Origin of the sequence: Qipengyuania sp. ABI-127-1 (genome assembly GCA_022953095.1) — a bacterium.
Lineage (GTDB): Bacteria > Pseudomonadota > Alphaproteobacteria > Sphingomonadales > Sphingomonadaceae > Qipengyuania.
Map to the genome: position 1 here is coordinate 112,607 of JALJCR010000002.1, position 115,343 is coordinate 227,949.

At 62.8% G+C, this 115,343-nt stretch carries 95 protein-coding genes and 1 tRNA gene (2 of these 96 running past the window's edge); 60 read left to right on the forward strand and 36 right to left on the reverse strand.

Features of this window, described 5'->3' with window-relative positions; all coding sequences use genetic code 11:
- Positions 1–1,061 carry the 3' portion of an Asp-tRNA(Asn)/Glu-tRNA(Gln) amidotransferase subunit GatB gene (gene gatB / locus MUY37_RS10045; protein WP_499195241.1) on the forward strand. Its footprint begins 436 nt before the window's first position, so the window shows 1,061 of its 1,497 coding nt (coding positions 437–1,497); the start codon falls outside the window, past its left edge; it ends in the stop codon at positions 1,059–1,061.
- A gap of 150 nt (positions 1,062–1,211) precedes the next feature.
- Complete coding sequence (locus MUY37_RS10050) at positions 1,212–3,374, forward strand: S46 family peptidase (RefSeq protein ID WP_499195242.1); 2,163 nt, start codon at positions 1,212–1,214, stop codon at positions 3,372–3,374.
- 170 nt (positions 3,375–3,544) lie between these two features.
- Here the strand turns inward: MUY37_RS10050 and MUY37_RS10055 are convergent, their stop codons facing one another.
- A complete protein-coding gene (locus MUY37_RS10055) occupies positions 3,545–3,787 on the reverse strand; it encodes a hypothetical protein (RefSeq protein WP_499195243.1) in 243 nt (80 codons plus the stop codon).
- A 40-nt stretch (positions 3,788–3,827) separates the two neighbouring features.
- Here MUY37_RS10055 and MUY37_RS10060 point away from each other — a divergent pair, with 40 nt between their 5' ends.
- Positions 3,828–4,421, forward strand: a complete 594-nt coding sequence (locus tag MUY37_RS10060; protein ID WP_499195244.1) for a hypothetical protein — start codon at positions 3,828–3,830, stop codon at positions 4,419–4,421.
- 75 nt (positions 4,422–4,496) lie between these two features.
- Here MUY37_RS10060 and MUY37_RS10065 read toward each other — a convergent pair whose 3' ends face one another.
- From MUY37_RS10065 to MUY37_RS10075, 3 genes are all read right to left on the reverse strand, one after another.
- On the reverse strand, positions 4,497–4,805 hold the full coding sequence (locus tag MUY37_RS10065) for a hypothetical protein (RefSeq protein ID WP_115416130.1): 309 nt from the start codon (positions 4,803–4,805) through the stop codon (positions 4,497–4,499).
- Positions 4,806–4,872: 67 nt separating this feature from the next.
- Positions 4,873–7,743: a M16 family metallopeptidase gene (locus MUY37_RS10070; RefSeq protein ID WP_499195245.1), complete on the reverse strand. Its 2,871-nt coding sequence runs from the start codon at positions 7,741–7,743 to the stop codon at positions 4,873–4,875.
- 26 nt (positions 7,744–7,769) lie between these two features.
- The gene (locus MUY37_RS10075; RefSeq protein ID WP_499195246.1) at positions 7,770–9,974 is read right to left on the reverse strand and encodes an acylase; all 2,205 of its coding nucleotides are present in this window, start codon (positions 9,972–9,974) and stop codon (positions 7,770–7,772) included.
- A gap of 119 nt (positions 9,975–10,093) precedes the next feature.
- Between MUY37_RS10075 and MUY37_RS10080 the strand changes: the two genes are divergently transcribed.
- From MUY37_RS10080 to MUY37_RS10095, 4 genes are all read left to right on the forward strand, one after another.
- Positions 10,094–11,542 carry an ATP-binding protein gene (locus MUY37_RS10080; protein ID WP_499195247.1) on the forward strand — a complete coding sequence of 483 codons (1,449 nt, stop codon included), beginning with the start codon at positions 10,094–10,096 and terminating at the stop codon, positions 11,540–11,542.
- 117 nt (positions 11,543–11,659) lie between these two features.
- A complete protein-coding gene (locus MUY37_RS10085; protein ID WP_499195248.1) occupies positions 11,660–13,225 on the forward strand; it encodes a leucyl aminopeptidase family protein in 1,566 nt (521 codons plus the stop codon).
- Positions 13,226–13,395: 170 nt separating this feature from the next.
- The gene (gene clpB, locus MUY37_RS10090; RefSeq protein WP_499195249.1) at positions 13,396–15,972 is read left to right on the forward strand and encodes an ATP-dependent chaperone ClpB; all 2,577 of its coding nucleotides are present in this window, start codon (positions 13,396–13,398) and stop codon (positions 15,970–15,972) included.
- Between the two features lie 227 nt (positions 15,973–16,199).
- Positions 16,200–19,382 (forward strand): TonB-dependent receptor domain-containing protein, encoded by a 3,183-nt coding sequence (locus MUY37_RS10095; RefSeq protein ID WP_499195250.1) that lies wholly within the window; start codon positions 16,200–16,202, stop codon positions 19,380–19,382.
- Positions 19,383–19,568: 186 nt separating this feature from the next.
- On the opposite strand, the gene MUY37_RS10100 is transcribed toward MUY37_RS10095, so the two are convergent.
- The 4 genes from MUY37_RS10100 to MUY37_RS10115 form a co-directional block, all read right to left on the reverse strand.
- Positions 19,569–20,141, reverse strand: coding sequence for a hypothetical protein (locus tag MUY37_RS10100; protein ID WP_499195251.1), 573 nt, complete (start codon positions 20,139–20,141; stop codon positions 19,569–19,571).
- Positions 20,142–20,583: 442 nt separating this feature from the next.
- The gene (locus MUY37_RS10105) at positions 20,584–22,413 is read right to left on the reverse strand and encodes a tetratricopeptide repeat-containing sulfotransferase family protein (protein WP_499195252.1); all 1,830 of its coding nucleotides are present in this window, start codon (positions 22,411–22,413) and stop codon (positions 20,584–20,586) included.
- 53 nt (positions 22,414–22,466) lie between these two features.
- A complete protein-coding gene (locus MUY37_RS10110; RefSeq protein WP_499195253.1) occupies positions 22,467–23,999 on the reverse strand; it encodes a putative 2OG-Fe(II) oxygenase in 1,533 nt (510 codons plus the stop codon).
- Positions 24,000–24,092: 93 nt separating this feature from the next.
- Entirely contained in the window at positions 24,093–27,248 is a 3,156-nt protein-coding gene (locus MUY37_RS10115; protein ID WP_499195254.1) for a TonB-dependent receptor domain-containing protein, read from the reverse strand.
- A gap of 366 nt (positions 27,249–27,614) precedes the next feature.
- Here MUY37_RS10115 and MUY37_RS10120 point away from each other — a divergent pair, with 366 nt between their 5' ends.
- Positions 27,615–28,787, forward strand: coding sequence for an acetyl-CoA C-acetyltransferase (locus tag MUY37_RS10120; protein ID WP_499195709.1), 1,173 nt, complete (start codon positions 27,615–27,617; stop codon positions 28,785–28,787).
- Positions 28,788–28,876: 89 nt separating this feature from the next.
- Positions 28,877–29,662: an SDR family NAD(P)-dependent oxidoreductase gene (locus MUY37_RS10125; RefSeq protein ID WP_499195255.1), complete on the forward strand. Its 786-nt coding sequence runs from the start codon at positions 28,877–28,879 to the stop codon at positions 29,660–29,662.
- Between the two features lie 129 nt (positions 29,663–29,791).
- Here MUY37_RS10125 and MUY37_RS10130 read toward each other — a convergent pair whose 3' ends face one another.
- Positions 29,792–32,338, reverse strand: coding sequence for an HWE histidine kinase domain-containing protein (locus MUY37_RS10130; RefSeq protein ID WP_499195256.1), 2,547 nt, complete (start codon positions 32,336–32,338; stop codon positions 29,792–29,794).
- A gap of 297 nt (positions 32,339–32,635) precedes the next feature.
- Between MUY37_RS10130 and MUY37_RS10135 the strand changes: the two genes are divergently transcribed.
- The gene (locus MUY37_RS10135) at positions 32,636–33,508 is read left to right on the forward strand and encodes a crotonase/enoyl-CoA hydratase family protein (RefSeq protein WP_499195257.1); all 873 of its coding nucleotides are present in this window, start codon (positions 32,636–32,638) and stop codon (positions 33,506–33,508) included.
- A 67-nt stretch (positions 33,509–33,575) separates the two neighbouring features.
- Positions 33,576–34,046, forward strand: coding sequence for a MarR family winged helix-turn-helix transcriptional regulator (locus MUY37_RS10140; protein ID WP_499195258.1), 471 nt, complete (start codon positions 33,576–33,578; stop codon positions 34,044–34,046).
- Between the two features lie 43 nt (positions 34,047–34,089).
- Here MUY37_RS10140 and MUY37_RS10145 read toward each other — a convergent pair whose 3' ends face one another.
- From MUY37_RS10145 to MUY37_RS10175, 7 genes are all read right to left on the reverse strand, one after another.
- Entirely contained in the window at positions 34,090–35,091 is a 1,002-nt protein-coding gene (locus tag MUY37_RS10145; RefSeq protein WP_236924967.1) for a type II secretion system F family protein, read from the reverse strand.
- A gap of 20 nt (positions 35,092–35,111) precedes the next feature.
- Positions 35,112–36,083 carry a type II secretion system F family protein gene (locus MUY37_RS10150; protein ID WP_499195259.1) on the reverse strand — a complete coding sequence of 324 codons (972 nt, stop codon included), beginning with the start codon at positions 36,081–36,083 and terminating at the stop codon, positions 35,112–35,114.
- Positions 36,084–36,133: 50 nt separating this feature from the next.
- Complete coding sequence (locus tag MUY37_RS10155; protein WP_499195260.1) at positions 36,134–37,423, reverse strand: CpaE/TadZ family protein; 1,290 nt, start codon at positions 37,421–37,423, stop codon at positions 36,134–36,136.
- Positions 37,424–37,429: 6 nt separating this feature from the next.
- On the reverse strand, positions 37,430–38,077 hold the full coding sequence (locus MUY37_RS10160) for a CpaD family pilus assembly protein (RefSeq protein ID WP_499195261.1): 648 nt from the start codon (positions 38,075–38,077) through the stop codon (positions 37,430–37,432).
- A 13-nt stretch (positions 38,078–38,090) separates the two neighbouring features.
- Positions 38,091–39,677, reverse strand: coding sequence for a type II and III secretion system protein family protein (locus MUY37_RS10165; protein ID WP_499195262.1), 1,587 nt, complete (start codon positions 39,675–39,677; stop codon positions 38,091–38,093).
- Positions 39,678–39,718: 41 nt separating this feature from the next.
- Positions 39,719–40,822 (reverse strand): Flp pilus assembly protein CpaB, encoded by a 1,104-nt coding sequence (gene cpaB, locus MUY37_RS10170; protein WP_499195263.1) that lies wholly within the window; start codon positions 40,820–40,822, stop codon positions 39,719–39,721.
- Between the two features lie 92 nt (positions 40,823–40,914).
- Positions 40,915–41,631 carry an A24 family peptidase gene (locus MUY37_RS10175; protein WP_499195264.1) on the reverse strand — a complete coding sequence of 239 codons (717 nt, stop codon included), beginning with the start codon at positions 41,629–41,631 and terminating at the stop codon, positions 40,915–40,917.
- An 84-nt stretch (positions 41,632–41,715) separates the two neighbouring features.
- Between MUY37_RS10175 and MUY37_RS10180 the strand changes: the two genes are divergently transcribed.
- Genes MUY37_RS10180 through MUY37_RS10190 form a run of 3 tightly spaced genes read left to right on the forward strand, consistent with a single transcriptional unit; the run spans position 41,716 to position 44,010 of the window.
- Positions 41,716–42,675: an alpha/beta hydrolase gene (locus MUY37_RS10180; protein ID WP_499195265.1), complete on the forward strand. Its 960-nt coding sequence runs from the start codon at positions 41,716–41,718 to the stop codon at positions 42,673–42,675.
- 2 nt (positions 42,676–42,677) lie between these two features.
- Complete coding sequence (locus MUY37_RS10185) at positions 42,678–43,775, forward strand: NAD(P)/FAD-dependent oxidoreductase (RefSeq protein WP_499195266.1); 1,098 nt, start codon at positions 42,678–42,680, stop codon at positions 43,773–43,775.
- Between the two features lie 58 nt (positions 43,776–43,833).
- Positions 43,834–44,010 (forward strand): YegP family protein, encoded by a 177-nt coding sequence (locus MUY37_RS10190; RefSeq protein WP_115416152.1) that lies wholly within the window; start codon positions 43,834–43,836, stop codon positions 44,008–44,010.
- 6 nt (positions 44,011–44,016) lie between these two features.
- On the opposite strand, the gene rnhA is transcribed toward MUY37_RS10190, so the two are convergent.
- From rnhA to ispH, 3 genes are read right to left on the reverse strand one after another with little or no spacing between them, the layout of a single operon-like run.
- Positions 44,017–44,460, reverse strand: a complete 444-nt coding sequence (gene rnhA / locus MUY37_RS10195) for a ribonuclease HI (protein ID WP_499195267.1) — start codon at positions 44,458–44,460, stop codon at positions 44,017–44,019.
- Complete coding sequence (gene thrB, locus MUY37_RS10200; protein ID WP_499195268.1) at positions 44,457–45,413, reverse strand: homoserine kinase; 957 nt, start codon at positions 45,411–45,413, stop codon at positions 44,457–44,459. The genes rnhA and thrB overlap by 4 nt, the downstream gene beginning before the upstream one ends.
- A 1-nt stretch (position 45,414) precedes the next feature.
- The gene (gene ispH, locus MUY37_RS10205; protein WP_499195269.1) at positions 45,415–46,398 is read right to left on the reverse strand and encodes a 4-hydroxy-3-methylbut-2-enyl diphosphate reductase; all 984 of its coding nucleotides are present in this window, start codon (positions 46,396–46,398) and stop codon (positions 45,415–45,417) included.
- A 97-nt stretch (positions 46,399–46,495) separates the two neighbouring features.
- Here ispH and MUY37_RS10210 point away from each other — a divergent pair, with 97 nt between their 5' ends.
- The 9 genes from MUY37_RS10210 to tatC all read left to right on the forward strand — a co-directional run bounded on the left by MUY37_RS10210 (position 46,496) and on the right by tatC (position 53,695).
- Positions 46,496–47,149, forward strand: a complete 654-nt coding sequence (locus MUY37_RS10210; protein WP_499195270.1) for a hypothetical protein — start codon at positions 46,496–46,498, stop codon at positions 47,147–47,149.
- Positions 47,150–47,196: 47 nt separating this feature from the next.
- Positions 47,197–48,936, forward strand: a complete 1,740-nt coding sequence (gene argS / locus MUY37_RS10215; protein ID WP_499195271.1) for an arginine--tRNA ligase — start codon at positions 47,197–47,199, stop codon at positions 48,934–48,936.
- A gap of 2 nt (positions 48,937–48,938) precedes the next feature.
- Complete coding sequence (locus MUY37_RS10220; RefSeq protein ID WP_499195272.1) at positions 48,939–49,634, forward strand: SPOR domain-containing protein; 696 nt, start codon at positions 48,939–48,941, stop codon at positions 49,632–49,634.
- Positions 49,635–49,705: 71 nt separating this feature from the next.
- Positions 49,706–50,728: a beta-N-acetylhexosaminidase gene (gene nagZ / locus MUY37_RS10225; RefSeq protein ID WP_499195273.1), complete on the forward strand. Its 1,023-nt coding sequence runs from the start codon at positions 49,706–49,708 to the stop codon at positions 50,726–50,728.
- A complete protein-coding gene (locus tag MUY37_RS10230; RefSeq protein WP_499195274.1) occupies positions 50,725–51,534 on the forward strand; it encodes a segregation and condensation protein A in 810 nt (269 codons plus the stop codon). The genes nagZ and MUY37_RS10230 overlap by 4 nt, the downstream gene beginning before the upstream one ends.
- Positions 51,534–52,148 (forward strand): SMC-Scp complex subunit ScpB, encoded by a 615-nt coding sequence (gene scpB, locus MUY37_RS10235; protein ID WP_499195275.1) that lies wholly within the window; start codon positions 51,534–51,536, stop codon positions 52,146–52,148. The genes MUY37_RS10230 and scpB overlap by 1 nt, the downstream gene beginning before the upstream one ends.
- A gap of 61 nt (positions 52,149–52,209) precedes the next feature.
- Positions 52,210–52,440: a twin-arginine translocase TatA/TatE family subunit gene (locus MUY37_RS10240; RefSeq protein ID WP_499195276.1), complete on the forward strand. Its 231-nt coding sequence runs from the start codon at positions 52,210–52,212 to the stop codon at positions 52,438–52,440.
- Between the two features lie 24 nt (positions 52,441–52,464).
- Complete coding sequence (gene tatB / locus MUY37_RS10245; RefSeq protein WP_499195277.1) at positions 52,465–52,899, forward strand: Sec-independent protein translocase protein TatB; 435 nt, start codon at positions 52,465–52,467, stop codon at positions 52,897–52,899.
- 1 nt (position 52,900) lies between these two features.
- Positions 52,901–53,695: a twin-arginine translocase subunit TatC gene (gene tatC, locus MUY37_RS10250; RefSeq protein ID WP_499195278.1), complete on the forward strand. Its 795-nt coding sequence runs from the start codon at positions 52,901–52,903 to the stop codon at positions 53,693–53,695.
- Here tatC and MUY37_RS10255 read toward each other — a convergent pair.
- Positions 53,680–55,329: an amidohydrolase gene (locus MUY37_RS10255; protein ID WP_499195279.1), complete on the reverse strand. Its 1,650-nt coding sequence runs from the start codon at positions 55,327–55,329 to the stop codon at positions 53,680–53,682. The two genes, tatC and MUY37_RS10255, sit on opposite strands and share 16 nt — an antisense overlap.
- Positions 55,330–55,435: 106 nt before the next feature.
- Here MUY37_RS10255 and MUY37_RS10260 point away from each other — a divergent pair, with 106 nt between their 5' ends.
- The 4 genes from MUY37_RS10260 to MUY37_RS10275 all read left to right on the forward strand — a co-directional run bounded on the left by MUY37_RS10260 (position 55,436) and on the right by MUY37_RS10275 (position 64,048).
- Entirely contained in the window at positions 55,436–56,686 is a 1,251-nt protein-coding gene (locus MUY37_RS10260) for a threonine ammonia-lyase (RefSeq protein ID WP_499195280.1), read from the forward strand.
- A 168-nt stretch (positions 56,687–56,854) separates the two neighbouring features.
- The gene (locus tag MUY37_RS10265) at positions 56,855–57,697 is read left to right on the forward strand and encodes an arginyltransferase (RefSeq protein ID WP_499195281.1); all 843 of its coding nucleotides are present in this window, start codon (positions 56,855–56,857) and stop codon (positions 57,695–57,697) included.
- Positions 57,642–59,837 (forward strand): autotransporter assembly complex protein TamA, encoded by a 2,196-nt coding sequence (locus tag MUY37_RS10270; RefSeq protein ID WP_499195282.1) that lies wholly within the window; start codon positions 57,642–57,644, stop codon positions 59,835–59,837. Before MUY37_RS10265 ends, MUY37_RS10270 begins: the two co-directional genes overlap by 56 nt.
- The gene (locus tag MUY37_RS10275; protein ID WP_499195283.1) at positions 59,837–64,048 is read left to right on the forward strand and encodes a translocation/assembly module TamB domain-containing protein; all 4,212 of its coding nucleotides are present in this window, start codon (positions 59,837–59,839) and stop codon (positions 64,046–64,048) included. The genes MUY37_RS10270 and MUY37_RS10275 overlap by 1 nt, the downstream gene beginning before the upstream one ends.
- Before the next feature lie 7 nt (positions 64,049–64,055).
- Here the strand turns inward: MUY37_RS10275 and MUY37_RS10280 are convergent, their stop codons facing one another.
- The 8 genes from MUY37_RS10280 to MUY37_RS10315 all read right to left on the reverse strand — a co-directional run bounded on the left by MUY37_RS10280 (position 64,056) and on the right by MUY37_RS10315 (position 74,354).
- Complete coding sequence (locus MUY37_RS10280; RefSeq protein WP_499195284.1) at positions 64,056–64,622, reverse strand: fasciclin domain-containing protein; 567 nt, start codon at positions 64,620–64,622, stop codon at positions 64,056–64,058.
- Between the two features lie 12 nt (positions 64,623–64,634).
- Entirely contained in the window at positions 64,635–65,633 is a 999-nt protein-coding gene (locus MUY37_RS10285) for a hypothetical protein (protein ID WP_499195285.1), read from the reverse strand.
- Positions 65,634–65,935: 302 nt separating this feature from the next.
- On the reverse strand, positions 65,936–69,394 hold the full coding sequence (locus MUY37_RS10290; protein ID WP_499195286.1) for an autotransporter domain-containing protein: 3,459 nt from the start codon (positions 69,392–69,394) through the stop codon (positions 65,936–65,938).
- Between the two features lie 231 nt (positions 69,395–69,625).
- Positions 69,626–71,035: a type I glutamate--ammonia ligase gene (gene glnA / locus MUY37_RS10295; protein WP_499195287.1), complete on the reverse strand. Its 1,410-nt coding sequence runs from the start codon at positions 71,033–71,035 to the stop codon at positions 69,626–69,628.
- A gap of 55 nt (positions 71,036–71,090) precedes the next feature.
- Entirely contained in the window at positions 71,091–71,429 is a 339-nt protein-coding gene (locus MUY37_RS10300) for a P-II family nitrogen regulator (protein ID WP_115416173.1), read from the reverse strand.
- A 168-nt stretch (positions 71,430–71,597) separates the two neighbouring features.
- Positions 71,598–72,536, reverse strand: a complete 939-nt coding sequence (gene argC, locus MUY37_RS10305) for an N-acetyl-gamma-glutamyl-phosphate reductase (protein WP_499195288.1) — start codon at positions 72,534–72,536, stop codon at positions 71,598–71,600.
- A complete protein-coding gene (locus tag MUY37_RS10310) occupies positions 72,526–72,879 on the reverse strand; it encodes a hypothetical protein (RefSeq protein ID WP_499195289.1) in 354 nt (117 codons plus the stop codon). The genes argC and MUY37_RS10310 overlap by 11 nt, the downstream gene beginning before the upstream one ends.
- Before the next feature lie 74 nt (positions 72,880–72,953).
- A complete protein-coding gene (locus tag MUY37_RS10315; RefSeq protein ID WP_499195290.1) occupies positions 72,954–74,354 on the reverse strand; it encodes a leucyl aminopeptidase family protein in 1,401 nt (466 codons plus the stop codon).
- 46 nt (positions 74,355–74,400) lie between these two features.
- Between MUY37_RS10315 and MUY37_RS10320 the strand changes: the two genes are divergently transcribed.
- Together MUY37_RS10320 and map are read left to right on the forward strand one after the other, a co-directional pair.
- Positions 74,401–75,219 carry a DUF4163 domain-containing protein gene (locus MUY37_RS10320; protein ID WP_499195291.1) on the forward strand — a complete coding sequence of 273 codons (819 nt, stop codon included), beginning with the start codon at positions 74,401–74,403 and terminating at the stop codon, positions 75,217–75,219.
- 40 nt (positions 75,220–75,259) lie between these two features.
- Positions 75,260–76,087, forward strand: coding sequence for a type I methionyl aminopeptidase (map, locus tag MUY37_RS10325; protein WP_499195292.1), 828 nt, complete (start codon positions 75,260–75,262; stop codon positions 76,085–76,087).
- Between the two features lie 33 nt (positions 76,088–76,120).
- Here the strand turns inward: map and MUY37_RS10330 are convergent, their stop codons facing one another.
- Positions 76,121–76,774: a heme exporter protein CcmB gene (locus MUY37_RS10330; protein WP_499195293.1), complete on the reverse strand. Its 654-nt coding sequence runs from the start codon at positions 76,772–76,774 to the stop codon at positions 76,121–76,123.
- Positions 76,771–77,352 (reverse strand): heme ABC exporter ATP-binding protein CcmA, encoded by a 582-nt coding sequence (gene ccmA, locus MUY37_RS10335; protein ID WP_499195294.1) that lies wholly within the window; start codon positions 77,350–77,352, stop codon positions 76,771–76,773. Before ccmA ends, MUY37_RS10330 begins: the two co-directional genes overlap by 4 nt.
- Positions 77,353–77,409: 57 nt before the next feature.
- Here ccmA and MUY37_RS10340 point away from each other — a divergent pair, with 57 nt between their 5' ends.
- Positions 77,410–77,703 (forward strand): 4a-hydroxytetrahydrobiopterin dehydratase, encoded by a 294-nt coding sequence (locus MUY37_RS10340; protein WP_499195295.1) that lies wholly within the window; start codon positions 77,410–77,412, stop codon positions 77,701–77,703.
- On the opposite strand, the gene MUY37_RS10345 is transcribed toward MUY37_RS10340, so the two are convergent.
- The 3 genes from MUY37_RS10345 to MUY37_RS10355 are packed head-to-tail and all read right to left on the reverse strand — an operon-like array spanning position 77,692 to position 80,205.
- Positions 77,692–78,738: an alpha/beta hydrolase gene (locus MUY37_RS10345; RefSeq protein WP_499195296.1), complete on the reverse strand. Its 1,047-nt coding sequence runs from the start codon at positions 78,736–78,738 to the stop codon at positions 77,692–77,694. The genes MUY37_RS10340 and MUY37_RS10345 overlap by 12 nt on opposite strands.
- 20 nt (positions 78,739–78,758) lie before the next feature.
- Complete coding sequence (locus tag MUY37_RS10350; RefSeq protein WP_499195297.1) at positions 78,759–79,565, reverse strand: SDR family oxidoreductase; 807 nt, start codon at positions 79,563–79,565, stop codon at positions 78,759–78,761.
- Positions 79,566–79,587: 22 nt separating this feature from the next.
- Entirely contained in the window at positions 79,588–80,205 is a 618-nt protein-coding gene (locus tag MUY37_RS10355; RefSeq protein ID WP_499195298.1) for a DNA-3-methyladenine glycosylase family protein, read from the reverse strand.
- A 90-nt stretch (positions 80,206–80,295) separates the two neighbouring features.
- On the opposite strand from MUY37_RS10355, the gene MUY37_RS10360 reads away from it, so the two are divergent.
- The 25 genes from MUY37_RS10360 (at position 80,296) to MUY37_RS10480 (ending at position 106,818) form a co-directional block, all read left to right on the forward strand.
- Entirely contained in the window at positions 80,296–80,613 is a 318-nt protein-coding gene (locus MUY37_RS10360) for a 2Fe-2S iron-sulfur cluster-binding protein (RefSeq protein WP_115416185.1), read from the forward strand.
- 295 nt (positions 80,614–80,908) lie between these two features.
- Entirely contained in the window at positions 80,909–81,925 is a 1,017-nt protein-coding gene (locus MUY37_RS10365; RefSeq protein ID WP_499195299.1) for a cysteine synthase A, read from the forward strand.
- Positions 81,926–81,950: 25 nt separating this feature from the next.
- Positions 81,951–82,319: a hypothetical protein gene (locus MUY37_RS10370; RefSeq protein WP_499195300.1), complete on the forward strand. Its 369-nt coding sequence runs from the start codon at positions 81,951–81,953 to the stop codon at positions 82,317–82,319.
- On the forward strand, positions 82,297–83,088 hold the full coding sequence (locus MUY37_RS10375; protein WP_499195301.1) for a motility-associated ABC transporter substrate-binding family protein: 792 nt from the start codon (positions 82,297–82,299) through the stop codon (positions 83,086–83,088). Before MUY37_RS10370 ends, MUY37_RS10375 begins: the two co-directional genes overlap by 23 nt.
- Before the next feature lie 347 nt (positions 83,089–83,435).
- Positions 83,436–83,921: a division/cell wall cluster transcriptional repressor MraZ gene (locus MUY37_RS10380; RefSeq protein WP_499195710.1), complete on the forward strand. Its 486-nt coding sequence runs from the start codon at positions 83,436–83,438 to the stop codon at positions 83,919–83,921.
- Complete coding sequence (gene rsmH / locus MUY37_RS10385) at positions 83,918–84,856, forward strand: 16S rRNA (cytosine(1402)-N(4))-methyltransferase RsmH (RefSeq protein WP_499195302.1); 939 nt, start codon at positions 83,918–83,920, stop codon at positions 84,854–84,856. The genes MUY37_RS10380 and rsmH overlap by 4 nt, the downstream gene beginning before the upstream one ends.
- Positions 84,853–85,362, forward strand: coding sequence for a hypothetical protein (locus MUY37_RS10390; RefSeq protein ID WP_499195303.1), 510 nt, complete (start codon positions 84,853–84,855; stop codon positions 85,360–85,362). Before rsmH ends, MUY37_RS10390 begins: the two co-directional genes overlap by 4 nt.
- A gap of 62 nt (positions 85,363–85,424) precedes the next feature.
- Positions 85,425–87,128 carry a peptidoglycan D,D-transpeptidase FtsI family protein gene (locus MUY37_RS10395; RefSeq protein ID WP_499195711.1) on the forward strand — a complete coding sequence of 568 codons (1,704 nt, stop codon included), beginning with the start codon at positions 85,425–85,427 and terminating at the stop codon, positions 87,126–87,128.
- Positions 87,125–88,597 carry a UDP-N-acetylmuramoyl-L-alanyl-D-glutamate--2,6-diaminopimelate ligase gene (locus tag MUY37_RS10400; RefSeq protein ID WP_499195304.1) on the forward strand — a complete coding sequence of 491 codons (1,473 nt, stop codon included), beginning with the start codon at positions 87,125–87,127 and terminating at the stop codon, positions 88,595–88,597. The genes MUY37_RS10395 and MUY37_RS10400 overlap by 4 nt, the downstream gene beginning before the upstream one ends.
- Positions 88,594–90,060, forward strand: a complete 1,467-nt coding sequence (locus MUY37_RS10405) for a UDP-N-acetylmuramoyl-tripeptide--D-alanyl-D-alanine ligase (RefSeq protein WP_499195305.1) — start codon at positions 88,594–88,596, stop codon at positions 90,058–90,060. The genes MUY37_RS10400 and MUY37_RS10405 overlap by 4 nt, the downstream gene beginning before the upstream one ends.
- 17 nt (positions 90,061–90,077) lie before the next feature.
- Complete coding sequence (mraY, locus tag MUY37_RS10410) at positions 90,078–91,148, forward strand: phospho-N-acetylmuramoyl-pentapeptide-transferase (protein ID WP_115416194.1); 1,071 nt, start codon at positions 90,078–90,080, stop codon at positions 91,146–91,148.
- Positions 91,145–92,440 (forward strand): UDP-N-acetylmuramoyl-L-alanine--D-glutamate ligase, encoded by a 1,296-nt coding sequence (gene murD, locus MUY37_RS10415; RefSeq protein WP_499195306.1) that lies wholly within the window; start codon positions 91,145–91,147, stop codon positions 92,438–92,440. Before mraY ends, murD begins: the two co-directional genes overlap by 4 nt.
- Positions 92,437–93,705 carry an FtsW/RodA/SpoVE family cell cycle protein gene (locus tag MUY37_RS10420; protein WP_499195307.1) on the forward strand — a complete coding sequence of 423 codons (1,269 nt, stop codon included), beginning with the start codon at positions 92,437–92,439 and terminating at the stop codon, positions 93,703–93,705. The genes murD and MUY37_RS10420 overlap by 4 nt, the downstream gene beginning before the upstream one ends.
- A complete protein-coding gene (gene murG / locus MUY37_RS10425; protein ID WP_499195308.1) occupies positions 93,702–94,898 on the forward strand; it encodes an undecaprenyldiphospho-muramoylpentapeptide beta-N-acetylglucosaminyltransferase in 1,197 nt (398 codons plus the stop codon). Before MUY37_RS10420 ends, murG begins: the two co-directional genes overlap by 4 nt.
- Entirely contained in the window at positions 94,895–96,319 is a 1,425-nt protein-coding gene (gene murC / locus MUY37_RS10430; protein ID WP_499195309.1) for a UDP-N-acetylmuramate--L-alanine ligase, read from the forward strand. The genes murG and murC overlap by 4 nt, the downstream gene beginning before the upstream one ends.
- 44 nt (positions 96,320–96,363) lie before the next feature.
- A complete protein-coding gene (gene murB / locus MUY37_RS10435) occupies positions 96,364–97,290 on the forward strand; it encodes a UDP-N-acetylmuramate dehydrogenase (protein ID WP_499195712.1) in 927 nt (308 codons plus the stop codon).
- Between the two features lie 9 nt (positions 97,291–97,299).
- Positions 97,300–98,274, forward strand: a complete 975-nt coding sequence (locus tag MUY37_RS10440) for a D-alanine--D-alanine ligase (protein WP_499195310.1) — start codon at positions 97,300–97,302, stop codon at positions 98,272–98,274.
- The gene (locus tag MUY37_RS10445; protein WP_499195311.1) at positions 98,267–99,175 is read left to right on the forward strand and encodes a cell division protein FtsQ/DivIB; all 909 of its coding nucleotides are present in this window, start codon (positions 98,267–98,269) and stop codon (positions 99,173–99,175) included. Before MUY37_RS10440 ends, MUY37_RS10445 begins: the two co-directional genes overlap by 8 nt.
- On the forward strand, positions 99,175–100,461 hold the full coding sequence (gene ftsA, locus MUY37_RS10450; RefSeq protein ID WP_499195312.1) for a cell division protein FtsA: 1,287 nt from the start codon (positions 99,175–99,177) through the stop codon (positions 100,459–100,461). The genes MUY37_RS10445 and ftsA overlap by 1 nt, the downstream gene beginning before the upstream one ends.
- Positions 100,462–100,596: 135 nt before the next feature.
- The gene (gene ftsZ, locus MUY37_RS10455; protein WP_499195313.1) at positions 100,597–102,393 is read left to right on the forward strand and encodes a cell division protein FtsZ; all 1,797 of its coding nucleotides are present in this window, start codon (positions 100,597–100,599) and stop codon (positions 102,391–102,393) included.
- A gap of 48 nt (positions 102,394–102,441) precedes the next feature.
- Positions 102,442–104,058 carry a tetratricopeptide repeat protein gene (locus MUY37_RS10460; RefSeq protein WP_499195314.1) on the forward strand — a complete coding sequence of 539 codons (1,617 nt, stop codon included), beginning with the start codon at positions 102,442–102,444 and terminating at the stop codon, positions 104,056–104,058.
- A gap of 149 nt (positions 104,059–104,207) precedes the next feature.
- Positions 104,208–104,711, forward strand: a complete 504-nt coding sequence (locus MUY37_RS10465; RefSeq protein WP_499195315.1) for a type III secretion system chaperone family protein — start codon at positions 104,208–104,210, stop codon at positions 104,709–104,711.
- A 135-nt stretch (positions 104,712–104,846) separates the two neighbouring features.
- Positions 104,847–105,587 (forward strand): Bax inhibitor-1/YccA family protein, encoded by a 741-nt coding sequence (locus MUY37_RS10470; protein WP_417318873.1) that lies wholly within the window; start codon positions 104,847–104,849, stop codon positions 105,585–105,587.
- A 133-nt stretch (positions 105,588–105,720) separates the two neighbouring features.
- Positions 105,721–106,656, forward strand: coding sequence for a hypothetical protein (locus MUY37_RS10475; RefSeq protein ID WP_499195316.1), 936 nt, complete (start codon positions 105,721–105,723; stop codon positions 106,654–106,656).
- An 86-nt stretch (positions 106,657–106,742) separates the two neighbouring features.
- Positions 106,743–106,818: transfer RNA gene (locus tag MUY37_RS10480), tRNA-Ala, on the forward strand.
- Between the two features lie 173 nt (positions 106,819–106,991).
- Here MUY37_RS10480 and MUY37_RS10485 read toward each other — a convergent pair.
- A complete protein-coding gene (locus tag MUY37_RS10485; RefSeq protein WP_499195317.1) occupies positions 106,992–107,873 on the reverse strand; it encodes a hypothetical protein in 882 nt (293 codons plus the stop codon).
- Positions 107,863–109,182: a replication-associated recombination protein A gene (locus MUY37_RS10490; protein ID WP_499195318.1), complete on the reverse strand. Its 1,320-nt coding sequence runs from the start codon at positions 109,180–109,182 to the stop codon at positions 107,863–107,865. The genes MUY37_RS10485 and MUY37_RS10490 overlap by 11 nt, the downstream gene beginning before the upstream one ends.
- A 106-nt stretch (positions 109,183–109,288) precedes the next feature.
- On the opposite strand from MUY37_RS10490, the gene MUY37_RS10495 reads away from it, so the two are divergent.
- Both MUY37_RS10495 and MUY37_RS10500 read left to right on the forward strand, forming a co-directional pair.
- Entirely contained in the window at positions 109,289–109,915 is a 627-nt protein-coding gene (locus MUY37_RS10495) for a PadR family transcriptional regulator (protein WP_499195319.1), read from the forward strand.
- A 74-nt stretch (positions 109,916–109,989) separates the two neighbouring features.
- Positions 109,990–110,442, forward strand: a complete 453-nt coding sequence (locus tag MUY37_RS10500) for a hypothetical protein (protein ID WP_499195320.1) — start codon at positions 109,990–109,992, stop codon at positions 110,440–110,442.
- 4 nt (positions 110,443–110,446) lie between these two features.
- On the opposite strand, the gene MUY37_RS10505 is transcribed toward MUY37_RS10500, so the two are convergent.
- Positions 110,447–111,619, reverse strand: a complete 1,173-nt coding sequence (locus MUY37_RS10505; RefSeq protein ID WP_499195321.1) for a glycosyltransferase family 4 protein — start codon at positions 111,617–111,619, stop codon at positions 110,447–110,449.
- A 172-nt stretch (positions 111,620–111,791) separates the two neighbouring features.
- Here MUY37_RS10505 and MUY37_RS10510 point away from each other — a divergent pair, with 172 nt between their 5' ends.
- The 3 genes from MUY37_RS10510 to MUY37_RS10520 all read left to right on the forward strand — a co-directional run.
- A complete protein-coding gene (locus MUY37_RS10510) occupies positions 111,792–112,949 on the forward strand; it encodes a phosphoserine transaminase (protein WP_499195322.1) in 1,158 nt (385 codons plus the stop codon).
- 97 nt (positions 112,950–113,046) lie between these two features.
- Entirely contained in the window at positions 113,047–114,630 is a 1,584-nt protein-coding gene (gene serA, locus MUY37_RS10515; RefSeq protein ID WP_499195323.1) for a phosphoglycerate dehydrogenase, read from the forward strand.
- 103 nt (positions 114,631–114,733) lie between these two features.
- Positions 114,734–115,343, forward strand: partial view of an ATP phosphoribosyltransferase regulatory subunit gene (locus MUY37_RS10520; RefSeq protein ID WP_499195324.1) — the 5' portion only. It continues 503 nt past the right edge of the window; 610 of the gene's 1,113 nt are visible here — the first part of the coding sequence; its start codon is at positions 114,734–114,736; its stop codon lies off the right edge, out of view.

Here is a 115,343-nt window from a genome sequence, read left to right on the forward strand (position 1 = left end):
TGCACGATCAGCATCCGACCATGTCCTATGTCGATTTGAACCGCAGCGGCGTGGCGCTGATGGAAATCGTCTCCATGCCCGACATGCGCAGCCCCGCCGAAGCGGGGGCCTATGTCCGCAAGCTGCGCTCGATCCTGCGCTATGTCGGATCGTGCGACGGGAATATGGAAGAAGGCTCGATGCGCGCCGACGTGAACGTTTCGGTGCGCAAGCCGGGCGAGGAATTTGGCACGCGGACCGAGACCAAGAACGTCAATTCGGTGCGCTTCGTGATGCAGGTCATCGAATACGAGGCGAACCGTCAGGTCGATGTGCTTGAGAATGGCGGCACGGTCGATCAGGAAACGCGCCTGTTCGACCCGAACACCGGAACCACGCGGACCATGCGGTCGAAGGAAGACGCGCACGATTACCGCTATTTCCCCGACCCGGACCTGCTGCCGCTGGAGCTGGAGGACGACTTCCTCGACGAATGCCGCGCCTCGCTGCCCGAGCTGCCCGATGCCAAGCGTGCACGTTACGAGAGCGAGCTGGGCCTTACGCCCTACAATGCGCGCGAGCTGACCGCCGAGGTCGAAACCTTCGCCCGCTTCGAAACGCTGCTGGCGGCCACCGCCAATGGTATCGGCAAGCCGGAAAAGGATGTCGCGACGCAGGTCGCCAATTGGGCGCTCTCGGTCGCACCCGGCGTCATCAAGTCGCTCGGTGAAGAGGCCAATCCCGCCCATGCCACGGCAGAGGCGCAGGCGAGCATCCTCGACATGCAGGCCAAGGGCGAAATCTCGGGCGGGCAGGCCAAGGAGATCTTCGAGATCGTGCTCAAGACCGGTCGCGACCCGGAAGAAATCGCCGAGACCGAGGGCCTCAAGCAGGTCAGCGATACCGGCGCCATCGAGGCTGCGATCGACGAAATCCTCGCCAATAACGAGGACAAGGTCGAGCAGTATAAGGGTGGCAAGGACAAGCTGTTCGGCTTCTTCGTCGGCCAGACGATGAAAGCGATGCGGGGCAAGGCCAATCCGGCGGTGGTCAATCAGATCCTGAAGGACAAGCTGGGCTGACGCCATTGGCGCCCGATACGGGCCGACCGAGCTTCGCTGGTCGATTCGTCATGTCGCTGGCCGAGCGGGTGCTTGCCCCGGCCCCCTGCGCGGGGTAGCTTCGCGGCCATTCTTGCGCGTTTTGCGCAGATGGAAGGGGTCTGAATTCCAATGAAGAAAACCGCCACCGTCGCGGCCATGCTGGCCTGCGCCGCATCCGCACCGCTCGCCGCCAAAGAGGGGATGTTCACCCCCGGCCAGCTTCCCGAAATCGCCGAGGACCTGCGCAAGACCGGGCTGGAAGTCTCGCCCGAAGCGCTGTCGGACCTCACCGGCTTCCCGATGGGGGCGATCGTGCAACTCCAGGGCTGTTCGGGCAGCTTCGTGTCGGATGAAGGCCTGGTGGTCACCAACCACCACTGCGCACGCGGTTCGGTGCAGTACAATTCGACCGCCGAGAACAATTATCTCGAAAACGGTTTCCTGGCCGAAACAAAGGGCGAGGAACTGCCCACCGCGCCCGGATCGCGCGTCTATGTGACGACCGAGATCAGCGATGTCACCGCGCGCGTGCGCGACGGGATCGACGCAATGTCGCCCACCGAGCGTTACGATACGGTCGACCAGCGGGTGAAGGACATCACCGCCGAATGCGAACAGGATGCCGGTTTCCGCTGCCTCGTCGCGAGCTTTTATGGCGGCAAGGAATACACGCTGATCAAGCGGCTCGAGGTGAAGGACGTGCGGCTGGTCTATGCCCCTGCCGATGCGGTCGGGAAATATGGCGGCGATATCGATAACTGGATGTGGCCGCGTCACACGGGCGATTTCGCCTTCTACCGCGCCTATGTCGCGCCGGACGGCTCCTCGGCCGAATATGCGGAAGAGAACGTCCCCTATGAGCCCGAACACCACCTCAAGGTGAGTGCGGCCGGGCTCGACGATGGCGATTTCGTCATGGCGGCGGGCTATCCCGGTTCGACCAATCGCTACACCCGTCTAGGCGAGGTGAAGAACACCTTCGAATGGACCTATCCGACCTTCGTCACGCTGATCAATGACTGGATCGACACGATCGAAGCGGCTGCGCCCGAAGGGTCGGACGCGCGCGTGAAATACGAATCCCGCCTCGCCGGGCTCAACAATTTCGAGAAAAACCTGCGCGGCCAGATCGATGGTGCGCGCCGTGTCGGCCTGGTCGATCGTCGCCGCGCCCGCGAGGATGCGCTCAATGCCTGGATCGCCGCCGATGCGTCGCGCCAGCCCTATGCCACGGCGATCGCCGCGCTCGATGCCCTGTCGGAAGAGAGCGCCACTGCCGCACGGACCAATTTCTGGTATAACAACGCGACCCGTCCGCAATTGCTGAGCGCGGCACAGCGGCTTTATCGCCTCGCCAAGGAGAAGGAGAAGCCCAACGCCCAGCGCGAGAGCGGTTATCAGGAACGCGACATGGCGTTCTTCCGTCAGGGCCTGCAGGCGCTCGACCGCCGCTATGACGCATCGGTCGACAAGGCCGTGTGGCTGCTGTTCCTGAACGGCTATCTCGTACAGCCCGAGGGCGAGCGCGTGGCCGCGCTCGACCAGGCGCTGGGCCTGATCGGCGTGGACGATGCCAAGCAGATCGATGCCATCGTCGATGGCTATTACACGGGCACATCGCTCGACGAGAGCGAAACGCGGCTCGCACTGATGGATGCCAGTGCTGCTGAACTCGAGGCGAGCGACGATCCATTCATGAAGCTGGCGATCGCGCTCTACACCTACGAGCGCAAGCTGGAAGACGAGAGCGAAGAGCGCTCGGGCCGCGCACTGGCGCTGCGCCCCGCCTATATGGACGCGATCACGCAGTGGCAGCGCGAGCAGGGCCTGGCGACCTATCCCGACGCCAACAGCACGCTGCGCGTGACCTACGGCACGGTTCTCGGCGGCTCGCCCAAGGACGGCATGGCTTATCTGCCGTTCACCACGCTGGAGGGCATCCTGGCAAAGGATACCGGCGTGGACCCCTTCAACGCGCCGACGCGCCAGCTCAAGGAAATTCGCGAGAAGGACTATGGCGGCTACGCGCTCGACAGCATCGGCTCGGTGCCGGTGAACTTCCTGTCCGATCTCGACAGCACCGGCGGCAATAGCGGCTCGGCCACATTGAACGGCCGCGCCGAACTGGTCGGCTTGCTGTTCGACGGCACGTTCGAAAGCGTCAATTCGGACTGGGATTTCGATCCGCGCACCACGCGTACGATCCACGTCGACACCCGCTACATGCTGTGGGTGATGGACAAGGTCGACGGGGCGCATAGCCTGATCGAGGAAATGGATGTGGTCCGCTAGGACACCATCACATCGTATCAAGGGGGCCGCCGGAGCGATCCGGCGGCCCCTTTTTTTGAGTTCGACGAAGCCTCCACCTGCCGGACGGGTCAGAGCATTGCCGGTCGAGAGCCACGATACAGTTGACCGGCGACATCCACCACGTAGAAATGGCCAGCATTCCAAGGGGGTCACATGAAAATACAGAAATTCGGGGCGATGATATCCGCGTTCTTGCTCTCGGCCACGCCGCTGGCTGCCGAGACGCTTGATAATACTTCGATCATCCAATTGGTGGAGATCGGGCTGGGTGAAGAAGCGATCGTGGCGAAAATCGATGCGACGGCAGCGCGCTTCGATGTCACGACCGACCAGCTCATTTTGCTCAAGAACCGAGGCGTCCCGTCATCCGTGATTGCGGCGATGATCGCCAAATCCAATGCTCCGACCGTGTCGGACGCGGCCAGTGTTTCAATGGACGATCCCGATCCAATGCTCCCCCATGCATCGGGGGTGTATCTAATGGCCGATTGGCTCGCCGAACCGAAGATGCAATATATCGACGCGACGACGACGAACCAGACGAAGACCGGCGGGTTTTTGGGCTATGCGCTCACGGGTGGCATCGCCTCAATGAGCTTCAAGACGGTTATTCCGCAGCCCTCCGCCCGCATCGCGACAAGCCAGCCGCGACCGACATTCTATTTCTATTTCGACCAAGCCAACAGTTCGCTGTCGAACCGGGGTGGCGCGAATTTCTGGATGGCGGGCGCGGTGACTTCGCCGGCGGAATTCAGCCTGGTTCGATTCAAGGTCAAGAAAGATCGCCGCGAAGCGAAGGTGGGCAAGATCAACATTGGCGGTGCCAAGGCCGGGGTGATGGCGAAAGACCAGATCCCGTTCGATTACGAGCGTTTGGCGCCCGGAGTGTTCAGGGTGACGCCGAATGTCGAGCTTGAACCGGGTGAGTACGGATTCCTTTATTCGTCGCAGACGGGAAGCGGTGTTGGAATGGCCGGGGTAGGGGCGCAGACCTCGCGTATCTTCGATTTTTCCATCACCGGCTGAGAAACGCCCGATACCGCCAGCAAAAAGGGCCGCCGGATCGCTCCGGCGGCCCCTTTTTTCGTCCTGGCGCGGCGTTTAGCCCTGGCGCTGGCCGGTCAGCGGCATGTCGCCGAACGCGCCGGCATTGACGGTGCCGGTCATCTGGTCGCCATTGACGGTGGCGGTGCAGTTGAGCGTCATCGGCATCGGCACGGTCATGTCCATCTTCCACTTGAGCGTGTCGCCGCCTTCGATGGTGCCATCGGTGATGTCCATCGAGCCCATGCCGCCGGCCATCGAGCCGGTGAAGCTGTTGCCATCGTCGCCGGGCACGACGGTCAACGTGCCCTTCTGGTCGCCCATCGGGCTCTTGACTACGGTGTCATAAGTACCTGCTACGGACATGGATATTCCTTCCTTCGGTTGAGAATGCGTGTGGCCCTTCAATCGGGGTTACTTACACGATTGTCAATTACTCGCTCGTTTCCAGTTCGACGCGTTCGACCGGCAGGCCAAGCTGCTCGAGCTGCGGGGCGACGATCTCGGCATCGCCCACCACGACCCATACGAACCGATCGGGATCGATCGCTGCGCGAGCCGCCGCATCGAGGCTCGCGGTGGTCTGCGCACGATAGCGGTCTGCCAAACGTTCGTAGTGATCGTCCGGGCGGCCGTAGAGCGCATTGGTCTGCATGGCCCGCAGGATCGCGCCGGACGTTTCGAACTGGCCGGGCAATTCGCCGATTTCGGCAGTCACGATCCGGGTCAGTTCCTCGTCGCTGACGCCGTTGGTTCCCAGAAACTCGCTCGTTTCGCGGATGAGTTCGGCCAGTGCATCGCCGGTACGGTCTGCCTGAACCGGCGCGCGCACGGTATAGGCAACGGCTTTCTCGTTGGTCAGCGGAGTGCCCCGTACACCATAGCTCCATCCCTTGGCTTCGCGCAGATTCATATTGAGCCGGGCGAGGAAGTTCCCGCCAAGTGCATTGTTCGCGTTGAGGAAATCGACATAGGTTTCGTCACGCGCATCGGCCGGGGTCATCTGACCGCCATAGATATAGCTCTGCGGCGAATTGGGCCGGTCGACCAGGACGATACGGCTCGCGTCCGCTTCGTTCGGTTGGGCTGCGAAGGCCTTTTCACCCTTGGCAACGGTCGGCGCCTGCCAATCGCCGAACACGGCATCGAGCGCGGTCACGATCTCGTCGATCGGCCGATCGGAAACCACGAACACCTCGCCATTGTCGGGCCGGATCCAGCGGTTCTTGAACCCGGTGATGTCGTCCCGCGTGATCGAGCGGAGCGAGGCCACCGTTCCATTGCCCGGTCCCGCATAAGGGCTGTTCTCGCCATAGATCAGCGGCGCCGCCGTGCGCGCCGCAATCGATGCGGGTGTGCGCAGTTCCTGTTCGACACCGGTGATCTGCTGGGCGCGCACACGCTCGACCTCTGCCGGATCGAATGCCGGGTTGCGCACGATATCGGACAAGAGCTCGAGCGAGGGCACGAGGTTGGCCGACAGGGCGGAGAGCGTGAAGCTGGACCGATCGGCCCCCCCGCCAAGCGAAACGTCCGCCCCCAGGCGCTCGCCCGTTTCGGCAATCTCGCGCGAATTCAGGCTCGTCGTGCCTTCTTCGAACAGGCGCAGCGTCAGGCTTTCCAAGCCGCGCTTGTCCAGCGGATCGGCGGCGCTGCCGGCATCGAAGGACAGGGTGACATAAGTCGCCGGTACGGCATCGCGCATCGCGTAATGGAGCGTCATGCCATTGGCGAGCGTCCGGTGCTCGACATCGGGAAAGTCGAGTTCGGCGATAGAATCGATCGGCGGGGCTCGCCGGACCTGTGTGACGGTTATCTCGTCGGCGGCGGCTTCGCTTGCGGAATCCTCGTCGCTTGCGGCAACGCTGGCGGCTTCCTCATAGTCCGCATCGCGTTCGCCCGGCTCGAGGACCAAGGTCATGGCCGGCCGCGTCATCCAACGCTGCATCGCGGCCTGCACTTCGGCAGGGGTCAGCGTCGCCAGAATTTCGAACTGACGGGCGTAGAAATCGGGATCGTCGGCCAGCACCTCGCCCGAAGCGAGTGTAACCGCCTTGCCGCCGCGGCCACCGACCTGTTCGAGCCCGCGAATGGTGTCGGCGACCGAACTGGTCGCTGCCCGGCGGACTTCGTCTTCGGTCGGACCTTCGGCGATGAACTGATCGACCAGTTCGTTGAGGCGCCGTTCCACCAGCGCCGGGTCGGCATCGGGAGCGGCGGTGGCGGAAACGGTGAGAATGCCGACGCGCTGGAAGGCATAATTGCCGCCCGAAACGCCTACGGCGATCTTCTCGTCGCGCACCAGCGCATTGTCGAGACGGCTCGACGACAGGCCGCCGAGGATCTGCGCCCCGACGGTGAGCGCCGTCAGCTCGCGGTCGGAAATGCCGGGCGCGGTCCAGTATTTGTTGATGCTGGTCGCCGCGACCTGATCGCGCATGACGGTGCGGACCTCCTCGGCAAGCTCGGGAATACTGGCCTGGGCCGGATTGTTCACCGGACCGCGCGCGATGGGGCCGAAATATTTTTCGACCAGAGGGCGTGCTTCGGCTGCCGATATGTCGCCCGCAAGAACGACCGTGGCATTGTTCGGGCCGTATTTGTTGCGGAACCAGGCCCGCACGTCTTCCATGCTGGCGCTGTCGAGATCCGCCATCGATCCGATCGGCGTATGGTCATAAGGGTGCGGGGCGGGGAAAAGCGTTTCGACGATTTCGTAGAAGATCAGGCCGCCGGGCTGGTTATCGCCCTGACGCTTCTCGTTCTGGACCACGCCGCGCTGATTATCGAGCTTGGTTTGCGTGACCGCGCCGAGCAGATAGCCCATACGGTCGCTTTCGAGCCACAGCGCGCGTTCGAGCGCGGGTGTCGGCACGGTCTGGAAATAGTTCGTCCGGTCGAAGTTCGTCGTGCCGTTATAATCGGTGGCACCCATTTCCTGGAGATATTGGAAATAGTCGTTGGGCGCGTTTTCGGACCCGTTGAACATCAGGTGTTCGAACAGATGCGCAAAACCCGATTTGCCTTCAGGCTCGTCCTTCGAACCGACATTGTACCACACGGCAACCGCGACCACCGGAGCCTTGCGGTCGGTGTGGACGATGACGTCGAGCCCGTTATCGAGCGTGAATTTCTCGTAGGGAATGTCGACTTCGTCGACCAGTTCGGCCAGCGCGGCCGGTTCCGCGTCAGCGGCAGTTGTTTGCGCATGGGCGGCAGTAGTGATGCCCAGACCAGTACTTGTGGCACCCATGCCCAGGGCTAGGGCGAAAATGCTGGCGGTAAGAAAATGCTGTCTGCGCATGATACCTCGATATTCGATTCGGTTTTTCAATGGGGTTTGACGCTACGGCTTCCGGGCCGGTTCGTCACGGTCTTCCGGCTCGCTGCATTTGCGATCGCATCTTCGCGCCAGAAATTGACCGGTTTCAAGCGATGCTGGATGAACAGCCTAGCTTGATCGACATAATGCGGCGATGTCGGGCGCGTGGTGGCTGCGCCAAAGGGCTGGATCGATTGCGACCGCACGCGTTTCCCCGGAGCCCATTCGACGAACTGAATGAAGCTGTCGCCGTGTTTGACCGACAGCCGGCCGTCTTCCTCCACCTCCCAGGTGGTCGACGCGCGCAATGTGTCCGAACCGCCATCCAGGGGCAGGTCGACATCGCCCTGCCGCAGGCGCAGCACGTCCCCCATGGGCGGATCGATCCGGCCGAAATGTGTTTCGAGATGATCGACCGACCATTCGAGCTGCTCGCGAACGTCGGGCAAGGGCTTGTTCTGATATTCGGCGGACATGAATTCCTTGATCATCAGCAGGGCCAAAGCATCGCCCGAACCGACATTGTCCGCGGTAAAATCCCAGTCGAGCAGCAATGCGCGGGCACGGCCGAGCTCGCTGTCGGGATCGAGTTCGAGCCGTTCCAGCGCGTCCCACAGATCGGCGACATATCCTTCGCGCTCGTAGGCGGTATCGTATTTGATCGCCTTCAACCGATCGAGTGTTATCGGCCCATCCTCGCTCATCAGCTTCCACGCCCGGCGCGAGCGGTTGGTCTGTTTGAGCTCCACCCCCAGTTCGGGCAGGACGGCGCTCGGCGCAAGATCGCTGCCTTCGCCTGCGGCCGTGAAGGGCGTGTTGTTGGCATTGTAGAGCCAGCCCGAAGCCGGATTGATGTATTTCGGCAGGGCTTCGTAGGATACCGGTGCGTTCCACAATGCCTTGGGATCGTCGCCCGGGAGGACGCCGCGCCAGTCATATCCCTTGGCCCGATCGGGCAGGGCGGCATTATAGACATAGGCGATATTGCCCCCCTCATCGGCGTAGATGAAGTTGGTCGAGGGGATATCCATCCGCGCCAGGATAGCCTGCCATTCCTCAAGCGTTTCCGCCTTGTTGAGCCGGTAATAGGCATCGAGCTGTCCCAGATTGTCGATCCCGCCATAGCGGATGGCGAAAGCCCCCCTGTCGTTCTTGATGACCGGGCCGTGGACGCTGCGATATACGGTCCGCCGGACGGGGAGGACCACCGGCCCGAAACGCACCGGAAGCGTGACCGTCTCTTCCTCCAGCTCGAGCCAGCGATCCCCCATGCGATACTTCCTGCCGCTGTCGTCGACCACCAGCCTGTAGACATCGGTCATGTCTGGGCGATTGACCGTATTGGTCCAGCCCAGATGTTCGTTATGTCCAAGGAAGGGAAACGGGCTGCCGGGGAAATTGGCGCCGGCATAATGCCAGCCTTCGTCGCTCTGGACGACGAGTTCGTACCACGCCACGCCCCCGCGCCATGGCTGGTGACTGTTGGAGACCAGACGAGTCACGCCGTCGCCCGATTTTTCCGGTGCGATTGCAAAGGCGTTCGATCCCGCCAGAGCACCGTCTTCGCCCCAGGGCAATGGGTAGGCGCGGGCCTGGGAGGGGGAGGGGGTTTCTTCCGCTTCGACGGGCGGCCCGAATTCGGGGCGGAGATCCTCGCCCGCAACCAGTGGCTCGATGGTGTTGTTCAACCCGAAGAAGAAGGGCTGGCGCAAGGCAAAGCCGGCGGCAACGTCCATGCCGTCGACTGGAAACAGGTTCGCAAGCTTGATTTCTCCCGGATGCGCGCGCGCATAATCGTTGAGGCCCGTGGCATAGGCTTCGAACAGGGCGCGCGTATCGCCCGGCAGGTTCGGATAGTGTCTTTCCGCGGTCCCGCGTGCGTCGAGCAGGTGGTAGACATAATCCACCGCCGCGCCATCGGGTCCGGCAATGGCGCCATACCGTCCTCGCGCCATGGCGATGACGTCTTGCAGCGTGAAGAAATCGTCTTCGGAATGGGCGATGGCGACACCATAGGCCACGTCCGCATCCCGTTCGCCGTAAATGTGCGGAACGCCGAATTCGTCGCGGATGATTTCCGCCGTATAGCTATCGTTCGACTGCGCGATATCGTCGCGCTTGGCGAAGAAGGGCTCCCAGCTTGCCAGCCCGACAAACGCCACCAGCACGATCACGAGCAGCGCAAAGCCGATGCGCCCCAGCCATTTTTTCATCGAAATCCGTCCTCTCTCGCAACCGGCCTAGCGAGGGCTCGGGCGTGACGCAACGCGATTGGGCAAAACCGCGCCGGGCATGCTCCCCAGCGGGCATTCGGCTGGCTAATCACATGCGAGTGACAGCGCAGATCACCATCGGCCACGAATCCTCCGGCAAGCCGGTCGAGTTCGATATCGAGGAACTCCTCGCCACCCGATTGCTCGTCCAGGGTAATTCGGGCAGCGGCAAGTCGCACCTGATCCGCCGGTTGCTCGAAGAAAGCGCCGGGATGGTCCAGCAGGTGGTGATCGATCCCGAAGGCGACTTCCCCTCTCTGGCCGACGAATTCGGCCATGTGGTGATCGACGGATCGGCCTATTCGCCCGGCGAGATCGAAGCGCTCGCCCGGCGCATCCGCGAACACCGCGCCAGCGTCGTGCTCGATCTCGACGGGCTCGAAGTCGAGCAGCAGATCCGCTGCGCCGCCCAGTTTCTGACCGCGCTGTTCGATGCCCCGCGCGAGCACTGGTATCCTGCGCTGGTGGTGGTCGACGAAGCGCAGATGTTCGCGCCCGCTGCCGCCGGGGAGATGGCCGAGGATACGCGGCGCATGACGCTGTCGGCGATGACTAACCTGATGTGTCGCGGGCGCAAGCGCGGCCTTGCCGGGATCGTCGCCACCCAGCGGCTGGCCAAGCTCGCCAAGAATGTGGCCGCCGAGGCCTCGAACTTTCTGATGGGCCGGACCTTCCTCGATATCGACATGGTCCGCGCCGCCGATCTGCTCGGGATGGAGCGGCGGCAGGCGGAACGTATTCGCGAGCTCGAACGCGGGCATTTCCTCGCGCTTGGACCGGCGATCACGCGTGTGCCGCTGGCGGTGAAGATCGGCCCGGTGAAGACCGGCCACGCCGCTCGGAGCGAAGGCCTGATGGCGCTCCCCGATACCGCGCCCGAGGACATGGCCGCGTTGCTTACCACCGATCTGGCTAGCGAAGTCGCCAAGGCGCCGCCGCCGCCCGCCCTGCCGCCCGCTCCACGGGTAGAGGAAGTGGCCGACAGCATTGCCGGGGCCGAGGAACGCCAGGTGGACACGCCTGCCGAGCCGGGCGACACCTCCGCCGTTGCCACCCGGATCGCGGAGATCATTGGCGAACTTGCGCAGGAGGAGGGGATCGCTTTCCAGTCGGCCAGCGCGCAATACCAGACCTTCCTCACGCGGTGCCGCCGCGAACGGCTGATCGGACCCATGCCCGACATGCGCGCTTTCCGGCGCCGTTTCGCGATCGCCGGGGCGGGGCTGGGCGAACTCGACGAGGCGCTCCAGGCGCGGATCATGGATTTGGCCAAAGCGGTCGAAGAAGACCTGTTGGGGCCGTTTCTGGTCATCGCCAAGGCCGCCCATGCGGGCGAGACCCAGGTCGATGAGGCCGAACTGGCGCGAGCCTATGGCACGAGTTCGCCAGGACGTATCCGCCGACTGCTCGACCATCTGGAGCGGCAGGGCCTGGTCGTCGTGCGCGAGGATTTCGGCGGCGATCGCACGGTGATGGTCCCCGGCCTCGAGGGTATAGAAGCGGGATAAACCGCTCGTCGATACCAGTGTGTCGGTCGCCGAGGCCGAACTTTCCCGCGATGGCAGATTGGGTCAGGCGTTATCTGCGCGTATTATCTGCCAATCAGACTGTTCGGGGGACTGCCCATGAAACGCCATACTTTCGCCGCCTTGACCCTTGCCCTTGCCGCCACCGCTGCCAGCCCCGCGCTGCTCGCTGCGCAGGACGTCCCGGGATCGGGGATCGTTCCGGCAGCTATCGGCAACAGCGAAGAGCGCCCGATTGCCTTTGCCCGCTCCGTTCCGGCCGATGCGGCGCTGGCGGTCGTGATGACCGATACGGGCTTGCCCGATGGCGTGGACGGCCTGCCTGTCGATGCGCAGGCGCGAATCGCCGCTGCCGAATTCGCGGGAAAGGCAGGCGAATTGCTCGACCTGCCTTCGGCCGCCGGATCGCCGCGCATCGTCCTGTTCGGCGCCGCCAATGAGGACGGGCAGCCGATCGATTGGCGTGTCGTCGGGGGGCGGATTGCTCAGGCACTCGCCGAAGAGGATGCACCGATTGCCGTGGTAGGCTTGCCGGGCAGCGATGCCATGGCGATGGCCGGGCTTGGCGCAACGCTCGGACAATACCGGTTCGACCGCTACAAGAGCGACCGATCGGCCAAGCCTTCACAGCCGATCACCTTTGTCGGCGTGCAGGCTGCCGAGGCGGCGGCATCGTGGACCGGCCGCCAAGCGGCACTGGCAGACGGCGTGCGCTTCGCCCGCGATCTCGTCAACGAACCGGCCAGTGTGATCTACCCGGAAAGCTTTGTCGCCCGCGCGCAGGCCCTGTTCGCAGGCGTGCCGAATGTCTCGATCAGTGTTCTCGATCAGGCGGACATGCGGCGGATGAACATGGGAGCTATCGCCGGTGTCGGGCAGGGCAGTCGCCGCCCGCCACGGCTGATGATGATCGCTTATCGCGGCGCTTCGGGCGCTCCGATAGCGCTGGCCGGCAAGGGCATTACTTTCGATACCGGCGGCATTTCGATCAAGCCGAGCAGCGGAATGGGCGCGATGAAACGCGATATGTCGGGCGCGGCGGCTGTGACCGGGGCGATCTACAGCCTCGCCAGATCGGGCGCGCCGGTCCATGCGGTCGCGGTGGCGGCGCTGGCCGAAAACATGCCGGGCGACAACGCCCAGCGGCCGGGTGATGTGGTGCGGACCATGTCGGGCAAGACCATCGAGATCGTCAGCACCGATGCCGAAGGTCGCCTCGTCCTGTCCGATGCCATCGAATATGTGGTGCGCGAAACCGATCCCTATGCCCTGGTCGATATCGCCACGCTGACGGGCTCTGTCGGAAGGGCGCTGGGGCCGGAATATGCGGGCGTCTTTGCGCGGGACAAGGCTTTTGCCGAAGCGGCAATCGCCGCAGGCCAGCGGGTCGACGAGCCCTTGTGGCAGTTGCCGCTGCACGAAAGCTATCGCAAGGCCGTTCGCGATTCCGAGATTGCGGATGTGGTCAATGGCGGCGTGTCGCCCGGGGCCAGCTCGGGAGCGCATTTCATCGAGTATTTCGTGCCCGACGATCTTCCCTGGATCCATATCGACATGGCGTCGGTCGACGATGCGTCGACCAGCTCGCCGCTGGTGCCTGCCGGATCGAGCGGATATGGTGTGATGCTGCTCGACGAGCTGGCGCGTAGCTGGCGCCCCCGTTAAATCCGGCGAGCTTTGCCAGACGCGGTCGCTGCGGCGCGCGCCCCCTTGCGGTGGGTGCCGCGCGGATTACCTATGCTTTTCATACGCCCGCCGGACTTTCTGCGGGGAGGGCTTGTGTTGCATAATCGCCACACTATATCCGTGCGGCAATTCTTGACTGGGGTGTTTGCATGAATCTCGAAAAGTTCACCGATCGCGCCAAGGGCTTCCTGCAGGCGGCGCAGACCGTCGCCATTCGCATGAACCACCAGCGAATTTCGCCCGCGCATTTGCTGAAGGCGCTGCTCGATGACGAAGAGGGCATGGCCGCGCAGCTCATCCAGCGCGCCGGGGGCAATCCTGGCGTGGCGATTACCGAGGTGGACAATACTCTGGCCAAGGTGCCAGCCGTGTCGGGCGGCGGGGCGCAGGCGACGCCCGGCCTCGACAACGATGCCGTGCGCGCACTCGATCGGGCCGAACAGCTTGCCGAGAAGGCGGGCGACAGCTTCGTCCCCGTCCAGCGGCTGCTGCAAGCGCTGGCGCTGGCCGACAACGATGCGGGCAAAGCGCTGAAATCGGCAGGTGTCGACGCGAAGTCGCTCGAAGCCGCGATTCAGGAAGTGACCGGCGGCCGCACCGCCGACAGCGCGGGTGCCGAAGAAAGCTACGATGCGATGAAGAAATATGCGCGCGACCTCACGCAGGCAGCGCGCGACGGCAAGCTCGATCCGGTGATCGGGCGCGATGAGGAAATCCGCCGCACGGTCCAGATCCTTGCCCGCCGCACGAAGAACAATCCCGCCCTGATCGGCGAGCCCGGAACCGGCAAGACCGCGATCGCCGAAGGCTTGGCGCTGCGCATCGCCAATGGCGACGTGCCCGACAGCCTCAAGGGCCGCACGCTGATGGCGCTCGACATGGGCGCGCTGATCGCGGGTGCGAAATATCGGGGTGAGTTCGAAGAGCGCCTCAAGGCGGTGCTTGACGAGGTGAAGGGCGCCGAAGGGCAGATCATCTTGTTTATCGACGAGATGCACACGCTGATCGGCGCAGGCGCGAGCGAAGGCAGCATGGATGCCTCCAACCTGCTGAAGCCTGCCCTGTCGCGCGGTGAGCTGCACTGCATCGGCGCGACCACGCTCGACGAATACCAGAAATATATCGAGAAGGATCCTGCGCTCCAACGGCGCTTCCAGCCCGTCTATATCGACGAGCCTAGTGTGGAAGATACCGTCTCGATCCTGCGCGGCATCAAGGACAAATACGAGCTGCATCACGGTGTGCGCATCACCGATGGCGCGATCGTCGCCGCGGCGCAGCTTAGCAATCGCTACATCCAGAACCGCTTCCTGCCGGACAAGGCTATCGACCTGATGGACGAAGCCGCCAGCCGCATCCGCATGGAGGTGGAAAGCAAGCCTGAGGAGATCGAAGGCCTCGACCGCCGCATCATTCAGCTCAGGATCGAAGAGCAGGCGCTGCAAAAGGAAACCGACAGCGCTTCGAAGGATCGTCTGGAGTCGCTTCGCAAGGAACTGGCCGAGCTGGAACAGCAATCGTCCGAGCTGACCACGCGCTGGCAGAACGAGCGTGACAAGATCCACGCCGAGGCGCGCGTGAAGGAAGAACTGGACGCTGCTCGGCTGGAACTGGAACAGGCCCAGCGCGCAGGCGACCTCGCGAAAGCGGGCGAGCTGTCCTATGGCAAAATCCCCGAGCTGGAAAAGAAGCTGGAAGACGCCGCCGGGCAGACTGAAAACGCCCTGCTGCGCGAGGAAGTGACCGAAGACGACATCGCCGGTGTCGTCTCGCGCTGGACCGGTATTCCCATCGACAAGATGCTGGAGGGCGAGCGTGAGAAGCTGCTCGATATGGAGAATATCCTGGGCAAGCGGGTGATCGGGCAGTCGCAGGCGATCGACGCCGTTTCCAAGGCGGTGCGCCGCGCGCGTGCGGGCCTGCAGGACCCGAACCGACCGCTGGGCAGCTTCCTCTTCCTCGGCCCGACCGGCGTCGGCAAGACCGAACTGACCAAGGCGCTGGCCGGTTTCCTGTTCGATGACGATACGGCCATGGTCCGCATCGACATGAGCGAGTTCATGGAGAAGCACGCCGTCGCCCGCCTGATCGGCGCGCCTCCGGGCTATGTCGGCTATGACGAGGGCGGGGTGCTGACCGAGGCGGTGCGCCGCCGCCCCTATCAGGTGGTGCTGTTCGACGAGGTCGAAAAAGCGCATAGCGACGTGTTCAACGTGCTGTTGCAGGTGCTCGACGATGGCCGTCTGACCGATGGGCAGGGCCGCGTGGTCGATTTCAGCAACACGCTGATCATCCTGACCAGCAATCTCGGCAGCCAGTATCTCGCCAATATGGATGACGATCAGAAGGTCGAGGATGTCGAACCGCAGGTAATGGATGTGGTACGCGGCCATTTCCGGCCCGAATTCCTCAACCGGCTGGACGAGATCATCCTGTTCCACCGCCTGGCGCAGGAGCACATGGCCCCGATCGTCGAGATCCAGGTCGCGCGGGTGCAGAAGCTGCTCAAGGACCGCAAGATCGTGCTCGACCTGACCGAGGCCGCGAAGAAGTGGCTGGGACGGGTTGGTTACGATCCCGTCTATGGCGCAAGGCCATTGAAGCGCGCAGTTCAACGTTACGTTCAGGACCCTCTGGCGGACATGATCCTACGCGGCGAAGTGCCCGACGGATCGACGGTGAAGATCGACGAGGGCGATGGGGAATTGGCGATGGGGGTCGACTAAAAGCAGTTGCAATTATTCAACTGACGATTTGCCGATCGGCGAGAGCATGCCTCTGGAGAACAGTGCGCAGGTCGAAGACGCTGTGACTGATCCGCAACACGGATGGAGAGAATCGCCGGCCGCTCCGCTGTGATGGTTTCAAATGTACGTAATTGTTGCTTTAAGTTGACCATTCCGAGGGTCTGGGTTGCAGGCCGTAGGGGAATTTTTGTTAGGTTAGGGGACTCATGCGTAAACTCGAAACCAAGGCGGCAATGTCCGCACTCGCAGTGGCACTGTGCGCGACCGCCAGCACGCCTGCTCTGGCGCAGGCTACTGCGCCGGTCGAATCAATGGATACGAACGAGGAAGTCGATCCAGATCCGAACGCGGTGGATATCACCAATGCAGAAGGTGAACCGGTTTCTGAAGGCGCGATCGTCGTTACCGGCTCGCGCGTCCGCCGCGACACGTTCAACAGCTCGTCGCCGATTGACGTCTACACTAAGGAAGACTCGGTTCTCGCAGGCTCCACTTCGGCGTCTGATTTGATCCAGAGCAACACTGTCACATCGGGTACTGGCCAGATTAACGACAGCTTCGTCGGTTTCGTCTCGGATAACGGGCCGGGTGCCAACACAATCGGCCTTCGCGGTTTCGGCGCTTCGCGTACTCTTGTTCTGCTGAACGGTCGCCGCCTCGCGCCGGCCGGCGCTGGTCCGCAGCTGATCGCGGCCGACCTCAACGTCCTTCCGCTCAATGTTATGCAGCGCGTCGAGGTTCTGCGTGAAGGTGCTTCATCGATCTATGGTTCGGACGCTGTGGCCGGCGTTGTGAACATCATCACCGAAACCGCCTATGACGGCGTGACGCTGGACTTTTACACGAACCAGCCGATCGAGCACAAGGGTGGCGGTCGAACCTATCGCGCGTCGGTTACCGCAGGTAAGACCTTCGATCGGGGGCACATTACGGGTTCGTTGGAATTCCGCGAGCGGACCGGCATGCGCCTAAACGCACGTGACGATTTCACCTGCCCGCAGGACGGCTTCGTCGATGCGACAACCGGTCAGCCGGTTGGCCAGCTCATTCCGGGTACGAACGAACTGCGCTGTCATCCGTTCGAGGCGGCAAGCAACGGTACGGCGCAGTATTATCTGCTCGGAATCGACTACTTCACTGGCAATGTGGGGCGCTTCGCCTACAATCAGAACGATCCTGCCAATGCAGATGTGACTAACGGTTTCCTGGTGAACGACTACGATCTTCGCCCGACCTACAGCAAGCGCGAGGACGCAGCGCATGTAATTCCTCCTGTGCGGACTTACACCGGCTTCTTCGATGCCGCGTATGAGATCACTCCAGCCGTAGAAGCCTATGTCGAAGGTCTCTTCACGCGCCGTGAAAGCTCTTACGATTATTCCTCGCAGATATCGTTTAATGCGAACTCGCTGAGCAACAACCTGCGTGGCGGACCGGGTGCGGGCGTAGTCAATAATTTCTTTGGAAACGGCGTCCTGACACCCTTCTACCCTCAATATGGTGTTGACCAGGGCTTCCAGGAACTACGTTTCTTTATCGTGCCGCCGCTGCGTACATGGGAACAAGATATCGATTACGGCCGTATCCATGGTGGGTTCCGCGGTGATCTCGGTATTTCGGATTGGCGCTTCGATGCTAATATCATGTACTCGATCACCGATGCTGTGACGGTGAACCAGAACATCGATGCCGCACGCCTCGATAATGCCTTCAATGCAGTCCTGGCTCCCTCTGGAACTCCTGAAGAGAACATCACGCGGACGATCCCGGGTCAGGTCGGTTACACGGCGGGTGGTAACAATGCCTATACCTGCGCCGTGAACGTAGACGCGGGCGGTAACTTCATCGCTGGTTCGCAATGTGCGCCGTTCGATCCGTTCAACCCGCAGTCGCTGGCTGGCAACATCCCGCAGAATGCACTGAACTACATCTACTTCAATAATGAAGAGAACACGAAGTATGACCAGTGGACCGCACAATTTGTGATCGATGGTTCGCTGTTCGATCTTCCGGGTGGTTCGGCCGGCTTTGCACTGGGTTACGAACACCGTCGCGATTACATTCTGAATGTGCCGTCGCCGACTGCCCTTGCGGGCAACCTTTATAACTTCTCGTCCTCCGGCATCACGACTGGCAAGGACAAGGTGAACGAAGTGTTCGGTGAGGTGGTTCTCCCATTGGTGGCCGATCAGCCGTGGGCACATGAACTGACGGTTGAAGGTGCTATTCGCTATACGGACTATGACTCCTACGGTTCAGACTGGACCTACGGTCTTCGTGGGCAATTTGCCCCAATCCCGCAGTTCCGTGTTCGCGGCGGCTATCAGACAACCTTCCGCGCACCGAACCTGTTCGAACAATTCGTCGCCGACCAGTCTGGCTTCTTCGGCTATGACCCGTGTGATGACTATCGTTTGACCTCGGCTCCTGGCCAAAACCGCTATGACAACTGCGAAGCGGAACTTGCCCCGGCATTCCTCAACAACGATTCCGACGGTGATGGCGTCGCCGATAACTTCGTTGCTAACAGCACACCTGAAACCTTTACCAAGGGTGGTGCAGGCGTTCTCGAAGCGGAAACTGGAACCAGCTACGGCTTCGGTGCAGTCCTCGACGTTGGCCTCGGCGCTTCGAACTTCTCCTTCGCAGTCGACTACTGGAAGATCGTTGTTAAGGGCGAAGTCGGCCAGCTTAACACCAGCATTCTCGATCGTTGCTACGATTCCGATGATTTCCGCAGCGGAAACTTCTTCTGCACGTTGATCAGCGGTCGCGAGTCGGTTCAGGGCACGCTGGTTTCGTTCGACAATCCGTATCTCAACATCGCACAGCAGAAGGCGTCCGGTATCGATTTCAACGCGCGCTTCGCCACTAACATCGGTGGCGGCGATTTCGTTGCCCAGGCGCATGCCACGCGCAACGTGTCGATGCTTTATCAGGCCTCCGAGGATTCCGACCTTGAGGATTATCTCGGCCTGCTGGGCTATCACGGCACTACCGGTGGCCCGAAGTGGGTTGGTAACTTCGATCTGCGTTACACCACTCCGAATGATCGTCTGACATTCCGTTATGGCATCGAATACACCGGAAAGATGGACTCGCAGGACGCGCTGCAGCCCGATCCGGTTCCCTATCGTGGCACAACCGTCGTTAGCGATCAGGTTGCCGAAGCCTATATTGAGCATGCGGTGTCAATCCGGTACAACTGGCCTGAAGTGGCCAGCCTCACTCTCGGCGTGAACAATCTGTTCGATGAAAAGCCGCCGGTTATAGGCAGCTATGGCACGGGTGGTAGCAACCGCCGTCCTACCATCGGCAATTATTTCAACTACGGCACTTACGACTTCCTGGGTCGTTCGGTGTTCCTCAACGTGACCCGCTCGTTCTGACGGTTTCCGAGAGATTGAATGGAGGAAAGGGGCGGAGTGATCTGCCCCTTTCTTTTTGCGCGAAGCGCACTGGCCGCGACCCCCCGCAGACCGCAGGCGTACCCACTTCTCACTGCGAAAAGGCGTAAGAAAAGGGCGAGGATCGCGATCCTCGCCCTTTGGCAAATCCCGTAGTGGTCGTGGACTCTACCGGATGCGACTGCCCTTGATCCCGCGTTGATTGTTGATGCGCAGGAAATAGGAACTGAGCGCACCGCTCTTTATTAGCAGCGTGTCGCCCTTGCGCGGTTCGAGCAGACGCCCTGGTACGTCGTCGACCCGCCAAACCGCGCCTTCCGCAGTCCTGAGGATATAGCCCGTCGAGTGCGATCCACTGACCGAAGCGATGGTGGTTTCCATTTGTGAAAACTCATCCTGGTCTTCGCGGTCGTCATCGCCCTTGCCGAAGATACCGAAATCCGGCAGCGAGAAGCCGAAAAGCTTCCTGCGGGTCTTGCGAACCTCCTCGCGATCGACAAGCTTCAGCTCCCCCGCCTCGCTCGCCCCAACCATGGACTCGGCGGCGGTATCGAAACAGGCGAGCCGCGTCACCGGGTCGCTCTCTGCCTGACAGGCCTTCAGTGCTTCCAGATAGGCGTTAGAAGATGCCTGGTCATCGTCCATCGCGGCCGCAGCAGAGGTGCCGAGTATGACAGCGAAAGCGCAAGAGGCGCCGATCTTAAAATAGCCAAGGCGTCGCACCAATTTCTCCCGGGGCATCCTGTGAGTCCGCTGGAAGTCTATCGGAGCAGAAAATGAAAGCTACCCTTTTCGTCGAATTGTGTTCGACCCTGACGGAGCGACCGTGTTAGGGGGCAACGGAATGTAGATTGGACAGGGAGTATCAGTATGAAATCGCGGACCCTTTGGGGCGCAATTGCCTTGACCGCAATCGCTTGCGCGCCGGCGACCGCGCGGCAGTCATCGGAGGGCGAGAGGACTGAGGAGGCCGTCGAGACGACGGGCGAAAAGTCGAATCTCGACGAGGTAATTTGCCGGACGTCGAAGGCGACCGGGTCGCGTGTGCGTACCTCGAAGCGGTGCCTGACCCGACGCCAGTGGATTGCGGAGCAGGCGCAGAATCGGCGCGATTTAGACCGCGCGCAGACGTCTCGCGGAACCAGCGACTAGTTCAGCCCCGCCAGCGAGCTATGAAAAACAGCTACTCGGTCGCATAATCCATACGCTCCGCCCATGGGCGGAGCGTATTCATTACGGGCTCGAGGTGATCGGTATAACGCCGCCAGCGATAGCTAGCGCGAGTATATAGTTCCTCGCCAATTTGCGAATAGCTCGCCGTTCTGACCGGACCTCGTTTCCGCGCAGTCTGCGTATGATCGAGCAGGCCGTCGCTCCATTCAAGGCCAAGCCATTCGATAATCGGCTGCAGTTCGGCCTTCGGATCGATCACAAGCTTCTCGTATCGAACAGCCCGCCAGTCTACATCGAACAGGTCCACGGCGCGATGCCACGCCCGCCAGACAGCGTCATAGGTGCTTGCGGCCTCGTCGAGCGAGGTAAAGCTGCGCATGGCGAAATTGAGCGAAAAATTCGCCATGAAGCAGCTCAGCACCACATCATAGGGATGTCGCTCGGCGAGGATGATCTTCGCTTCGGGAAACAGCCGGTGGATAAACGGCACGCGCTGCATGTGGAGCGGGTGCTTGTCGACCAGCCAGCGTTGATCGTCCCAGCCCTCCTCCGCGGCCCGAGCGAAATATTCATCGCGTAGTTCCGCGATCCGCGTTTCGTCGAAGAGTGCGATGTCCTCACCCTCGATGCGCTTGACGATGCTGGCCATCATAGGGCGTTCTTCCAGAACGCTCAGATCGTCCAACCCCATCAGCATGGTGTCGAGCAAGGTGGTCCCAGAACGTGGGAAGCCGACCAGGAATATGGGGTCACGGCGCCCGTCTGCGACTTTCGCATCAGAGAAGGTGCCAGCCCAGTCCGCAGTGCACTTTTCCAACTCGGCCTCCACCCGTTCGCGATAGTTTGCACCACGCGCGGGATGCGCCTCGGCAACGGCGGACTGGTTCATTCGCTCGAAGGCGGCAAAGGCCTTGTCAGTATTTTCCAGCCGGTCTTCGATACCCCCGACAAGTTGCCAGCGGCGCATTGGCAGGACGGTTTCAGGAATCGCATCGGCCAGTCGGGCCGCTTCCTCGAAATTGCCTGCCCGGCGCGCTTCCCAAGCGAGCAGAAAATTGGCCTCGGGTGGCGCGCTGGCCTTGTCGAAAGACGCGGCGAGTTCGGCAAGCTCGTCGGTCCGGTTGAGCTTTTCCAGGATCATGCCGTATTCGACATGGGCTTCGCCGAAGCCGTCGGTCAGCTCGATCGCTTTGCGATATGTGGCCATGGCATTGTCCAGATCGTCGACATGAGCATAGGCCATGCCCAGATCGATCAGCACGCGGAGATTGTCGGGTGCGATGGCGTGCGCGTCTTTGAGAACCTTTAGTCGTGGCCCCCCACGATCGGCCAATCGCAGCAATTCGGCCAGATTGAGATAAATCTGGATATCTGCAGGGGCGAGGGTGATCGCTTGTTCAAATGCCGCAATCGCCTCGTCCCACTGCCTCTGCTCCATCAGCACGTTGCCGAGATTGTTGAGGCTGGCGAGATCCGCAGGTTCTGCCGCTATCGCTCTGCGATAGGCATCAGCCGCCGCCTCCAATTCACCTCGCTGCTGGCGCACGAAACCTTCGATCCGGGCGAGAGAGGGTTCGGTCGAACCTTCGGCCATCGTCAGAGCTTCATCGAGTTGGCCGGCGCGAACCAGAGCAGCCGCGAGATTGTTTCGACTGGCCGTATCGCCAGGGTTGATGACCAGCAGTTCGCGCAGAAAGGGAATAGCCTTGTCGGTATTGCCCAGACGCAGGGCCGCCAGGCTGCCCACGGCAAGAAAAGGGGCGCGTTCGGAAGTCTTCATCAGGCAGTCTTCGACGATTGCCAGCGCACCGGCCGGATCGCTGGACCGCAGCCGTTGCATGGCTTGCATCAATTCCGCAGGAGGGGGTGCAGCATTCATCCGGTTCAACCAATTCAGCTCTGTTGGGGACGGGCGATGTCGAACGCCACAGTCATGCGTTCGCCCGCAGAGAACGGGCGCGTACCATGCCACATGGTGCTTGGAAACAGCACTAGCCTACCTTGTTTGGGCTCGACGAGCCTCACAGGTTCGAGGCCAGGCAAGATATCACGGGATTCACCCAGCGTCAGCCAGCCGGAATGGTCTGTTTCACCTTCACCCCGATCCTGGGCCTGCCCGATTGTGTCGGGCAGTGCGATATACAGCGCGGAGCTGATCCAGCCCTTGCTATGAACGTGGTCCGAATGGAAGCCCTCATCCTTGAGCCGAACCGACCATGATCCAGCGACGCGCAGCGGATCGCGATCCTTCAGAAGCGTCGGGTGTCCGGCTTCGAACGGCGGCAGTTGCGCCACATGATCTGCGACCTTGGCAAGGATCGCCTTGCGGAGTTTCTGGATTGGGGCGGAAGTGCGCAGCAGCAAATTGCCGTCGGTCTGGGTGCCTCCGCGAACGGACTGATCCAGCGGCTGTGCGCTGGCGAAATGCAAGTGGCGCAGATGCGATGCGAGCGCGTCCAGATCGCCGAGAATGTTGCCGAGATCGTAGACGCTGATAAGCCGTTCGTCGGCTTCGAGCCAGCGATAGCGAGGATCCTCCGTCAAGCGCCAGGCCAGCGATAGATAAGGCCAGAGCAGATGATCATAGTCGCGGGCGATCACCGGTTCAATCAGCGCAGCCGCCGTTGCGGCTCGTCCGGCGCGGAGGTGGTGGCGGGCATGTAGAGAGATGTCATTGACACTGGAGCCTGGAGCGAGAGTGCCGAAGGTGGTGTCGGCCTCGGAGAGATTCCCCAATTCAGACATCGCATGTGCTGCCAAAATCCGGAGACTGGCGGGATCGCCCAGCTTGTTCCGGGCGTCCTGCAAACCGGCGAGCGCGCCTTCGAAGTCGAGCGCTTCGAGACGGGTACCGGCGAGCAGGGTCGTCAGTTCGAGTGAACGGGGCTGGCCAGCCAATGCCTTCGTAATGGTCGCATAAGGGTCGAGCCCCATCTGGCCGCGAATGTGTGCGGCATCGCGGTGGCCATCGATCCACAGAGGGTTGGCGGCCAGCAGTGTGTCAAGATGGTCAACCGCGTCCTGGGCGCGGCCTTCGTGGAGGAGCGCGGCTCCCATACCGAGCAGGGCGTGGCCGTCCCTGGGAGCGATTTCGACCGCGCGCTGAAATAGAGCGACAGCAGGCGCTCCCGCCTCCAGTGCGCAACGTGCGTGGGAATGGGCGATCAACGGATCGGAAGGGGCAAGTTTCGCGGCCTGTCCGAAGGCTTCCAGTGCCAGTGTGCTATTCTGCGCAGTGCGTGCTGCAAGGCCGAGGAGCTGCTGCATGCGGGGATCGCGGTGAAACTTGCGCGCCAGCTTGCGCGCGACTGGCAGCAGGATCTCCGCATGATCGCCCCTGAGCAGGTTGAGGCCGACATTGAAGGCGGCTGTCGCATCGGTCCGCGGAATCGCCGCGATTGCCTGACGTGCTTCGGTACGGTTCACGGGATGGGCGCCTGCATCGGATAACGTGGCAATGCCACATACGAAAATGGCGGACCCGAAGGCCCGCCATTCCCTGTCTAGTCTGCGTGAAGCTTAGAATTCAAGCGTCACACCAGCGTAGATGTAGCGACCGATCGCGTCGTACACGGCGGCGTAAACGTTACCGTTACACGGACCCGACGGGCAGGACTGCGCCCCAACCAGCGGCGGTTCCTTGTCGAAGATGTTGTTCGCACCAATACGGAAGTCGAAGTGGTCACCGGCTTCGTAGGTGAATGCCAGATCGAAGTAGTTGACTGCGGGGAACCCGGCATTGCCCGGACGTGCCGGAGCAGCATTCGGGTTCGGGCCACCTGCAACACCATCTTCATTGTCGACGCTGCCGAAGTAGCGCCAGCGGACCGAAGTTCCGATGCCGTTGGCAAAGTCGAAGCCCACGCGCATTTGATGACGCCATTCGGGATTCGGACCCCAGCTCAGCACGCCGGCCGAACAGGTGTTACCGAACAGGCCGGCACAATCGTATTCCGGAGCCTGGTCAAAGCCCGGGTCCGTCGTCAACGACATCAGATAGGTTCCGACGAAGCTGAGGTTCAGACGACCGACATTGCCGATCTGCGTGCTGTAACTCGCCTGGACGTCGATACCTTCGGTTCCGATACCACCAACGTTCGTGGAGAAGTCTTCCACGTAACCGGCGGAACTACGCCACAGCGAACCCGATCCGTCACGATTGATCAGCGAGCAGAAGAACGGATCGGCAGTGTCGGTGCAGACCGCCAGGATGGTATCCTGACCGTAGCCCTGGATCGCATCGACGAGGTCGATCTTGAACCAGTCCACGCTGGCGTTGAAGCCCGGCAGGAACTGCGGTGTCAGAACCACACCGGCGGTGTAGGTGTCCGCCGTTTCCGGCATCAGGTTCGTGTTGCCGCCGACCTGGCCGTTATATTGGGCCGCCGGGTTGGAACCAACCGTCTGGCCAACAGTGAGACCCTGCGCAAGACAGCCCGTATCTGCCGCCGTAATGACCCGGTCAGCACACGGATCGGTCGAACCGTTAAGCTGAACACGGACCGGAGCAAAGAGATCCTGGACCGTCGGGGCACGCACAGCACGATTGTAGCCACCACGGATCATAAAGTCCGGGGTGGGCGACAGTTCAGCCTCGATCTTGTAGGTATCGGTGCTGAAGCCCAGCGAATAGTCGGAGTAGCGATAACCACCGGTGATGGTGAACTCGGTAAAGATCGAGTCCTGCACGATCGGCAGACGAACTTCGGTGAAGAATTCCTTAACATCGTAGGAACCCGAAACCGGAAGTGTCGGTGCCCCCTGGCCCGAAAGATCACCGGCCTGGAAGGACGCATCCGAATCGAACTCAAGGCGTTCATTGCGGTATTCAGCGCCGAGAACGAGGCCAACACCTTCCGAAGCCCACGGGCTCTGGATACCGTATTCGCCCAGTGCGCCGGAAACATACGCCGAAAGGACCTGCTGACTCACAACACCGCGCGAAATACCCGTGGTGCTGAGATAGTTGGTCGAGGCCGCGCTCGGGCTGGTGGAACCTGGGGAGAAGATATCCCAGGGAACACAGGCGGGATCGGTCCCGTCGAGCGCCGAGCGGCAGACAGGGTCGCCGTTCGGACCGGTTACGACGTCGAGTGCGCGGTTCAGCCGAACGACCGAGAGGTCATTCGAATAGGTCTGCGCAAAGTTGGTCCGACCATACTGGTAGTAGGCATCGTACGACCATGCCGGACTGATGTCGCCCCGCATACCCAGGACAGCACGGTAGCTGGTGTGCTGGAGATCGTCGCGACGAGGGCCGCCTTCGATGTTACGACGAAGGAGCTGCAGAAAGCCGCGATTGTAGGTGTTGCCCGTGGTCGGATCGATGAAGTCGAACGGAGTGGTCGGCAGGGGCGCCAGCCCCTGCGCAGCGCGCGCCGCATTCGCCGCATCGACGTTGCCAACGACAGTGAAGGCTTCGGTCGGATCCGGGCTTACAAGGAGGTTTTCCGTGTCACAGAGCGCCGCCACCTGGTCCGGGCCAAGCAAGGGGTTGTCGCAGTTGATCGACAGTGTGTTACCGAAGTTACCCGACGGAGCGATCTGGGCGACCGTGCGGTCGTCCATGAACATGAACTCCATATACGGATGCAGCGCGGGGCTGATCTCGTAATCGGCGAAGACGCCGGCGGTGTACCGTTCATCGGGACGCTGGAAGTAGTTCAGCGGTGCATAGTTGAACCGTTCGAACCCGGTCAGGGTACGATTCGCGCCGAAACCGGCCAGAGTCGAGGTGAAGTCGGGGATACCGTCGGGAGTGCCGTCCGGACCAGTGAAATCAGGAACGGTGTCATAGTAAATCGCAGTACCACGAGGTGAGGTTAGCGAGCCACCGCACGTATAGAGGTTCGCACCTCCATCGACTGCCGCCTGGGTGTTGGCCGACAGCGCACAAGCCGAATAGTCGCGCGATGCCTGAAGGACTGCGTTGATCTTACGGTAGCCGACATAGGCGGTAGCACGGCCGCGACCATCGTCGAAGCTGGTGCCGAACGCGAGAGTTGCATCGAAAGTGCCGCCATTGGTCGACGTGCCGGTCGGGTAACCGAAGCCGCGCGCGTCGAGCGCATCGGTATAGATCGAGTTACCACGATTGTTGTGATTATAGACCGAATACTGGGTATCGAGCTTGAAGCCCTCGAAATCGGTATCCATTACGAAGTTGACAACGCCGGCCACAGCGTCCGCGCCGTATACCGACGAAGCACCGCCGGTCAGTAGGTCAACGCGCTCGACAAGCACGGACGGGATCACGTTGATGTCGGCAGCCGAAGTAGTGGGATCGCCCGGGACGAGGCGACGGCCATTGACCAACACCAGCGTACGCTCGGTCCCGAGGCCACGAAGGTTGAGGTTAGCGGCACCCGAAGCGCCGTTCGACAGCTGGCCTGCCTGTGAGGCAAAGACCTGCGGCAGCGAGTTGACGAGGTCTTCGACGCGGGTCGTACCCGTGACCTTGAACTCTTCATTGCTGATCACAGTGACCGGAGTGGCAGACTCGAGGTTCGGCTGCTTGATGCGCGAACCTGTGACGACGATTGCGCCCGCAGGTGCGGAGGAATCGACGCTTTCTTCGTCTTCCGTCGCAACCTGGGCCATCGCCGGCTGCGCCAGAAGCGCAATGCCGAGAACGGCAGGCGCCGCGCTGGCTTTGAAGTAGGTGTGGAGTTTCACTTGATAATCCCTCTATTGATCGACCGACCCCTGAGGTCGGATCTCCAAGGAACCTCTGGACAGAGATGGGCGATCCGCAAGCGCTGAACGCCGAATACGTTTACGCAAATCCCTCCAGTGGAAGGCCGCATGTGCCTTTGCGGACCCGATCAATGCAAAGCTTTTGTTACATTGTGCACGGTTTGGCGTAACGGGTGTGACGCCTATGTCACACCTCGTGATCTACGCTAAACTGGGCCACGCAGGGCGATTCTATGAATGTAAAGTTGCAGAATTCCGACTTGCTTGACGTTTACGTAAGGCAGGCCTAGGCAGCCAGTCCCTATTCAAAACTTACCTGCTTTTCAGTGTTAGAAGAGGATGATGATGCCCGAAGCCTATCTAGTCGAAGCCGTTCGCACCGCCGGTGGTAAGCGGGGTGGTCGCCTCGCGGGCGTGCATCCCGTCGATCTTGCCGCCAAATCGCTCGATGCCGTCATGGAACGCAGCGGGCTGGAGGCGAAGGCGATCGACGATGTCGTCATGGGCTGTGTCAGCCAGGGCGGTGAACAAGCGATGCAGGTGGGGCGCAATGCCGTGCTGGCCGCGAAACACCTTGGCGAGGGCGTTCCCGCTGTGACGATCGACCGGCAATGTGGGTCCTCGCAGCAGGCGATCCAGTTCGCCGCGCAGGCTGTGATGAGCGGGACGCAGGATGTCGTCATCGCCGCCGGTGTGGAAAGCATGAGCCGCGTGCCCATGGGGTCGACCGCGATGTTTCATATGAAAGAGGGTCTGGGTAATTACAAATCGCCCGGTCTCGAGGAGAAATATCCCGGCATCCAGTGGTCGCAGTTCATGGGCGCCGAGATGATCGCTCAGAAGCACGGATTCTCCAAGGACGATCTCGACCGCTTCGCGCTCGAAAGCCATCAAAAGGCGATCGAGGCGACCAAGTCGGGCGCATTCGCTGCCGAGATCGTGCCGGTCGAGATCGAGACCGCCGAAGGTGCCGAGATTCACACGGTCGATGAAGGGATCCGCTTCGACGCCACGCTCGAAGGTATCGCCAGCGTCAAGCTGCTGAGCCCCGAGGGCAAGATTTCCGCCGCCACCAGCAGCCAGATCTGCGACGGGTCGAGCGCGGCGCTGGTCGTGTCGGAAAAGGCGCTGAAGGAATATCGCCTCACCCCGATGGCGCGCATACACAATCTGACCGTGACTGCCGGTGATCCTGTGATCATGCTGGAAGAGCCGCTCTTCGCGACCGATCGCGCGCTGCAGCGGGCGGGCCTGAATATCGGCGATATCGACCTTTACGAGGTCAATGAGGCCTTTGCACCGGTTCCGCTGGCCTGGTTGAAGCATACCGGGGCCGATCCCGAAAAGCTCAACGTCAATGGCGGCGCGATTGCGCTTGGCCATCCGCTCGGCGCAAGCGGGACCAAGCTGATGGCCACGCTTGTCCACGCGCTCAAGGCGCGGGGCAAGAAATACGGCCTCCAGACGATGTGCGAAGGCGGCGGCGTCGCGAACGTGACCATCGTCGAGGCGCTTTGATTCAATGCGAGTTCCCGCGTAGGCGGGAACCGTGATCGGATTGACACGATACCCCTGCCTTCGCGGGGGATCAGGAAGAGGAAGAGATAATGGAAGTCAGCAGCAATACCCCCGCAGTCGTCACCGGTGGCGCGTCGGGGCTCGGTGAAGCCACCGCCCGCGCACTTGCCGCCAAGGGCGCCAAGGTCGCCATCTTCGACATGAACGAAGAAAAGGGCGAAGCAGTCGCCAAGGATATCGGCGGCGTTTTCTGCAAAGTGAACGTGACCAGCGATGAAGAGGTCGACGCCGGTTTCGCCAAGGCACGCGCGGCACATGGTCAGGAGCGCATCCTCGTCAACTGCGCGGGCATCGGCAATGCGATCAAGACCGCCAAGCGCGACAAGCAGAGCGGCGAGATCAGCCACTTTCCGCTGTCGGCCTTCGATTTCGTGATCCAGGTCAACCTCGTCGGCACGTTCCGCTGCATCGCCAAGTCGGCGGCGGGAATGATGACGCTCGACCCGCTGAGCGAGGACGGCGATCGCGGCGCAATCGTCAACACCGCATCGGTTGCCGGTGAAGACGGCCAGATCGGCCAGGCGGCCTACTCGGCATCGAAGGGCGGCGTGATCGGCATGACCTTGCCCATCGCGCGCGACCTCATGAACGAAGGCATCCGCGTGAACACCATCCTGCCGGGTATCTTCGAAACGCCGCTGATGAATGCGGCCCCGCCGCAGGTAAAGGAAGCGCTGGCCGCCAGCGTCCCGTTCCCCAAGCGCCTCGGCAACCCGGAAGAATATGCCAAGCTCGCCATGTGCATGATCGAGACCGGCTACTTCAACGGCGAGGACGTCCGCCTCGATGGTGCTATTCGCATGGCACCGCGATAAACGGAACTTTTCCAGAATACGGCGGACCTGTTCCCCGAAAGCATGGAGCCCGCGCAGTCCTGTGCGGGCTCCTTCTTTTTTGCGGATCGTGCAAGGAGCGGACCGGCCCGCCGCCTCTTGAATTCCCGATCAGTCCGCCGACAGCAGGTGACGGGGGATGACTTCCTTGAGCTGGGCCATGGTGAATGGCTTGGTGATCGTCGGGACTTGCGCGAATTTCGAGTCCAACATCGGTTCGCGGCCATAGCCGCTGGCAAAAACGAATGGCACGCCCGCGTCGAGCAACCAATTTGCCGCCGCGATCGAGGTCTCGTCCTTAAGATTGATATCGAGCAGGGCGAAATCGACCGAAGAGGTCTGCAGCGCGGTCAACGCATCGGCGCAATTCCCTGCCATCGTCACCCGGTCGGCGCCGAGGTTGAGCAGCATTCTCTTCTCGGTATTGGCGATCAGGAATTCATCTTCCAGGATGAGGAAATGCCGTTCGCCCGCCGAGGTGCTTTCGGGTGTTCGGTTGCGGTCTGAGGTTTGCGGCTGCGCGCGCTCGGTCGAGCGGGCGGTCTTGGGGGGCAGGTGCAAGCTAATCTCCATTCCCGATGTGCGAGGGCGGATGTCGACACTGCCGGAAAGTTGAAAGGGAACCGCTTCTTCGATCAGTGCGGTGCCCGTGCCGGGTGTGCTGACATCAGACAGAGGTGGTCCACCCGTTTCTACCCAGTCGACAGTGAAACCGCCGTCATCCAACAAGGTGGTCGAAATGGTGACGTAACCCGTATCGTTGCTCAGCGAACCGTATTTCACGGCGTTGGTCGCGAGTTCGTGGATGACCAGTGCGAGAATCGGTATCGAATCGAAAGCGACGAAAATGTCCGGACCTTCGAACCTCGCCCGCTGCTTTCCCGATTCCAGCCCTTCATAAGGTGCCAATTCGGATGCTATCAGGTCCTTCAGCGAGATTGCCGACACCTCTCCCGAAGTCATCATGTCGTGCGCGGTCGAAAGCGCTGAAATCCGACCCTCCAGCATGGCCTTGTATTGATCGATCCCGGTTTGGTCTTTCGATGATTGTTCGATGAGGCTGGCAATCAGCGTGATGATATTGCGAACCCGATGGTTGAGCTCGTTGATCAGCAATTGCTGCTTTTTGTTGGCACGGTCCTTTTCACGCGCGTTCTGTTCGGCCAGCTTGAGGAGCACTTCGACGAATGTGGTGCGCAACGCTTCGCCAAGGGTGATTTCGCGCTGTGTCCATTCATCCGAATAGCCGCGCACCGTTTCCTTCCATTCGGCGAAACTTTCGCGAGGGGTCAATTTCAGATTTCCCTCGGCGGTGATGGCGGGTTTCTCGGGATTCCCGGCCCATCTGACGCTCTTGGCCACTTCCGCGCGGCACAGAATCAGATACTCGTCGGGCAGACGGGAAATCGGGATAACCAAAATGCCTGCGACAACATCCTTGAGTTCTTCCGCATTCGCCAGATGATCGGACAACCGATCGGTCGCGAACACTTCGGTCTGGTCGCGCTCCTTCATGAAATCGAGGATCGCTCCGGACAGAAGCTCGTCGGGAGCCTCGCCATATCTGAGAAATTCGCCACCGATCTTCGCGATCACGCCATCGCATGGGATAACGCTGGTGATGAGATCGCCGATTTCGTCGAAGCGCGCCGAAATCCTGTTTGTCGACGCAAAGCACGCTGTGATTCGCGAGTGCACCATCCCCGCGCGTGCGGTGAGCTGGCGTCGCTCTAGAGCGCGACTCTCGCTGATCTTGGAGGATAAGATCTGGCCGAAAAGCTCGGCAGCGGACCGTTTGTGATGCGAAATCCGCAGCGGACCCTGGACATGGTGGCACGCTACAAGGCCCCACAGCCCATCGATATCCATCAGGGAAATCGACATGGATGCACGCACGCCCATATTCTTGAGATATTGGATGTGGACCGGCGAAATGGCCCGGCTGGCACACATGCTCAGGTCGAGAGGCGCGGCTTGGCTCCGATTTCCGGTGCTCAGCAGTTCCGCCGTTTCGGCATCGACATCGGCAATCGAGCGGATGGGGTTGCGCTGATAAAGGGTGCGGGCCTGCTGGGGAATGTCGGTCGCAGGATATCGCAGGCCAAGAAAGGATTCGATCCCGGGGCCTCGCGCTTCGGCGATGACTTCGCCGCTGCCATCGACATGGAATTTGTAAACCATCACGCGATCGAACCCGGTCAGCTCGCGCATATATTCCGCGCCATCCTGAGCAACGGCGGCCACACCGTTTCTGGAATCGAAACTCGTGGCAGCGTGGCGGACCTGCGGCAAGAAGTCGGTCTCTGTGCCGCCAAGGCACTCCTCTATCTCGACAACGATGCCCCGCGTGGAACGGGACACGTTGACATCCGCCTGACGGGCGGGGAGGAAGCCGTCAGTGTGGAAGATGCATTCGGTATGGTCCGCACTTGAAATTGCGCCCGCCGCTGCGACCACGGCTTTCCATGCTGCCTCGGCGAAGAGGGTCTGGGCCTTGCATTTCGGCAGTTCGCTCGCATCGGTTTGAAGAAGCTCGGGTGCGTTGGCCGAATAGGTCAGCAATTCGCCGGTTTCGGAGAATTCCAGCAGTACCGCGAAGCTCTGAATATGGCCGATGATGTGGATCGGCTCGCGATCGCAGCCTGTGAGGTTCATCATGGTCATCTTCAAAGTAAGTACACCTTTTCGAATCCCGTGCGAGTGAAAAAGGACCTTTAGGGAAGGGGTTGCTTGCCACACCTCATTTGTTTCTTACGCTGTAGGGTGCCGGGGTGTACGCGGCGGGTCTGCTCTCGCCAGTCGGAATATGCCCCCGCACCATACGGGCGATGCTGTTTCGGCGCCGCGAGAAACGCCATCGATTGCCGCCCCGACCAAGGCGTGCCACGATCTCCACGACCCCGCTTTCACACCATGCCTGAAAAGCACGAAGGGCTACCAAGGAGAGACTACGCGATGACGGCTTTCACCCAAATTGTATTGGATAAGATCGACGGCGTTGCCACGATCACCCTCGACCGACCGGAAAAGATGAATGCTTTCACTGGCAGGATGGGCGCCGAAATCGCCGCGGCGATCGACGATACCGACGCCGACGACGAAGTGCGCGCCGTGATCGTGACCGGACGGGGCGAGCGCGCCTTCTGCGCCGGGGCCGATCTTACACCGGAAGATGGGGGCAGTGTTTTCTCCGACCCTTCGGCGGTAGACGATCTTGCCGACGAACGGGTTCGGGACAGCGGAGGGCGTCTGACCCTGCGCCTGTTCAATTCCAGGAAACCGCTGATCGGGGCGTGCAATGGCGTGGCGGTCGGAGTGGGGGCCACCATGCAGCTTCCCTTCGACATTCGCCTGTGCTCGGGAAATGCGCGTTTCGGTTTCGTATTCGCGCGGCGCGGCATCGTTCCCGAAGCGGCTTCGAGCTGGTTTCTGCCCCGGCTGGTCGGCATGCAGGCCGCGCTCGAATGGTGCATGACTGGGCGCATCTTCGACGCCGGCGAAGCGCTGGATCGCGGTCTGGTCCGCTCGGTCCATCCGCAGGGCGAATTGATGGATGCGGCGATGGGTATCGCTCGTGAAATCGCGGACAACACATCGGTCGTTTCGGTTGCGATGACTCGCGCCATGCTGTGGCGGCTGGGTGCCGGGGGTCATCCGATGGATGCGCACCGGATCGATAGCCGGGCGATCTACCGCCTCAGCCGCAGCGAGGATGCGAAAGAGGGGATCGCCAGTTTCCTCGAGAAACGGCCACCAGCCTATCCCGACACGGTGAGCGCGAACATGCCTGATTTCTACCCGTGGTGGGAAGAGCCGACTTATGAGTGAGTCCGGGCGATAAGGTTACAATCGCAACGGCCTTGCCAAGCCGGAGGCGCGGTTTAAAGGTATGGGCATGTCCAGACGTCAGCCCGCCCAACGCCTTGCCGAGTTCCTGCCTTACCAACTGTCGATCGCATCGAATGCTGTATCGACCCGGATAGCCGAACAGTACCGCAAGCGTTTCGCGCTCAAAACCACCGAATGGCGGATCATGGCGGTGCTGGGCGATCACGGTTCGCTGACCCAGCGCGAACTTTCGCAGCAGACCTTGATGGACAAGGTGCCGGTCAACCGCGCGTGTAAACGGCTGGAGGATCGCGGTCTGGTCCAGCGCTCGCCGAATACCAGCGACGGGCGTTCGCATCTGCTGGAACTGACCAGCGAAGGGCGCGCGGTCCATGCGGGGATCATGCCGCTGGCTCTGAAGATCGAGAGCGAGCTGTTCTCGGTGCTGAGCGAGGAAGAGCGCACCAGCCTGCTCGACATGCTGGTGCGGGTACGCGATCAGGCGGGCGACTTCGACGCGGAAAGCCTGGCCGACTGAAAATCGGCCAGGCTTCCTGTGCGACTGGCGCAGGAGAAGTGGGTTACCCGATGCCGCCGCTGAAGGCGTCGGCGATCGAACAGGCCGCCGGTCCGAGAATGACGATGAACAGGACCGGCAGGATGAACATGATCAGCGGCACGGTCATGATGGCCGGCAGGCGCGCGGCCTTTTCCTCGGCGCGCATCATACGCTCGTTACGGAACTCGGCCGAAAGGACGCGCAATGCCGAAGCTAGCGGGGTACCATAGCGTTCGGTCTGGACCATTGTGGTGACGACGCCCTTCACCGCCTCCAGATCGACGCGGTAGGCGAGGTTGTCGAAGGCTTTCTTCCGTTCGTTGAGGAAGGACAGTTCGATAGCGGTGAGCGCGAACTCTTCGCCCAGTTCCGGATAGGCGCGGCCCAGTTCCTTCGCCACCCGGTTGAAGGCAGCATCGACGGTCAGACCCGCTTCCGCGCAGATGACCAGCAGGTCGAGCGCATCCGGAAGACCCTTCCGGATCGCGTCCGAACGTTTGGACGCCAGATTGCTGAGGTAGATTTCCGGACCCTTATATCCGAGAAACACGGCCAGCATCAGCGCGCCGTTGCGCTTCATCGGACCCCATTCGGGAAAGGTATCGAGCAAGAAGACGGATACGAATACGAGGCCGCCCAGCAACACCGGCAGAACGGCGCGCAGGCCGATGATAACGATCGCCAGTTCCTTGTTGCGGATGCCTGCATGGGCCAGCTTTTGCTGAACGCCCTCTACCTGGCTCTCCTGCAACACTTTCATCTTGCCGAGCGTGTCTTTGATCTTCTCGGTCGTGTCGGTCTTGCGAACCAGGCTCTGCCGCTTCTTGGCAGAGGAGGTGACAAGGCCCATCTTGAGTTCTTCCCGGCGACCTTCGAGCGCTTTGACGCGCTTGCTCATCGGGTCCTTGATGGTGACCGCGGTGTAGATCGCGAACACCATGGCGGCGGCCGCGATCCCGATGAGGATAGAGCCGACCAGATAGACATCGAAGCCGAGAAGGGTGGGGCCGGTTGCAGCGTCCATAAATCTAGTCCTTCCCCAGCTCAGATCTCGAAGCTGACCATCTTGGCCATGATGAAAGCGCCAATGCTCATCCACACGAGGCCGCCGAGGCCGGTTACGATCAGACGATCATCCTCGAAGAAGCCGCCGATATATGTCGGGTTGATCCACCAGATCAGCCCGAACACGATGAAGGGCAGGGCGCCGACGATATAGGCGGAAGCCTTCGATTCCGAGCTCATGGCCCTGATCTTGAGTTTCATCTGCGCCCGCTTGCGCAGCACGTCAGAAAGATTGGACAGGGTTTCGGCGAGGTTACCGCCGGTTTCGCGCTGGATGGCGAGGGTGATGCAGAAGAAGTTGAATTCCGGAATACCGAGCCTGTCCGCCGTTTCCTGAAGGGCATCCTCCATCGTGCGACCGATCTTGATGCGCTCGACGACGCCCTTGAACTCCTCGCCGACAGGGCCGGGGACCTCCTGCGCGACGACCGCCAGGGTCTCGGTCACCGGAAGGCCAGAGCGCAGGCCACGCACGAGCAGTTCGATGGCATCGGGGAACTTCGCGTTGAAATTGTTGGTGCGCTTCTTGATCGTATGCCCGACGATGAAATGCGGTAATCCCGCCCCCACCAGTACGCCGATGGCAAGGGACAGGCCCGGCGATCCGCTGCGCAGGAACATGAGCAGCGTCACGGCGATGCCCAGCCCGAGCGATCCATAGGCATATTGACTGAGCGTCCACCCCTTTCCGGTTCGGTCGAGCCGATTGGCCAGCGCCTCGATCCGCGAGGTCGATCCGGCGACTCGCTGCATTTTCGGCTTGCGCGCGGCAATGGCCTTTTTGAGCTGGGATTCGACCTTGGCGTCGGTGCTTTCCGAATGGCGATAGCGAAGCTGCTCCAGCCGCCGCTGGCTCGCCTTGGCCGCATTGGGGCCGGAGAGCATGGCGTATCCTATCGCCAGCAAGGCGAGGACCCCGACGGCCACAAGCACCGGCTGGATGATATTCATGCGTAGTCTCCGTCCATTTGCAAGCTACCCGAAGCGCGCCCCGGGTGCGGTCATTCCACAGGCTGGGCGGCCGGTGCGTCCTTTTTCTTCGCGAGCAGATTCTTGAAATCGAAACCGCCGAGCAGCGATTTCTTCGCGCCGGCCTCCTCGGTCGCATCGGCCTCTTCGGTGCCGATACCGATGACGCGGGCACAAAGCTGCTTGATCGCCCCCGTCGCCTTGGCTCCGCTATTGGCATCGACGAAAGTCTTGCCGAGCTTGGCGGCATTGGCCGCAGCCTTCTGATCGTAGGGGATCGTCACATCGATCTTGCGCTCGATCGAGGCTTCGAAGTCAGCCTTGCTGATTTCGGCGGCCCCCGGCTGAACCTTGTTGGCTGCGATCACGACATGCGAATGCGGCGCATTCGTCTTGAGCCACGAAAGGATGCGGATCGTATCGCGGGCCGAGGCCAGCGACATTTCGGTGGCGAGCACGACGACGTTTATATCGTTGAGCAGGTGAGGGAAATTGATCATCATATTGCGCGGCATGTCGAGCACGGTCATTTCGAATGAATGCCTGAACTCTTCCTGCAACTGCAGGAAAGCCGAACCGTCGGTCATCAGCGGATGATTGATCGGCGCTTCTGCCGAAAGGATCGCGAGATTGTCGCTCGCGCGTATCATCGCGCGTTCGATGAACAGCCCGTCGATCCGGCTCGGATTGTCGATCGCGTCGGTCAGCCCGCGACCGGGTTCGAGATCGAGCGCCAGAGCGCCGGTGCCGAAATGCACATCGAGATCGAGCAGGGCGGTCGGCATGTGTTTCTCGGTGGCGAAGAGCCAGGCGAGAGACGTAGCGAGCGTGGACGCGCCAACGCCGCCCCGCGTGCCGATAACGGCAGTCGACATATGACGTTTGACTCCCTCGGCTTCGCCGGCGCGCGGAGCGAGAAAAACAGCCTGCGCCTGATTGAGCGAATCGCGCAGCATATTGGCCGATAACGGCTTGAGCAGGTAATCGTGGATTCCGCTTGCGAGCAGGTCGCGATACAGGCGCACATCGTTGACCTGGCCGATGGCGATCACCACCGTGCCCGGTTCGCAGACTTCGGCCAGCGCGTTGATGTCGTTCAGCGGGTCGCCGCTTTCGGAAAGGTCCACCATCAAGATGTTGGGGCTGGCCGAAACCGATAGCGACTGGATCGCGTTGCGTAATCCGCCCTTATTGCATTTCTCGGGCTGCCAGCCGAGTTCGATCACCACCGGACGCAGTACATCGAGAGCATTCTCGTCGCAGATATAGGCCGCAAAGGCGTCGCGGTTGCCCGCCATGCCGGATTTGAGTGAAGCGCTCATGGCTGCTTAATCTCCCTTGCTGCTTACTTGCGACAGACCGCCCGCGCCGGTCGGAGCCTTTTCGCGATAGGCCTCGATCGCCTTGGTCGAAGTGGTGACCACGGTTTCGCCCGAGCCCTTTTGCCCCGAAATGAGATCTTCCGGGTTGGCGACCATCGCAGCGAGATTGCCGTTCACCGCGCAGCCGTAACCTGGGTAGGTAGCGTTATATTCGTTGGCTTCGTTGTTGGCCGACCAGTCGGGACACCCGGGAACACTCGCTGTCGAACGGGTTATGACGATGCGCGCCTCACCCGGATCGATGTAGTCGGGCGTGACCGGGGAACTCTCGCTGACCAGCAGGCCATGCCGCCCGGCGAGAGCGGCGAGATCCTCTCTCACGGCCGGATTGGCGGTCGGATCGTCGAGCGAGATGCGATCACCATAGCCCAGTTCCATGGCGTCGAACCAGCCCGCGACACGGCGCTGCTCGCCGACGGGCAGGCCATCGCCCGCAGTGCGTATGTCGAGTGTGAAGCTGGTCCGTTCGACAACGGGCTGACGCGCGCTGTAAAGTGAACGGTTTTCGGTCGGGAAACCGCCGCATGCACTCAGTGCGAGGCCGAGCGAGGCGGCCAGCGTACCGGCGAGCTTGCGATAGAATGCGATAGCCATTTTACGCGTCCCCTTATTCGAAACTGAAACCGGGCTTGGCCGAGGCGGTCCGCTCGTTGCGACGCGCTTCGGTTTTCCCGTCTGATGCTTGCTGGTCGCCACCGTCGACCGGCGCTCCCTGCGAAATAGCAGGGGCGGCAGGCTGCGACTGAATGGCTCGTGGTTTCGGACGGTCGCCGCCGGTCACGCCGTCACTTTGCTGGAAGCCGAGCAGGCGCTGGAATTCGGTCGGCTTGCGGAAACCGTCGGTCGGCAGCTTGATGTCGTTTCCGTCGATCGGTTTCACCAGATAGGGCGTCACGACGATCACCAGTTCGGTTTCGCCCTTGCGGTAAGTGGTCGATCGGAACAGGTTGCCGAGGATCGGAACATCGCCGAGGCCCGGAGCCTTGTCGATCGTATTGGTTGCGTTGTTCGACAACAGGCCGGCGATCATGAAGCTCTGGCCCGAGCCCAGCTCGACAGTGGTTTCCGCGCGGCGGGTCACCAATGCGGGCACCTGGAAACCTTCCAGCGTGATCGCGCCCTGGCTGGACAATTCCGACACTTCCGGACGCACGCGCATCGATATACGACCGTTCGAAAGCACGGTCGGCGAATAGGCCAGACTTACGCCATATTTCTTATATTCGATCGAGGTTGTGCCAAGCCCCTGACTCAGCGGGATCGGGAATTCGCCACCGGCCAGGAATTCGGCCGTTTCGCCCGAAAGCGCGGTAAGATTGGGCTGCGAAAGCGTGGTCACGAGCCCTTCGGTTTCTGCCAGATCGAGCGCGGCGCCGATGTCGAGACCAAGAAACTTGCCGAATGCCCCCAAAGTAGTGCCCGGCGAAATCGGGCTGACGGTGGAACCGGGCAGTTCCTCGATCTCTCCGGTCACGGGATTGAAGACCCTTTCGACGGTTTTCGAACCGGTTCCCAGCGCCCTTCCGGGGTTGAATTCGGGAATCGCGCCCTGCCTTCCCTGGCCGATGCCGAACTTGAACCCGCTGCTGCTGTCGATGCTGGTCAGGTTGACGCCGAGTGCCCGCACGAAGCTGCGGCTTACCTCGGCGATGCGAACCTGCAGGTTCACTTGCAGCGGGGTGGCCATGCGCAGACGGCTGATGACATTCGCATCGTCCCCGACAAAGGCTTCCACCAGGCGCTGCGCTTCTTCCGCATCCTCGGGGCCGGCAACGGTTCCGGTGAGGAGAATGACGTTGGAGCCCATGGTGGCGACCGATATCTTCGCCTGGGGCATGGCCAGCGCGAGAAGCTGATCGATGCTGCCGATGTTAGAACCGACGCGGATATTGGCCGACCAGATGATGTCTCCGGCCCGGTTGCTGGCGTAGATCGTGGTTTCGCCGCCCGCCTTGCCGAAGACGTAGAGCTGACGTTGGGATTTCACCTGAACGTCGGCGATCTGATCGTTGGCGATGAAGACATCGGCCATGGCACCGGGTACGTTGACCAATTCGCCGCGACCGATCGAAAGCACGATTTCCGAGCTCGGGCTCACGATCGACTGGGCTGTCGCGACGCTCGTCGGCGCGCTGGCCAGTGGCGCGATGGCCAGGCTGGCGACCAGCAATTTCGTGGTAAGTCGACGTTTCATGGATGTGCCCCCTGATTGGCTACCCGTTTTTTCTTTCCTGCTCATGCGACGGCAACCGGCTGCGCTACCGGCCCGATCGCGGCTGGCAGCGAGGTTCCATCGGCCTGCCCGTCCTTGATGACGCCGGTCACGGCGCTGATCTTGGCGGCGCCGACCGGGACGCGTTCCGTTTCCTTGCCGCGGGTGACGCGCACGCTCGGCCCCTGGCGGACGGGCATGCTCGGTTCCCCGGCTGATTGGGGCGGCGGCGGACCCGCTACCGCGCCCTGCGGCGGCACCGTGCGACGCTGAAAACGCGAGACGTCGCCGCCGGTCACATAGGTGCTTTTCCCATCGTCGGGACGCGCCATGGCCTGACGCAGGATGCGTTCCTCCTCTTCGGGAGTCGCATCGTCGGGAATAGCGATGTCGCCGGCAGCGATCGCGCGCTCGAGCTCGGTCTGGTTATCGGCCAGCGAGCGCAACGACAGGCTAAGCGTGCCGATCGTCTGCGCCACTGCGATCTTTTCGGCTATGACAGGCGTGACCTCGAGCGTGACGGTGCGGAATTCCTTCACCACCGTCGAACCGTCTTCAGCCTGTTCCGAAACGGTCGACTGGTCCGTGGCCAGGACGCGAAGGTTACGCAGAATGGTTTCCGACGCGTTCAGGCTTGCGCCGTCATTGCCTCCCACTTCCTGGGTCAGCACCATGTCGACACGGTCGCCGGGAAAGACGAACCCGGCCACACCCGACTGAGCGGTGACGGGAACGGTAATGGCCCGCATGCCCGGAGCGAGGGCGGCGGCGAGGAAGCCGCGATCACCCGGCGCGACGAGCGAACCCTGCGTGACCGGTTCGCCGGCGGTTATCGGGTGACGAACGACAGTACCGAGAAGCTTGTTCATATCGGCCTCGCCATCGAGGAAGTAGGCGTCCTGAACCAGTTCTTCGGGCCAGAGCTGGTACCCGATCGCGTCGGCCGTTATGATCGTTCCCACAGGCAGCGCCCGCTGCGCGACGAGGACCTTGGGACCGCGCGCTTCGACCTGGGCGGCTTCGGCCTGAGGTGCGCTCGCACCGGCAAACATGCTCCGCGCGATGAGCGCCGTACCCACTGCAACGATCAGTGCGGCGACCAGCAGAACCAGTTTCTTCCTATCCATGGCTGTCTAGCCTCTCTCGTTCGGCCCGCGGAATCCCGGTGCGGGCAAGTATGGGTTCGTGCTGTAGGGCGGAATTGGTTAAAATCGCGTTCTCAGCTGCCGGTTACGGCCGGGTGGGCGGCCAGCAACTGCCCGCTGGCGACGATCCAGATACCGGCGAGCGAAATAGCCGGGCCGTAGGGAACCCAGAGATCGCGCTCGTGCCGCCGAATGATGCGGATCGACCCAAGGGTGACCACGAGCAAGATGGCGAAGGGAGCGAGTATCACAGCGATGGCGGCAAGGGGGCTCGAAGAAGTCGTTTCGACCAAACCTTCCGGCACGGGCAGCGTAGGCCCACCGAGCACGGCGCTGGCGAAGAGCACGGCAATCAAGGTGCCCAGAACCAACATCGCGGAATCGCGCGCAGGGCTGGTCTTGAAGGCATTGGAATGGGCCACCCGCCAGGCGCCGACGGCCATGGTCAGCACCCACCCCAGCATCGCCATGGCCACCAGCAAGAAGGTGAATTGCGAAGGCGGTATCCACAAGGAAAGGGCCGTGAGCAGCTTTACGTCTCCACCCCCCATCTGGCGGATGGCGAAGAGTACGCAACAGACTGCGAAAACTGTGGCTGCCAACCCCAGTTGAAACGCAATCCCGGGCCATAGCGGCAGCCCGATTGACAGCCAGTATAGCGGCGCGCCGAGTGCCACCGTCATCGTCAGCCTGTTGCTGATCGTGCGGCTCTTGAGGTCGGTGACGATTACCCAGAGGAGTGCGATTGCCAACCCGGCAAGCAATACGTAGGTGAAAATCTGGTTTTGCATGACGCCCCCGACGCTTCCTTGACGGGGGTGCTACAGGAGCGTGCTTACCAAAAAGTAACCATTGAGGAGGTCGTGATCACCGGCATGTCAGCGTCACACCAGACAATCGACCGCCGCGTTATTCCATCTCCGGCAAGAGAATCGACCTTCACGCTGGCCGATGGGCACGCCATCAGGCGGATCGACTGGCCGGGGGTAGACGAAGGCCGGCGCGGTTCGTTGCTGTTCCTCCCGGGACGGGGCGATTTTTACGAGAAGTACCTCGAAACGCTCGATTACTGGCATCGCGCAGGCTGGCGTGTCACGGCGGCCGACTGGCGAGGTCAGGCGGGCTCCGGCAGGCTGGGCGGCGATGCTGTTACCGGCCATATCGACGATTTCGCGACCTGGAGCGAAGACCTTGCCTGTCTGTGGAAGGCGTGGAAAGCGAAAACACCTGGGCCGCATATCCTCGTTGCCCATTCGATGGGTGCGCATGTGGTAATGCGCGCACTGGTCGATGGTCTCGTCGATCCCGAAGCGGTGGTTCTGAGCGCGCCGATGATCGGCATGGCGGGGCCGCCCCTACCCCTGGCTGTGCTTCATGGTGTCGCGCGAGTGATGTCCCGGATCGGCAAGCCGACACGACCCGCATGGAAATGGAGTGAAAAGCCCGGCGAAATGCCCGCCCGCCGCCGCGACCTGCTCACTCACGATGCCGATCGCTATGCGGACGAGCTGTGGTGGCGCGAAAAACGGCCCGAGCTGGTGATGGGGCCGGGAAGCTGGGGCTGGGTGGAGCGGGCCTACGCTTCGGCCCGCCGATTGGGCGAGGCGGGGGCGATGGAGGCCGTCCGGGTTCCCGTCCTTATAATCAGCACATCGGCGGACAGGCTGGTCGATCATGCTGCGGCCGTCCGCGCGGCGCGGCGCCTGCCAGGCGGTGAACTGATCGAGTTCGGGGAAGAGGCGCATCACGAAATCCTTCGCGAAGTCGATCCCGTGCGTGAGCGCGCGCTGGCGGGTATCGACGAATTCCTCGATCGCGTGGCCCCGCGGAAATGACCATGACCGTCTACGATTTTGCCATTGTTGGCGCCGGGATCGCGGGGGCCAGCCTCGCCGCCGAATTGTCCGCAGGCGGTGCCCATGTGCTTCTGCTGGAGGGGGAAGAGCGCCCGGGCTATCATGCAACGGGGCGCTCGGCGGCGTTCTGGGAAGAGTGTTACGGCGGGCCTGAGATCGTGCCGCTGACGCTCGCTTCGGGGCCTTTTTTGCGTGACAATGGCTTTCTGCGCCAGCGCGGTGCCCTGTATATCGCCAGGGAGGGAGACGAGGAGCGGGTGACGCAATTCATGCGACGTTTCGTCCCGACCGGAGCCTCGATCCAGCACATGGGCCGCGCGGAAATCCAGAAGAAAGTGCCCGGAGTCCGGCGCGTCTGGTCCGATGCGATTTGGGAACCGCTATGCGCGGATATCGACGTGGCCGCCTTGCACTCGCACTATCTGGCCTTGGCGCGCGAGGGCGATACCCGGCTCGAGTGCAGAGCCCGTGTCGTCGATCTCGATCGCGGCCAGGGGGAATGGACCATCGCTGTCGCAGGTGGCGAAACCTTCCGCGCCGCAGTCGTGGTGAATGCGGCAGGCGCGTGGGCCGACGAATTGGCAAGGATTGCCGGCACGAAGCCTGCTGGCATCGTGCCCTACCGGAGGACGGTCGCGCAGGTACGGGTAGATCCGCCGGTTGACGAGGATATTCCTCTGGTGCTCGACATTCGCGGGCGCTTCTATTTCAAGCCCGAATCGGGGCGCCTATGGCTCAGCCCGCACGATGAGGAGCCGAGCGAGCCATGCGACGCGGCGCCGGAGGAACTGGCAGTTGCCGAAGCGATCGCGCGACTCGAAGAGGTCGTCGACTGGAAGGTGAAGGCGGTAGAGCACAAATGGGCGGGCCTGCGCAGCTTCGCGGCGGATCGGCGCCCAGTCTATGGCTACGATCCTGAGGCCGCCGGTTTCGCCTGGTTCGCCGGGCAGGGCGGGTTCGGTATCCAGACGGCCCCTGCGGCGGCGCGGCTCGCCCGGCAGCTTTTGCTGGACGAAGAGCGCGATGCGATGACCGAACACCTCGATGCGGACCTCTACTCCCCAGCCCGCTTTGTCTAGCCAATGGTGCGATACGCGCTAGGGTGGTGAAAACCCCGTAGAGAAGGAGCGACGACCGATGAGCCACCATTTCGAAATCTACAAGGACAAGGCGGGAGAATTCCGCGTGCGCTTCAAATACAACGCCGAAGTGATGTTCTCGACCGAAGGGTATTCGTCGAAGGCGAGTGCGCAGAATGCCATCGATTCGATCAAGAAGAACGGCCCCGGGGCCGAAGTCGTCGACAACAGCTAGGCGAGGCTAGCCCTCGCACGCGATACGGTCCGCCTCGTCGCTGGCGAGGCGGTCCACGCGGTCATTTTCTTCATGGCCCGAATGGCCTTTGACCCAGTGCCATTCGACGTTGTGCCGTTCGGTCAATTCGATCAGGTCGTGCCACAGTTCCGCATTGCGGACCGGTTTGCGGCTGGCATTCACCCAACCGCGTTTCTTCCACCCGTGGACCCACTTGGTGATCCCGTCGATCAGATATTTGCTATCGGTGTAGAGATCGACTTGGCAGGGCTCGATCAATGCGCCCAACGCCTTGATCGCAGCAGTCATTTCCATTCGGTTGTTGGTGGTTTCGGCTTCGCCGCCGCTGATTTCCTTCTCATGCGGCCCCATTCGCAGCAGCGCGCCCCAGCCACCCGGACCGGGGTTTCCCTTGCAGGCGCCATCGGTGAAAATTTCGACTTTCTTCATGCGAAAGCGCTCTGACCTGCCGCGCGATAGAATTCCAGCCGCCGCATGAAATCCATCGGGTTCTTTCGCTGAACCAGGGCATCCTCGGGCGTGTCGAGCCAATCCTGCGCACGGCTGGCGATGAACCGCAGGCAGGCTCCTTCGGCCAATAAGGGCAGGGCGGATCGTTCGCTATCGGTCAGCGGACGGGTTTCTTCATAGCCTTCGACAAGCGCGCGCCCGAGCCGCTCGTCGAACTGCTCTCCGCAGGCGTCGAAGCACCAGGCCGCATGGGTCACTGCCAGATCGTAGGCCATGGCGCCGGTGCAGGCGAAATAGAAGTCGATCATTCCGGTAACTCGCTCGCCGAGCATCAGCACATTGTCCGGGAAAAGATCGGAATGGATGATCGATTCCGGCAATTCCTCGGGCCACTTACGCAAAATGCCCGCGCCGATCTCAAGAATGGCGGGAAGCTCCGTATCGATACCGTGCAGGGCGGCTGTTCCGCATTGCCGCAAGATGGCGAGCATATCGACGGTAGCGAGATCGTTGACTCTCGCCATGGGAAAATCACGGGCTGCCAGATGCGCCCGTGCCAACGCGCTTCCTACCGCGCGGGCTTGCCCAGGTTCCGGGCTGGTCGGCGAAACGCCTGGCAGAAATTCGATGAGGGCCACGGCCTTACCATCGACCATGCGCCAGGCATCGCCTGCAGTATCGTGAATCGTGCGCGGCACCGGGCAGCCGGCTTCCGAGAGGTGATCGAGCAGACCCAGGAAGAAAGGCAGATCCGCCGTATCGATCCGCCGTTCGTACATGGTGAGGATGAAGCGCCCCTCGCTCGTTTCCACCAGCCAGTTCGAATTCGACACGCCTTCCGCGATGCCCTTGGCGGAAACCAGATCGCCGACATCGTAATGCGCGATGAGCCGCGCGAGCTCCTCCGCACCGAGGTGGGTATAGACGGCCACGTTATTCGGTGAGTTGGCGAGGGAGCTTGAAGATCATGTTCTCTTCGGCCGTGGTAATTACTTCCTCGTCGACCAGCCGCCAGTCGGACAAACGATCGACGACCTCGCGCACCAGCTTTTCCGGAGCCGATGCCCCGGCAGTGAGGCCCACGGTGCCGACGCCTTCGAGCCAGCTCGGATCGATTTCGTCGGCGCGCTGGATGAGTCTCGCATTGGTGCCCATCCGATCGGCGACTTCGACGAGCCGGAGCGAGTTCGAGGAATTGGGCGCACCGATGACCAGCACCAGATCGCAGCTCGCCGCGATCTGCTTGACAGCGGCCTGCCGGTTGCTGGTGGCGTAGCAGATGTCCTCCGCCTTGGGAGCGACAATCTGCGGGAAACGTTCTTCCAGGGCGCGGATGATATCGCGCGTATCATCGACAGACAGCGTGGTTTGCGAGAGATAAGACAGCGCATCGTCAGGCGAGAATTCGAGTTTCGCGACATCCTCGACGGTTTCGACCAGAGTGATCCGGCCCTCGGGAACCTGCCCCATCGTTCCAATGACTTCCGGATGGCCGACATGGCCGATGAACAGGATGTGCTGCCCCTTTTCGATCTGGCGTTCGGCCTGGCGGTGGACCTTGCTCACCAGTGGGCAGGTGGCATCGACATAGAGCATCTTGCGCCGTTCGGCCTCCGCCGGGACGGTCTTGGGAACACCATGCGCGCTGAACACGACCGGCGCATCGTCGGGCACCTCGTCCAGTTCCTCGACAAAAATGGCGCCTTTGGCCTTCAGGCTGTCGACGACGTAGCGATTGTGCACGATCTCGTGCCGGACATAGACCGGGGCACCATATTTTTGCAGCGCCCGCTCGACGATTTCGATCGCCCGATCGACACCGGCGCAAAAGCCGCGGGGCGCAGCGATCAGCAGTTTGAGCGGGAGGCGCGGGTCGCCATCGGAAACGGCAGGCGTGGATGGAAAGGGGGCATTCATGTGTCGCCCTCTAGCGCTTTCGCGCGGGCCAAGCTAGGGCAAGCCGCAGCCTCCAGGGGCTATGAATTCGAATGACCGTAAAAGGGAAATTAGCCGCATGACCATCCGTACTCGCCTTCTTCCCGCGCTTGCCCTTGGCCTGGCGTTGGCCGGTTGCGCAAGGGAAGGTGAACTGGTCGTCGATCAGGGCGTCGGCATTTCCGCAGTCCGGACGACTTGCCCAGCCGTTGGAATTCCCGATTACACTGGCGATATCACGACGTTTCGCGCACCGGGTGCGACCACGATCGCAGACCTCGACGTAACTGCAGCGATCACCAATCTTCGTTCGAGCTGCAACGAAGAAACGGGCGACCGGGTGTATACCGAAGCGACGTTCGATGTGGTTGCGCGTCGTGCCGATACGCGCGGCAGCCGCACGGTCACTTTGCCCTATTTTTCGACAGTGGTCCGCGGCGGATCGGCCGTGGTGACGAAGCGTGTCGGAAGCGTCACTCTGCAATTCGCCGACGGGCAGGAACGCACTCAGGCGCGGGGCACTGCCGGGGCCTATGTCGATCGCGGTGCCGCAACGCTTCCGGCCGATATTCGCGAACAGATCACCCGCAAGCGCAAGGCCGGCGATCCCGACGCTGCACTCGATCCGCTGGCCGATCCGGCCGTGCGCGCAGCGGTGCAGCGGGCCACCTTCGAATTGCTGATCGGGTTTCAACTGACCGAAGACCAGCTTCGCTACAACGCCACACGGTAGGCGCGCTCGCATCTTGCCATTTCGCGCCGATAGTCTAGGCGCGCGCCATGGCTGACATGCAGACACTTTACGCGGCCTTCGTGGCTCGCATCGACGCGGTATTGAACGCTCTCGAAATGGAGGGCGTCCTGCCCGCCGACACATCGCGCGCCAATGTGACGGTCGAGCCCCCGCGCGACCCCGCGCATGGCGATCTGGCGACCAATGCGGCGATGGTCCTCGCCAAACAGGCGAAGACCAATCCGCGCGCGCTAGCCGAGAAGATCGTCGAGCATCTCGAGCGCGAACCCGACATCGCCGAGGCGACCATCGCCGGTCCGGGTTTCATCAACCTGCGGCTGTCGCCCGAAGCATGGCGCCGCGAACTGCTCGCCATAGCGCATCTCGCCAAGGAGTACGGCCGGTCCGACATGGGCAAGGGCCGGGTGGTCAATGTCGAATATGTCTCGGCCAATCCGACCGGCCCGATGCATATGGGCCATTGCCGCGGCGCGGTGGTGGGCGATGCCCTGTCCGGCTTGCTTGAATGGGCCGGGCACCGTGTCACGCGCGAATATTACGTAAACGATGCAGGCGGTCAGGTGGATGTGCTCGCCCGATCCGCGCACCTTCGCTATCGCGAGGCTTTGGGCGACGACATCGGCGAAATTCCCGAGGGGCTCTACCCCGGCGACTATCTGAAGCCCGTCGGTGAGCGGCTCGCGCAGGAATTCGGACCAGCCTATCAGGACGCGCCCGAAAGCGAGTGGCTGGAGCTGTTCCGCCAGCGCTCGGTTGCGGCGATGATGGAAATGATCCGCGAGGATCTGTCGCTGCTGGGCATCCATCACGACCTGTTTTCTTCCGAAGCCGAATTGCAGGCGGCGAAGAAGCCCGAGGCAGCGGAAGCCTGGCTGCGCGAACACGGCTTTGTCTATGACGGCGTGCTCGAAGCGCCCAAGGGCAAGGCTCCGCCCGAGGATTGGGAGCCGGTCGAGCTGCCACTGTTCCGCTCCACCGAATTCGGCGACGATCAGGACCGGCCGATCAAGAAGTCGAATGGCGCATGGACCTATTTCGGCGCCGACCTCGCCTATCACTTCCAGAAGGCCGAAAAGGCCGATGCGCTGATCGATATCTGGGGCGCGGACCATGCCGGCACGGTCAAGCGGATCAAGGCCGCGGTGGCTGCCTTGACCAAGGGCGCCGGACGCGACGTGCCGTTCGACGTCAAGCTGGTGCAGATGGTCAAGCTGTTGCGCGACGGCGAGCCGGTCAAAATGTCCAAGCGTTCCGGTACGTTCGTCACGCTGGCCGATGTGGTGAACGAGGTCGGCAAGGACGTGGTCCGTTTCACCATGCTCACCCGCAAGCCCGACGCGCAGATGGAATTCGACTTCGCCAAGGTGGTCGAAGCCTCGAAAGACAACCCGGTCTTCTACCTTCAGTATGCGCATGCGCGCATCCATTCGACCCTGCGCAAGGCAGGCGTCGAGCCGAGCGATGCACATCTCGACCGTCTCGGCGATGACGAACTCGCGCTGGTGCGCGAAGCCTCGCAGTTTCCGCGCGTGGTCGAATCCGCCGCCAAGGCCCGCGAACCGCATCGCATCGCCTTTTTCCTCGGCGATCTCGCCGCCGCCTTTCACAGTTTCTGGAATGCGGGTAATGACGATCCGTCGAAGCGGATCATCCAGGAGGGCGATCCCGAACTGACCGCTGCCAGGCTGTTCCTGGCCACGCAGGTCGGGCAGGTAATCCGCAACGGCCTCGCGATCCTGGGGGTCGAAGCGGTCGAGGAGATGTGAGCATGGTGGCGTCGACGCCCTACGATACGGACAAGGATTGGGACGACGAGGGCCAGCTGGACCTTGCCGATGACGAAAGTCTGCCATGGCTTGAAGCGGGCGAGGACGAGGACGACGCAGCGGGCTTCGACATGTCGCGCCTGTGGCTCATGGGCGTGCTCGCTCTGGCTCTGCTCGCCGTGGTCATAGGCGGCATCTGGTTCTTCTCCAACCAGGCCTCCGACGAGCCCCCGGCCGATGGCAGTGTAATCGCCGCACCGGAGGAACCCTATAAGACCAAGCCCGAAAACCCGGGCGGTAAAACATTCGCCGGGACGGGCGACACGAGCTTTGCCGTGGGCGAGGGGCAGACGCGCGAAGGAAAACTGGCCGAACCGGTCGCGACGCCGCAACCAGAACCGGATGCCACTACCGGCCCTTCGATTGCCTCCACCGTGAACGAAGGCCCGCGCACGCAGGTTGCCCCCGGCACCGCCGTGCAGGTGGGCGCCTATCCGCGCCGCGCAGATGCAGAGGCGGCCTGGGCCAGGCTGACCCGGCAGACCGAGGCGCTGAGCGGCATTCGTCACCGCGTGGTCGAGGCTCAGGTCGATATCGGCCGCGTCTATCGCCTGCAGGCGCTGGCTGGCGATCGCGCCTCCGCCAACCGGCTATGCGCTGCGCTCAAGGCCGACGGACTCGCCTGTTTCGTCAAGTAGCTGCTGAATTTCCACACTTGCCATACAGCGCGCGCTTGCGCGGCTGGGGTGTTGGCTTCACCGTACCGCGCATGACACCCGCCATTTTCGGCATTTCCGGCCTCGACCTGACAGCCGAGGAGCACGCCTTCTTCAAGGAGGCCGATCCGGCGGGGTACATCCTGTTTGCGCGCAATTGCGATAACCGCGATCAGTTGCGCAGGCTGACCGACGATCTGCGCGCGATCCATGGCCGCGACCGACTCATCATTTCGATCGACCAGGAAGGTGGCCGGGTGGCTCGCATGAAGCCGCCCGAGTGGCAGCGCTACCCCGCCGGCGAAGCTTTCGCAAGGCTGTGGGAGATCGCTCCGGCATCGGCGATCGAGGCGGCGCGGGTCAATGCCGAGGCCATGGGGCGCGAGCTTGCCGAAATGGGCATCACGGTCGATTTTCATGCGCCCTTCGATGTCCGTCGCCCGGAAACCGACGATGTGATCGGCGACAGGGCACTTGGCAGCGAACCGATGCAGGTCGCGGCGCTGGGGCGCGCAGTGCTCGACGGGATGGGCCGTGCAGGCATCGTGGGGTGCCTCAAACATATGCCGGGGCATGGCCGTGCGACCTGCGATTCGCACAAGGAGCTGCCGCATGTCACCGCCAGCGATGTGGAACTCGCGATCGACATAGAGCCGTTCCGCACGCTGGCCGCTCATCCATTGGGGATGAGCGCGCATATCGTGTTCGAGGCATGGGACGCGGAAAACCCGGCCACGCTCTCGAAAACCGTTATCAGCCAGATCATCCGCGGGAAGATCGGTTTCGACGGTCTGCTGCTGTCTGATGATATCGACATGGAGGCGCTGGACGGCACTATCGCCGAGCGTTCGATCCGCGCGCTGGCGGCGGGTTGCGACATCGTGCTGAATTGCTGGGCGAAAATGGACGATCAGATCGCCATTGCCGAACGCTGCGCAAGCATGAATGCGAAGACCCGCGAGCGGCTCGAACGCGTGCATGCGGCCATGTGCGACGCGCAAGACGGCACCGATACCGAAGCGCTGCTCGCGAAGCGCGATGCCTTGCTGGCAATCGCCGAGGACCGCGCCGCATGACCAGCGACGGTCTCCTGTTCGCCGATCCCGATCCGGGCACACAGGAGGAATGGGATGGCATCGCGCGGGACGGGCCGGGCGACGAGAACGCCTTGTATCTCGAACTCGACGGGTGGGAAGGCCCGCTCGACTTATTGCTCGACCTCGCGCGGCGGCAAAAGGTGGATTTGCGGTCGATCTCGATCCTGGCGCTGGTCGACCAGTATCTGGGCTATATCGACCGCGCCGAGGCGCTGAAGCTCGAACTGGCTGCCGATTACCTCGTGATGGCGGCATGGCTTGCCTATCTCAAATCGGCCATGCTCCTGCCCAAGGAAGAGCAGGAAGACCCCAGTCCGGAAGAGCTTGCGCTCAAGCTGCAACTGCGCCTCCAGCGCCTTGGCGCAATGCGCGATGCGGCAGCGCGGTTGATGGGCGGGGATCGGATCGGGCGCGACGTGTTCCTGCGGGGCAATCCCGAAGGGCTCGAGATCGCCCGCAAAACCAAATGGCGGTGCGACCAATTCGCGCTGATCGAGGCCTATGGAAGGGTGAAGGCCCGCACCGCGCCGGCCATCCACATGGTCCGCGAACGGCCTGTCATGACGCTCGAATCCGCTCTCGACCGGGTATCCAACATGCTTGGCGTGACGCTGGACTGGATGGAACTGCGCGATTTTCTTCCGCCACATGCCGAACCCAGGCTCAAGCGCTCGGCGTTGGCGTCCAGCTTCGTTGCCGCGCTCGAACTGGCGCGTCTGGGCAAGGCCGAACTGCGGCAAGATGATGCCTTCGGTCCGCTTAACCTGCGTCGGATGCCCGGCTGATGGACGACCTCGCTCGCGCCGTCGAAGCCGCACTGTTCGCTGCGGAAGAACCGCTGACGGCGGAGGCACTGGCGGGTTTTCTCGGCGATGCAGCGGTGGGCGATGTCCGCGCGGCGTTGCGCCGCGTCGCCGAAGACTACGAAAAACGCGGCATCCACCTCGTCGAGCGCGGTAAGCGCTGGCATTTCGAGACCGCACCCGATCTCGCTCACCTTCTGCGCCGCGAGAAAGAGCAGCTCCGCCGTCTGAGCCGCGCGGCGACCGAAGTGCTGGCGATCATCGCCTATCACGAGCCGGTCAGCCGCGCCGAGATCGAATCGATTCGCGGCGTGCAGACATCCGGTGGCACGCTCGACGTGCTGATGGAGGCAGGCTGGGTGAAGATCGCCGGACGGCGCGAAGTGCCTGGGCGCCCGACGATCTATGCGACAACGCCCGAGTTTCTCGATCATTTCGGCCTGTCGAGTCGCCGCGACCTGCCCGGAATAGCCGAATTGCGGGCGACCGGCCTGCTCGATCCTGTAGAGGATGCCTATGAAGAGCTGATCTCAGGCCCCGCAGCCGGTGATTCGGACACAAACGAGGATGATAAAGAGGCCTCGGGTGAAGCCTGACTGGCGCTAGGCCGCTGCAGCGCCTATATTCGTCTGCAAGCAATTCGAAAGAGAAGGTCCCATGGGTCTCAGTGTCTGGCAGATCGCCATCATCGCCGTCGTCGTCCTCGTCCTCTTCGGTCGGGGTCGCATCTCCGAAATGATGGGGGATTTCGGCAAAGGCATCAAAAGCTTCAAGCAAGGCATGAATGAAGACGAGACACCTGCAAAGCAGATCGGCCATGAAGCGAAGCCCGCCGATGAGGGGCTGACGCCGGACCAGGTCAAGCAGCAAACCACCGACACCAAGTAAGTTCGCTAGAAAGCGAGGCAGGCCATGTTCGATATCGGCGCCAGCGAGCTGCTGGTGATCGTCATCGTGGCGATCCTCGTGATCGGCCCGAAGGACATGCCCAAGGCGCTGCGTCATGCAGGGCGCTGGATCGGCAAGCTGCGCCGCATGTCGAACCATTTCCGCGCCGGGCTGGACGAAGTCGTCCGCCAGGCCGAAATCGAGGAAATGGAAGAAAAGTGGGCCGCGCGGAACAAGGAGATCATGGCCAAGTATCCCGATGGCTCGACGCCCGAGGCCGGGGCGCCCGAGAACCTGTTGCCCAACGAAATGGAGCCGCTTTCTTCGGCTGACGAGGTTCCCGATGCGGACGCGGCGGCCGAAGCTGCGATCGAGCGTGCGGCGCCGGTGAAAGCGCCCGAGCATTCGGACGAACCGCCATTGCCGCTCGACCCGCCTCCTGCCGGCAAGGACGCCTGACATGGCCGTGATCAAGGATATCGACGATAGCCAAGCACCGCTGCTCGACCATTTGATCGAATTGCGCGCGCGGCTGGTGCGCTGCGTGCTCGCCCTGGCAATCGCTTTCGGTATCAGCCTCTATTTCGCCGACCCGATCCTCGGCTTTCTCATTCAACCGCTGAAGAACTCCTTCGCGGAAGGTGAGGGTCAACTGATCTTCACCAAGCTGTACGAAGTGTTCTTCGTCGAGCTGAAGGTCGCGCTGTTCGCGGGGTTCTGTCTCAGCTTCCCGATCATCGCCAACCAGCTCTGGGCCTTCGTCGCCCCGGGCCTCTATGCGAAGGAAAAGAAGGCCTTCCTGCCTTTTCTGCTGGCGACGCCGATCCTGTTCACCATGGGCGCGGCCTTGGCCTATTACGTGGTGATGCCAACGGCGTTCCGCTGGTTTCTCGGCTTCGAAGGCACGGCAGGCGGGCTCGAAATCCAGGCGCTGCCGACCGCGAATGAATATCTCGGCCTGGTGATGCAGTTCATTCTCGCTTTCGGGATGAGCTTCCTGCTGCCCGTGCTCCTGCTTCTCCTGCACCGGGCGGGCATCGTGACGCGCGACCAGCTTGTTTCCGCGCGTCGCTATGTCATCGTTGCCGTCGTTGCGCTCTCCGCGATCATCACGCCGCCCGATCCGGGCTCGCAGCTTTTGCTGGCGGTGCCGCTGCTGCTGCTGTTCGAAGGCTCGCTCGTGCTGATGCGGCTGACCGAGAAGCGGCGCAAGGCGGAAGCGGAAAAGCCCGAGGAACCTCAGTCCGCCTCGTAGACCTTGCGTCCGCCGATCCAGGTCTCAAGGACCTTAGTCGCGCGCAATTCGCTTGGCGTCGCCAGCAGTGGATCGCGGTCGATCAGGACGAAGTCGGCCCGTTCGCCGGGCAACAGCCTGCCGAAACGCCCTTCCGCAAAACCGGCAAAGGCTGCTTCGCTGGTGAAGCCGGCCAGCGCCTGCTCGCGATTGACCCGATCCTGCGGGCGCCAGCCGCCGAAAGGCTCGCCATTGGCGTCCATGCGCGTGGTTGCGGCGGCGAGGCCAGCGAAGGGATCGGGCGATTCCACCGGTGCATCCGACCCGAAGGCCAGCCTTCCACCCAATTGCAGGATGGTGTTCCAGGCATAGGCGCCATCGAGCCTGTCCGGACCGAGCCGCGCTTCCGCCATCAGCCTGTCGCTGGTCTGGTGGACGGGCTGCATCGAGGCAATGATGCCGTTGCGGCCGAGCTTGGGCAGGTCGACCGGGTCGACGATCTGGACATGCTCGATCCGCCAACGGCGGTCGCCGGGAAAACTCTCGGCAATTTCCGCAATGGCGTTGAGCGCGTCCGCGTTCGCCGCCGTGCCGATTGCGTGGATCGCGGGCTGGAAATTGCTCTGGGCGGCGCGCACGAGGATATTGCGCAGCTTGGCGGGGCCGGTGATCGGCAGACCGGTATTGCCCGGATCGTCTGCATAGGGGCGTTTGAGCCAGGCACCGCGGCTGCCAAGGGCACCGTCGAGATAGAGCTTGACCCCATTCATCCGCAGCTTGTCGTCATACAGCCAGGGCGAGGGGGCTGCGCCTGCGATCAGTTCCATCTGTTCAGGCCCTGCCGCGTAGGCCATGATTCTCAGCGTCAGCGCGCCCCTGTCGCCCGCCCGGCGGAAGGCCTGCCAGTCCTCGATCGTGGTGCCCATATCGGCGACGGCCGTTATGCCATGGCGGTGCAAAACCTGCTGCGCTTCGGCAAAGGCCAGGTCGCGTTCCTTCGGCCGCGGGGCCGGGATCGCCGCGCGCATCAACTCCTCCGCGGCATCGACGAAGACGCCCGAAGGCTGCCGCGAACCGGGCATGCGCTCGATCCGGCCACCGGCAGGGCTTTCGCTCGCCGCCGTAATTCCTGCCGCTTGCATGGCGAGCGTATTGGCCCAGCCGGCATGCCCGTCGACGCGTGCCAGATAGACCGGGCGGTCGGCGACCACGCTGTCGAGTTCGGCAGCGGTGGGGAAGCGGCCCAGTCCCCATTTTTCCTGGTTCCAGCCGCGTCCGAGGATCCAGGGGCGGGCTTCGTTTTCCGCAGCGAACCGGCGGATTTTGTCCAGCGCTTCGGCAAGCGAATTGGTATCCGACAGGTCGAGCGTCAATGCGCCAATTCCAATGCCCATCACATGCGCGTGGGCATCGATCAGGCCGGGGATCATCACCGCGCCCTGGCCATTTTCGCGATAATCGGTCTGCGGCTTTTTCTCGCCCGATTCGAGGATCTGCGCGACCTTGCCGTCATCGTCGATCACCAGCGCGGTAAAGCGCTGGATTTCGCCATCCTCACCGATGGTGATCCCTTCGACATTGTCGATCAGCACGTCAGCCTGTGTCGGCGCGGCGATTGCCAGCGCCATGGCACTGGCGAGATATTTGAACTTCATCTGAGGCGGCCCCTCCGGATTAGAGCGCCCGCGATAAGGCATAGCTTGCGCGAGGCAAACCCTTTCGGCGATTGCGTCGGAGCGGAGCGAGCCGTAGGGGCGATCCATGACCGAAGCATCTCCCGTGCGCGCCTCCAAGGCGACCGAGCTTTTGACTCTCGACGATGTCCGCGCCGCTGCGGCCCGGATCGAAGGCGCGGTGGTTCGCACGCCCATGCTTCACTCGCAAACACTGTCGGAGATTTGCGGAGCCGACATCTGGCTCAAATTCGAAAACCACCAGTTCACCGCCGCCTATAAGGAGCGCGGCGCATTGAATGCGCTGCTGCATCTCGACGATGAACAGAAGGCGCGCGGCGTGATCGCGGCCTCGGCCGGCAATCACAGCCAGGGGCTGAGCTATCACGGTCGCCGCCTTGGCGTGCCGGTCACGATTGTCATGCCGCAGACCACGCCCAGCGTGAAAGTGATGCAGACCGAAAGCGTCGGTGGCAATGTGGTTCTGCATGGCGAGACTTTCGACGAAGCCTATGCTCACGCGCGCGAGCTGGAGAAAGAGCGCGGGCTCACCTTCATCCATCCTTTCGACGATCCGCTGGTGGCGGCGGGGCAGGGCACGGTCGCGCTCGAAATGCTCGCGGACAAGGATGATTTCGATTGTCTCGTCGTGCCGATCGGCGGCGGGGGGTTGATGAGCGGCATGGCAACGGTCGCCAAGGCGGTGAAGCCCGAAATCGAAATGGTCGGGGTGCAGGCCGAACTCTACCCGTCGATGTATTCCGCCGTGACGGGAGACGATCTCCCCTGCGGCGGTGATACGCTGGCAGAAGGGATCGCCGTCAAGGCGCCGGGCCAATTCACCCGTCAGATCATCGCCGAACTGGTCGACGAGGTGCTGTTGGTGAAGGAACCGAAGCTTGAGCATTCGGTGTCGCTGCTGCTTCAGATCGAGAAGACCGTGGTCGAGGGCGCAGGGGCGGCGGGGCTCGCGGCCGTGCTGTCCAATCCGGAAAAATTCGCGGGCAAGACCGTCGGGCTCGTCCTGTGTGGCGGCAATATCGACACGCGCCTGCTCGCCAACGTCCTGCTGCGCGATCTGGCCCGTTCTGGGCGCTTGGCGCGCTTGCAGATCGTGTTGCAGGATCGCCCGGGGGCCTTGTTCAAGGTGATGCGCGAATTCAACGCGCACAATGTCAATATCATCGAGATCTACCACCAGCGCATTTTCACCACTCTGCCGGCGAAAGGGCTGACGGCGGAGATTGAATGCGAAGCCCGCGACGGGGAACAGATCGACCGGCTGGTGGGTGCGCTTCGCGAAAAGGGCTACAGTGTGGAGCTGGCAGAGCTGGCCTGAGCGGCCCCGGCCATCGCCGGAAATCCTCGGGTTCGGCGCGCTTTTCGACCTTGTCGGCGGGCAAGGCCCGTTTTTCATGGTTAAGAGGGTTTTAACGCGGGACCGGCTCTGGCATTGATACGTCCAACAGGTAAGGATTTCTTAGCCTTCGAGAGGACGCAGCGCCAAGTGACCGCCCCGATCCGCTTCCCCCGGTTTTTCGTAACCAGCCCCGCACCGTGTCCGTATCTGCCAGGCAAGAGCGAGCGAAAGGTCTTCACCGAATTGCGCGGCGACAATGCCGACGAACTGAACGAAGCCCTGGGCCGGATCGGCTTCCGCCGCAGCCAGACGGTTGCCTACCGGCCGTCCTGTCTCGATTGTCAGGCCTGTGTATCGGTTCGCGTAGTGGCCGATGAATTTAGGCCATCTTCCAGCCAGAAACGCGCGCTGAAGGCCCATGACGATCTGATCGCCACCGAATGCCGTCCCTGGGCAACCTCGGAACAGTTCGACCTGTTGCGGAAATATCTCGCTGCGCGCCATCCGGGTGGCGGAATGACGCAGATGGAAGAAACGGACTTTGCGGATATGGTGGAACACACCAGCGTATCCAGCTATGTCATTGAATATCGGGAGCCGGGGATTGGCGCCGAACCAGGCCGACTGGTCGGAGCCTGTCTCACCGACTACCAGGGCGATGGGCTGTCGATGATCTACAGCTTCTACGACCCTGATCATAAGGATCGCGCCGGGCTTGGAAACTACATCATCCTCGACCACATCCGCCGTGCCGCCGAAAACGGATTGCCGTACGTCTATCTCGGCTATTGGGTCGAAGGGGCGGAGCGGATGCAGTACAAAATCCGCTACCGCCCGCTCGAACGGCTCGGCCGCAGTGGATGGGAACGCATGCCCGAGCATGAGCAGAAGCGGCTCATCGCTAGGGCTACGGCTCCCCGCACCAAGCGGCGGGATGACGCTCTTCCGGCAAAAGATGGTCTCGCCGCAGAATACAAGATCGCCGAGTGACCGAATAGGGCTGGCCTTCGGTGCCTGCGCTGCCGCCATCGCGCTTTCGACTGCGTCGCCGCTCGCTGCGCAGGACGGTGTTGCGCCGCCATCGCTCGAGGATCTGATACCCGACGAAGCAGTCGAGAATTCCGACGACTGGGCTCAGCGGGGGACCGACGATGCGGGCGTTTCCGATACGGAGGTAGCTGTCGGCCCGGACTTGGAGGCGCCGATCGCCGAGCTTCCCGGCATGTCGGTGGCCTGGCCTGAGGATATCGGGCTCGACCCTCTTCAACCGCTCGAGCCTGAGCAGGATATCGAGTTCGCGCAATTGCTCGAAGATGCGCCGCAGATCGCGGTCGAGGAGGCCGAGCTCGAAGAACTGTCCTCGACACTGGTCCTCGGCTTTCCGCAGAAGGAGCCGCCCTTCAGCCAGAGGGGTGATTTCGTCGATCGCTTCGAGGCGCTTTCGACTATCGAGGAGCTCGGCGGTGGCGACGAAAACGTTGCCCAGCTCGCCGCCAGGGCGCGCGAGGACGAGGAACTGCTCGGCAATTTGCTGCGCGTCTACGGCTATTACGATGGCGAGATCATGCGCACGATCGGCACACGCGATGCGGGTGAAGATGCGGCGGTGCAGAGACCCCGTGTGCGGTTCGATATCGTGCCGGGGCCTCGCTACAAGGTCGGCTTGGTCGATCTGGGCGAGCTCGGCACGGCATCCGACGCCGTTTCGCTGCGCAGATCCTTCGGCATCGATACCGGGGACTTTTTGCAATCGGACACCATCATCGCCGAGCGCTTCGACCTCGATCGGGCATTGGGTGAAAGCGGGTACGCCTTTGCCGAGATCGACGAGCCCGAACTGCTGATCGATCACGAGCGGGTCGAGGGCGACCTGACCATGCCGGTACGACCGAACGGCAAATATGTTTTCGGCGAAGTGGTCAGCAGCGACGAGGCGTTTCTTTCGAGCCGCCATCTGGCGAGCATCGCCCGGTTCGATCCCGGCGACGTCTATCAACGCAGCCTGGAATTCGATCTTCGCCGTGCAGTGACCGCCACCGGCCTGGTGTCCACCGTCGGGGTCGAAGTGCGCGAGGTAGAGCCACCGCAGGGCGACGAGCCCGGCGTGGTGGCGATGGATGTTACGATGGAGCGGGCGAAGCTGCGCACCATCTCGGGCGCAATCGGGTATGGCTCGGAAGAGGGGGTTCGCATCCAGGCGAGCTGGGAGCATCGCAACCTGTTTCCGCCCGAAGGCGCGCTGCGGCTGCGCAGCATCCTGGGCACGCGTGAACAGCTTGCCGGAATCACCTTCCGCAAGAACAATTTCGGCGGGCGCGACAAGGTTCTCACTGTCGATGCCTACGCTTCCAGCATCGATACGGTGGCCTATGACGCGCGCACGGTAGCGCTGACGGGGACGTATGAACGCACATCGACGCTGCTGTTCCAGAAACCGCTGGCCTGGGGCATCGGAGCGGAAGTGCTCGCCACCGATGAACGCAACCGGATCGTCGATGGGATTGCGCGACCGCGCCAGACCTATTTCGTCGGGGCGCTGTTCGGCCGCGCCACGCTGGATACAAGCGATTCCCTGCTCGATCCCACGCGCGGCTATCGCGTGACCGGCTTCCTCGCTCCGGAAACCTCGCGCACGCAGGGGCAACAATATTACTACCTCCGCAACCGGGTCGATGCGTCCTATTACCAGTCGATCGGGGACCGGACGATACTTGCCGCACGGGCCGCTTTCGCCAGCATTCAGGGGGCCGATCTGATCGGGGTTGCGCCGTCGCGCAGGCTTTATGCCGGCGGCGGCGGCTCGGTCCGCGGCTATGGCTATCAGGCGATCGGCCCCAAGAACGAGTTCATGGAACCGATTGGCGGGCGCAGTCTCGTAGAAGCCTCGATCGAGGCCAGAATAGGGACCGGGTTTCTGGACGGTGCGGTTTCCGTCGTGCCGTTCTTCGATCTCGGCAGTGTATCGACCTCGACGACGCCCGATTTCGGCGAAATCAAGATGGGTGCGGGTCTCGGCCTACGCTATACAACCGGCTTTGGACCGATCCGGTTCGACGTTGGTATCCCGCTCAACCCCGAGCCGGAGGATTCTGCTGTCGGGGTCTATATCTCCCTGGGGCAGGCCTTCTGATGACCGAGGATATACGCGATCCGGCGGCAGAGGATCCGGCACCCGCGCGCCGCAGCCGGTCCGGACGGCCAGGCAAATGGTTGCTGGGTGCGGTGGCGGCACTGGTCCTGCTCCTTGCCGGAGCGCTTGTGCTGCTCAACACGCCGCTGGGTGAACGTTTCCTGGCCAGTCGCATTGCCGAGCGGACGTTCCCCAACGGCCTGAACATACAGATCGGCCGGATCGAAGGCAATTTGTACGGCGCAGCCATATTGCACGATGTTCGCCTGTCCGATCCCGAGGGCGTGTTCCTGACCATTCCACGGGCGGAGATCGACTGGAACCCGGGGGCATGGCTTTCGAACCGGCTTGAAATCGACACATTCGCCGCGCGGCGCGCGGTCATGGCGCGTATTCCGGAGTTTCTCCCAAGTGAAGACGAAGGGCCGATCCTGCCCGGCTTCGACATCGCCATCGAAGAACTGGAGATCGACCAGCTCTTCCTGGCTCCGGGGATAGCCGGCGAGAATGCGCAGCGCGTCGATCTTGCGGGCAGTGCGCAGGTTACCGACCGCCGGCTGATGGTCGATGTCGACGGGCGGCTCGGACGGCGCGACCGGGTCGCCTTGCTGGTCGATGCGGAACCCGATGGCGATGATTTCGACCTGTCGCTCGATGTGGTTGCGGCGGGGGACGGGCCGCTGGCCGCTCTGGCCGGGGTCGATACACCGCACACCGCCTCCATTCGCGGCGACGGTACATGGTCACAGTGGTCCGGCGGACTGCTTGTTCGTAGTGAGGGCGAGCGCGTTGCCGCCATGCGCATCACCAACCGGGCAGGCGTCTTCGGGCTGCTCGGCAAATTCAATCCCTCCGGTTTCCTGTCCGGAACCCCGGCCAAGGCCATGGGGGACGATGTAGCCCTCAAGGCCGAACTGGCGATCGATAGTCGCATGTTCGATGGCCGGGCCAGGATGATCGGGCGTGGTATCGGTATCGATGCAGCCGGTCTCGTCGATTTGGGCGAGAACCGCGCCGAAGAGCTCCAGATCGAGGCATTCGTGCGCGATCCCGATCTGCTGGGCGACGGTCTTGCTTTACGCGGTACCCGCCTGACCGCCACGCTCGACGGGCCTTTCCGCGATCTTGCGATTGTCCACGATCTCCGCGTGGAGGAGCTGGACCTTGGTGGTACGCTGCTCGCCGACCTGCGGCAGCAGGGAACCGCCCGCTATGACGGCACGCGCTGGACGCTCCCGCTCGACCTGTCGCTGGCAAGGGTGACGAGCGGCAATACTCTGGTCGATCCACGGCTGGTCGATGGCAGGGGGCGGGGCACGCTGGTGCTGACTGGGTCGACGCTGCTGTCCGATGACCTGCAAATCGCCTTTCGGGGGACTTCGGCCAATCTGGCCTTGCGTGGCGATCTGTCTAGCGGGCTCTATCAGGTGCGTGGACCGGTGCAGGCACGCGGGCTCACGCTTGATGATGTAGGCACCGCAGGCGGCACGGCCATGATCGATCTTGCCCTGGCACCGGGATCGCCCTGGCGCCTCACGGCGGATGTCGATGCGCGGATCGCGCCCGTCACCAATGCCACTCTCGCCAATCTCGTCGGCACGCCGATACGCGTCCGGGGCGGGATTGCGGTAGGCGGTTCGGAGCCGCTCGATTTCAATCGATTGCGCGTGGATGCGAGCAAGGTGCGGCTTGCTCTCGACGGGAGTGTCGCTCGGGGTACGACCCGCGTTGCCGGGGCAGGCACGCATGTCGATTTCGGAGACTTTACCATCGAGGCCAGCGTCGCTGACGCCGGTCCCAGTGCTGCCCTTGTGTTCGCACGCCCGGCAACCGGACTGGAAGATGTCCGTGTGGCGATAGCGCCCAGCGATCAGGGATTTGCCATCGAAACCGAGGGCAGTTCCGTGCTTGGCCCGTTTGTCGGCGAACTGGGGCTGATCGCACCGGAAGATGGCCCAACGCGCATTGCGATCGAACGCATGCGCGTATCCGATACTGCCGTTACCGGCGCAGTCACGCTGGTCGATGGCGGTGTGGATGGCACCTTGGCTTTCGGCGGCGGCGGGCTCGACGGGACCGTTGCACTCGCGCCGCGCAATGGCGGACAGGGGCTCAACATCGCGCTACAGGCGCGCAATGCCCGTTTCGGCGGCGACACGCCCCTGCGCATAGCACGGGGGAATCTCGAAGCTGCGGGTCTCATCCGCGAGGGCGATACGACCTTTTCGGGTTCGGGCACTGCTGCCGGACTGTCCTATGGTACGCTGTTCATCTCGCGGCTTGCGGCACAGGGCGAGATCGAAAACGGGATCGGACGCGTCGATGCTTCGCTGGCGGGCAGGCGTAGCGGACGCTTCGTGCTCGACCTCAATGCTCGCATCCGTCCCGAGCAAATCGCGCTGGCGGCACAGGGCGAGTTCGGGGGTAGGCGCATCTCCATGCCGCGCCGAGCCGTCCTGACCAGTATGGAGGGAGGCGGATGGCGGCTTTCGCCCACTCAGCTATCCTATGGCGACGGCGGTCTGATCGCATCGGGTCTCTTTGGCGGTGGCGACCTCGATTTCGATTTCAAGCTCGCGCGCATGCCGCTCTCCCTCATCGATATCGTGCGGGCCGATACCGGATTGGGCGGCACAATCTCCGGCACTGTGGCTTATCGGACCGGGGCCGACGGGCTGCCGGTGGGGGATGCCAAGGTCCGGATCGACGGGCTCACCCGGTCCGGCCTCGTCCTCACATCGCGGCCGGTCGATGTGGCGCTCATGGCGCGCCTCAGCGAGAGCGAGCTCGAAGCGCGCGCGCTGCTGCGCAATGACGACATTCGCCGCGGCCGCGTACAGGCGCGGATAACGGGTTTACCATCCACGGGAATGCTCATCGACCGGTTGCGAGCCGGGCGTCTTTTCGGCCAGTTGCGCTATAGCGGTGCGGCGGAAAGCCTGTGGCGCCTTGCCGCCCTCGACACCTTCGATGTTACCGGACCGATCAATATCGCTGCAGACGCTTCAGGGAGCCTCGAAGATCCCACGGTGCGCGGTTCGATCTCGGGTGAGGATCTGCAATTGCGCAGCTCGCTCTCGGGTACCGATATTCGCGACATAGCCATGCGCGGAAGCTTCCGCGGCTCGCGGCTTCAACTGACGCGCTTCGCCGGCAGCCCAGCCACGGGCGGCAGTGTCAGCGGCAGCGGCATCGTGGACCTGCGCACTCTGGGTGAATCGGTGGAAGGACGCGTGCTGGAAATTCGCGGCCCGATCATCGATCTGCGCGCTTCGGCGAAGAACGCGCAACTGATCGATACCGGCGGATTGAGCGCCACGGTTACCGGCCCCTTGAGAATAGTTTCCAACGGTTTGGGGGGGACCATCGCCGGCCGTGTTCGGATCGACCGGGCGAGTTGGCGGCTCGGCACCGCCGCCGACGACCTGAGGCTGCCGCAAATCGTCACGCGCGAGGTCAATGTACCGGTGGGCCGGGCTCCGCGAGGTGCCCCCGGCAGGCCGTGGCGCTATCTTATCGATGCGCGGGCTGCCAGCCGTATCGATGTCGACGGCATGGGGCTCGATAGCGAATGGTCGGCGGACGTCATCTTGCGCGGGACAACCGACGATCCCCGGATCGGCGGCAGAGCCGAAGTGGTCCGCGGCGACTATACCTTTGCGGGAACACGGTTCGAACTTACCCGCGGCGAGATCGAATTCGACGAGAATGTGCCGGTCGATCCCCGACTGGATATCCGCGCGGAGACGCAGCGCGACGGGCTGACCGTGGAAGCGACAGTGAGGGGCAGCGCCACGCAGCCGGAAATCGCCTTCAGCTCCAACCCGGCCCTGCCCGAAGAGGAACTGCTCGCTCGCTTGCTGTTCGGCGGGTCCGTCACCAGCCTCTCCGCCACGGATGCGGTGCAACTCGGCGCGGCGGTGGCAAGTCTGCGCGGTGGCGGTGGCATGGACCCCATCAACCAGCTTCGCAGTGCGATCGGCCTGGACCGTCTACGGATCGTCAGTGCGGATCCGGCGCTCGGGCGCGGCACGGGGGTCGCTCTCGGCAAGAATTTCGGCCGCCGGTTCTATGCGGAAATCATCACCGACGGACGCGGTTACAGCGCGACCGAGGTGGAGTTCCGCGTCACCAGTTGGTTGTCATTGCTGGCGGCTGTCTCAACAGTCGGACGCGAAAGCGTCGTCGCCGAAATCAGCCGCGATTATTGAACGCTATTCAGCCCTTTGGGGGAAGCAGAACCGCATCTATGGGGATGACGACGCCGTTGTTCGCGGCGATGGCGGCGCCGACGATTGTCGCTCGCGACGTGTCGCCCGCTGCGACGCTCAACCGATCTCCGTCTCTCTCGAACGTGACTGTCGTGTGGCCGAGCGTCGTCATCGTCACGGGGCCTCCCGCCTGATCGATCGCCTCGCCAATCGCTTCCGGCGTGAGATGACCAGGCAGCAGATGATCGCGCAGAATGGCGACGAGGAGCGGGCGCTGTTCTTCCCGGAGGAGATCGGCGCCTTCTTCGCCCAAGGCTTCGAACGCCGCGTCGCGGGGAGCGAGCATCGTATAGCTTGCCGCCCCCTCGAGTACGCCTGACAGCTCGGACTGTTCGATGGCCCCGCGCAGCGTATCCAATTGCTCGTCCGCGCCGAGGCCGGCGGCGAGCGTGAGCGTGCCGTCGTCGCGTGTCGCGGTTTCGGGAGGCGTTTCGTCTTGCTCACCACACGCTGCGATCAGCGGTAACGATGCCAATGCGAATGCGGTGAGGGCGGTTTTGCATGTCTTTATCATGTCGTGCTCCCCTCAAACCAGAAGATCGATGGCCGCCGCCACGAGCTGTGTTTCGGGGTCGATCCGGTACACGTAACCGTCCGAATACCGATACCAGGCCTCCGGAGTGTCGCGATACCGATCGCGGTAGGAATAGGGCACGTTGTAAACATCGTATCCCGACGGCATCGGACGCCCGATGGTGAATTCATCGCCGGTCAGCAAGGCCGCCACAGACGTTATCGCGGCGTCCTCCGGGTCGACCCGATAAATGACATTGTCCGCGTAACGGTATGACGAGACCGGCCCGAGATCGTAATAGTCGACATAATAGTCTGGCAGGGCATAGCTTTCGTAAGTCGAAGGCCACGCATTGCCGATCGACAGCGCTCCGCCGAGTAACGGAATATAACCGGAAATACTGCCGCTTTCTCCGCGTTGCAGGAGATAGCCATCGCGGTAGAAATAGGAGCCGGAAGCGTAATTGGTCAGGCCGAACAAGCCAGGCCGATATTCGTAGCTATTCCAGCGATCGTTTCGATAGGTGGATTTCTTGGTCTGCCCTGGGGGCTGGCAGCCATTACCCTTCTTCGCCAGACCCGGCGGGCATCCGGCGATAGCGCTGCGGTTACGATCCCGCGTCAGAAATGCGCGATCACGGTCGAAACGCACGCGCTCGATGTTGCGGAGCCGTGGCCCGGTCGTCTCGCGTGCAAGGGCGTTGCGGTCGACCCGCTTTTCGAGCGCGGTGCCGACACGCCGTTGAACGTTTTCGTCTTTGACGCGTCGGTTCTCACGCGGGGTGCGATCTTTCGCAACGCCGGGACCTGTCGGCCTGTCCAAGGCATTGGCCCACCCGCGATTATCGTGGACATCGGCCCTTTTGTCGGAGCGGTCGGCCTTGCCGCGATCCGCCTTGGAGGCGCCGCGTTGTTCTGCGGCCTTCGGATTTCCATTGCCCTTGCCGGGATCGGCATGGGCGCTACCTGCGGCGAGCGCGAGGGCTGCCGCGCCAGCAAGCAAAAGTCTCATTTGTTAACTCCTTTTGCCTGTAACGGGAGCGAACGCGTTCCGGTTCCGAACGGACGTCTTGGCTCATTGTCGCGCTCTGGGGCGATGAGGCCAGATGTCTGCCCGATCATTCACCGATCACGCACCGATCACTCACCGATCACGGCGCGGATGGATCGCCTCCCGTCGCCTTGCCGCATGAACACGCGAGAGCCATCGATCACTACGACGAAGCCGCGCGAAACTATCGTTCGGCCGAACAAGAGAAGGGCCGCCCGGTTTCCCGGACGGCCCATTCCTTTCGAGCAAAAAGCGTCGTTAAATCAGAACTTGAAAGTAGCCGTGGCGCGATAGGTCTGCGCGTTGGCGTTCTTGCGTCCGATCGTCGTGTCGACGCCGAGGCCGAAGCTTGCCGCTCCGCTGCGGACCTGCGCCGAAAGCCCTGCTTCGGCCCAGTTCTTGTCGGGGCTGGCGATCGGGAAGATCGCACCTGGACCGGTTCCGTTCGCGAAGTTCGCGGCGAACCAGTACGGGCCGTCCTTATACTCGTGCACGAAGTCGAAATTGGCATCGAGCTGGAAGCCGCTGCTGACCTTCTGATAGTCCAGACCGATCCGGCCCTGGAGGCTTTCGAAGTCCTCGCGGGTGATCTGCAGGGCGAGCGGCCCACCGGTTTCCGTAACGACATCGAACGATTGATCCGCATAGCGCAGCTCGATCCCCGGCGAGATCGTGCCGGCCGCGCTTTCGAAATCGTAGGACAGGCCGAGTGCCGCGGTGAGGCCGCCATCGCTGCTCTCGCTGGTCAGCGTCTGCGATCCACCCAGGAACGCCACCGTCCGCCGCGTGTCGACATCGAGATCGGTCAGGCTGACCTGGCCGTCGATGACGAAGCCGTCCACGGTCTTCGCGCTACCGTAGAGCGAGACCGCCAGCATCTTGGATTCGGCTTCCTGGTCGAGCACGACATCTGCGTCGAGATCCGAATAGTACAGCGACAGGCCGACCATCGAGCTTTCGTTCGGGAAATACTCGATACCGCCCCCGAAGAAGTAGCCGTCGACGTCGGTATCCGCTGCGGTGTAGCCGGGCATCGATTCGCCCTCGCCGTTGAGCAGGCCGCCGGCGAGGTAGATGGCGACGTCCTCGCGGATGGCGCCATCACGGACCCTGGTTGGCTCGCTTGCCTGGCCGAGGCCGAGTGCACCGGCCGTGACCGGCTGGCTGCCACGCGAAACCTGCATCTGCGCCGTCTGGATCGGATTGCCAAGCGTGGCGATGGTACCGCCCGAGCTCTCCAGCGTCGATTCACGCAGCCGCGAGGCATTGAACGACTGCAGGTTGTTGTACGACTGGGCGGTCAACTGCAGCGCTGCCGATTCCGCAACCGGAGCCAGGCCGTTGAAGGTCGCCCGGATTGTCGCCGCATCGGCGAAGTCGAGCCCGTAAAGCTCGGCCAGGCCGGCATTGCCGCGGTTCTGGTCGAACAGACGGGCATAGCCGAGCTGAACCGGATCGGTCCGGTCGATCGCCGTGGTGTAGCTGAGGGCGATGATTTCCATCAGCACTGCGGTATCGGTGTACGTGAAATTCTGCCGCAGGATGGCCGATATCTCGTCTTCCTCGAAGGTTCCGGTAACACCGCCAGCGGCAGTCAGGATGGTATATTCCTGACCCAGGCCATTGACCTGCTGCGTGATACCCGCGCCCACGGTGACGGCGCCGCCGATCGATGCTCCTCCAGTGATCGCCAGGAGGTCCGAGCTATTGTCGGGACCGATGTCGATCATCAGGGTGGAGCCCGACGAAAGGATCGCATTCCCATCGATGCCGAGGGTGCCGATGGTTCCCATCGTTCCGGGGGCGATGCCTCCGACGATATTGGTAAAGAACGGGGTTTGAACGGTACCCGTGCCACCAAGAATGCCGGCAATCATGAGATAATCGCCGCTCGTGCGCAAAGCGCCGTCGACATTGATCGTGCCGCCGCCCTGCATAATGTCGATCAGCGAGGTGAGATCACCGTCGGCCTGGATATCGAGACCCGCAGCACCCACCACGGTGAGGCGATCGATTGTCACGTCGCTCGATAGCGTGGTCGTGCCTGCCGCGCTGAGCGTCACGTCGAAGTAACGTGCATTGACCTGTTCCGCCGCAACGTCGCTGACGACGGGATCGATATTGTCAGGGACGAATCCGGTTGCACCGGGCAGACCGTTATCGAGCGTGGGGTCCGGATTGCCTGCATCCGCAAACTCCGGAGGGCCACCGCTCGGGCCGTGGGGCTGCTCCAGCGGATCGCCGACCGTCGCCGCATCGGCGCTATCCGTGTGCGCCGTGAGGACTGCCTCGCCGCGATTGTTGGACACGCTTCCGCCAAGGACAGCTTCACCGCGATTGTTGGTAACGGCGGCAGTCGACGCAGGTTCGCCATCGACGGTTGTTTCGCCCGTCCCAACATTCTCACAGCGATCGGTCGGGGCAGTCGTGTCGATTCCCGCCGGATCGTTGAAGAACGGAGACTGTATACAAACTTCGCCGAAGTCCGGCTCAGTACCATTCAGACCGGCGCCGGGTGACGTCGGCAAGCCGTTTACGACTTCACCGGCCTGGTTGATAACCCGATAGATCGGATCGAGATCGGTCTGCCAGTGAGTTCCATCTTCCCACGCGCCGTCGCCTGCCTTCGCGCTGACATAGCGGTAGGGATTTGTCGCTACGATATAATCCCAGTAGAGGAACAGAGGCTGGTAGAACGCCGTCGACCCATAGGCGGAGCGGCCGAAAAAGTTCGCGCCACCGGACAGAACGCCGATCTGCAGGTTCTCGGTCGACAGGTCGTTATTGGCAGCATCCAGGATGAGAGGACCGCCCGAATCGCCGCCAGCGGTCGTTCCTTCACGCTCCAAGGGATCGTCGCGATATATATTGAAGTCGCGGATATCAGGCGCAGTCGTATCATCGCCATCCGTACGAGCCGGGTCATCGAAATCGAGCTGATAGAGGTTCTGGGGCACGGACTCAGGGTCTGATCCGAACAAAGCTTCGTCGCTGTCGTCAAGCGAGAAGAGGCCACCCAGCATATTCTCAGCCGAGCGGCGGCGGAAGTCGATTGCCTGGCTGTCGCCCGTCGTGCCGCTCCCGGTACGGCCGTAGCCGGTGATATTCACATGATAACCGGTGCCGTTGACCGGATCGATCTCATCGGGCGATGGCAAAGGGGAGAAAAGCAGAGCCCAAGTAGGGATGGTCGATGTCAGCGAATCGGTTGTCGGGTCGAACTGCGTTCCGACCGGCGTATCCAGCGTAGCGAGAGCAATATCGGCTTCGATAAAGCCCAATGCCTGGGGGTTTTGAAGCGATCGCGGATCGTAGCGGATTTGATTGATATTGTAGACCAGCAGATCCGTATTGGTTTGGCCAGTGCCGAACCAATTCGCGATGCCCGGGAATGCATCGACAGTGAACGTCACCGATGCACGGACATTCTCGCCATCATAGTCGCTCGATGCACGATCGTTGACGCAGTGCGCTGCGAATAGGACGGTGCGCGGGTTGATAAGCGTACCGGTGCAAATGCCGACGCTGCCCTGTCCGACCTCATTGGTAATGACAATGCCAACGCCATTCACGTTGCCTTCTTCATCGACGGCTTCGTCTGGCGTGTAGTTATCGTTCGGCACGATGGCGTGAGCAGGCGTGCTCATTGCGACTGTCGATAGAGCGATGGTGGCGGCGCCCGCCAGCAGACGACCGCCCGTACGGTTAAAACTCGATTTCATTACGAAAGCCCCTCCAGGAATGGTTCGCAAGCGCGGCCCTGAACCGCGCATGGGAATAGTCTAGGCCCGGGATAGGCGAAAATGGAAGGGCTATAGGTGGAGGAAGGACCCCTTTTTACGGGGTTATGTTGCAGTGAGGACGCACTTTTTCATGGATTTCCAAAGAATAAGGCGGCCGGATCGCTCCGGCCGCCTTCTCGATATCTAATCTGCCGGATTGGCGGAGATGGATCAGGCGCTGTAATACATGTCGAACTCGGCCGGGCAGGGCGTGGTTTCGACACGCAGGACCTCTTCCCATTTGAGTTCGCAATAGGCATCGATCTGATCCTTGGTGAAGACGTCACCCTTGAGCAGGAAGTCGTGGTCCGCCTCGAGGCTTTCGAGCGCTTCGCGCAAGCTGCCGCAGACGGTCGGAACGTCGGCGAGCTCTGCCGGGGGCAGGTCGTAGAGGTTCTTGTCCATCGCTTCGCCGGGGTGGATCTTGTTGGTGATCCCGTCGAGGCCCGCCATCAGCAACGCGGCATAGGCGAGATAGGGGTTGGCCATCGCGTCGGGGAAGCGGAATTCGACGCGCTTGGCCTTGTCGCCCGCACCGTAAGGGATGCGGCACGAAGCCGAACGGTTGCGCGCCGAATAGGCGAGCAGCACGGGCGCCTCGAAGCCCGGAACCAGGCGTTTATAGCTGTTGGTCGTCGGGTTGGTGAAGGCGTTCAGCGCCTTGGCGTGCTTGATGACACCGCCGATATAGTAGAGGCAGTTTTCGCTCAGGCCGCCATACTGATTGCCGGCGAAGGTGGGCTTGCCGCCGTCCCAGATCGACATATGAGTGTGCATGCCCGAGCCGTTATCGTCCTTGATCGGCTTCGGCATGAAAGTCGCGGTCTTGCCATAAATATGCGCGACCTGGTGCACGACATATTTGTATATCTGCATGTTGTCGGCGGTTTCGACCAGCGTGCCGAAGGTCACGCCCAGTTCGTGCTGCGCGGCCGCCACTTCGTGGTGGTGCTTGTCGCAGGGCAGGCCCATTTCGATCATGGTCGACACCATTTCGCCGCGTATGTCGACCGCGCTGTCCACGGGCGCCACCGGGAAATAGCCGCCCTTGGCGCGCGGACGGTGGGCGAGGTTGCCGCTTTCGTATTCCTTGCCCGAATTGGTCGGCAGCTCGATATCGTCGATCGCGTAGCCCGAACCGGCATAGCCGTCTTCGAAGCGGACATCGTCGAACATGAAAAATTCGGCTTCCGGACCGACATAGACCGTATCGCCGACACCCGTCGACTTGAGATAGGCTTCGGCGCGCTTCGCGGTCGAGCGCGGGTCGCGGGCATACCATTCGCCGGTGGAGGGTTCGACGATGTCGCAGAAGACGATCAGCATCGGTTCGGCGCTGAAGGGATCGACATAGACGCGGTCGAGATCCGGCTTCAGGATCATGTCGCTTTCATTGATAACCTTCCAGCCGGCGATGGAGGAACCGTCAAACATCAGGCCGTCCTCGAGTTCGTCTTCGCCGAGTACGCTCGCGACCATGGTCAGGTGCTGCCACTTACCCTTGGGGTCGGTAAAGCGCAGATCGACCCACTCGATGCCTTCGTCCTTGATCCGTTTCAGGACGTCGCTTGCACTTGCCATTGGTATTGCCTCCGTTTGAACTGGAATTGCGGTTGCGGGTTATCCCCGCGAAAACTCAGATTGCGTCGTCGTCTTTTTCGCCCGTGCGAATGCGCAACGCACCTTCGATCGGCGAAATAAAGATCTTGCCGTCGCCAATACGCCCGGTCTGGGCGGCGGCGGCGATTGCTTCCACCGTCCGGTCGGCAGTGCCATCGGGGACCACGACCTCCAGTTTCACCTTGGGCAGGAAATCGACAACATATTCGGCGCCGCGATAAAGCTCGGTATGCCCCTTCTGGCGCCCGAAACCCTTGGCCTCGGTCACGGTGATGCCGGATACGCCGATTTCGTGCAGCGCCTCCTTCACCTCGTCGAGCTTGAACGGTTTGATGATCGCTTCGATCTTTTTCACCTGGCGGTGTCCCCCGAGAGTTTAGGTACCCGTATCGCACGTGACTTACGCATCGCGCTCGCCCGTGTTCCAAGAACCGTGCCAAACGCGCAACGGGCGGATTTGCGTGGATCGGATAGGAGTGGATGGGCAATGGTGCCCGAAGAGCGGACAGGCGGTGCCTGTTTTTTAGGCACTCGGCAGCCGCAGGCCCGCCGTTTCCGGCAAACCGCACATCAAATTGAGATTTTGCACCGCCGCCCCGCTGGCGCCCTTGCCAAGATTGTCGAGCCGCGCGACGAGGCGCGCGTTCCAGCCGCCCGCATTGCCGAACACGAACAGTTCGAGGCCATCCGAGGGTGCGGCGTCTTTCTCGAGCAGGAGTTCGCCGACCGGAACCTTGCCATGCACCGTCACTACCGGCGAGCCTTCGTAGAAGCTGGCAAGCGTATCGCGCAGGCTGTCGGCATGCGGATCACCTTCCATGGCGCCAAGGTGTAGTGGCACTTCCACGATCATGCCGCGGAATGCCGAAACGACTGAGGGCGCGAACAGGACGGGATGGTCAAGCCCGGCATGCGCCTTCATTTCGGGCAGGTGCTTGTGGGCCAGATCGTAGCCATAGGCGCGAAAAGCGGGCGCTCCATCGGCTTCGAAACGCTCGATCAGGGCTTTGCCGCCGCCCGAATAGCCGCTCACGGCATTGACGGTATAGGGCCAGTCGGCGGGAAGAAGACCTTCGCGGACCAGCGGCGCGACGAGAGCCAGGAAACCGGTCGGATAACATCCGGGATTGCTTACCCGGCGGGCGTCGGCGACCCGCTCCCGCCCGACCAGTTCGGGGAAACCGTAGCACCAGCCTTCGGCGGTGCGGTGGGCGCTCGATGCGTCGATCACCCGCGTGCCATTTGCCGGATCGATCAATTCCACGGCCTCGCGCGCGGCATTATCGGGCAGACACAGAATGGCGATATCGGCTTCGTTCAACGCTTCGCGCCGCGCGCCGGTATCCTTGCGCTGCGCATCGTCGAGTCGGAGCAGCGTAAATTCGCTGCGGCCCCCGAGCCGTTCGGCGATTTCCAGGCCGGTCGTGCCCGCCGCCCCGTCGATGAAGATCTTATGCGTCACTGGCAGGGGCCAGCGCGCCAAGCCGGACATACCCGCTCGGGCCTTTGGGGCCGCAGGCGATCCATGCCCAGTCACCAGCGCAATCCAGCAATTCGATTTCCGCGCCCGCCTCGACCGTGGCGCCGGTATCGGCGTCATCGCGCATGGCGAGCTTCAGTGCGACAGGCTGTGGGCCGATTTGCCGCATATGCGGAATGACATAGTGGGCGGCGAGAAAGCTCTCGGCCAGGGCGATATGTGCCAGATCCCCACGCAAGGGCAGCGTTCCCGGGGCGGGCCTTTCGACCCGGCCTTTCAATCCGACAGTCTTTTCGGGAAGAGAATAGCTGGCTGGAACAGTCACGCTGTGTGAAGAATCCGGTTGTGAACGTTGCGGGCGCTTAGCCTTGCTGCGCTGTTCAGGCAAGGCAACGCCGTTCAGCCTCCCCCGAAACGATCGCGCAGCATATGCCAGGCGGCACGCAGTCCATAGGCATCCCCGCCCTTGGGGCGACCGGGCCTGGCGACCGGGCGCCAGGCGAAGGTATCGAAATGTGCCCAGTCGATCCCTTCGCCCACGAATTTGTCGAGGAACAGACCTGCCACGCTGGCTCCGGCAAACGAATTCCCGTGCGCATTTTGGATATCGGCAATGTCGGAATTCAGCCATTCACGATAGGCATCGGGCAGGGGCAGGCGCCAGGGTTCGTCGTCATGCGCCTTTCCGGCCCTGATAAGCGCCGCGGCGGTAGAATCTTCGCGAGTCATGAGCGCGGGATAGTCCGGGCCGAGCGCTACGCGCGCCGCCCCGGTCAGCGTAGCGAAATCGATGATGAGTTCGGGTTTTTCCTCGCTTGCACGTTGCAGCGCATCGCCCAGAATCAACCGGCCTTCGGCATCGGTATTGCCGATCTCCACGGTCAGCCCCTTACGGGATCTGAGCACATCGCCAGGGCGGAAACTGTTCGCGCTGATTGCGTTTTCGACTGCCGGAACCAGCAGGTGCAACCGCACGGGCAGCCCCGCATCCATGACCAGCCCGGCCAGCGCGATCGCATGGGCCGCACCGCCCATATCCTTTTTCATCAGCAACATGCCGGAGGAGCTTTTGACGTCCAGCCCGCCGCTGTCGAAGCACACGCCCTTGCCCACGATCGCGAGAACCGGATCGCCTTCCTTGCCCCAGGTCAGGTGCATGATACGCGGTGCGTGATGGCGTGCGGCGGCGCGGCCCACGGCGTGGACCATAGGGTATTCCTGCTCCAGGGCATCGCCCTTGGTCACAGTCAGGCTGGCCGAATTCTGTTTTGCCAGCTTTTCGCATTGCTCCTCCAGCGCAGCAGGCCCCAGGTCCTCGGCAGGCGTGTTCACAAGATCGCGCACGAGGCACACGGCCCGCGCTTCCGCCAGCGCGTTGTCGATAGCGCTCACCTCCTTGGTCAGCAGGACACGCGGCCCGACCGGTCGTTCGGGTTTCTTATACCGGTCGAAAACATATTGGGCGGTCTGCCAGCCATGAAGCGCCGGTCCGGGTTCGCCATCGGCGCGGCGATAGATCCCCTCGGGCAGACTTTCGGCCAGCTTTGCCATGCACCAGCTCGAAAGGTCCTGTGGATTGGCCACGCCGCCCACCGCGAACCAGCCATCTTCCCCATTGTCCTTCGCCGGAACGATGCCGACCTGATATCCGCTACCGTCGAATCTCTGCGCCTCCAAAGCCGCGCGCTGACCGGCAGAGAGCTGCTTGATCCACTCGGGGAAGCCCTCGCGGTTGACGAGGTGGATCGAAATCGCCTCCTGGCCCCGGTCGGGCTGGATAAGCGGTTGGTTGTCGGCCATATTCGGACGTGTCCCTGTAATAATCGTATTCGTAAAGGAAACCGCGATGCGTGCGCCCCTGTTCCTGATTTCGCTCGCCCTGTCGAGTGCGGCCTGCTCCGATCGTGCGGAGTATGCGGAGACGGCAGAAGGCGCGGATCCCCAGAGCAGCGACGCTCAGGCTCTTGCATCCGCAGGCGCGATAGCGACGGCCGAGGCGCGATCCATCGCGGAGGAGACGGAGCGATACGATTTCGCCTATTCCTGGCCCGCCGAGGCAGCCGCCGAACCGAAGCTCTCGGCCTATCTGCAAACGAAGGCCGACGGTGTGCTCGAAGAATTGAAGAAAGATTCCGATGAAGACTGGGACGCGGCGCAAGGACAGGAATGGACGCCGCGCCAGCACAGCACCTCGGTAGAATGGAAAGTCGTTGCCGACATTCCCGGCTATCTCAGCCTGTCGCGCCACCTAGCAACCTATTCCGGCGGAGCGCACGGCATGTATGGTGTACAGGCGCTGGTCTGGGACCGCGAGGCGGAAAAGGCAATGAAGGGGATCGAACTGTTCACTTCGCCCGTCGCGCTCGAGCAGGGCATCGGCCAGCGCTTGTGCGATACCTTGAACAAAGCACGCGAAAAACGCCGCGGCATGGAAGTCGAGGAGGGCAGCGACGACATATTCGACAAATGCCCCGGGCTCGACGAAGCCAGCATTTTGATCGGATCTTCCAATGGCAGGACGTTCGATCGCATTTCGGTTTATTTCGGACCCTATGTCGCGGGCGCCTATGCCGAGGGCGATTACGAACTGGACTTCGATGTGACAGCCAGTGTGATCGACGCGGTGAAGCCGGAATATGCGGATGCCTTCAGCGTCCGCGGTTAGGCATCTCGCAATCGGCGGATAAAGCGCCTATGTGGGCGGGATGACCGAATATCAGGTAATCGACGCGGACGAGACCGTCTATCGCGACGGCACGATCAAGCTCCATGGGCCGGAAGGCTTCGAGGGAATGCGCAAGGCAGGTCGCCTGGCGGCCGAAATCCTCGATGAACTGACCAGCTTCGTGAAGCCGGGCGTGACCACGGGCGAGATCGACGACAAGGCGCGGACCATGATGCTCGATGCTGGCGCGGTGCCTGCAACCATGGGCTATCGCGGTTACACGCATAGCTGCTGCACGTCGATCAATCATGTGATCTGTCACGGCATCCCTTCGGACAAGGCGTTGAAGGAAGGCGATATCGTCAATATCGACGTGACGCCGCTGCTCGACGGATGGCACGGCGATACCAGCCGTATGTTCTTTGCCGGCGAACCCTCGATCAAGGCCAAGCGGCTGGTAGAGGTCACCTATGAATGCCTGATGCTCGGGATCGAGGCAGCTTCCAGGCCAGGCGCGCGGCTGGGCGATATCGGCGCCGCGATCGAAGCGCATGCACGCCAGTTCCGTTATGGCGTGGTGCAGGAATTTTGCGGTCACGGTTTGGGCCGGTTGTTCCATGATGCGCCTGAAGTGATTCACGCCGCACGCGCGGGCACCGGGCCGGAACTGAAGGCCGGAATGTTCTTCACCATCGAACCGATGATCAATGCCGGGCGGCCCCATGCCAAGATTCTGCGCGATGGCTGGACGGCTGTGACCCGCGACAAATCGCTGTCGGCTCAGTTCGAACACTCGATCGGCATCACCGAAACAGGCGTCGAAATCTTTACCGAGAGCCCCAAAGGGCTGCACAAGCCGCCATACTGAAGAAGCGTGGTCGGGCGGACGGGCGTTCGCCAATCACCCTTCGCGCACGGAACGGATTGCGGCGCCCGCAACGAAGGGCGTCACCGCGCACAGGCCCAGGCTGATCGCGGCGGCCAGGGCGATCCCGCCATCGCCGGTGGTCGAAAGCGCTCCGGCCCCGAAAATCAGAATGGGAACGGCCAGCGGGATCACCATCAGACCGGCCAGGGCCGCTCCTCCGCGCAGGGCTGCGGTAAGGGCTGCCACGGCGAGGCCCACGGCAGCGAGCCCGGGTGTTCCGGCAAGCAGGCCGAGCAGAACCGTGCGGGTCGTGGTGCCATCGAGGCCCAGTAATCCGGCTGCGGGAAGCGTCGCGAGAAGCAGCAAGGGGGCGAAAGCCAGCCAATGCGCCAGCAAGCGCACGGCCATGACCAACTCCTCGCTTATGCCCCGCAGGTGCAGCTGATCGAAAACCCCGGCCTCGAGATCGCCCGACACCAGTTTCTCGAGCGGGAGAATCGCTGCCAGAAGGGCGGCTACCCAGATCACACCGCCTCCGGTACGGGCGAGCAATTGCGCGTCCGGCCCCACGGCGAAGGGGTAAAGCATCGCTACGGCAAGAAAGAAGAGCAGCGGCAGAACGCCGCCACCGCCACGCCCGCCGGGCAGCAGCAATCCGAGGTCTCGTCGCAGAAGCGTGCCGATCATGCGGCGAACTCCGCCAGCTCGACTCGGCTCGGCGAGGGGAGGGCGATATGCTGGTGTGAGGCAACGATGGCAATCCCGCCACCGGCGCAGTGCTGTTCGATCAGCGCCTCGAAGGTTTTCTGTGCCTGGCTGTCGAGTCCGTTGAGCGGTTCGTCCAGCAGCCAGATCGGACACCCCCGGTTGAGCAGGCGGGCCAGCGCGGCGCGTTTCTTCTGGCCTGTGGAAAGATAGCGTACCGGCACATCCATCAACGGTCCAAGCTGGAGCAGTTCCAGCGCGCGCCCGGGTTCTCGGCAGCCATCGATCCGTTGCCAGAAAGCCAGCGCCTTGCCGAGTGAAAGGTTCGCATCGAGCGCGAGCCGTTCGTCCACCAGACCCATGGTGCCCTTGCGATCCACTTTGCCGACATAGGGTCGCAAGAGACCGGCAAGGATGCGCATGAGGCTGGATTTGCCTATGCCATTCGCGCCGGTGATATGACACGCATCCCCCGCCCTGCATTCGAGCGAGAGGGCACGAAACAGCAGCCGCTCCCCGCGGCGGCACGCTATATCCTTGGCGACGAGGCGAGCTTGCATGGGCAGGGGCGATAGGCAAAAGCGCCCCCAGCGACAAGGAAGAGGAGATTCGCGCGCATGACCGTCGAGCAATTGACCGCCGAGGAACGCGATAGCTGGCTGAGCGGGCTGAAGGGCTGGGCGCTTACGCGCGAGGGCAAAGCCATCCAACGCACCTTCGAGTTCGGCGACTTTTCCGAAGCTTTCGCCTTCATGACTCGCGTTGCGATGATTGCCGAAACGCGCGACCATCATCCCGAATGGTTCAACGTCTATAACCGCGTCGAAATCACGCTCACCACGCATGATGCGGATGGGCTGAGCCGACGCGACGTCAAGATGGCGCGCAAGATCGACGCATTACTGGCCTAGCGTCCCCTCGCGCGGGCGCGGCCCGAGATCGTAGAGCAGGCATTCGTAATACAGGCGGGCGCGGCCCTGTGCGGCGGCGCCGGGTGTCGTCCAGCGGCTGTTCTCCCGGGTACATTCGGTGTCGGCGCGCGCCTGTTCTTCTGGCGTGCGCTCGCCCACTTCGGGTCCTCCGATCAGCGGATAACTCTTATATTCGCGCTGCGGCGCGGCGAAGAGCAGGCGGAACGCATCGAGCGCCATCGGATGGTAAAGCGTTCCGTGCGTTTCGCTCTCACCCGCATCGACGAATGTCCAGGCAAGGCCGTCGGGCGCCGACGCGCGCAGCGCATCGACCAGCCGTTCGGTCCCCTCGCGGTGCCAGTCGCCTTCATTGGCGGTGGTGAGATAGAGGCGACGCTCTCCCTCCGGGTGCTGCGAGAAATACTGGGCAGCTTGCTTGCCGTATTTCATCTGCTCCCACCACATGCTGGGCGAGATGGCGATGTAATCGTCGAACAGTGTCGGTTCCTCGAGCAGGGTTTCCACCACGAACAGCGCGGCAAGCGATTCTCCCATGATCGCGTCGCGCCCACTGGTGCGGAAACTCGCCTCGACCAGCGGCTTCAGCTCTTCGCGCAGGAAACGGCGATAACTGGGCGATCCGCCGGGCGTGGCCCGCAGAAATTCCTCATAGGGCTTCGGATCGGCAACCGGCGGCGACAATTCCTGACGGCGGTTCACGCTTTCGATGCCGACGAGGATGAACGGTTCGAACGACCAATTCATATCGCGGCTCTGCGCGATGCCGGCAATGTGCTCGAAATCCTGGTCCGGCCCGCCGTCGAGAAGATACACCACCGGATAGCGCCTTTCCGGCTCTTTCTCGTATCCGGTCGGAATTCGCACAGTTATCTTGCGGCTTTCCCCGTCCAGAACGCCGGTTTCGACCGTATAGGTCGTGGCGACCGTGAGCGGCTCGCCACCGGTGAGCTGCGCGGAGGCGGGTAAGGCGAGCGCCAGCGCAGCGGCAGCGCCGAAAACGGAAAGCAATCGCATGTATATGGCTCCGAAAGGCGTTACTGGCCCAGCGGGCGGAACGAAGAACGCGTCTGCTTGCGAACCCGGCCGGGCAGCCAGCGCGCGGCGAAGGCCATGGTCTTCGCGGTTTTGCCAACAGTGGTGTGGAGCTTTTCGCCATGGACTGCAGCCCAGGCCGCGGCAGCGACTTCCTCGACCGGCGTTATCTCCAGTCCCGCGTCCCGCACCCGCTGGCGAATGCCTTCGTTGCTGCGCGCGTTGGGGTTGTGGTCGAGCAGCGGGGTGTCGATGAAACTCGGCATCAACGAGCGGACGTTGATACCATCCTCGGCCCATTCGCCATCGAGGCTTTCGGTGATCGCGCGCACGCCGAACTTGGTCGCGGAATAGACGCTGGCGCCCGGCGTGCCATAAATGCCCGCCGCGCTCGCGGTGTTGAGCAGACAGGAACCGGGCGCGGTTTTCTTGAGGTGCGGATGCGCCGCCTGCGCACCGAACAAAACCCCTTTGAGATTGATGTCGAGGCAGCGCTCGATCTCTTCGGTGCTGTTTTCCAGCAGCGATCCGCCAAGCGGAATCCCGGCATTGTTGAACACCACGTCGATCCTGCCGCCGGTCGCAACCGAGAAGGCTTCGAGCGCTTCGTCCCAGGTCGCGCGGTCGCGGACATCGAAGACATGCGAATAAACGAAGCCGTTGCCGATCTGCTCTTCGGTTTCGCGCATGCCCGCCTTGTCGATGTCGCCAAGGCCGACGAACCATCCGCGCGCGCCGAAATAGCGCGCGACCGCCTGCCCGATCCCCGAACCGCCGCCAGTGATGAAAATCGCTTTGCGATCGCTCATGTTTTCTCTCCCTCCAGCGGCTCTACAGCGCCGCGTTGTTGTATGTGTGCCAGGTGAAGATGGCCATCGCGCCGCGATGGGGCCGCCATTGCTCGCCTAGGGCTCGCGTTTGCTTCTCGCTCGGTCGCTCCGGCAGGGCGAGAAGCCGACCGACCGCTTCCTGAACGGCCAAATCGCCTGCGGGCCAGATGTCCGGACGGCCTTCGGCGAACAACAGATATATCTCCGCCGACCAGCGCCCGATCCCCTTGATCCTGGTCAATTCCGCAATCGCTTCTTCGTCGTCTGCCGGCAGATCTTCGAGGCATATTTCCTCATTGGCGATGAGTTCGCATAGCGATCGCGCATAGCCCTGTTTCTGCCGCGACAGCCCGCACGCCCTTAAGGTGTTGAAATCTCTCGAAAGTAATTCCCGCGCGGGCATGTCTTCGCCCAGCTCTGCTTCGAGCTTGTTCCAGACCGATGCGGCCGCCGCCACGCTGACCTGTTGGCCCACAATCGTACGCAGCAAAGTCTTGTAGCCGATCGGACGGATGCGTTCTTCGGGATAGCCGCAACGCTTGATCGCTGCGGCCACCACCGCGTCGCCCGCAGCGACAATATTCAGATGCTCGCGCAATTGTGCATTGGTTAGCCCCATGGCGAGTGAACTTGCCTTCCCCGTCGCGATTGAATAGCAGCGCCACGCATAGGTTGGGCCAGTGGCCCTTTGCAACCGAGGATAGACGTAATGCCCAAACTGATCGTGACCACCCGCGAAGGCGAAACCAGCGAAATCGATGTCGCCGACGGCCTGACCGTTATGGAAGCGATCCGCGACAACGGCTTCGACGAACTCCTCGCATTATGCGGTGGCTGCTGTTCCTGCGCGACCTGTCACGTCCACGTCGATGCGGGTTTTGCCGACAAGCTCCCCGAAATGAGCGAGGATGAGGACGATCTGCTGGAATCGACCGACCACCGCGTAGCTACGTCGCGCCTGTCATGTCAGATCCCGTTTACGGCGGAACTGGACGGCTTGAAGGTTACGATCGCACCGGAGGACTAATGGCGTCTGTTCGCGCCTGACTGCGTCAGGCGCTGCGCCCTGTCCCATCTCGCTCCCCCTCCCGGCCACCCAAGGCATGGTACTCCATGGGTGGCCGGGAGGGGCGGGCTGGAACAGCAAGGTCGGGACGGATGTCCTGACCGCACTCAACAAGAACACCGGCAGGCGCGCGGGATGGAACATCCACGGGCCGGGCGGATGTTCGGGGCGCAGGTAACAAACACTCAATCCCCCTTTCCGCCCTGCAAGCGCTTGTAGTTTGCGCTCGCATCGGGGGCGCACTACCTCCGCATTCATGACTACAATTCCCGTACGCGAGCAGACGCTCGACCTCATCGGCAATACGCCGCTCGTCCGCCTGGAGGGGCCGAGCGCGGAAGCCGGTTGCGATATCTTCGGCAAATGCGAATTCGCCAATCCCGGCGCCTCGGTAAAGGACCGCGCAGCGCTTTACATTATCCGCGATGCGGAAGAGCGGGGCGAATTGAAGCCCGGCGGTACGGTGGTCGAAGGCACGGCCGGCAATACCGGTATCGGCATCGCGCTGGTGGCCAATGCGCTGGGCTATCGCACGATCATCGTAATGCCCGACAACCAGTCGAAGGAAAAAATGCAGACCATCCGCGCGCTGGGCGCGGAGCTGGTCACTGTCCCCCCGACCAAATATGCCGACTGCAACCATTTCCAGCACGTCTCGCGCCGCATGGCTGGCGAGATCGACGGCGCGATATGGGCGGGCCAGTTCGACAATACGGCCAACCGCAAGGCGCATATCGAGACGACCGCTAAGGAGCTGTGGGACCAGCTCGAGGGCCGGATCGACGGTTTTACCTGCGCAGCCGGCACCGGCGGGACGATCGCCGGAGTCGGGATGGGGCTCAAGGAACTGGACGAAAACGTCACCATCGCGCTGACCGATCCGCACGGCGCGGCGCTGTATAACTATTTCGCCCATGGCGAGTTGAAGGCGGAAGGATCTTCCGTGGCGGAGGGTATCGGGCAGGGGCGTATCACCGCCAATCTCGAAGGCGCGCCGATCGACACGCAATTCCGCGTCTCCGATGAGGAAGGCCTGGATTGGGTGGCCCGCCTGCTGCGCGACGAAGGGCTGTGCCTTGGCCTGTCCAGCGGCATCAATGTTGCCGGAGCGATTGCGCTCGGCAAGAAATTGGTCGCCGAGGGGCGCGAGAATCCTCGTGTCGCGACGATCCTGTGCGACACGGGTTTTCGCTATCTTTCGACGCTTTATAACGCGGAATGGCTGGCGGCGAAGGGCTTGCCGGTGTTTGACTGGTTGCAAACCGACGATTGACTGATGGGCGGGGCTCCCTAGGTTCATGCGCGTGCACCAATTCTTCGATATGAGCCGCAAGCCGCTGGTTGGCGACCTGCCCGACGTGCCAGGCAACGATGCGCGACGCGAACGGACGGTGCAGCGGCTGCAGATCGGCATCACCGGCATCGTCATGATGATCCTGCTGATCGGGCTGGCCAGCATCGTTCAGGACCGCGCGGCCGAAACCGACGCGACCACCGTACCCGCTGCCGCGCCGACGACCGAACCGACGCAGGCCGCTCCGCAGAACGATCCGCTGGTCGAGGCAGGGGTGGTGCCCGATCTGCCGGTAGAGCCGGATGTAACCGCCACCGCCATTCCCACATCCGGCCCGCAGACCGAAGACGATGTTCCAGCGGCTCAGAACTAGGGCGCTGCTGTCCTTTCTCGCGCTGCTGGCTGCTGCCTGTTCGGCAGGGCAGGCCGATCGCGAAGATCCGTCCAAACCCCGCTTGGGCCTTTTCACGAGCATACCGCTTTACTGGGGCGAGGGCGAAATCGGTACTTTCATCGATGGTGAAGGAAAATCCGACTGGGTGCGCGCGGAACTCGAAACGCGCTTTGAACTGGTTCCCCTCGATACACTCGAGCAAGACGCGCTGGCAGGCCTGGACCGCGTAATCCTGGCGCAGCCCAGACCGCTTGCGCCGTCGGAAAACGTTGCGTTCGACCGATGGGTGGCAGAAGGCGGAAAGGCAGTGATCCTCGCCGATCCGATGCTGACCCGGCACACGCGCTATCCGATCGGAGACCGGCGCAGGCCGCAGGATGTGGTTCTGCTTTCGCCGATCTTGTCACGCTGGGGCGTGGAGCTGCAATTCGACGAGGATCAGCCTGGCGGCGAGAGAATGGTCGAAGTCGATGGCCGGGGCTTTCCGGTGAATTTGCGCGGCCGATTCATCCGCAAGGATACCGGGACGGCGGATCGGGCGTGCCAGCCTATGGGAGACGCGCTGTTCGCCCGGTGCGTGCGCGGGCGAGGGTCGGCGGTCCTTTACGCCGATGCCGCCGTGCTCGATTGGGAGGGGGGCGACCCGGTTCCTTCGGCACGCAGGGACGCGCTCTGGCATCTTCTCCAGCCACTGGTGGATGAACAGCGCGACCTCGCGCAGCCGGATGAAACCGCCGACGCGGCCTGAGACGGGAAATTGCGGGCGAAGCCCGGCGGCCCGTCCCGAACACTTGACCGATTCCTTGAAAACACGCGCTTTTCCAAACCTTTCGTTAAGGAATTGGTAGGGTGTTCAAGAATGTCGGCAGGAAAAATAGCTATGCAAATCAGAGTCTTGTCAGCTTTTCCCGTAAAATCCCGCAATTTTCCCTTCCATCCCCACCTCTCTCGCGGTAAACCCGGACCACATCGGACAAGCACTGTCTATGCGCGCCCGGCCCGCAGGCTGGGCGGCTCGCCCGCATGCTCGGGCGGGTGCGGAGAAGTCTTGTCTGCTGGGGAGGTAAGAAAAACCGATTTCGGGGTTTGGGTACAGTGTCTTTCGGAGGGTATAGCGGACAGGCCTATTCGCCCGCGGGCGACAAGGGTCGCTTCGTGCTTCCGCCCCTCTTCCGCAAAGCGGTCAAGGAAAGCAGCGACGGGCGCGTTCTGTGCCTGATGAAGCATCCGACATGGACCTGTCTGGTTGGCTTCGGTCTGTCCCGTAAGCCCGAACTCGAAGCCCAGCTCGACCGCGAAGAGGAAATGGCGGTTCGCCTCGGGAAAGACTTCGATCGCGATACCCGCTCCAGCCAGCTCTTCGGTTTTCAGGAAATGCCTTTCGACGATAGCGGGCGGTTCGTCATGCCCGACCATCTGCGCACGCTCGGCCAGATCGAGGGCGGTCTCTATTTCCAGGGCGGCGGCCGCTTCTTCACCCTGTGGAACCCGGATGAACTCGGCAAGATGAGCGACGATTGGGCGGGTGCCAAGGCGGCCTGCGAGAGCTTCCTTGCCGACGCAAAGGCGAAAGGCAAATGACCGGCGCCCCGCACATCCCCGTCCTGCTCGACGAAGTGATCGAGGCGCTCGATCCGCTGCCGGGCGACGTCGTGATCGACGCGACCTTCGGCGCGGGCGGCTACACCCGTGCGCTGCTGGATCGCGGCGCGACCGTCCATGCCTTCGACCGGGATCCCGACGCAATTGCCCTGGGCCGCACCTGGCGCGAAACGGGGGACAATCCCCCGCGCCTCATTCTTCATCCGCACCGCTTTTCGGAGATGCTCGACGTCATGACATCGAGCGGTGTCGCTAAGGTCGATGGCGTGGTGATGGATATCGGCGTATCCTCGATGCAGCTCGACCAAGCGCATCGCGGTTTTGCCTTCTCCGCCGATGGCCCGCTCGACATGCGGATGAGCCAGGACGGCCAAAGCGCCGCCGATTTTCTCAACACCGCCGACGAGTCGGCCATCGCCGATATCCTCTATACCTATGGCGAGGAGCGCCAGTCGCGCCGTGTTGCGCGCGCGATCGTTGCTGCGCGCCCGCTGGAGACGACCGGCGAACTGGCCCGCGTGGTACGCAAGGCCTTGGGTCACAAGCCGCATGACAAGAAAGACCCGGCTACCCGCACTTTCCAGGCCATCAGAATTCACGTGAACGGCGAGCTCGACGAACTGTCCCAAGGATTGTCGGCTGCCGAACACCTGCTGTGCGAAGGGGGCCGCCTTGCGGTGGTCAGCTTCCACAGCCTCGAAGACCGGATCGTCAAGCGCTACCTGCGCGAGGCGTCCTCAACCCCGAGCGCCTCGCGTCATGTCCCTATGGTTGCGCAGGACGATCCGGTTTTTTCGAGGGTCTCCAAAGCGATAAAGCCGACAGATGCAGAAATCGAGCGCAACCCGCGTTCGCGTTCCTCGGTTCTGCGCTATGCAACGCGCACGGCGACGCCTGCGCGGGAGGCAGCATGATGGTCGGCGGGTCGCGCATCAGGCAGATCGGCTGGGCACTGGTCCTCGGCGTGTGTTTCGCGCTGCTCCTCGCGCTGACCTTCAAGGTCAATGCGGTGAAGAGCGATGTGCGTCTGGCCGAACGCCAGATCATTGCCGCGCAGCGTGCCAAGCTCATGCTCGAAACCGAATTCGAGACGCGCGCCAGCCAGCAGCAACTGTCCGACTGGAATGCCGTCGAGTTCGGCTATTCTGCGCCGCGCGCGGATCAGTATCTCGAAAGCGAGCGCCAGCTTGCCGTATTAGGCGCTCCGCGGGGTATCGACGCGCCGACACCGGTGCGCGTCGCGCTCAGCCGCCCCGAACCGGAAAGCGAGGGCCTGTTCGCCGAGTGGATCGAGGATGGTGATGCGGGAGCCGAAGGCCAGCGTCCCGAGCTCCGGGAGCTTGCTGCGGCAGGCGGTCTCGCAGAGCGCCTTGCGAGCCCGGCAGTCGGCATCGCCACGGTCGCGGAGGTGAGCCAGTGAACGCTTTCTCCGGCTTCGGCCCCGCCGTGGCTGCGGGCAGGAGCGGGCAGGGGGCGGTGAGCATGGCGGTCGCCTCGGGCCGGGTCCAGCTTGTTACCATCCGCCATCACTCGCTCACGCTCGCGCGCTGGCGTGTGCTCTGGATTGCGCTGGGGTTCGCCTTCGTGGCGCTGATGGCGCTGGTGCGGATCGGCTATCTCGGCATGTCTGATCACGGTATGCGCGGTACCTCTCTGGAAGAGGCATTGCTCCCGCCGCGCGGTGAAATCACCGATCGCAACGGCGTACCGCTCGCACGTGCATTCCCGGCCTATGCCTTGTGGTTCAATCCCAAGGCGCTGGGTGAGGAGGGCGCCCCTCTGGTGCGCGATCCCGGCACCGTTGCGGCCAAGCTGAAGACGATCTTTCCCGATCTCGACGAGAAGAAGGTTGTCGCCCAGCTCGCTTCGGGCGAGCAGGGCTACATTCGCCGCCGGGTTCTGCCGGAAGAAGCCAATCGCGTTCAGGAAATCGGCGAGCTCGCGCTCGAAATGCCGATGGAGAACGATCGTCACTACCCGCAAGGGTCAATGGCCGCCCACGTCCTCGGCTATGTCGCCGCCGATGGCAAGGGACGGGTGGGGATGGAGCAGGTGCTCGATGCGCAGCTGTCCAATCCGGCAACCCGCGGCACGCCGGTGGCGCTGTCGATCGATTCGCGCGTCCAGGGCGCGCTGGAAGACGAGTTGCGCCGCGGTATGAAGCTGGTTCAGGCGCAGGGCGGGGCCGGAATCGTGCTGGATGTCGATACTGGCGAGGTGCTCGCGCTGGCATCGCTGCCCGAATTCGATCCCAACAAGATCGACGCGCGCGGCCAGAGCCTGATGTTCAACCGCGTGACCAACCAGGTCTATGAACTCGGTTCGACCTTCAAGCCGCTGTCGGTTGCCGCGGCGATCGATGCAGGCGTAGTCCGCAATCTCGGACGCCGCTGGGATGCCAGCCCGGTCAAGGTCGGCCGCTTCAGCATTCGCGACAGCCACGACATGGGCGACGACCTCAACGTGGTCGAAACGCTGATCCATTCCTCCAACACCGTTACTGCCCGCGTCGTCGACGAACTGGGCCCAGAACGGATGCGCCGCACCATGATCGATCTCGGAATGAACGAGCGACCCTATATCGAGCTTCCGGCCAAGGGTTTCCCGATCTGGCCGGGTGAAAAATGGCCGCGCCTGCGCTCGATGACGGTCGGCTACGGTCACGGGATCGCGGTCACCCCGCTGCACCTCGCCAGCGCCTACGCGGCAATGGTCAATGGCGGCATCTGGCGGCCCGCTACGCTCAAAAAACTCGGCCCCGGCGAGGCGCCCAAGGGCCGCCGCGTGTTCAAGGCCTCGACGTCGAGCCGGATGCGGCAGATTTTGCGGGCGATCTCGATCTACGGTACCGGCAAGAACGCCAATGCGCCCGGCTATCGCGTGGGGGGCAAGACCGGATCGGCGGAAAAGCCCGGCGGCAAGGCGGGTTATCGGCGAACGGCACTGGTTTCGACCTTCGCCGCGGCCTTTCCGATGGATCGGCCGCGCTACGTCGTTATCGCCATGCTCGACGAACCGCGCGGCACCCTGGCCAGTTCCTACCAGCGGACCGCCGCCTGGAACGCGGCGCCCATTGTGGGCCGCCTGGTTCCGCGCATCGGCCCGCTTATCGGCGTGCGCCCCGACGATACGCGCGACGTCGATATTTCCGATATCAAACCGCTGATCCCGGAGGCGAACAAGTGAAGCTTGCCAAGCTCTGCGTCGCAGCGGGATATCCCTGCGATGCCGATATCAACGTGACCGGTTTCGCGATCGACAACCGCAAGGTTGCGCCCGGTACGGTGTTCGGAGCCTTTCAGGGCTCGCAGGTCAATGGCGAGGACTTCATCGACGCCGCGATCGAGAGCGGCGCAGTCGCGGTGGTCGCCCGGCCCGGTGCGAAGGTCGAAGGTGCTATCCATATCGCCGACGATACGCCGCGCCGCGCTTTCGCCGCTTTGGCTGCTCGATATTTCACGCCGGTGCCGGATCATATCGTCGCCGTCACGGGGACCAACGGCAAGACCTCCACCGTCGAAATGACGCGGCAGATCTGGCGCATGGCGGGCGAGCGCGCAGCAAGTATCGGGACGCTGGGCGTGACCACGCCGGATGAAAGCGTCTCGACCGGGCTGACCACGCCCGACATCGTCACCTTCCTGTCGAACCTCAGCGGGCTGGCGCGCGAAGGCGTGACCCATGTGGCCTATGAGGCTTCGAGCCACGGCCTTTCGCAATATCGCAATGAGGGTGTGGCGGTGGAGGCTGCCGGTTTCACCAATTTCAGCCGCGACCATCTCGACTATCATGCCGACATGGAAGAATATTTCGCGGCCAAGATGCGGCTGTTCGACGAAGTCGTATCCGACGGCGCAACTGCGGTCGTGTGGATGGGCTCGGGCGAAAGCGGCTGGAACGCGCGTGCGGTCGAACATGCGTCAAAGCGCGGACTGGCCATCATGACCGTGGGCGAGCAGGGCGAGGCAATCCGCCTGACCAAGCGCGAGCCAACTCAACTCGGCCAGTCGCTGACGGTCGAACATGACGGCAAGAGCCGGACCATCAACCTGCCGCTGATCGGTGCCTATCAGGTTTCCAACGCTCTCACGGCTGCCGGTCTTGCCTTGGCGACGGGTGTCGATGCCGGGCTGGTATGGGATGCGGTTGCCCGTTTGCAGCCAGTGCGCGGAAGGCTCGAACGCGCGGTGATCGCGCCTTCGGGGGCTCCGGTCTATGTCGATTATGCCCACACGCCCGACGCGCTCGAAGCAGCGATCGCGGCGCTGCGTCCGCATGTCGATGGCAGACTGATCACAGTGTTCGGTGCGGGCGGCGACCGCGATCATGGCAAGCGCGCCCCCATGGGTGAGGCTGCCGCCAAGGCCAGCGATGTGGTTGTCGTTACCGACGACAATCCGCGCGGCGAAGATCCTGCGGAAATCCGCCGCCAGGTGCTTGCCGGAGCGCCGCAGGCGCGCGAAGTTGGCGGACGTCGCGAAGCCATCCTCGCAGCCATCGCCGAAGCGGGCGCGGACGATATCGTCCTCGTCGCCGGCAAAGGACATGAAACGGGTCAGATCATCGGATCGGGAGAAAACATGCGGGTGTTGCCCTTCGACGACGTCGACGTCGCGCGCGAATGCGCTGCTGAAATAGCCGGAGGTGCCGCATGAGCGCGGCGATCCTGCGCCATCCGGCCTATGTCGAATGGCCCGCCGATCCGCGCGACCGGCTGCCGCTGACGCTGTGGGATGCGAAGAGCATCGCCGAAGCGGTGGGCGGCACCGCCAGCCATGATTTCCAGGTTGCCGGTGTCGAAATGGATAGCCGCGACGTGGTCAATGGCGATCTGTTCGTCGCTCTCAAGGGCGAGGCGATGGATGGCCATCGCTTTCTCGACAAGGCTTTCGCCAATGGCGCTGCCGGGGCAATCGTCGACCGCCCGGTCGAATGGCCGCACATTCTCGTCCAAGACACCAGCGAGGCACTCGAGGCGTTGGCGCGCGCGGCCCGCAGTCGCGCCGAAGCGACAATCATCGGCGTGACCGGATCGGTGGGCAAAACCGGTGTCAAGGAAGCGATTTTCGCCAGCCTCGAACGCGCCAGCCGCGGTGCGGCGCACCGTTCGACCCGCAGCTACAACAACCATGTCGGCGTGCCGCTGAGCCTAGCCCGCATGCCCGCGCGCAGTCGCTTCGGCGTCTTCGAGATGGGCATGAATCATGCAGGCGAGATCGAGGGGCTCACGACGCAGGTACGCCCCCATGTCGCGGTCATCACCACCATCGCCCCGGCGCATATCGAGAACCTCGGCAGCATGGAGGCGATAGCCGACGCCAAGGCGGAAATCTTCGCCGGGCTGGAGCCGGGTGGCGTTGCCGTGATCCCCGCCGATACCCCTCACTACGAACAGCTCAGGCTCGCGGCCCTGCGGGTGGGGGCGCGGGTCGTCAGCTTCGGCAGGGCGCGCTTTGCCGACATGCGCCTGCTCGACGCGATTCCCAGCGCCAATGGCGGCAGCCTCGTGACCTGCGAATTCCCCGAAGGACGGCTGTGCTACACCGTTGCCGAACCCGGCGATCACTGGGTGGTGAACTCGCTGGCGGTCATGGCGGCGGTGTGCGCGGCGGGCGGCGATATGGCGGCGGCCGGTCTCGCACTTGCCGAAATGGGCGGCCTCAAGGGGCGCGGCGCGCGCCATGGCATTGACGCTCCCGGCGGAAAGGCGCAGTTGATCGACGAAAGTTACAATGCCAATCCCGCCAGCATGCGCGCCACGCTGGCGCAACTGGCCCAAACGCCTTCGACCCGGCGCATTGCCGTGCTCGGTGCGATGAAGGAACTGGGCGATTTCGCTCCCAAGTTCCACGCCGCCCTGGCCGAGCCAATCATCGAAGCCGATGTCGATTACGCGTTGCTGGTTGGCGACGAGATGCGCGTGCTCGCGCAGGAATTGGGGAAACCGCAGAACACCGCGCTTGGCAAGCCGCTTGCCTACGCGCATTGCGATAGTGCCGACGAGGCGATCGAGCTGCTCGAGGACTTCGGTGTCGTCGCGGGCGATGCCATTCTGGTCAAGGGCTCCAACTCGGTCGGTCTCGGCCGGCTCGTGGATCATTTCACCCGCGTCGGCTGACGCGACGAGAGGCTTGCTTGCTTTATCTCCTCGCCGAATGGTTGAATTTCGAAGGCATCTTCAACCTCGTGCGCTATCAGACCTTCCGCGCCGGGGCGACGCTGATGACCGCGCTGGTGATCGGCCTGGTGATCGGCCCGCGTTTCATCGACATGCTGCGTGTCCGGCAGGGCAAGGGGCAGCCGATCCGCGAGGACGGCCCGCAATCGCACCTCGCCAAGCGCGGCACGCCGACCATGGGCGGGCTGATGATCCTGATCAGCCTGTCGCTGTCGGTCCTGGTATGGATGGATCTGCGCAACCCGTTCATCTGGGCCTGCCTCGCCGTCACGCTGGGGTTCGGCCTGATCGGCTTCCTCGACGATTACGACAAGGTTTCAAAGGCCAGCCACAAGGGCGTTTCCGCGCGTGTGCGGTTGCTGCTGGAATTCGCGGTGGCGGGGGTGGCTGCCTACATCACGGTCAGCCAGATCAACACTTTCGTCTATGTCCCCTTCGTCAATGATTTCGGGGTCGAGCTGGGTGCGTTCTACTATGTCTTCGCCGCCGTCGTGATCGTCGGGGCGGGCAATGCAGTGAACCTGACCGACGGGCTCGACGGGCTGGCAACCATGCCGGTAATCATCGCGGCCGGTACTTTCGCGCTGATCGCCTATCTCGTGGGCCGCGTGGATTATTCCGAATATCTCGGCATCCCGCATGTCGCGGGCGCGGGCGAGCTGGCGATCTTCTGTGCCGCGATCATGGGGGCGGGGCTCGCCTTCCTGTGGTTCAACGCGCCGCCTGCCGCGGTGTTCATGGGTGACACGGGGTCGCTCGCTCTCGGTGGCGCGTTGGGTGCGATTGCGGTGGCGACGCATCACGAAATCGTGCTTGCCATTGTCGGCGGACTGTTCGTGTTCGAGGCGCTCAGCGTCATTATCCAGGTCTTCTGGTTCAAACGCACCGGAAAGCGTGTCTTCCGCATGGCACCGATCCACCACCATTTCGAACAGCTTGGCTGGTCGGAGAGCAAGGTCGTGATCCGCTTCTGGATCGTGTCGATCGTGCTCGCACTCATGGGGCTCGCGACGCTCAAGCTACGATGATCACCTCGCCCTCCTGGAAGGACAAGAAATACGCGGTGCTCGGCCTCGCGCGGTCCGGCCGGGCCACGGTAGAGGCGCTGCTGGCGGCTGGTGCCGACGTGCTGGTGTGGGATGACCGGGCCGAGGCGCGTGAACCCTATATCGGGCGCTGCGCCGTAGCCAACCCGCTGGATGCGGACCTCACCGGTTATGCGGGCGTGATCGTCAGCCCCGGCGTCCCGCTCAACACCCACCCGATCAAGCCGCATGCCGACAGCTTCGGCGTGCCGGTGATTGGAGATGTCGAGCTGTTCGCACAGGCGAGGGCGGAACTGCCGCCGCACAAGATCGTCGGCATCACCGGCACCAACGGCAAATCGACCACCACAGCGCTGGTTCACCACATTCTGCAAGAGGCAGGCGTGCCGACCACCATGGGCGGCAATATCGGCCTGCCGATCCTCGAGCAGGAGCCTCTGCCTGAAGGCGGGGTCTATGTGCTGGAACTGTCGAGCTATCAGATCGACCTTACCTATTCGCTCGATTGCGACGTGGCGGTGCTGCTCAATATCACACCGGATCATCTCGACCGGTATGATGGGGATTTCGCAAAATATGCGGCCAGCAAGTCGCGTCTTCTTGCGATGCAGAAGCGCGGCCAGAATTCCATCGCCCGATTTACCGATGCACGGGTGCTGGGCAAATTTGCCGAAGGTACGATTGCGAGCATCCTCGAGGATGTCTTGAAGAACAGGGAGGTGGAGCCAGGCGAGCAGGCCGATTGGCCATCGCTGCAAGGCCCTCACAATTTGGAGAACGCTGCCGCGGCCATCGAGGTCTGCGACATACTGGGTCTGGCCAGAACGGAAATCCGCGCGGGACTTGAGAGCTATGGAGGCCTTCCGCACCGCATGGAGCGTGTCGCGGAAATCTCCGGTGTCGCCTATGTCAACGACAGCAAGGGCACCAACACCGCCGCCTCCGCTCCGGCGCTGGCCGCGTTCGACAAGATCCACTGGATCGTCGGCGGGCTCGCCAAGGAGCCGGGGCTGGGCGAGTGCGAGGCGGAGCTGGGACACGTCAAGGCCGCCTATACCATCGGCAAGGCCGGGCCGGACTTCGCAGAATTGCTCGAAGGCCGCGTGCCGGTGGAACAGTGTGAGACGCTCGACCGCGCGGTAGCTGCCGCTGCCGCCAGGGCCGAGGCGGGCGACACCGTGCTGCTGTCCCCCGCCTGCGCCAGTTTCGACCAGTATGCCGATTTCGAAAAACGCGGCGAGCACTTCCGCGCGCTGGTGGAGGGGCTCAAGTGAACTCGACCACGCAGCCCTATGTCCCGGGCAAGCGCCAGCCCGCGCACATCCCCAAGGGCAAGATTTCTCGCTGGACCGAGCTCAAGATCTGGTGGCGCGAGATCGACCGGGTGCTGTTGTTGCTGGTCCTGCTGCTGATGAGCTTCGGCACCATCGCCGTGGCCGCCGCCAGCCCGGCGAGTGCGGATCGGCTTTCGACCTCGAGCCAGACGCTCGACCCGCTCTATTTCTTCTACCGGCATCTCGCCTGGCAGGTCCTGGCGCTGGGAACCATGCTCGGAATATCCATGCTGGCGCGTGAGAATGCGCGGCGCCTCGGCATATTGCTCGCAGCGGTGATGACGGTGCTGTTGTTCCTCGTCCCCATAATCGGGGTGGAAATCAACGGGGCACGTCGCTGGATCAATCTGGGCATGCAGTTCCAGCCCTCCGAGTTTCTCAAGCCCGGCTTCGCCATCGCCATGGCCTGGATCCTGAGTTGGCGCATGCGCGATCCCAACCTGCCGGTGCTGGGCATCGCCACAGCCTATCTTGCGCTGATTGCCGCGCTGATGATGATGCAACCCAATTTCGGCGGCACGATCCTGTTCGGCGGCGTGTGGTTCGTGATGGTGGTGCTGTCTGGCGTCGACGTGAAGCGGCTAGGCGCGGTGATCGGGGGCGGGATTGCCGGTCTCACCGCGACTTACTTCCTGTATGACAATGCACGCCACCGGATCGATGCTTTTCTCGGCGGAGGCACGGCTTTCGATCAGGTCGATCTCGCCAGTCGCACCCTGCTGGCCGGGGGCTGGACGGGGGCGGGTTACGGGCTTGGCATTCGCAAGATGAGCCTGCCGGAGGCGCATACCGACTACATCTTCAGCGTCATCGGCGAGGAATTCGGCCTGATCGCCTGCGGGCTGATCGTCCTGCTTTACCTTGCGATCGTGGTGCGGGTCCTCATGCGGTTGATCGATGAAGACGATATCTTCGCGCTGCTGGCTGGGGCCGGGCTCATCGCCTTGCTCGGCGGGCAGGCTTTCATCAACATCCTCGTCAATCTGCAGCTTTTCCCTTCCAAGGGAATGACGCTGCCGCTGGTGAGCTATGGCGGATCTTCCACAATCGCGATCTGTCTCAATGTCGGGCTGATGCTGGCGGTCACGCGGCGTAATCCGTTCCTGAAAAGCAAGACCAGGGGACTTGGCGACAGGCTCGGCTTAGGGCAGACGGCCCCGATGAAAGACCAGACAGGTTCCGCACGGCGGGAGATACATCCATGACCGGTGCAAATCGCCACTATGTCCTCGCCGCTGGCGGCACGGGCGGGCACCTGTTGCCTGCCTTCGCGCTGGCCACCGAGCTGGAACGGCGCGGACACCATGTGGCGCTGATTACCGATGCGCGCGGTGCCGAGATTCCCGGCAAGCCCGACTTCCTGCCCGCGCATGTCATTCCGGCGGGGCGGTTCGGCCGCAATCCGCTCACCTGGTTCAAGGGGCTGATGGCGGTTCTCGAGGGCCGCCGCATGGCTCTACGTCTGTTCGACAGCTTCGAACCGAGTGCGGTGGTCGGTTTCGGCGGCTACCCTTCGCTGCCGACGATCCTTGCCGCCACCAGCGCGGATGTGCCGACCATCGTGCATGAGCAGAACGCGGTTCTGGGCCGCGTGAACCGTTTGTTCGCAGGCCGGGTGCAGGCGATCGCAACCGCCTATCCGGAGGTCGAGCGGCTCGATACGAAACATGCGGAGAAGGTCCACCTTGTCGGCAATCCGGTACGCGCGGGCGTGCTGTCGCTGCGCGAAGAGCCTTTTCCCGCCTTTACCGAAGACGGTCTGCTGCGCGTCTTGGTGACAGGTGGCAGCCAGGGTGCCCGCGTGCTCTCGGAAATCGTCCCGGATGGCCTTTCCATGCTGCCGCCAGCCTTGCGCCAGCGGTTGCAGGTCACCCAGCAATGCCGCCCCGAAGATCTGGATGCGGTGCGCGAGCGCTATCGCAACCATGGCATTCCGGCGGAACTGGCGACCTATTTCGAGGATATGGCCGCACGGCTTGCCGATGCGCATCTGTTCATCGGGCGCGCGGGCGCTTCGACGATTGCGGAGCTGACCGCTGTCGGCCGCCCGGCGATCCTTATTCCGCTGCCGATCGCGACCGATGACCATCAGGCCGCCAATACGCGCGAGCTGGCCCGGTCTGGCGGTGCGCGCATGATCCGGCAGGAACGCTTTTCCGGAAAGGAGCTGGCCAAGCAGATCAAGGCGCTGGCGGAAAATCCGCAGGGGCTCGCCAAAGCGGCGCATGCGGCGTGGAATTGTGGCAGGCCCCGGGCGGCCCAGGATCTCGCCGATCTCGTCGAAAGTTTCGGGGGAGCGGACATGATGGATGTGATCCGCGTGGGCGGCAACAATGCGCGCGGTGCCTCGCAGGGCATGGCCGCCGGCCAGGGCGCAAGCCGGGAGATCACGAAATGAGGGGCGTCCCGACAAGTATCGGCACCATTCACTTCGTCGGCATTGGCGGCATCGGCATGTCGGGCATTGCCGAGGTGATGGATAACCTTGGCTACCAGGTGCAGGGTTCCGACATGAAGGAAGGGCCGACGGTCGAGCGCCTGCGCAAACGCGGAATGAAGATCGCCATCGGTCATGCGCCGGAGAATGTCGAAGGCGCGGCGGTGGTCGTTACGTCTACGGCGGTCAAACGCACCAATCCCGAAGTCGCCTTTGCGCTGGAGAATCGCATCCCGGTCGTGCGTCGGGCCGAAATGCTGGCCGAGCTTATGCGGCTGAAATCGACCGTTGCCGTGGCTGGAACCCATGGCAAGACGACCACCACCAGCATGATCGCCGCGCTGCTCGATGCGGGGGGAATCGACCCTACAGTCATCAATGGCGGCATCATCGAACAATATGGTTCGAACGCACGCCTGGGCGACAGCGAATGGATGGTCGTCGAAGCCGATGAGAGCGATGGCAGCTTCCTGCGTCTCGATGGCACCATCGCCGTGGTCACCAATATCGATCCCGAACATCTCGAACACTATGGGGATTTCGACGGGGTGAAGGATGCCTTCGTGGAATTCATCCACAATGTCCCCTTTTACGGTGCGGCGATCCTGTGCATCGATCACGAGGAAGTCCAGGCAGTGATCGGCAAGGTGCGCGACCGCAATGTCGTTACCTATGGCTTCAACCTGCAGGCCGATATTTGCGGCGTGAACGTGCGTCCCGATGCGGGTGGTAATTGTTTCGATGTCATCGTGCGCCGCCGGGGCCAGGAAGACCGGCGGATTGAAGGCGTGCGCCTGCCGATGCCGGGCCGGCACAATGTCCAGAACGCGCTGGCGGCGATCGCGGTATCGATCGAGATGGGGTGCCCCGACGAGGTGATCTGCAACGGCTTTTCCGCCTTTGGCGGCGTCCGGCGGCGTTTCACCAAAGTGGGTGAGGTGCCAAGCGGCGATGGTGTGGCCACGATCATCGACGATTACGGCCATCACCCGGTCGAGATCAGGGCCGTGCTCGACGCTGCGCGCGAAAGCGCCGGCGAAGGCCGCGTGATCGCCGTGGTCCAGCCGCATCGCTATTCGCGTCTGCGCGATTTGATGGACGACTTTCAGAGCTGCTTCAACGCGGCGGACGAGGTTTATGTCACGCCCGTATATGCTGCGGGCGAGGATCCGATCGAAGGCGTCGATGCCGATGCGCTCGTTGCCGGTCTCAAGGCACGCGGTCACCGCGCCGCTGCCACGGTTGAGGACGAGGCGGAGCTTGCCGAAAAGCTCGCGAGTGATCTGCGCGCGGGTGATTTCGTGGTCTGCCTCGGCGCGGGCGACATCACTCAGTGGGCGGCAGGCCTGCAGAATGGCATTGCGAAGGCGACCACGGCATGAGTGATCGCGACCAGCCCGGCGATGCGTGGAACTGGGATAGCGGGATGGCGCCCGATTGCGAGGTCGAGGGCAGCATAGCCGCGCCCATCGATGTGCCCGGCCTGCGCGGCAAGCTCACGCCCGATGCGCCCCTGGCCAAGCTGGTCTGGTTCAAATCGGGCGGCAGGGCGGACTGGCTGTTCGAACCGGCCGATCTCGACGATCTCAGACTGTTTCTCGAACGACTGGGCGGCAACCTTCCGGTGATGGCGTTGGGCCTGGGCTCGAACCTGATTGTGCGCGATGGCGGTGTTCCCGGCGTCGTCGTCAAGCTCGGCAAACCCTTTGCCGATATCGAGGTGGGCGAGGATCACACGCTGACCTGCGGTGCGGGGGCGCATGGCATTTTGGTGGCATCGACAGCGCGCGATGCGGGGATTGCCGGGGTCGAATTCATGCGCGGCATCCCCGGCACGGTGGGCGGATTCGTCCGGATGAATGGCGGGGCCTATGGCCGCGAAGTCAGCGATGTGCTGATCGACTGCGACGTCATCCTTCCGGACGGGCAATTCGTTACGCTTCCGGCAGCGGATCTGCGCTATAGCTATCGCCACTCCGTGCTGCCCGATGGTGCGGTGGTGGTTCGTGCCCGTTTCCAGGGCGAGCCCGGTGATCCCGAGATTATCGGCGCGAAGATGGACGAAATCGCCGAAGCGCGCGAAAATTCGCAGCCGCTGCGTACCAGAACCGGCGGTTCGACCTTCAAGAATCCGCCCGGCGAAAAGGCCTGGGAACTGGTCGATGCGGCGGGGTGCCGCGGCCTGAAGATGGGCGGCGCACAGGTGAGCGAGAAGCACACGAATTTCCTTATCAATGTCGACAATGCGACCAGCGCCGACATTGAGGGGCTGGGCGAGGAAGTGAAACGCCGGGTCTATGCGAATTCGGGCGTCGAGCTCGAATGGGAAATCCAGCGCGTGGGGCGGCCGTAAGGACCAGGAATGACCGATCTCCCCAAACTTCATATCGCCGTGCTCATGGGTGGCTGGGCCAATGAACGGCCCGTTTCTCTGATGTCGGGCGAAGGTGTGGCCAAAGCGCTGGAAGAGCGCGGCCACAAGGTAACGCGGATCGACATGGATCGTCAGGTGGCCGCGCGCATTGCGGAGGCCGCACCCGACGTGGTGTTCAACGCTCTGCACGGCGTGCCGGGCGAGGATGGCAGCGTGCAGGGCATGCTCGACCTGATGGGTATTCCCTATACCCATTCCGGCCTGGCGACCTCGGTCATCGCCATCGACAAGCAACTGACCAAGCAGGCGCTGGTGCCGCATGGAATCCCGATGCCCGGTGGGCGGATCGTCAGGAGCGCGGACCTGTTCGAGCGCGATCCGATGCGGCGCCCCTATGTGCTCAAGCCCGTCAATGAGGGCAGTTCGGTCGGGGTGGCCATCGTCACCGACGAAGGCAATTACGGCAATCCGATCGCGCGCGACGCCAAGGGGCCGTGGCAGGACTTCGCGGAATTGCTGGCCGAACCCTTCATCAAAGGCCGCGAGATGACCACCGCAGTGGTGGATTTCGAAGACGGCCCGCGCGCGCTCGGCGTGACCGAATTGAAACCCAAGAGCGGTTTTTACGATTTTGACGCGAAATATACCGATGGCATGACCGATCATGTCTGCCCCGCCGAAATCCCCGGGAATATCGAGAAGCTGTGTCTGGACTACGCGCTCAAGGCCCATAGGCTGCTCGGGTGCCGTGGCACGAGCCGGACCGACTTTCGCTGGGACGAGGAACAGGGCGAAGAGGGCTTGTTTATCCTCGAGACCAACACGCAGCCGGGCATGACACCGCTCAGCCTGGTGCCGGAACAGGGCAGATATGCCGGCATCGAATATGGCGAGCTGTGCGAGCTGGTCGTGGCTGCGGCGCTACGTCATCATGCTGCGAAATCGGGTGACGGCGATGGCTAAGGTCAAACGCAAGCCTGCCGGTGTGCGCCGTTCGGCCGCAGCGCGGAGCCGCAGTCAGAAGGCCCGCGCCGCGAAGCGCCACACGAGCGGTCTGCTCGATAGAATAATGGGGGCATTGCCCTTCACCGAAGAGCAGTGGCACAAGTTTTTCCTGTTCACTATCGTCGCGACCGGCATCGGTATTGCATGGACCATTGCGAGCTATGCTGGCGTTCCGGATCTGGCCAGGGCAGAACTGGCCAAGTCGGCCTCGCGCTCCGGTTTCGAGGTCAGCCGGGTCAGCGTGTCCGGTGTGGAGCAGATGAACGAACGGCTGGTATATGAACGCGTATTGGCCGAACGGGATCGCCCGATGCCGCTCGTGGAGCTCGAAGAGGTCCGCGAACGCCTGCTGGAATTGCCATGGGTGTCGGATGCGCGCGTTTCGCGCCAGCTTCCCGATACGCTCAAGGTCGATATCGTCGAACGCACCCCGCATGCGGTTCTCCGCAAGCCCGATCGTCTGGTTCTGATCGACCCCCAGGGCCACGAACTGGAGCCGATCAGTGCGAAGAATGCCGAGGACAAGCTCCTGATCGAGGGTCCGGGAGCCGCGCGCCAGGTCGAGGAACTGGGCAAGCTGCTCGATGCCGCGCCAGCGCTCAAGCCCCAGATTGCGTCGGCCGAATGGGTCGGCAACCGGCGCTGGAACCTGACCTTCAAGACCGGCCAACTGCTTGCACTTCCCGAAGGCGAGCTCGGCCCGCCCGCGCTGGTGAAATTCGCCCAGCTCGACGGCATGCACCGCCTTATCGGCGGTAAACCCGTGGCGATCGATATGCGTGTTCCCGACCGCGCCTATCTGCGCTGCGAAGACGGACCCTGCCCGAAACAGATGTCACTCAACGGACGGGGGCAGTAATGGCGACGGCGCAGCCCCGCATCACCCGCGTATTCGGTGCCGTGAACATCGGATCGTTCCGCGTATCCGCCATGATTATGGGGGAAGCGGAAGGGGGGCAGATGATCGTGCTGGGGTCTAGCCACCGCGCCAGCGACGGTATCAAGCGCGGCTACGTCACCGATATGCGCGCTGCCAGCCATGCGATCCGCACAGCGGTCGAAAAAGCCGAGGCAAACGCCAACACATCGATCCAGAGCGTATGGATAGGTTGTGCGGGGGCGGGCCTGTCGAGCAAGATTGCGAGCGTGGAGATAGCCATTGGCGGGCGCCGTATCGAAGAGGATGATATCGAACATCTCCTCTATGCCGCGCGCGACCATCTGCATCCCGACGGGCGCATGGTGTTGCACGCGCAGCCTGCGCATTACACGCTCGATGGGGCGCATGGCGTCGCCAACCCCAAGGGGCTTCACGCGGAAGCGCTGGGGGTCGATGTGCACGTTACTTTCGCCGAGGGTGCACCGGTGCGGAATCTGATCGAGGCCGTCCAGACGGCTCATCTCGATGTGGAGGGTGTGGTCGCGAGCCCCCTGGCGGCGGCGCACGCCTGTCTTACCCGGGAGGAACGCGAACTAGGCGTCGCGCTGGTCGAAATCGGCGCGCAGGTGACCAATGTATCGGTCCATGCTGCGGGTATGCTGCTGGGTCTGAAATCGATTCCGATCGGATCGAACGACATCACCGATGCTATTGCTTCATCGCTGGGTATCCGGCGCAGCCAGGCTGAACGGCTCAAATGTGTAGCCGGGTCGGCTATTGCCACACCGACCGACCATCGCGAGATGATCCCGGTCAACGGGCCTGGCGAGGAAGCGGGCGGACCGCTCGCACGCGGTGCGGACGAACACAACCGCATAGCCCGGGCCGAACTCGTCTCGATCGTCACCGACCGGCTGGGCATCGCCACTGCTGAAATCGGCAAGGCGCTCAAGACAATGGGCTTTGCGGGCGCGCAGGGGGGGCAAGTCGTGCTCACTGGCGGCGGCGCGGAGCTGCACGGCATTGCCGAATTCATGCAGGGTGCGCTGGGACAGCCGGTCCGGATCGGCAAGCCACCTTCGTTGCAAGGGTTGCCCGAAGCGCATGCGACACCCGGTTTCGCGACGCTGGCGGGCTTGTGTCTTTATGCGGCAGAGGACCCTGTCGACATCCGATCAGTCGGGCCGCGGTTCCAGCCGACCAAGCGCTATCGGGGCATGGGTCTGGTCAACCGTGTCTTTCAAGCGGTGCGCGAGTATTTCTGAGGGTTGATACGCGGCGCAATCCCGCCTTTAGCCCTTGTGGATAAGGCACATAAGGCTGCGGCCTGCGATTCGCTTTGTGCCAGAGTTGTGACATAAAGTCGGCAACGCGACTTTTGAATACCCAGGGGACTCTCGATGAGTATCAATATCGGACCGGCATCTGACGACGATCTTCGTCCCAAGATCATGGTTGTTGGCGTCGGCGGTGCGGGCGGCAATGCCATCGCCAACATGATGCAGGCTGAAATCGAAGGCGTCGATTTCATCGTTGCCAATACCGATGCCCAGGCATTGAGCACCTCCGCATCCGAAAAGCGCATCCAGCTCGGGCCGGATATCACCGGTGGTCTCGGCGCGGGCGCTCGCCCGGAAGTGGGCAAGGCCGCCGCCGAGGAAACGGTCGATGAGATCGAAGATGCGCTCGACGGCGTGAACATGGTGTTCATCGCGGCCGGCATGGGTGGCGGCACCGGGACCGGCGCCGCGCCGGTCATTGCCGAGGCGGCGCGCAAGAAAGGCGTGCTGACCGTCGGCGTGGTTACCAAGCCATTCCTGTTCGAAGGCACGCGCCGCATGCGCGCGGCGGAAGCCGGCATCGACGAACTGCAAAAGCACGTCGATACACTGATCGTCATTCCCAACCAGAACCTGTTCCTGGTGGCCAAGGCGGAAACGACCTTCAAGGAAGCCTTCATGCTCGCCGACGAGGTGTTGCAGCAGGGCGTTCGGTCGATCACCGACCTGATGGTCATGCCGGGTCTGATCAATCTCGACTTCGCCGACGTGCGCTCGGTGATGAGCGAAATGGGCAAGGCGATGATGGGTACGGGCGAGGGCGAGGGCGACAATCGTGCGCTCGAAGCTGCCGAACATGCGATCGCCAACCCCCTGCTCGACGGTGTGTCCATGGCCGGTGCCAAGGGCGTTATCATCTCGATCATCGGCGGCGAGGATATGAAACTGCTCGAGGTCGACGAGGCGGCGAACCACATTCGTGAACTGGTCGACGAGGATGCCAACATCATCTGGGGCAGCGCGTTTAACCCCGATCTCGAGGGCAAGATTCGCGTCTCGGTCGTTGCCACGGGGATCGAACCGGACGGTTCGGTCGCGGCTGCCCCCTCGCGCGCCTTCTCCATGCGCGAAAGCAGGGCTCCCAAGCGCCCGGTGCTCGATGTGCCGAGTGAAGATCCCGCCGAAGAGGAGCCGTTCGAGCTGAACGAGGGGCTCTCCGCCGATCCCGAGCCGCAATTCGATCATGCGGCTGAAGCCCCGTCCGAGCCCGAACAGGCCGCGACGGAAGCGGATGCTCTCGATCTCACGGAGGAAATGGACCCCGCGGGCGGCGCGCGACCCTTCGGCCTGACCCCGGCGACCTCGGGTTCCTCGGCTGGTGAGGGCGAGGACCATTATGACGACGTCGACGAAATCGTCGATCCGCTTGCCGGCCTGCGCAACGAGCATACCGAGCGTTTCGACGCCACCGACGACGAGGGTGTTCCGGAGCCTGCCGATGACAGGGAATTCGGTGGAGCCCCGACCACAGAGGGGTGGAACGAGGATCGTTCCGCGCCTAGCCGGTCGGGCGGAAACGAATCCGGGGGCGACAGCCCTCAGGATGAATTCGAGCTTGGCGACGAGCACCTTGCCACGGAAAGCCCGCTCGCGACCAAACCCGGTCGTAAGCAGCCCGTGCTTCCGGGAGATGGTCCGGCGGGCGACGGTTCGACCGGCGCCGGTGGTTCGTCGGCCGGTCAGAGCGGTGGCGGCCGCGGCGCGTTGCCGGGCAATACCCTGTTCGAACGCATGGCCAATCTCTCTCGCGGGGCGGGTAACGCCGATGCCGAGGACGAAGATGACGGCGATGACAATGGCGGAAGCGGCGGCGGACTTAATATTCCGCGCTTTCTCGGGCGCCAGAACAACCAGTAACCGGACCGTATCGGTGCGATTCGGCGCCCCCCTTGCGAGAGTGGCACCATGACCTTGAGGCGGCGAATTGCATCGGGGGTGGCGCTGCTCGCTCTTACCGCGGTGCCGGGGCATGTTTCCGCGCAGCGCGAGATCGTCCAGCCGCTGCCTGCACCGGGCGAGCGTCAGCTAAGCGATGCGCTTTCGCGGCTCGCGCGCAATGCGACCGATGTCGGCGCTTTGCTCGATGCGGGCGAGGCGGCGCTCGAACTGAACGATATCGATGCGGCGATCGGCTTTTTCGGGCGCGCCAACGAGCTTTCTCCCGGCAATTCGCGGACGAAAGTCGGCCTGGCCCGTGCCTACACGCGGTCCCGCAGGCCGGTGGAAGCCCTGCGGCTTTTCGCGGAAGCAGAAGCGGCTGGGGTCGCCAATGCGCGCATGGCGGAAGAACGCGGGCTGGCCTTCGATCTCGTGGGCGATGCGGCGAGCGCGCAAATGCTGTACCGGCTGGCTTTGGCCAATGGAGCCGGCGGCGAGGTGGCGCGGCGCCTGGCGCTCAGCCAGGCGATCTCGGGCGATCGTGAAGGGTTCGAGGCGACTTTGCTGCCCTTGCTCGAGCGCGGCGATGTCGCGGCATTCCGGACGCGAGCTTTCGGCCTGGCGATTCTCGGTGATGCGCGCGAGGCGAAGGATATCGCGAATACGATGCTGCCCACCGGCCTCGGCACGCGCATGGCCGCCTATTTGGACTACATGCCCCGGCTGACCAAGGCGCAGCAGGCCGCCGCAGGCAATCTGGGTGTCTTTCCGCGTATCGCCAGTATCGGCACCGACGATGCGGGTATCGCTGAATATTCCCCGGCGCCGCCGCAGATTGCCCGCGCGCCGGCCCCAGCGGCCGTTCCAAGCCCCACTCCGACGCAGAGCATGTCCGGCCCGGGCGACCGTGAGGACCGGCAGCGTCCGGACAATCCAGGCGGCGCGGCGGGCGAAGAACGCTCATCCTCGCCAGCAACGCCGTCGGAGCCGGTATCGCAACCGGTCTCTGCCGCTCCCACGCGAAATGCGGCGGCGCAATCCGTTCCCGATCGGGAAACCCCGCCCGCTTCCGGTCTTCGCGAAGAACCGGTGGTCGTCGCGCAGGCCGGTCCGGCTGGCGCAACCCGGTCGGCGACTGAAGCATCTTCGGCGTCGATGCCCTTGCCCGGGCCACCGCAGCGGCCACAATCCGCGCCAGAGCCGACGCCAGAGCCCGAACGTGCTTTCGAACCCGGGCCTCGCTCTGTCGCCGATGCCTTCAGCGGGTTTACTCTCGAACCCGGCTCGACCTCGCCTGGGTCGAATGGTGCGGTGGACATCACGCAAATCGACATTCCGCGTGAGCGAGTTCGACCAAAGCCCCCGCCGCCTCCCGTCCATCCCTCGCGTCACTGGGTGCAGGTGGCGACCGGAAAGGACAGGAATGCCCTGAAGTTCGATTGGCGCCGGATTTCCCGGAAGGCAGCCGGCAAGCTGGACGACAAGGGGCCGTTCGTGACCCCTTGGGGCGAGGCCAACCGGCTTCTGTCCGGACCTTATGACAGTGCCGAGAAGGCGCGTGAAATGGTCAATGAACTCAGGAAGTTGGATATCGATTCTTTCCCCTTCACCAGCGCCGAGGGCGAGGCGATCGACACGCTCTGACCGTCGGGAGGGTTAATGCGTGGCCCAGTTTTGTTCACAAGCTTTGCACAAGCCTTAGCGGTTCTCCCCAGCGCCGACCGCCTCGTCCATTGCCAAGCGACGGTGCGTTTCTGCATCCCGCACCATATGACGCGCAGGGGACAGCTTCGATGAGACCATCAGAAGACCGCTACGAGGTCGAGGAGGACGCAGCGCCGCTCGACATGCTGGTCGCATTGTTCGAAGCGCGCGGCTGGCCCTGCGATTCGACTGCGACCGAAATGAGCGGGGAAATCCAGGGGAGCTGGATCAAGTATCAGGTGCGCGGCATCTGGCGTTCGGACGATATGGTGCTGCAGATCCTTTGTCTGCCCGACATTCGTATCTCGAAGGACAAGCTGGCACCTGCGCATGAACTGGTCAGCCTGGTAAACGAGCAGATGTGGCTCGGCCACTTCGACATCTGGTCGAATGGCGGCGTGCTGCTTTATCGCAACGCTACCATGCTGGGCGACGATGGGTTGCTAAGCCTGGGCCAGGCGCAGGCGCTGGTGGAGATCGCGGTCGACGAATGCGACCGTTTCTATCCCGCGTTCCAGTTCGTTTTATGGGGAGGGCGGACGCCTTCCGAAGCGCTGGAAGCGGCCATGGTCGACGCCGCGGGCGAGGCCTGACCTGAGGCTTGGCAAGAGGTTGATCGCCATCGGGGTTGGCCGATCCGGTTTCGCTTGAAATCGGGGGGCAAAACACCGATATTCCCATTCAGGAGCAGGGCGTATCTTCGCGCTGCCAAGAGGAGTTGCATCAAGATGGCCAATTGGAACGACACCGACCAGAGGCAGGGCTTCGGCACCGTGCCGCGCGCTGGCGACGCCGTTGCCAGGCAAGAAACTTTCGACGCTGGGCTGCGCAAGCACATGCTGTCGATCTATAACTACATGACTTCCGGCGTATTGCTGACCGGCATCGTCGCCTTGCTGGCCGCGCAGAGTGGCCTTGCGCTTGCTTTCGCCAGCGGTCCGCTGATGTGGATTGTCGCCTTGGCTCCGCTCGGCTTCGTCCTGGCGATGAGCTTCGGGCTTAACAAGATGAGCAGAGGCACTCTGCAGGTGCTTTTCTGGTCTTTCGCGATCGTGATGGGTCTTTCGATGTCGACGATCTTCCTGCGGTTTACCGGGGAATCGATCGCCGCCACCTTCTTCGCCACTGCTGGCGCGTTCGCCGGTCTCAGCCTGTTCGGCTATACGACCAAGAAGAACCTCCAGGGCTTCGGCACCTTCCTCGTGATGGGTGTCATCGGCCTTTTGATCGCCATGGTGATCAATATCTTCCTCCAGTCGAGCACGATGCAGTTGGCAATCAGCTTCATCGGGGTGCTGATCTTCGCGGGCCTCACCGCTTACGATACGCAGCGTTTGAAGCGTGAATATCAGTATCTGCGCGGCACCGAATTCGCCGGGAAGGCGATTATCATGGGCGCGCTGAGCCTGTATCTCGATTTCATCAACATGTTCATGTTCCTGCTGCAGTTCATGGGAAACCGCGAGTAGGGCTAAACCACTCGTCGTAAACAGGAATCGTTTGACCGTGCCCGGGGCGCCACCAGCGTCCCGGGCATTTTCTTTGTGCGAAGGTCAGGCTAAACAGTCGGCTTCATCCCCCGTCAAGGGAGAACGGAGCAGGATGAACGCCAGCTTTATCGAGGAGGGTCAGCGGGCCATGAGCCGCGTTTCAAAACACACCATTCGCATAGCGGCCATCGCCGCTGGTCTGGCCGCGCTTGGGGCCTGTGCCACGCCGCCGCCGCCACCACCGCCACCGCCTCCTCCCCCGCCCGTGCAAGCCGTTCCGGTCCGTCCGTTGCCGCCGGGCCAGGCGTCCTACGCCATGGCCATCCCACGCGTGAATTCCATGGGGATGCGCGAAACCGTCAATCTCGGGATTTCCGACGACGAGAAGGTCTGGCATTTTCGGTCCGCGTGGAATGTCGCGGCGCTCAACTGTCTCGACGCGCGGTATCAGCCGATACTCGATGCCTATAGCAGCTACATCAAGGATTATGCGCGGCCGCTGAAGCGCGTCAACGACCGCATCGATGCCGACTATCGTCGTGAATATCGTGCCCGGCGGGCGGCCATTCAGGCGCGCGAGAGCCAGATGACCATGGTTTACAATTATTTTGCGCTGCCTCCGGCGCGATCCGATTTCTGCCGCACGGCCTTGGGCATTTCCCAGCAATATCTCGCCTCCGAACAGGTCGATCCGGAAGCGTTCGCGCTTACCAATTTCACGGCTTTCGAAGGCCCGTTCGAACGGTTTTTCAAGGCATATGAGGAGTATGAGCGCGAATCCGCCGCCTGGGATGCCCGCTATGGCGAGCGGTACGGCGCTTCGCAGCCGGGCTATGTCGCTGTGCGCAACGCCCGCCGGGACCGGTTGCCGCAGCCCGGTCAGGATCCGAAATTGCTGACCGCCCAGCCGTTGCAGGAAAGCACCGTTCGCGATCCCGAAAGCGGGGCGTCGATCCCGGTGGTTCCGGTCGACGAGACCCGTGCCTCGATCCCCGTCGTGCAACCGATCCCCAACGATGCGGGAGCCGACGATACACCGCAGGCGTAACCCGATTGAGGCTTTTCAGGCGCGCCGCCTTTCGCTAGACGGCGCGCCGCGCATTGCGGAAGCCTGCGATGCGGAAAACCTGGAACGGGGCCGTAGCTCAGTTGGGAGAGCGCGTCGTTCGCAATGACGAGGTCAGCGGTTCGATCCCGCTCGGCTCCACCAGGAAAACCTCTTCCTCCCGCCATATCCTTCGCGTCAGTCGCCCGGATAGGGCGATTCCCGGCCTCGACCGCCGACACTTGACGGTTGCCCGCTCGACCAGCACTTCCGTGCGGAATGCGCCGCAGCGCATCCGCCGCCGGGCAGGTCGACGTCGGCGTCGCGATCGTCGCCTTCTAGAGGGCTCCGAAGGTCCAGCCTTCGGTGCGGGCAATAGCGGGTGTCAGCCCGGAGGGCTGCCACCGGTGCGGATCGGGAGCAGTCTTGCGCAGCCAGGCAGCCGTCAGCAGGGCATCGGAAGAATGATCGTCGATCGGCCCGTTGCCGCGAACAGATGGGCAGCCTAGGGCGCTCAGCGCTTCGTTCAGCGCCTCATGCGTGCGCATCTTTGCCCTCGATGCGCTGCGCCCCGCTTCCAGCGCCGCGAGGCTGGTGTAGATTTCGACCACGGCAGAGCCCTTTTCGGGCAATCGGTCGACCGGCCAGACGGGCAGACGGCCGCGTAGCCGATGAAGCATACGCATGCCGGTGAGGCTGGATTTGCCGACCTGCGCAGCGCCGACGAGGTTGAAGTTTGAGTAGGGCTTGCAGCCCATTGCCGCTTGCGCGGTTTCGGTCACGCGGAAGCGGCCGCGCCCATGACCCGCCCCGTCGCAGCCAAAATGGATCCCGGTGTCGCTGCCATTGCGGAAGTATGGGACGAATTCGGGGTGGTCGACAAAACCCTGGGCGCCCAGATTGGCATCCTTTGCGCAGATATCGTCGATCAGTGCCCAGAGAGCAGGTGCATCGGGCAGGAGCACGTCGCGCCCCGGAAAATAGGCACCGCAATCGGCAAAGGGCAACGCAATGCCGAGATCGAGCCCGACCAGCGTGTCGCCGGGCAGGTCTTCGCGCAGGAGTGCCAGGACATCCTCTCGCGACCACCCCCGGCCCGGATCGACGAGCACTGGCGGCCCGCCGTCGGCATGGGCGAGGCCCAAGGCAATGCCCTTCTGGCGCGGCCCTTTCGCGCCTGACCAGTCGATGGCGAGGAAGTGCTGGAACCTACTCGCCACGCTCGCGCCGCAGCTTGTCCCAATAGTCGAGCCGCTTTTTCACTTCGCGTTCGAACCCGCGTTCGACGGGCTCGTAATAGCGTTGCGGCTCCAACTCGTCGGGCCAGTAATTGTCGCCCGAAAAGCCGCCTTCGGCATCGTGGTCGTAGCTGTAGCCCGAACCGTATCCGATATCCTTCATCAGCTTGGTCGGCGCGTTGAGGATGTTTTGCGGCGGCATCAGGCTGCCGGTTTCCTTTGCCGATCGGAACGAGGCTTTCTGCGCCTTGTAGACCGCATTCGATTTGGGCGCGGTGGCGAGATAGGTACAGGCCTGGACCAGCGCGAGCTCGCCTTCGGGGCTGCCGAGGAATTCATAGGCGTCCTTCGCCGCCATGCATTGCACCAGCGCCTGCGGGTCGGCCATGCCGATATCTTCCACCGCCATGCGCACGAGGCGGCGGGCAAGGAAGCGCGGCTCCTCGCCGGCAGTGAGCATCCGGGCGAGGTAATAGAGGCTGGCCTGAACGTCGCTCCCTCGCACCGCTTTGTGAAGCGCGGAGATGAGATTGTAATGGCCCTCACGGTCCTTGTCGTAGACCGCCACACGCCGTTGCAGGAATTTGCCCAGGCCCGCCGGGTCGAGCGGCTCCTTGATCTGTGCATTGTAGAGCGTTTCGGCCTGATTGAGCAGGAAACGTCCGTCGCCATCCGCACTTGCCACCAGCGCATCGCGCGCCTCGGGGGTGAGGGGAAGGGGACCTTCGAGCTTCTCCGCCCGGTCGAGCAACTGGCCCAGCGCATCATGGTCGAGCCGCTGGAGGATCAGTACCTGCGCACGGCTGAGCAGCGCGGCATTGAGCGCGAAGCTGGGGTTTTCGGTCGTCGCGCCGATCAGCGTCACCGTGCCGCGCTCGACGAAGGGCAGGAAACCGTCCTGCTGCGCGCGGTTGAAGCGGTGGATTTCGTCCACGAACAACAGCGTACGCTGGCCCGCCTCGGCCGCCTTGTCGGCGGCGGCGAAGGCCTTTTTAAGATCGGCGACCCCGCTGAACACCGCACTGACGCTTTCGAAGCGCATGCCCACGCTGTCGGCCAGCAGGCGCGCGATGGTGGTCTTCCCGGTGCCGGGCGGACCCCACAGGATCATACTGGAAAGGCGGCCCGCCGCCACCATCCGCCCGATCGCGCCCTCCGGCCCGGTCAAATGGTCCTGCCCGATTACTTCCCCGAGATTTGCGGGGCGTAGCCGGTCGGCCAGCGGGGCATCCTCGCGCGGGGCGTTACCGGTTGGCGTCTGGGGCAGGTCATCGGGAAACAGGTCGGCCATTGGTCGGCTCACATAGGGCCTTCGCAGAGGAATTGCAGCGGACTATTGCGTCTCGAGCAGTAAGATATATCTTAGAGCCATCTAAGATAATGCAAGGACTCGTGACATGCACAAGGCACACAAGTGGCGCAGAATGCGCAGGATGGGTGGCTGGCCCTTTGTGGCAGCCATGATGGCGGAGGCGGAATGCAAGGAAGGTCTCGGGGCATCCGCGAGATTCGGCGGCCCCGGCTGGACCTTCGACTTCGGGCCGCGTGGCGGCGGACGCAGACGGCGCCGGATGTTCGGGTCGGGCGAATTGCGTTTGGTGCTGCTCAAGCTCGTCGCCGACGAACCGCGTCATGGCTATGAGCTGATCAAGGCGATCGAGGAGCTGACCGAAGGCGCCTATGCCCCCAGTCCGGGTACGATCTATCCCACGCTTTCGCTTCTGGAGGATGAGGGCGCTATCGCGCAGGCTGCGGGTGACGAAACGCGCAAGGCCTATGAAGCGACCGATGCGGGGCGCACCGAACTCGAAGAACGCGCGGACGAGGTCGAGGCGCTGTTCGAGCGGCTGTCGGGCCATGGCGAACATCGCCGCGCCTTCGCCACACCGGAAATGTTCCGCGCGGCAGGCAATCTTGCCAGCGTTCTCAAGAACAAGGCGCGATCGGGTCGGCTCGACGAAAAGAAGGTACAGGACATCGTCGATCTGGTCGACGAACTGGCGAAGAAGATCGAGCGGCTCTGAGCGGGTCTATTGGCCATCGGCGGGCAGAAGTGCTATTCCTGCCCGGCCGGTTGGCCGATGGGGAGGTATCCACCATGAATACTGTCGCAAAGACGCCGTGGCACTTATGGGCAGTAGGGTTCGTGACGCTGCTGTGGAACGGCTTCGGTGCCTACGACTATCTGATGTCGAAGGCCGAGAACCGCGAATATCTCGCAGGCATGATGGAGCCGACGGGCGTGACGGTCGACGCCGCGATCGCCTATATGGATGCCATGCCCCTATGGGCGAATATTGCCTGGGGCCTGGGCGTGTGGGGCGCCGTCGCCGGTTCGCTTCTCCTGCTCCTACGCAACCGCTTCGCCCTACATGCCTTTGTCTTGTCGCTGGTGGGGCTGGTGTTCGGCATGATCCATCAATGGACCAATCCGATGCCGGGGATGACCGATTCGACGACTCCGATCATCTTCACCTTGGTGATTTTCGTGATCACGATCTTTCTCGTGTGGTATGCGCGCAGGATGGCCGCAGCGGGCGTCTTGCGCTGATCGCTTATCCGGCGGCTGCGCGCCCATTGTGCAGCCGCAGATAGGTTTCCACCACCGCCTGGTTGATCGCATCCCACGAATAGGCGCGAGCGGCCTTCTCGCCGTTTGCGCCGTGCTGCAATCGCAGCGCATCGTCGGTGCAATAGGGAGCAAGCGCTTCGGCACAGGCGGGGGCGAAGACATCGGGCTTGCCCGGTGGGACGAGCCGCCCGGTTTCGCCATCGGAAACCAGGCTCGCCGCACCCGTCGCGCCCGCGGCCACTACGGGCAGTCCGCAGGCCATCGCCTCCAGCGTGACGTTGCCGAAGGTTTCGGTAATCGACGGGTTGAAGAAGATGTCGCCGCTGGCGAGCGCCATGCCGAGGTCCTTGCCAGTCTTGAACCCGGCAAAGATACCGCCCGGCAGTGCCTTTTCGAACCATCCGCGCGCCGGGCCGTCGCCGATCACCAGCACCTTGTGCGGAACCTGACGCCTGCGCAGTTGAACGATGGTCTCGGCAAAGACGTCGAGGCCCTTTTCCATAACCAGTCGCCCGAGAAAGACGATTGCGACATCGTCATCGGCAAGGCCCTGCGCGCGCCGCCATTCGAGATCGCGCTTCGACGGGTCGAACACGGTCCGATCGACGCCGCGCGACCAGATGCTGATATCATCATGCATCCGTTGCGCTTTCAATTCGGCGATCTGGCTTTGCGACGGTGCGACCAGCGCATCGCAGCGGCCATAGAAACGGCGCAGGATCGCCTCGACTGCGGGTTCGAGAAAGCCGAGCCCGTAATAGCGCGGATAGGTTTCGAAGCGCGTATGGACCGAAGCCAGGACGGGAATATCGCGCTGGCGCGCCCATTTCTGCGCTCCGTGCGCCACCGGGTCCGGCGATGCGAGATGCAGCATGTTCGGCCCGTACTTCGCCAAATCGTCGCGTACCCGATCGTCGATCCACAGCGGCAGGCGATATTCGCCCCGTCCCTTGACCGGCATGCGGACGTTGGGAACATCGACGAGATCGCCGGTTGCAGGAAAATCGGGTTCGGCCACCACCGGCGAATACACGCGCAGCGCGGCACCCTGCCTGAGCAAATAGTCGGCCAGCCGGTTCAAGGCCTGATTCGCGCCGTCCCGGGTATAATTGTAGTTTCCGCTGAACAAAGCGATGCGAAGGTCGGTAACATTCATCGCGGCCCTTTACGGAACTGACGGCCGTTTGGCGAGGGGGAGCCGGTCGCTTGCTTGCCGCGTTTCGTCGCTGCATGACTATTTCGCATTGACTTGTTGCGGCGCAACATTAGTGCGGTCGGCGGGCCACGCGGTCCCAACGCCGCGCGAGCTCTCTGTAAGGAGAGAATACATGACTGCCGAACCGACGCTCAAGCCTGAGCGCCCTTTCTTTTCGTCCGGACCGACCGCCAAGCACAAGGGCTGGTCCGCCACCAATCTCAAAACCGAATCGCTCGGACGCTCGCATCGCAGCGCCCTTGGCAAGTCGCGGCTGAAATATGCCATCGACCTGTCGAAGGAGATGCTCGGCGTTCCGCAAGATTATCTGGTCGGCATCATGCCGGCTTCGGATACGGGCGCGCTCGAATGCGCGATGTGGAACATGCTCGGCCCGGATCGCCCGGCAACGGTCGCCGCATGGGAAAGCTTCGGCAATGTGTGGATTCAGGATGCGGTCAAGCAGCTCAAGCTGCCCAAGCTCACCACGCTCGACGCCGAATATGGCGAGATTCCCGACCTGACGAGTATCCCGCAAGACAACGATGTTGTCTTTACCTGGAACGGGACCACTTCGGGCGCGAAGATACCGAATACGGACTGGCTCGCCCCGGGCCGCGAAGGCGTGACGATCAACGATGCCACCAGCGCGGTGTTCGCGATGGAGATGGACTGGGCCAAGCTCGATGCCACGACCTATAGCTGGCAAAAGGTGATGGGCAGCGAAGCCCAGCACGGCATGCTGATCCTCAGCCCCAAGGCGGTTGCGCGGATCGAGGAATACGATCCCGAATGGCCGCTACCCAAGCTCTTTCGGCTCAAGAAGGGCGGCAAGATCAACCGCGCCATTTTCGAAGGCGCAACGATCAACACGCCGTCCATGCTGGCGACCGAAGATTACATCGACGCGCTCGAATGGGCGCAGGCGATGGGCGGCCGCAAGGCGATGTTCGAACGCGCTGATGCCAATGCGAAGATCGTGCTCGACTGGATCGAGGCAACCCCGTGGTTGCGCAACATGGTTTCCGACCCGGCAAAGCGGACCAATACCGGCATTTGCATGGTCTTCCAGGGCGAGTGGTACGACAACCTTCCCGATGACGAGAAGGCTGCCGTGCCGAAAAATATCGTCAAGCTGCTCGAAGATCGCGATGTCGGCTACGATTTCAACGGGTATCGCGACGCCCCGCCGTCCTTGCGCATCTGGTGCGGCGGCACGGTCGAGCAGGAGGATTTGAAGCGCCTCTTGCCGTGGATCGAATGGGCCTACGAGCAGGTGAAGGCTGGATAATCGGCGTCGTCCCAGCGAAAGCTGGGACCGCTATCCGCTTTTTCCCGACATTACTGATGGCGATCCCAGCTTTCGCTGGGATGACGAGAGAAAAATCATGACCAAACCCAAAGTCCTCATTTCGGACAAGATGGACCCGAACGCCGCGCGCATTTTCGAAGAGCGTGGCTGCGACGTCGACGTAAAGCCGGGCATGACGCCCGATGAACTCAAGGCCGTGATCGGCCAGTATGATGGCCTCGCCATTCGCAGCGCGACCAAGGTCACGCCTGAAATCCTCGATGCTGCCGAAAACCTCAAAGTGATCGGCCGTGCCGGCATCGGTGTCGACAATGTCGATATCCCCTATGCCAGCGGCAAGGGCGTGGTGGTAATGAACACGCCGTTCGGCAATTCGATTACCACCGCCGAACATGCGATCGCGCTCATCATGGCCGTGGCTCGTCAGATTCCGGCAGCCGACGCTCGCACGCAGAAAGGCGAATGGCCCAAAAGCGACTTCATGGGCGTCGAAGTTACCGGCAAGACGCTCGGTCTGATCGGTGCGGGCAATATCGGCAGCATCGTGGCCAGCCGCGCGCAGGGTCTCAGGATGAAGGTCATCGCCTACGATCCCTTCCTGACCGAAGATCGCGCGATCGAACTGGGCATAGAGAAAGTCGATCTCGACACGCTGCTTGCCCGCGCCGATTTTATTACGTTGCACACGCCGCTGACCGATGAGACGCGCAATATTCTCAGCCGCGAGAACCTCGCCAAGACGAAGCAGGGCGTGCGTATCGTCAATTGCGCGCGAGGCGGATTGATCGACGAGGAAGCGTTGAAGGACATGCTCGAAAACGGCCATGTTGCGGGCGCTGCGCTCGATGTGTTCGCGAACGAACCGGCCAAGGAAAGCCCGCTATTCGGCACGCCCGGCTTCATCTCGACCCCGCACCTCGGCGCCAGCACCACCGAAGCACAGGTCAATGTTGCTCTGCAGGTGGCCGAGCAGATGGCCGATTACCTCGTCAATGGCGGCGTCACCAATGCGCTCAATATGCCCAGCCTGAGCGCCGAGGAAGCGCCCAAGCTGCGGCCCTATATGAAACTGGCCGAAAACCTCGGCAGCCTCGTCGGGCAATTGGCGCATGGCAACCTCACGAAGATATCGATCGAGCGTGAGGGTGCCGCTGCCGACCTGTCCGGAAAGCCGATCGAGGGCGCAGTGCTGGCGGGCCTGATGCGCCAGTATTCGGACACGGTGAACATGGTCAACGCGCCCTATCTCGCCAAGGAACGCGGCCTCGATATCCGTTCGGTCCGACACGAGAAGGAAGGCGCTTACAACACGTTGATCCGTGTGACCGTGGGCACCGATGCGGGCGACCGCTCGGTGGCCGGGACGCTGTTCGGCAGTGATGCGCCGCGCCTTGTGCAGATGTTCGGCGTCGGCATCGAGGCCGAACTGTCGGGCAATATGCTCTACATCGTCAACGAGGACGCGCCGGGCTTCATCGGCCGCATCGGTACTTTGCTCGGTGAAAATGGGATCAACATCGGCACGTTCCACCTCGGGCGTCGCCAGGCAGGCGGCGAAGCGGTGCTGCTCTTGAGCGTCGATGCGCCGATCCCGCAGGAAGTTGTCAAGCAGGCCTGCGCGCTCGAAGGCGTGAAGGTCGTGATGCCTCTGGCATTCTGACGCCCCCAGATCGTCATCCCAGGCTTGACCCGGGATCGCTCTCGGCTAGGCGCATGGACGAAAGCGATCCTGGGTCATGGGCCGGGATGACGAATGAGGAAACATGACCACACCTGACGACCTCCTGCCCGTCGGCCTCGAAGACGCTCTTCCCGACCGCGCCCGTACCATCACCACGGCCATGCGTGCCGTGCTCGATGCGATGGACGGCCATGGTTACGATCGGGTGCGGCCGCCATTGGTGGAATTCGAACGCTCGCTGGCCGGGCGGATGGATGGGGTGGCGACGCGGCGGATGGTGCGCTTCACCGATCCCGATTCGCTGCGCACTCTGGCGCTACGCAGCGACATGACGGTGCAGGTAGGCCGTATCGCGGCGACTGGCATGGCCGCAGCCCCGCGCCCGTTGCGCTTGTGCTATGCTGGCGATGTCGCCTTCCTGAGCGCGGATCAGCTCGATCCGGCCCGCCAGCGGCTGCAATTGGGGGCCGAACTGATCGGTGCCGACAGCGTCGTCGCGGCAACCGAGATCGTCTCGGTCGCTATCGATGCGCTCAAGGCAGCGGGCGTTGCCGCTATCTCGGTCGATTTCACCTTACCCGATCTCGTCGACACGCTGGCCGACAAGGCCATGCCGCTCGATACCGAACAGCGCGAGGCGGTGCGGCGCGAACTCGACACCAAGGATGCAGGCGGCCTGCGCGAAGCGGGCG

Bases quoted from the DNA above. Each gene is read 5' to 3' on its own strand.
- serA (WP_499195323.1), top strand. From the start codon at position 113,047: ATGACCAAACCCAAAGTCCTCATTTCGGACAAGATGGACCCGAACGCC.
- MUY37_RS10465 (WP_499195315.1), top strand. From the start codon at position 104,208: ATGAGACCATCAGAAGACCGCTACGAGGTCGAGGAGGACGCAGCGCCG.
- glnA (WP_499195287.1), bottom strand. From the start codon at position 71,035: ATGGCAAGTGCAAGCGACGTCCTGAAACGGATCAAGGACGAAGGCATC.
- MUY37_RS10355 (WP_499195298.1), bottom strand. From the start codon at position 80,205: ATGGGGCTAACCAATGCACAATTGCGCGAGCATCTGAATATTGTCGCT.
- MUY37_RS10155 (WP_499195260.1), bottom strand. From the start codon at position 37,423: ATGAGCGCTTCACTCAAATCCGGCATGGCGGGCAACCGCGACGCCTTT.
- MUY37_RS10360 (WP_115416185.1), top strand. From the start codon at position 80,296: ATGCCCAAACTGATCGTGACCACCCGCGAAGGCGAAACCAGCGAAATC.
- MUY37_RS10105 (WP_499195252.1), bottom strand. From the start codon at position 22,413: ATGCAACGGCTGCGGTCCAGCGATCCGGCCGGTGCGCTGGCAATCGTC.
- MUY37_RS10330 (WP_499195293.1), bottom strand. From the start codon at position 76,774: ATGATCGGCACGCTTCTGCGACGAGACCTCGGATTGCTGCTGCCCGGC.
- MUY37_RS10320 (WP_499195291.1), top strand. From the start codon at position 74,401: ATGCGTGCGCCCCTGTTCCTGATTTCGCTCGCCCTGTCGAGTGCGGCC.
- MUY37_RS10510 (WP_499195322.1), top strand. From the start codon at position 111,792: ATGACTGCCGAACCGACGCTCAAGCCTGAGCGCCCTTTCTTTTCGTCC.
- MUY37_RS10495 (WP_499195319.1), top strand. From the start codon at position 109,289: ATGCACAAGGCACACAAGTGGCGCAGAATGCGCAGGATGGGTGGCTGG.
- MUY37_RS10085 (WP_499195248.1), top strand. From the start codon at position 11,660: ATGAAACGCCATACTTTCGCCGCCTTGACCCTTGCCCTTGCCGCCACC.
- MUY37_RS10240 (WP_499195276.1), top strand. From the start codon at position 52,210: ATGGGTCTCAGTGTCTGGCAGATCGCCATCATCGCCGTCGTCGTCCTC.
- MUY37_RS10190 (WP_115416152.1), top strand. From the start codon at position 43,834: ATGAGCCACCATTTCGAAATCTACAAGGACAAGGCGGGAGAATTCCGC.
- MUY37_RS10260 (WP_499195280.1), top strand. From the start codon at position 55,436: ATGACCGAAGCATCTCCCGTGCGCGCCTCCAAGGCGACCGAGCTTTTG.
- MUY37_RS10125 (WP_499195255.1), top strand. From the start codon at position 28,877: ATGGAAGTCAGCAGCAATACCCCCGCAGTCGTCACCGGTGGCGCGTCG.
- rsmH (WP_499195302.1), top strand. From the start codon at position 83,918: ATGACCGGCGCCCCGCACATCCCCGTCCTGCTCGACGAAGTGATCGAG.
- MUY37_RS10375 (WP_499195301.1), top strand. From the start codon at position 82,297: ATGTTCCAGCGGCTCAGAACTAGGGCGCTGCTGTCCTTTCTCGCGCTG.
- MUY37_RS10350 (WP_499195297.1), bottom strand. From the start codon at position 79,565: ATGAGCGATCGCAAAGCGATTTTCATCACTGGCGGCGGTTCGGGGATC.
- MUY37_RS10395 (WP_499195711.1), top strand. From the start codon at position 85,425: ATGGCGGTCGCCTCGGGCCGGGTCCAGCTTGTTACCATCCGCCATCAC.
- MUY37_RS10210 (WP_499195270.1), top strand. From the start codon at position 46,496: ATGACCATCCGTACTCGCCTTCTTCCCGCGCTTGCCCTTGGCCTGGCG.
- MUY37_RS10120 (WP_499195709.1), top strand. From the start codon at position 27,615: ATGCCCGAAGCCTATCTAGTCGAAGCCGTTCGCACCGCCGGTGGTAAG.
- map (WP_499195292.1), top strand. From the start codon at position 75,260: ATGACCGAATATCAGGTAATCGACGCGGACGAGACCGTCTATCGCGAC.
- MUY37_RS10065 (WP_115416130.1), bottom strand. From the start codon at position 4,805: ATGTCCGTAGCAGGTACTTATGACACCGTAGTCAAGAGCCCGATGGGC.
- tatB (WP_499195277.1), top strand. From the start codon at position 52,465: ATGTTCGATATCGGCGCCAGCGAGCTGCTGGTGATCGTCATCGTGGCG.
- rnhA (WP_499195267.1), bottom strand. From the start codon at position 44,460: ATGAAGAAAGTCGAAATTTTCACCGATGGCGCCTGCAAGGGAAACCCC.
- MUY37_RS10160 (WP_499195261.1), bottom strand. From the start codon at position 38,077: ATGGCTATCGCATTCTATCGCAAGCTCGCCGGTACGCTGGCCGCCTCG.
- MUY37_RS10390 (WP_499195303.1), top strand. From the start codon at position 84,853: ATGATGGTCGGCGGGTCGCGCATCAGGCAGATCGGCTGGGCACTGGTC.
- murD (WP_499195306.1), top strand. From the start codon at position 91,145: ATGATCACCTCGCCCTCCTGGAAGGACAAGAAATACGCGGTGCTCGGC.
- MUY37_RS10445 (WP_499195311.1), top strand. From the start codon at position 98,267: ATGGCTAAGGTCAAACGCAAGCCTGCCGGTGTGCGCCGTTCGGCCGCA.
- MUY37_RS10060 (WP_499195244.1), top strand. From the start codon at position 3,828: ATGGACGATCCCGATCCAATGCTCCCCCATGCATCGGGGGTGTATCTA.
- MUY37_RS10100 (WP_499195251.1), bottom strand. From the start codon at position 20,141: ATGCCCCGGGAGAAATTGGTGCGACGCCTTGGCTATTTTAAGATCGGC.
- MUY37_RS10370 (WP_499195300.1), top strand. From the start codon at position 81,951: ATGCGCGTGCACCAATTCTTCGATATGAGCCGCAAGCCGCTGGTTGGC.
- MUY37_RS10140 (WP_499195258.1), top strand. From the start codon at position 33,576: ATGTCCAGACGTCAGCCCGCCCAACGCCTTGCCGAGTTCCTGCCTTAC.
- MUY37_RS10230 (WP_499195274.1), top strand. From the start codon at position 50,725: ATGACCAGCGACGGTCTCCTGTTCGCCGATCCCGATCCGGGCACACAG.
- ispH (WP_499195269.1), bottom strand. From the start codon at position 46,398: ATGAATGCCCCCTTTCCATCCACGCCTGCCGTTTCCGATGGCGACCCG.
- MUY37_RS10255 (WP_499195279.1), bottom strand. From the start codon at position 55,329: ATGAAGTTCAAATATCTCGCCAGTGCCATGGCGCTGGCAATCGCCGCG.
- MUY37_RS10405 (WP_499195305.1), top strand. From the start codon at position 88,594: ATGAGCGCGGCGATCCTGCGCCATCCGGCCTATGTCGAATGGCCCGCC.
- MUY37_RS10505 (WP_499195321.1), bottom strand. From the start codon at position 111,619: ATGAATGTTACCGACCTTCGCATCGCTTTGTTCAGCGGAAACTACAAT.
- murG (WP_499195308.1), top strand. From the start codon at position 93,702: ATGACCGGTGCAAATCGCCACTATGTCCTCGCCGCTGGCGGCACGGGC.
- MUY37_RS10070 (WP_499195245.1), bottom strand. From the start codon at position 7,743: ATGCGCAGACAGCATTTTCTTACCGCCAGCATTTTCGCCCTAGCCCTG.
- ftsA (WP_499195312.1), top strand. From the start codon at position 99,175: ATGGCGACGGCGCAGCCCCGCATCACCCGCGTATTCGGTGCCGTGAAC.
- MUY37_RS10365 (WP_499195299.1), top strand. From the start codon at position 80,909: ATGACTACAATTCCCGTACGCGAGCAGACGCTCGACCTCATCGGCAAT.
- ccmA (WP_499195294.1), bottom strand. From the start codon at position 77,352: ATGCAAGCTCGCCTCGTCGCCAAGGATATAGCGTGCCGCCGCGGGGAG.
- MUY37_RS10275 (WP_499195283.1), top strand. From the start codon at position 59,837: ATGACCGAGGATATACGCGATCCGGCGGCAGAGGATCCGGCACCCGCG.
- nagZ (WP_499195273.1), top strand. From the start codon at position 49,706: ATGACACCCGCCATTTTCGGCATTTCCGGCCTCGACCTGACAGCCGAG.
- scpB (WP_499195275.1), top strand. From the start codon at position 51,534: ATGGACGACCTCGCTCGCGCCGTCGAAGCCGCACTGTTCGCTGCGGAA.
- argS (WP_499195271.1), top strand. From the start codon at position 47,197: ATGGCTGACATGCAGACACTTTACGCGGCCTTCGTGGCTCGCATCGAC.
- tatC (WP_499195278.1), top strand. From the start codon at position 52,901: ATGGCCGTGATCAAGGATATCGACGATAGCCAAGCACCGCTGCTCGAC.
- MUY37_RS10490 (WP_499195318.1), bottom strand. From the start codon at position 109,182: ATGGCCGACCTGTTTCCCGATGACCTGCCCCAGACGCCAACCGGTAAC.
- MUY37_RS10165 (WP_499195262.1), bottom strand. From the start codon at position 39,677: ATGAAACGTCGACTTACCACGAAATTGCTGGTCGCCAGCCTGGCCATC.
- MUY37_RS10150 (WP_499195259.1), bottom strand. From the start codon at position 36,083: ATGAATATCATCCAGCCGGTGCTTGTGGCCGTCGGGGTCCTCGCCTTG.
- MUY37_RS10175 (WP_499195264.1), bottom strand. From the start codon at position 41,631: ATGCAAAACCAGATTTTCACCTACGTATTGCTTGCCGGGTTGGCAATC.
- MUY37_RS10075 (WP_499195246.1), bottom strand. From the start codon at position 9,974: ATGAAAAAATGGCTGGGGCGCATCGGCTTTGCGCTGCTCGTGATCGTG.
- ftsZ (WP_499195313.1), top strand. From the start codon at position 100,597: ATGAGTATCAATATCGGACCGGCATCTGACGACGATCTTCGTCCCAAG.
- MUY37_RS10285 (WP_499195285.1), bottom strand. From the start codon at position 65,633: ATGAGACTTTTGCTTGCTGGCGCGGCAGCCCTCGCGCTCGCCGCAGGT.
- MUY37_RS10440 (WP_499195310.1), top strand. From the start codon at position 97,300: ATGACCGATCTCCCCAAACTTCATATCGCCGTGCTCATGGGTGGCTGG.
- cpaB (WP_499195263.1), bottom strand. From the start codon at position 40,822: ATGGATAGGAAGAAACTGGTTCTGCTGGTCGCCGCACTGATCGTTGCA.
- MUY37_RS10470 (WP_417318873.1), top strand. From the start codon at position 104,847: ATGGCCAATTGGAACGACACCGACCAGAGGCAGGGCTTCGGCACCGTG.
- MUY37_RS10220 (WP_499195272.1), top strand. From the start codon at position 48,939: ATGGTGGCGTCGACGCCCTACGATACGGACAAGGATTGGGACGACGAG.
- MUY37_RS10460 (WP_499195314.1), top strand. From the start codon at position 102,442: ATGACCTTGAGGCGGCGAATTGCATCGGGGGTGGCGCTGCTCGCTCTT.
- murC (WP_499195309.1), top strand. From the start codon at position 94,895: ATGAGGGGCGTCCCGACAAGTATCGGCACCATTCACTTCGTCGGCATT.
- clpB (WP_499195249.1), top strand. From the start codon at position 13,396: ATGAATCTCGAAAAGTTCACCGATCGCGCCAAGGGCTTCCTGCAGGCG.
- MUY37_RS10185 (WP_499195266.1), top strand. From the start codon at position 42,678: ATGACCGTCTACGATTTTGCCATTGTTGGCGCCGGGATCGCGGGGGCC.
- MUY37_RS10135 (WP_499195257.1), top strand. From the start codon at position 32,636: ATGACGGCTTTCACCCAAATTGTATTGGATAAGATCGACGGCGTTGCC.
- MUY37_RS10315 (WP_499195290.1), bottom strand. From the start codon at position 74,354: ATGGCCGACAACCAACCGCTTATCCAGCCCGACCGGGGCCAGGAGGCG.
- MUY37_RS10145 (WP_236924967.1), bottom strand. From the start codon at position 35,091: ATGGACGCTGCAACCGGCCCCACCCTTCTCGGCTTCGATGTCTATCTG.
- MUY37_RS10340 (WP_499195295.1), top strand. From the start codon at position 77,410: ATGACCGTCGAGCAATTGACCGCCGAGGAACGCGATAGCTGGCTGAGC.
- MUY37_RS10280 (WP_499195284.1), bottom strand. From the start codon at position 64,622: ATGATAAAGACATGCAAAACCGCCCTCACCGCATTCGCATTGGCATCG.
- MUY37_RS10345 (WP_499195296.1), bottom strand. From the start codon at position 78,738: ATGCGATTGCTTTCCGTTTTCGGCGCTGCCGCTGCGCTGGCGCTCGCC.
- MUY37_RS10290 (WP_499195286.1), bottom strand. From the start codon at position 69,394: ATGAAATCGAGTTTTAACCGTACGGGCGGTCGTCTGCTGGCGGGCGCC.
- MUY37_RS10095 (WP_499195250.1), top strand. From the start codon at position 16,200: ATGCGTAAACTCGAAACCAAGGCGGCAATGTCCGCACTCGCAGTGGCA.
- MUY37_RS10180 (WP_499195265.1), top strand. From the start codon at position 41,716: ATGTCAGCGTCACACCAGACAATCGACCGCCGCGTTATTCCATCTCCG.
- MUY37_RS10500 (WP_499195320.1), top strand. From the start codon at position 109,990: ATGAATACTGTCGCAAAGACGCCGTGGCACTTATGGGCAGTAGGGTTC.
- MUY37_RS10475 (WP_499195316.1), top strand. From the start codon at position 105,721: ATGAACGCCAGCTTTATCGAGGAGGGTCAGCGGGCCATGAGCCGCGTT.
- MUY37_RS10050 (WP_499195242.1), top strand. From the start codon at position 1,212: ATGAAGAAAACCGCCACCGTCGCGGCCATGCTGGCCTGCGCCGCATCC.
- murB (WP_499195712.1), top strand. From the start codon at position 96,364: ATGGCGCCCGATTGCGAGGTCGAGGGCAGCATAGCCGCGCCCATCGAT.
- MUY37_RS10270 (WP_499195282.1), top strand. From the start codon at position 57,642: ATGACGCTCTTCCGGCAAAAGATGGTCTCGCCGCAGAATACAAGATCG.
- MUY37_RS10130 (WP_499195256.1), bottom strand. From the start codon at position 32,338: ATGATGAACCTCACAGGCTGCGATCGCGAGCCGATCCACATCATCGGC.